Raw genomic sequence first — 86368 nt, forward strand, 5'->3', positions numbered from 1 at the left:
CTGTAGGTGCGGGCAAAGCTGCCGTGCAGCCCGATCTCGGCCCGCACCGGCTCTGCGCCCAGCAGCGCCCGCGCCGCCAGCCCCATCCGCACCGCCCCAGCCGTGTGGCTCGACGACGGACCGATCATGACCGGACCGATGATATCAAATGCGTTCATGGGATTGATCCTTTCTTTGCGGCCGCCCTGCCGGGCAGCCTATTGCTATTATAACAAAAAGAGCGGGCGGATACAGCAGGATACAGCCGGCCGCTTTTCTTTTTTTTGCTTTTTTGCTATAATATGCGCACGGCGCACGAGAAAGCAAGAGAGAAACAAAGCGGCAGAAGAGGGGGGCGGGCCGTGTACCGGATCGCGATCTGCGACGATGAGGCGCAGGACCTGGAAAAAATTTCGGAATTGGCCGGCACGCTGCTGCGGGAGCAGGGTCTGGCCTGTGAAATACAGACCTTTGCGGCGGCGGCGGACCTGGCGGAGGCCCGCTTTCAGGGCGCGGCGTGGGATTTGATCCTGCTGGATATCATCATGGACGGACAGGACGGCATTGCGCTGGCGAACGCCCTGCGGGCCGACGGAGACGAGACGGACCTGGTTTTTATCACCTGCAGCCCGGAATATGCCCTTGCGGGGTACGAGAGCTACCCGGTGAGCTACCTGCTCAAGCCCATCACACGCAAAAATTTGGGGCCGGTGCTCACGCGCTGCTTAAAACGCCGCCAAAAACAGCCCTGCCTTGTGCTGGATGGCCAGGAGGGCGGAAAGGTGGCCCTGCCGCTGGCGGAGATCGTGTATATCGAGATCTTTCGCCGGGAGGTGGTGGTACACTGCAAAAACAAGGCGGTGACCTGCCAGGGCGCGCTGAACGCGGTGCTGGACCTGCTGCCGGCGGAGCTTTTTTACCGCTGCCACCGCAGCTTTGTGGTGAACCTTGCCTGTGTGACCGAGATACACAAATATTATTTTGAGCTTCAGGGCGCGGCCCAGGCGCCCATTGCCATGCGCGCTTACCCCGAGGCCCTGCGGCGCTGGCTGGAATTTTTGCAGTGAAGGGCCTGAAAAAGCCGCGGTGAGTTGCGTTTTGCAGTTCACCGCGGCTTTTTTGATGGTTCAAGCGCCTGTTGGGGGCGGGCCAGGCGGGGGGAGGTGCAGCACGGCGCGCAGGGTGAACGCCCCGCCCTGCTGGACAAGATCGAGCGCGCCGCCGTAGGCCCGCACCACGCGCTGCATGGCGGGAATGCCCAGCCCATGGCTGACGGCGTCGGGTTTGGAGGTGAGCAAGGGCGCGCCCGGCGCGCGGGGCGGCGCGGAGTTGGCGCAGGACAGGATCAAAAGCTCGCCCCGCACCGTGAGGCTGAGGCGGATAAAACGGTCAGCCCCCGAGGGCAGGCGGGCACAGGCCTCGACCGCGTTGTCCAGCGCGTTGGCCAGCAGGGTACAGAGGTCCGCATCGGCAATGGAAAGGGCGGCGGGCACCGAGGCCGTGCACTGGATGCGGACGCCCTTTTCCTGCGCAGGGCCAAGCCGGGCGGCCAGCAGAGCGTTCACCAGAAAGTTTTCAGAATAATAAAGGGGAGGCAGCGCGTCTTTTTGCCGGCCGAGGCCGGCAAGGTATTCCCCCAGGCGCAGGGAATCGCCTGCGGCGTAAAGCGCCTGCAGGGTTTCCACGTGGTGGCGCAGCTCATGCTTTAAGCTTCGCACCTGCTGGATGGAAGCGCGCATCTGGGCCGCGCTCTCGGCGGCAAAGCGGTCTTGCAGTTTCAGGGCACGAAGCTCGGCGCTCTGGCGCAGCAGCTGCGCATTGCGCCGCACCATCAGGCCGCCGAACAGCAGCACCAGGGCAAGGCCGGCGTATTCGCTTTGCCAGCCGGTGTAAATGGGCTCGAAGCGGTTTGAGTCCAGCAGGCCGGCCAGCAGGCTGACCCCCAGCACGCCGCAGGCGGTGAGGGTGAAAAAGTTTTGCCAGCCCCCGCCCCGGGCAAGACCCACCCCGGCGCAGAGGGCCAGGAAGGCCCAGATGACCATTTTATACCCGTCGATCAGGGCGCCGTATACGTTGACGAAGGCACCGCCCCCCGGTATAATGAACACGACAGACAGGACGCACAGGCCGCAGCCGGCCAGAAGCGCAGGGCGCAGGCAGCGCCGGTACCAGGGGCTGCCGCTCAGCCCCGCGGCAGCGGCGGCCAGCGCGGCGGCCTGGGCGCACACGAGCAGGCGGGCGCCGTCCTCGAGGGCATACCACAAAGGGCTGGAGCCGCCCAGCTGCCACACAAAGGGGTGGGCGCAGGAGACCGCGAAGGCGAGGCAGAGCACCCCGAATTGACAAAAGAGGGGCGCCTGCCCCCGCGCGGCCCACAGCACCAGCGAAAAGACCGCCAAGGTGAGGGAGCCGACGCACAAAAAACTGTAAAACAGGGTGCGCACAAAAAGCAGGCGGTCCATGACCGCCGCCGTGCCCAGGGCCGGCGGGTAGGTGAGGCCGCTGTAATAGTGGGTGTGGTTTTCGGTTTCGAGGAAAAGCGCGGTGTCGCCCCCCACGGGAACGGCGACCAGCCTGCCGCCGCCCCGCACGGCCGCCTTTTCGCCGTTGATCCAGAGGGTGTAGTTGGTGAAAATTTCGGGCAATTGCAGCAGCAGGGTGGTGGGCGCGCCGCTGTAGCGCAGGGTGAGGCGGTAGCCGGCCGCCCCAAAGGGCGAAGCGCCGCCCGGCAGGTAGGAAAAATTGGAATACTGGCCGATAAAAACCTCCTGCCCGTTTAAAAGCCAGCCGTCGATCAAAAAGAGCGGGCGGGCGAGATCGGCCTCGGAAAAGGAAAACACCCCGGCCCCGCCGTAGGGCGGGCCGGCGGTATATTTATTGTCGAACCGGTACAGACCGGCCAGCAGCAGCGAAAAAAGCGCCAGCGCGGCCAGGGATAAAATTACCGGGAGAAAGGATCGCTTATGCGCTTGTTCCACAGGGTCACCCTCCTTTTTTGCTGCCTTGTTTTTTTGAGCGGGGCATTTTTAAGCGCGGGCGCGGCCTGGGTCGGGCGGCCCCAGGCCATGGCCTGGGAAGATTTTTACGCCCTGTATCAGGCGGCGGGAAAAGCAGACGCGGCCAGCCACACCGTGACCCTGACCGGGAGCCTGACCCTGCGGGGAGGCAGCTATGAACTGGGCCCCACCGAAGTGCCCGTGACAGTGGAAACGCCGGGGCGTTTCAGCATTGAGGTGCTTGCGGACGCCCGCCTGACGGTGAACAACCCGGGCCTGACCGTTTTTGCGGCGCAAAACGAAAACGGAGGGGCTTTTATTGTGAGCGGCGGGTATCTGCGCCTGATCGAGTGCGCCGTGGAAGCGGAGGACTGCCCGGCGATCGGCCTGTTCAGCACAGGGGAACATCTGGTTACCGGGGGCGGCGCGCGGCGGGTGCGCATGGAGGTGAGCTACGGCGGCGCGGCCATGCAGGGCGGTGTGCGCGCCGGCATTTTGAGCGGGCCGGCACAGGGCGAGCCGGTGCGGCTGAACGATCTGGAGATGACCGTGACGGGTGGGGCGGCGGCAATCTATGCGGCCGACAGTGTGGAGTTGCGGAACTGCCGCATTGAGGCGCGGGGTGAAAACGCGGCGGCGGTGCAGTTTGGGCTGAACGACAGCGGCCTTTGCACCCTTACGGCGGACACAGGCACGGTGCTGGTGCCCTGGCAGGAGAGCGCGCCGCCCGAGGCGGAACAGGCCCCCTATGCGGTGACGGGCGCCGTGGCGGGGCGGGGGACGGAACGCGAGCGCAAGGGCTGGGCTGTTGCCGGCATGGCCCGCGGGGAGCTGGCCATGCCCGAGCGCGGCGTGGTTTTTTATGAAAGTGAAGACGGGCAGGAGGGCTACATCGAAAACGTGCCCCTGGTATGGGATACCGCAGCCCTGGCGGACCCGCTGGCACCGGGAAAATACGCGCTGGCGGGCGCGCCGGTGTGCGGGGGGCTTGCACAGGAGGGGCGCCCGGTGGAAAACCCGGCGGGCGTGACGGCGGAGTTTGCGCTGACCGTGTGGGCCGCCGGCGCGCCGCAGGGGCTGCGGGTGGAATCGAACCCCCGGGACGGCGGCCGCCTTGCCACCTATCAGGGGCTGCCGCCGGTGGCCGCGGCGGGCGCAACGGCAGTGTACGCCGAGTACAGCGCCGACGGCCAAACCTGGCGGCGGGCGCGGGTGAACACGACCTGGAACGCGGAGGAGCCCGTTTACAGCGAAAACCTGCTGGAAGATTTTTGTTTTGACTGGGGTGCGGATTGGGGCGCCCCGGAGGAGGGGGACCCGGGCAGCGAGTTTACCGTGTTCATTCCGGAAACGGCCTTTTACACCCGCTTGGTGGTGGAGGGAGGGCCATTTGCAGGACAGAGCAACACGGTGGAACACGGCGTGCTGGCCCCCGCGCCCACGGAACAGCCGGACGGAGGCGGCGACCGGGGCGGCGGCGGCCAGGGTGAGCACGACCGGCCCGGCAAAGCCGAGCCCACCCCCGCGCCCAGCGCGGCCCCGCCCCGCCCGGGCGCGGACGCCGGTAAAAACGGGCCGGTGGGCGAAAGGGCGGAGCCCACAGGGGCACCGCCGCAGCCGGAGCCCACGCCGCCCCAAGGCGGGGAAGAGAGCGCCGCGCGGCCCCAGGCGGCGGCAAGCGCCGAACCAGCAGCCGCAGGGCCTGCGGCAGGCCCCCCGCCTGCGGGGGGCCAAGGGCCGCTGATCGCCGCGGCCGCCACCGGCTTTTTGATGCTGTGCGGCGGGGGCGTGTGGTTTGGCGTTTCCCGCAGAAAAAAGTAGTGCGCCCTTGTGCGCCCCGGCCCCCTTGTGTGTGGGCGGGGCGCTTTTCGTTTTCTATACGGTAGCACGGAAAGGCCGCGCTCGTCAACCGGGCAGCGCTGCATTCGTACGATATATGAAGCGTTGGTGCAAAATTTCTATAATGTAAGAAAAAATTCGATAAAATGAGTGCAATATCACATGCCCGCACGGCTTGGGACAAGTTTGGCAGAAGGTGGAGGAAACACTATGCGAAGGACCGCCCGGAAAACAGAAGGGAAATTTAAAATACCCGAAAAATTGGGCCGCAGGCTGCTTGCTCTGGGGCTTTGTTTGTGCATGACGGCGGCCGCGCTGCCCGTGGGCGCGGCGGAGCTGCCCGCTCCGAGCGAGGCGGCAAGCAGCGCGGCGAGCAATAACGCGGCGAGCAGCGAAAACAATGGCGCGGCAAACAGCGCGGCCGGCAATTCGGCGGGCAGTGCGCTCTCGCCGTCTGGTGAGACCGGCGAAAGCCAGGCGAAGGCCGACAAACAGGAGGATAAAACCAAGCAGCCGGCCACCCTGCAAAGCGCGCGGGCCCAGGCACGGGCCGGCGCGGCCAAGGGGGGCGGCATTGGCGGGCCGATCGCTGGAATCCCCAAAATGACGGGGACAACAACAGGCAATGTGTCCACGTTGGACGGCGTGAGTTATAGGGAGTTCACGCTGACCGCTTATGATGAAAGCAATAAGGATTCCGCCACCACGAGCTGGGTCACCGGGACGGTGACGGTGTCGGGAACGGCAGGCTCGGGCGATATAAGCTATACGATCCCCGAAAAGGTGCAGCGGACCTATGTTTCGGGGGAGGTTACAAACAACTCAGAGGTGGACCCAGGAGCCGGGACCTACTGCGTTTTCACGGTGACAGCCGTTTCGCCCAGCGCTTTTAAAAGCTGGACGGGCAGCCGTTTTACCCTGCCCGGAACCATCGAGACCATTGGCGGGCTGGCCTTTTGCAACGCCACAAACGGCGTGGATGTGAGCAACCTTAATCCCGAGGCGCTGGCAAACACGGGCGCGGGCGCGTTTGCGGGCACCACGGTGTATGTGGCCAGCGACGCGCAGGCGGCGGCGATCCCGCCCAGCGCGTTGAAGCCTCAGGTCAGCGATGGAAACTACACCGGCAGGATCGTGAAAAAGCAGGAGGGCGGGACTCAGCCTATCAGCGGCGAAGCTTCCACCGCCAGGATCGCGCCGGTGACGAACGGCGACACCCCCGGGTTCACCCTGCAATACAAGGATGAGAACAACAGCTGGCAGGATACCCTGGCCGGCGGGGCGGCGTATGGCGTTTATTTGAGCGGCCAGCCCGTGGCGCTGCGGTGGAATGGGCAGGAAACCTATATCAATGGGGCAAGCGGAGGAAAAACCTGGAGCTGCGCGGTGAAAGCCGAGGTGGATGTGACGGACGGGGCGCAGGTGACCCTGACCGCCCGCAACTGCGGCAACACGGCCATTCCGGATTTTAACCTTGTGGTGGTGGGGAATGGCATCGTGGCCGGAAGCATGGCCGAGCTGACCCTGAACACACCGCTGCGGCAGGACGAAGCCACGGAACCCCAGCACAAGGCGATCATTGCAAAAAGCGGTATCAGCGCAAATTTTGAGGAGCAAAAATACTATCACCTCAGCTTTGAGGGGAACAACGCCCTTTGGCTGAACAACAAGAAAACCACGGTGGACAGCTATGGAAACGGCTGGGACAACAGCTACATAGGAGGAAATGAGCGTTCCATTGACAACATTTACAGCAAAACCCATGCGCTGGCGGTGTCGGTGGGCTCTTGTACGCTGGAAAATGAGAACTATCACCAGCAAAAATTGGAGGTGAACGAAGAGCGCACCCTTTCGATTGCGCTGAACAAGGTGGGCGGCGGCGACCAGCCCCCGGCGGAGGCGGAGCCGCAGAGCGTTTCGGTGAGCCCGGCCACCCTTTCGCTGGCGGTGAGCGGCACACAACAATTGACCGCCACGGTGAGCCCGGCGAACGCGCCCCAGGGCGTGACGTGGAGCAGCAGCAATACCAGCGTTGCAGCGGTGGATGCAAATGGCAAGGTGACCGCGATTGCAGAGGGCACGGCGGTGATCACCGCCGCCAGCACAAAAAACGCCGCCCTCAGCGCTGGCTGCACCGTGACGGTGGCAGACCTGCTGGCGGAGGCCGCAGAAAAAGCCCGGGCGGCATTGAAAGAAAACCTGATCCTGCCCAATGGTTCCGGCGCCGATGAGGTGCTGAAACTGGTGAATACGGCCATTGGCGACAGCCGGATCATTGTTGCGTGGCAAAAAGACCCCACGGTGACACCGCCCACCGCTTCAGATTATGGCGAGATACAAGGGACACTTATCCTTTCGATGGAAAACTACCAGGGGACAGGGACTGTAACGGTACAGAATTATATTGCCCGGCAGACCGCCATCACCCTTTTGCTGAACGGCAAAACGCCCGTGGGCGACGCGAGTTTGGAAAAGGCGATTACATACAGCAGCGGGTGGTGGAACATCCAGACCGTGGAGGTGATGGGCGGCAAATTTACCGCCGGCGACTGGAACTTCCTGGCGGAATGGGAAACAAAGGTGAATGAGCTTAGCCATTCCACAAATCTGGCCAGCTTTTCCATCCGCCCGGCGGTGACCGAGGTGGCCCCCATGCCGGACCGAACAAGCGCACAGGGCGCGCTGTTTCCAAGCACGATTGAGAGCGTGAGCGTGCCGCAGGTAAGCCGGGTGGCCGATTATGCCCTGAATAAATGCGCCAGCCTGACCAGCGCCAATTTTGCCAATGCCGCCGAAATTGGCGAAGGGGCTTTTTCGGGCTGCTCGAACCTTGCCGCGCTTGCGCTGCCCAAGGTGACGACAATCGGCGCAGAAGCCCTTAAAAGCAATATCGCCAGCCTTGCGCTGCCCGCTGCCCCGCCCACGGTGGCGGGAGGGCATAGCGCGTTTGGCAGCGGGCCGGAAACGCGCAAGCTTACCTTTGTGGATGAAAGCGGGAATGAGCTTGCGGGCGATGCGCTGGCAAGGGCCATTGCCAATTACCAAAACGACGCAGCCGCCTGCAACACGGACAAAACGCGCTGGTGGGGCTGGCTGAACGGGGGGGAAGCGGTCGATACCACATTGGAGGACGCAAAGGCCCGGGTGGAAAAGGCTGTGAGCGGCTATAAGCCCGCCCAGGGCAGCACCGCCGAAAAAATTTTGGAGGATATGCAGGCCGCGGCGGACGGGGACGGCGAACAGGGCAAGGTGACCGTGAGCTGGAAAGCGGGCAGCCCGGCCATCACCCCCGCCACGCTGGAAGCGGCGGGCAGCATTGCCGGCACGCTGGTGCTGCGCTATGGCGGCAAAACGCAGGAGATCGAGGTAAAGTGGGCGTTGCCGCAGCTGGAGCGGAGCATTACGATTAAGACTTCGACGGGTGCCCTAAAAGAATACAAAGGCAAAAACCTGGAAGCGGCGATAACAGCGCTGGGCTACCAACCTTCGACTTTGGTGGTGACCGAGGGCCAGTTTTTGAAAGAGGACTGGCTGTATTGCAAAAACCTTACAACCACTAAGACATTTGAAATAAAAGAGGGGGTGTTGGTGGAGGATATCCCCGGCAGCGAAGCGGACGGCACAGAGCCGGTGAGCATTTTCCCCCAGGGATACGACTCCAAATTGAAAAGCGTCACCGTGCCCCAGGCCATTGCCATTGGGGACGGCGCGTTTGCAAACAACAAAAACCTTGAAACGGTAAACATGCCCAACGCCACCCGGGTGGGGGCAAAGGCGTTTTATGGGTGCTGGAACGTCACGGCCATCGAGATGAACCGGGCGACCGCGGTGGGGGACGATGCGTTTGGGGAGTGCATAAACCTTGCAACGGTGAGCATGGAAAACGCCGTGACGATCGGCGCGCGGGCTTTCGCAAGCAGGAACGACCCCATGAAGCTGAGCGCAATCGGCTTCCCGGCGGCAGCGACCATTGGCGAGCGGGCGTTTTACGACTGCAAGCAGCTGGAACGCGCAAGTTTCCCCCAGGTGACAGAAATCGGCGCGCTGGCATTCAAGAGCTGCAATAAACTTAAAACCATCAGCTTTCCCAAGGCGATCAAGGTGGGCGATGAGGCGTTCGCGGCCTGCTATATGCTTGAAACGGTGAAGATGGAGCAGGTGGAAACCCTGGGGAAGGGGGCGCTGAAAGGAAATAGCGGCCTGAAAACGCTGAACCTTCCCAAGCTGAAGACCCTGGGCGAGGGCGCGCTGGAGAGCTGCCGCCTTTTAACCACGGTGCAGCTGCCCAAACTGGAGAGCATCGGCGGGGGAGCTTTCAAGAACTGCGGGGACTATTATGGCAGTTACGCCACCGACAAGGATAAGCTTGCGCGTTGGGTGGAGCTGGAGCTGCCCGCCACCCCGCCCACCGTGGGGGAGGGGGCTTTTGAGGGGTGCGCTGGTGTGGGAGATACGCTTCCCGGCACCTGTTGGCTGACCCCGGTGGGCGAAGACGGCACACCCCTAAAAGGGCAAGCACGCCTTGACGCCCAAGCCGCGTACCGGGCAGTGGAAGACGGCAACACCACCGACAGCCTGTGGTATTGCTGGATGCTGCCCAGCGAGGTGGAGGGCGAGGGCGGGCCCGCCGGTAACCGGTTGACCGCGGCGGTGAACGGCGGCCGGCCCGTAAGCGCCAACAGCCTGAAAAAAGCCCTTGAACTGGCTGGTATTACCGAAAAGGGGACAACCGGCCAAAACTACCAGGCAGTAAAAGAGCTGGTGGTGAGCGCCGGGCGCTTTACCGTGGACGACTGGGACCTGATCGATCAAAGCAATAACTCCGGGACCTATCTGCAAAACCTGGAGAGCCTTGTGGTGCAGCAAGGCGTGGCGCCGGCGGCCATGCTGGAGGGAAAGGGAGACGATGTGCATACCCGCTACCCATTCTTCCCCTACTCGATCCGCCGGGTGGAGGTGCACGGGCTGACCGCCGTGCCAAGATGCGCCATGCCTGGAACCAACATCGAATCGGTCTGTTTTCCGGATGCGACAAGCATTGGGGAATATGCGTTTGAGGAATGCTCTTCTTTGAGTGAGATACCGGCAGAGGCGTTCCCTCAGGTGACTGTGGTGGGCGGGCACGCGTTTGAAAAATGCGACGGCGGGGTTTATAGCCAGAAGGGGCTGGCCCGCGTCAGCCTGCCCAAGGCACAAACGCTGAAAAGCGCGGCTTTTAAAGGGTGCCAAAAACTAACCGAGGTCTCGCTGCCAAGCGTTGTGATGGTGGGAAGCGAGGTGTTCCAGGAGTGCAAAAAACTTACGAGAGTACGGCTGGAAACCGCAACGGAACTGGGTGAAAGCGCGTTTTATTTGTGCAAGGCATTGCAGACGGCGGAATTCCCGCAGGTGAAAACAGTGGGGAAATTGGCGTTTTATGGATGTGAAGAACTGGAAAGCGTTTCGCTGCCCAAGGCTGAGGCACTGAGAGAGGGAGCATTCGAGTATTGTGAAAAGCTGCAAGCCCTGTGGCTGCCCAGTGTGACGCAAATTGGCAAAAACGCATTTATGCGCTGCCAGCAATTGGGCCTGCTGACCCTGGGGGCCACCCCGCCAGCGGTGACCGAAAGCACCACCGCCCCCAAGCCGGGGCGCACCGTGACGCCGGTGGGCGCGGACGGCGCGGCGCTGACCGGGGATGCGCTGCAAACGGCTGTGGAGGCATACCTGGCGGCGGAGGACGGCGACACCAGTGACAACCTGTGGTACGGCTGGCAGGTGACCGGGGCCGCGGCTGTGAGCCTGAGCTTTAGCCAGCAGCCGGAAGCCGCCCAGGTGCTGAGCGGCGAAAGCCACACCTTTGCGGCGCTGGCCCTGGCCAGCAACGGCGCGCCGGTGACATATACGTGGTATGTGCAGGGCCCGGGCGAGAGTGGAGGGACGCAACAGCCCGGCGCTGGCAGCAGCCTTGCCCTTGCAAAAGCCAACAATGGCTCCGCACCGAAAGATGAGTACACCGTGTGGTGCGTGGCCAGCGCGGCGGGCGTGAGCGATGCAGAGTCGGATAAGGTTACCCTGACCGTTCTGCGCACCAGCACGGTGGGCGGCACGGTGACAGACCAGAGCGGCGCGGCTGTGCCGGGGGCCAGCGTGACCCTGACGGACGGGGCCGGCAAGGAATACGGCCCGGCCACCACCGGCGAGGACGGCAGGTGGAGCATTCCCGGCGTGCCGGACGGCGAGTACACCGTGACGGTGGTGTTCCCGAACGGCAGCAAGGTTGAGAAGCCCGGCGTGAAGATCCCCGGCGAGGGGGGCGGCGCGGACCTGGGCGGGATCGTAAAGCCCGTGTCCATTGAACTTTCCGGCAAAGTGACCGACTACACCGGCGCGGCTGTGCCGGGGGCCGAAGTGACCGTGATAAATGGCAACACGCATACAACCTACGGGCCGGCAATTACAAACGAACAGGGACAGTGGAGCATTAAAGACGTGCCGGCGGGCAGTTATACCATCCGGGTGAAGCTGCCGGGCGGCGAAACACTTGAACTGGAAATCCAGGTGACCGAAGAAGGCAAGGTGACGGACAGGGAGGGCAATGCGCTGAATGACCTGGATCTTCAGCAGCCCGCGCCCACCATTTCGTTCACAACCCAGCCCGTGGGCGCCCAGGTACTGAGCGGTGAAAGCCACACCTTCAGCGTGGCCGCCACAGCAAGCAACGGCGTGGAGGTGAGCTACGAGTGGCACATCAAAGCCACGGGCGGGGCCGATGAAAGATTGGAGGGCACAGGGAGCAGCGTCACGGTGACCAAAACCAGCCTGGGCACCGCCGCTGAGGACGCCTACGTCCTATGGTGTGTGGCCAAAGCGGATCACCTGGCGGACTGCAAATCGGACGAAGTTACCCTGACGGTGCTGCGCACCAGCACCATCACCGGCACTGTGAAGGACAAAGACAGTGCGCCGGTGAAGGACGCCGAGGTGACCGTGAAGGACCAAGGCGGCAAGGAATACGGCCCGGCCACGACGGACCAGGACGGCAAGTGGAGCATCGACGGTGTGCCGGACGGCGAGTATACCGTGACGGTGGTATTCCCGAACGGCAGCAAGGCGGAAAAACCCGATGTGACCGTGCCCGGCACAGGCGGCGGCGGAGCTGTGGATACAGGGGAGCTGCAAAAGCCGCCTGCGGCCACCATCACCGGCACGGTGACCGACCATGAGGGCAATCCTTTGGCGGGCGCCGCGGTGGAAATGGCGAAAGAAGGAAGCACATACAAAACGGCTGCCACCGACCAAAGCGGGGCGTGGAGCATTGGGGATGTGCCGCAGGGCAGCTATACCCTCACGGCCAGCGTGGCGGGCAGCGCCGACCGCGCCACAGGCGCGGTGGCGGTGGACGAACAGGGAACAGTGACGGGTAACACCGCGCTGAAGATGCCGGCACCCACCATCCGGTTTACGGCCCACCCCCAGAATGCAAACGCGCTGAGCGGCGAGAGCCACACCTTCAGCGCCGAGGCACAGGCCAGCAATGGTGCGGCGGTGAGCTGCCAGTGGTACCTGGCGGACATGGACGGAGCGAACCGGGAGGATCTGGGCACCGGCGGCAGCGTGACGGTGAGCAAAACCATTACCGAAGCCGAGAAACAATACAAGGTGTGGTGCGAGGCAAGCGCGAAGGGCGCGGCGCCGGTAAAGTCGGACGAAGCGACCCTGACCGTGCGCCAACCGGTGGACCTGAGCGGCACCGTGACCGACCGGGACGGCGCGCCGGTGCAGGGCGCCGAAGTGACCGTGACGGACAAGAGCGGCAACGAGGCCGGCAAGCCCACCACCGATGCGGACGGCAAGTGGACCATCCCCGGCGTACCGGCGGGCGAGTATGAGGTGACCGTGACCTTCCCGGACGGGAGCACCGCCACGGGCAGCGTGACCGTGAACCCGGACGGCAGCGTGAGCGGCAGCACCGACCTACAGCAGCCGCAAAAAGCGGACATCATTTTTGACAAACACCCGGCCGGCGGCAGTGTGCCCAGCGGCGGCAGCTACACCTTCAGCGCCCAGGCCCACGCGGAGAACGGCAAGCCGGTGAGCTACAACTGGTACCTGGCGGGCCACGCCCCCGGCGACAAGGAGTACACCGAGGCGGCCCCTCAGCACCTGGGCAGCGGAGCCAGCGTTACGCTGGATAACAAGAACACCGGAACCAACGCAAACTACACCTACACGGTGTGGTGTGTGGCTTCGGCCGCCGGCGCGCAGGATACCCCCAGCAACAAGGCCGCGCTGGCGGTGCTGCACACCAGCACGGCGGGCGGCACCGTGACGGACGAAGCCGGCGCGCCGGTGCAGGGCGCCGAGGTGACCGTGAAGGACCAAGACGGCAAGGAATATGGCCCGGCCACTACGGATCAGGACGGCGGGTGGACCATTCCCGGCGTGCCGGACGGCAGGTATGACGTGGTGGTGAAGTTCCCGAATGGCGGCGGAGAGGTGGTAAAACCGGATGTGACCGTGCCCATGGAGGGCGGCACGAGCGGCGACGTTGTAAAACCGGGGCAGGGGGGCTTTCGCATTGCAGGCCAGCCCCAGGCCGTGACGGTGGCGAAGAACGAGCCCGCCCGCTTTGCGGTGCAGGTAACGGCGGTAACGGGTACCCGGCTTACCTACCAGTGGTACAAGAATACCCAAAATTCAAACCAGGGCGGCACCCCGATCGACGGGGCGGCCGAGGCCGCCTACGCGCCCGGCACCGGCAGCGCGGGCGTGAGCTACTACTACTGCGTGGTGAGCGCAGGCGGCGTGAGCAAGAGCTCGGCCGCGGCGGCCCTTACCGTGCAGGACAACGCCCCGCAACCCACCGCCACCCCGGGCGGCGGCCAGGGCGAGGTCCCCGCGCCCACCGCCGCACCGACCCCCGCGCCCACCCCGGCTGCCACCAAGGGGCCCGGGGCAAAACCCACCCCCCGGCCGACCGCTGCGCAGGGCGAGGGTGAAAGCGAGGGCGAAGGCGGCGCCGGCGGCAAAAGCGAAGGCACCGAAAACCAGGGCGGCGGCGCAGCCCCCGGCACAGCCGGCGGCCAGAGCGGCGGCAGCGACGGCACGGTGCCCGGCAAGCTGGAGGGCGGGGTGATCGTGCTGGCACCGGCTGGCGGCCAGAGCGGCGGCACGGGCAGCGCGGGCGAAAACGGCGACAGCCAGAGCGGCGCGAGCCAAAACGGCACCGGAACAGGCGGCCAGACCCTGGTGAAGACCCACAGCCAGCTTGTGGCCGAGGTGGGCCAGGGCCGGGTGATCGTGACCGTGAGCGAATTTGAGGGCAAGCGCATGGCGGCCATCGGCGATACACAGGGCCTGATCAACGCGGCGCTGAGCCCCGAGCAGAAGCGGCAGGTGGACGCGGGCGAGACCATTGAGCTGCGGCTGGATGTGAAGCAGCTGGAAGGGCAGGCGCCCGGGGCCGACCGGGCGCTGATCGAGCAGGAGCTGCGGCAGCCGGGCGAGAGCCTGCCGGCGCTGACCCTGGGCGCTTACCTGGATATCTCGCTGTACATGCGGGTGGGCCAGGGCGACTGGTCGCCGGTGCCCACGCTGGACGGCGAGGTGCAGATCGTGATGGATCTGCCGGAGGAGCTGCGGGGCCTGGAAGCCGATTTCTACGTTTTGCGGGCACACGGGGGCGCGAGCGACCTTTTGCCCGATGAGGACCAGGACCCGGCCACGGTGACCATCCACACCGGGCGGTTCAGCACCTATGCCATCGCATATCTGCTGCGCAAAACGGGGTGCGGCCTGTGCGGCATGTGCCCCGCCCCGCTGGGCGTGTGCGTGTTCCTGTGGCTGCTGCTGGTGGCGGTACTGGCGGCGGGCGGCGCCTGCCTGTGGTACTTTGTGCGGAAAAAACGCGGATAAAAAAGAGCAGGGCCGGGAGGGGCAGCCGAATGGCAGCCCCTCCCGGCCCTGCCGCCTGTAAAAAGGAAACATGAAAAAACTCCCCCGGCGAAAGGCCGGGAGAGAGGCGGGCACCGTGTGCGGGCTGCGGAGGGATCACTCACCGATCCACCCGGGGAAAAAGGAGGCCAGGTCCTGGGTGACGCCGCCCTCGTAAATGCTTACCTGCATCGGCTGGCCCTCGCCGCCCAGGTAGCCGACAAGCTGCCCCTGGCCCAGCCAGCCGCCGGTGGAGACCGAGAGCTGCCACAGACCGGCGTACAGGCAGCAGAAGGCGCCGTGGTTCACCACGATAAAATTGCCCAGTGAGGGGGAGGAGGACGCCAGCACCACCAGACCGTCGGTCATGGAAAAGACGGGCGTGCCCTTGGCCGCCTCGATGAGAACAGGGGGGTAGGCGCCGGTTTCATCCGGGCCGGTTTGCCGGTAGCTGTGATTGTGGCTGGGAACCGGGTACAGCAGCGGGCCGACGGCGGAGAGCCCGCTTTGAAAGGCGAGCGCCGCCTGGGCCTGCTCGTCGGTGACAGGGGCAAAGGCCTGCAGGTCGACGCCGTTTTGTTCGGCCCAGCGCTCGTGCCCGGCCCTGGCCTGCTGTACCAGCGCCGGGTCGTCGGCGTGCTGTTCCTCCCCGGCCGGCGGTGAGGCTGCGGGGGAAGAAAGGCCCTGCTCTTCAAAGAAGTGGAAAAACTGCTGCAGGGAGCGGGAGCCGTAGACCGCGTGCCGCTGGTCGAAGGCCGTCAGCTCTGCCACCCGCTGCTCGTAGGCGGCGTCCAGCTGTTTTTTAAACTTGTCGGGCACCAGGGCGGAATCGCCGGCCTCCCTGCGGGCCGCGTCCAGCTGGGCGATGGTGTGGGTAAGTTGGTCACGGTAGGTGGCCCCGGCGGCCTGGGGCGCCCCGGCGGCAGCAGGCGCGGGGGCGGGATCCGCCAGCACCGCGCAGGCGGCAAGCAGGGCGAACGCCACGGCCAGCGCCGCCGGCGCAGTGCCGGGCTTTTTGTAGCGCAGCACCTGCTTTACCCGGGCCTTGACAGCGGTCTCGCCAAAGGCGAGCGGGGTGGAAAGACCCGGCTGCGGGCCGGCCGCGAACTGCAGCAGGCTCTGGCTGTAATCCGCCTTTACCCCGCTGCCCAAGGCGCCCAGCACCGCCTGGTCGCAGGCGGCCTCGATGTCTGCCAAAAGGCATTTGTAACCCATCCAGACCCAGGGGTTCCACCAGTGCAGGCACACGGCCAGGCTGAACGCCAGCTTGAACCAGGGGTCGCCGCGGCGCAGGTGCGTGCGCTCGTGCAGCAGGATGTATTCACGCTGGGGGCCGGAGAGCCCGGCGGGCAGGTAGATGCGGGGCCGCAGGAAGCCCAGCACAAAGGGCGCGGCCACACAGGCGCCGGTGTAAACGCCATCTTGGGTTTTGTAGGCAAAGCGCACCCGGCGGCGCAGCAGCCCATAGCGGGCCAGGCCGACCGCAAGGCAAAAAGCCGTGCCGCCCAGCCACAGCCTGACCAAAAGGGGCGCGTAGGTGCCGCCCAGGGTGCGGGCGGGGTAGAGCTTGCCGTCCCACCGGGTAAAAGCCGCATATTCAAATTCCAGCCCGGGGATCTTGCGGGGCTGCGCCCCGGCCGCCACCGCGTATTCAAATTCCGGCGTGCCGCTCACAGCGGCCTCGTATTCGCCCACCAGGCTGTCGGTGACACGCGACCCGGTGAAATACTGCTGCACCGGCTTTAAAGCGTACACGCTGAGGGGGGAGGGAAAGCTGAGGGGAATGAGAAAGCGAAGCAGCACCACCCCCCAAAGCAGCGCGCACACCCGCCGGGGCGCCTTGAACAGGCCCAGCACAAAGTTCAGCAGCGCCACCAGCGCCAAGGCCACGGTGCCCTGAAGGGTGAGGGTGACCAAAACGCGAAAAATCGAGGACCAGTTCATTTTTGCCCCTCCCGATACCGGTCGATCATTGCCTGGATCTCGTCCGCCTCCTGCGGGCTGATGCCCTTCTGGTTCAGAAAGGCCGCCACAAAGCCGGGCAGGCTGCCCCCGAAGGCCCGGTCCACCACCTGGGCGCTCTCCTGCTTTTGCACCTCGTTTTCCTTGACCAGGGCGGTGACAAGGGCGCTTTCGTTTTGCAGCACACCCTTGTTGCACAGGTTTTTCAGCACGGTGTAGGTGGTGCTTTTTTTCCAGCCCAGCTCGGCGGCCGCCAGTTTGACCAGCCGGCCGCTGGCCACCGGCTCGTGCCGCCACACCAGCTGGGCAAAACGATACTCGCTGTCGCCCAGATGCAGTTCCATGCAAAGCGCCTCCCTCTTGTTGGTCTAATACGATAGACCTTTCCCGCTTTTAGTCTAACAGGTTAGACCAAAACTGTCAAGCCCGCGGCGCAAAAATGCTTTTTGGGGGAGGGCGGGGGCGCCGCTGCGGCCTTTGCGGCGGGAGAGAGCTTTGCCTGCAGCCGGGTTGAACGCCAGCGTCCGGGATGCTATACTGTGCACAGGAAACTGTTTTGAAGGCGTTGGCGCAGGGGGAAAGGAAGGATAAAATGATCCCAGTGAGAAGCTATTTCAGGATGCTGGCCGTGCTGGAGGAAAAGGAAAAGCACACGGATATCCCGGTCACTGTGGGGATCCTGCTGGCGGACGCGCGGCAGGAATTTTGTGAAAAGCACATCCTGAATTACATCGAGGAATACAATTTCCGCCTGGGCAAGCTGCTGGATCTGTATCTGCCGGGCTACTACCCGGGCTGTTACCCGGAAAAGCCCCTGTTCAAGCTGAACGCCAGCGGCCATAACTTTTCCCCCATGGATTACGGCGAGGCGCGCATCGAGCTTCAAAAAGAGGGGCTGGTGCTGCCGGAGCGCACGCTTTTGATCCTTGCGGAATACCGGAACGGCAGGCTGCGGATGAAGGAAAAGAAAACGATTGTGATCGACCTGGAAAGAGAGTACAGCGAAAAAAAGATCGACTCGGTGAACGGGCTGATCAGCCAGCTTGCCGAAATTTCCAGAAAGACGACGGAATACGAGGCGTTCCGAAAAAAGTATTACGCCCAGAAAAAGGGCGCCTCGGTGCTGCATTTCATCAAGGCGAAGCTGCCGGGGGCCCTTTGGGATATGGCGGCGAAAAGGTTATGAGGGCAGGAAACCACAGCGGCCGGGCACACGCATTGCGCGTGCCCGGCCGCTGTGGTTCCTGTTATAAAGCGAAAGAGGGTCAGCTGTTTTTTGTGAACACGGCGAAGCCGAAGGGGTCTACCTCGGCCGGCCGGCCGAACACCTGCACGGTGAGCAGGCGGGGGGTGCGGTTGAGCACGACCTCGGCGGTGTGGGCGCGGCCGCAGCGGCGGTAGTGCAAAAGGCCCCCCTGCGCCGCCACCAGCTCGAACGAGCCATTTTTAAAGGCATCGCACTCGCGGCGGTATTGGGCCAGGCGGCGCAGCACCGGGCGCACCCGGTATTCGGGGGAGTCCCACTCGAAATAAGCGCGGTTGAAGGGGTCGCGGTAACCCTGCATGGCCACCTCGTCGCCGTAATAGATGCTGGGCACGCCCGGCAGGGTGAAGATCATGGCGTAGGCCAGGCGCAGCAGGCGCACGCCCTGGTCGTATTGGCCGCGGGGAAGCCGCCGGCCGCTCTGCCAATAACGGTCGCGGCCTTCGGACGGCTCGTCGGCGAGGGCGGTGAGCGCGCGCTCGGTGTCGTGGGTGCTGAGGAAGTTCATGGCCGCGTGCAGCGCCGGCGGGGGATAGTGCTCGCAGATGGCCAGCAGGTCCTCGGCCACCTGCTCGGCGGGGCGGCCCTTGATAAAGGCCAGGGCGGCGCTGCGGAAGGGGTAGTTCATCACCCCGTCGAGCCCCTTGCCCAAAAGGTAGGTGCGGCGCACGCCGTAGGCCTCTTTGGTGGTGGCGTCCTCCCACACTTCGCCCAAAAGATATTTGTCGGGGCCGTGGGCCTTGACCGCCCGGCGGATGGCGCGGATAAAGTCGTCGGGCAATTCGTCGGCAACGTCCAGCCGGAAGCCGCTGGCCCCCAGCGAGAGCCAGGTGTCGATCACGCCGCCCTTGCCGCAAATGAACTCCCGGTAGGCCGGGTCGTTCTCGTTGACCTCGGGCAGGGTGTCGAAGCCCCACCAGCTGCGGTAGCCGCAGGGGTAATGGGGGCTGAAATCGTACCAGGAGCGGTAGGGGCTTTGGGGGTCGTGGTAGGCGCCGCCCCAGCCGTAGCGGCCCTCCTTGTTGAAATACACGCTGTCGGACCCGGTGTGGCTGAACACGCCGTCCAGGATGATGCGGATGCCCTGGCGCTTCGCCTCGGCGCACAGGCGCGCGAAATCCTGGTTTGTGCCCAGCAGCGGGTCGGCCTTGAGGTAATCGGCGGTGTTGTAGCGGTGGTTTGCGTGGGCCTCGAAGATGGGGTTCAGGTAAAGCCAGGTGACGCCCAGGCCGGCAAGGTAGGGCAGCTTTTGCCGGATGCCCTCAAAATCGCCGCCGAAATAGTCCATATTCAGCTGGCCGCCGTTTTCGTTGGGCCAAAAATAAGGCTCGCCGTGCTTGTTTTCCCGGTAGACCCGGTCGGCAAAGGGCAGGGGCTTGTTCGGCACGCCCTCGCAGAAGCGGTCCGGAAAGATCTGATACAGCACCCCGCCCTGAAATTCGGCCGGGGTCTCGAAATCCGGCTCGTAGACCGTGAGCTGCCAGGGGTCGGCGGCCACCCAACTGACCACCGCCTCGCCCCTGGGGCCGCGGTAGAGCTTGCGGAAGTCGGAATAGAGGTCGAAGTAGTAAAAGTACAGGCCGGGCGCGGGGGCGCGCAGCGAGAGGGAAAAATGGTTCACGTCCTCCACGCAGCCCTCGAACTGCATGCGGTATTCGGCGGGCGCGCCGCCGTCCGGCGTGAGGACCAGCCGTGGCTCCACAAAGCCGTAACGGCTGGGGATGGTGAGCGAAAAGCGCACCCGCCGCCCGGAACGCACGGCGCCAAAAGGGCTTTTATAAGCGGGATCCAGGCTGTTGTACAGATGGTCCAAGCAAAATCGCTCCTTGCTGAATTGACTTTGAAAGAACGGAAAGGCCCCCGGGCGGCCGCACAAGCCCGCCCGGGGGCAGAAAGGCTGAAGATCAGCGGACGGGATGGGTGCCCCAGATGTTGTTGGCGTAATCGGTGACCGAGCGGTCGGCGCTGAACACGCCGCTGCCCGCGATGTTGGCAAGGCTCATGCGGTTCCACTTTTCGCGGTCGGCATAGAGCTTCTGCACGTCCTCCTGGGCGCGGCGGTAGTCCACAAAATCGGCCATGACCATGTAGGGGTCGCTGGTGCGTAGGTTGTTCACGATCTCGTGGAAATCCTCGCCGTTCCAGCCCTTTTCCAAAAAGCTGAGTACCCGCAGGGCGGTTTCGTCGCGGTTCGCGAACATGCTGGGATGGTAGCCCATGGCCTTGAGGGCGTCGACCTCGTGGGTGAGCATGCCGAAGATGATCTCGTTTTCCTTGCCCGCGGCGTCGGCGATCTCCACATTGGCGCCGTCCAGCGTGCCCAGGGTGATGGCGCCGTTGAGCATGAACTTCATGTTGCCGGTGCCGCTGGCCTCGGTGCCCGCAAGGCTGATCTGCTCGCTCACCTCGCTGGCGGGCATGAGCCGCTCGCTGGTGGTGACGTTGTAGTCCTCGAGGTAGACCACCTGCAGCTTTTCGCGCACGGCGGGGTCGGCGTCGATCAGCTCGCCCAGCTTGCAGATCAGGCGGATCATCTGTTTTGCCATGTAGTAGCCGGGAGCCGCCTTGGCGCCGAAGATGTAGGTCTTGGGGGTAAAGGCGGCGTTCGGGTTTTCTTTCAGGTACAGGTACTGGGCGGCGATGTTCAGCGCGTTCAGGTGCTGGCGCTTGTACTCGTGCATGCGCTTGACCTGGCAGTCGAAGATGCTGCCGGGATCGATGATCTGGCCGGTGACGCGGTGCAGGTGGCTTGCAAACTCGATCTTGTTGTCGCGCTTGACCTGCTCGAGGGCCTGCAGCACCGACTTGTCGGCGCTGAATTTGTTCAGCCGGGCGAGCTGCGAGGCGTCGTGCTTGAAGCCGTCGCCGATGGTCTCGCACAAAAGGTTTGTGAGCCGGGGATTCGAGGCCAGCAGCCAGCGCCGGTAGGCGATGCCGTTGGTCACGTTTTTGAAGGCCTGGGGCTTGTAAAGGTAGTAGTCGTGGAAGACGCTGTCCTTGATGATCTCGCTGTGCAGCTTGGACACGCCGTTGATGGAGTGGCACACGTAGCAGCAGATGTTGGCCATGCGCACCTGATTGTCGCCCAAAATGGCCATGTAGTCGATCTTGCCCTTGTCGCCGGGGAAAGCCTTTTCAAAGTCGGCCCGGCAGCAGCGGTCCAGCTCTTCCAGAATGGAGTAGATGCGGGGAAGGGTGGTGCGGAAGATATCCACATTCCACTTTTCCAGCGCCTCGCTCATAACGGTGTGGTTGGTGTAGGCAAAGGTGCGGCGGCAGATATCGAACGCTTTGGCCCAGCCGTAGCCGCACTCGTCCAGCAGAACGCGCATGAGCTCGGGGATGGCCAGGGTGGGGTGGGTGTCGTTCAGCTGGATGGCCGCCTTCTCGGGCAGGGTGTCGAGGCTGCCGTACTGGGCCAGGTGGTTCTGGCAAATGTCGCCAATGGAGGCGGCGGAGAGGAAATACTGCTGGCGCAGCCGCAGGATCTTGCCCTCCATGTGGTTGTCGTTGGGGTACAGGATCTTGCTGATGAGCTCGGCCGAGGCGTTTTTGGTGATGGCGCTGCCGTATTCACCGGCGTTGAAGCTCTTCATGTCGAAATCCGGCGCTTTGGCCTGCCACAGGCGCAGCTTGGCCACGCCCTGCCCGTCGTACCCGGCCACATACATGTCGCTGGGAACGGCGATGACGCTGTTGTAGTTTTTGTGGGTGACGTGGTGGAAGGTGCCCTCCCAGGCTTCCTCGATCTCGCCGTCGAACTTGATCTCGATGCTCTGGTCCGGGTGGCTTTTGAGCCAGACCTGGCCCCCGGGCAGCCAGTTGTCGGCCTTTTCCTGCTGCCAGCCGTCCACGATTTTCTGTTTGAAGATGCCGTACTCGTACAGGATGGAATAGCCGGTGCCCGCGATGCCAGTGGTGGCCATGCCGTCCAGATAGCAGGCGGCCAGGCGGCCAAGGCCGCCGTTCCCAAGGCCCGCGTCCGGCTCTTCCTCGTAGATGCTGTCGAGCTTGATGTCGGCGTCGGCCAAAACGGCGGAGGCGATCTCGGCAAGGCCCAGGTTGAACAGGCTGCTTTTCAGGCTGCGGCCCATGAGGAATTCCATGCAGAGGTAATAGACCTGCTTGGTGCCGGTGCCGTAGGCCCGGCTTTGGAAGCGCTTGTGCTGATCGCTCATCATGCGGCGGGTGAGCAGGGCAAGCACCCGGTAGATCTGCTGGTTCGAGGCCAGCTCCAGGGTGATGCCGTATTCGCTGTTCAGTTTTTCTTTGAGCAGCTTTTCAAATTCCTTTTTGGTGTATTTGGTCAAAACTGTGTTCTCTCCCTCTCAAGTCAAGATTTATCCGGCTTCACCCGCCGCCCCTGGGGCCGCGGGTGCGCAAAAAGCGGGGCAGGGCGCACCGTGCGCCGACATACGAAACCATTGTAACAAGTTTTGCCGGACGTTTCAAGGAAAAAACGGGTTTCCGGGAAGCGGTTCGGGGGCAAACAACAGAAAAAGCAACGAAATTTCAAAAAATGGGGGTTTTCTGTATCAACCGTTTATACTATAATGGAGTAGACAGCAGTAACGAGGGCGCCCCCGGGGGCCTTCTGCCGATAGAATTTTGAAATGGAGAGAAGAACGTCATGCCTGCCAACAAAATAAAGCTGACCGTATGCGGGTCCAGTTACATTGTTTCCACCACCGACCGGGAGGAGTATGTGCAGGGGCTGGCCGAACGGCTGGACCACGATATGAACGAGCTGATGATCCAGAACCCGTCGGCCAGCGTGGCCGCCAGCGCCATCATTACGGCGCTGGGGTACCTGGACGAGCTGAAAAAGAACGCCGAGGGCGCGGACAATATGCGCTCGCAGATCAAGGACTACCTGGAGGACGCCGCGAAGGCAAAGCTGGCCGCCGAGGAGGCCCGCCGCGAGGTGGACCGGCTGCAGCGCGAGGTGCAGCGCCTGCGGGGGAGCCGCGCATGACGGCAGGCCCGAAGAAAATGGAGATCCTGGCCCCCGCGGGGGACGGGGAGGCTTTGCGCGCCGCTGTTTTCAGCGGCGCACATGCTGTTTATCTGGGGTTAAAGCAATTCAGCGCCCGCCGCACGGCGGGTAATTTTACGCCTGAAGAGCTGGCCGGGGCGACGGCCTTTTGCCACGCCCGGGACGTGAAGGTGTATGTGGCGGTGAACACCACCTTGTGGCCCGGGGAGCTGGCCGCCGCAGCGGACTGCGTGCGCGCCGCCGCCGAGGCCGGGGCGGACGCGCTGATTGTGCAGGACCTGGCGGCGGCGGCCCTGGCGCGCCGGATGGCGCCGGGGCTTTTGCTGCACGGCTCGACCCAGATGAGCGTGCACAGCCCCGCGGGCGTGCGGCAGCTGGCGGCCATGGGCTTTTCGCGGGTGGTGCTGGCGCGGGAGCTGAGCCTTGCCGAGGTGCGGGCCATTGCGCAGGACAGCCCCATTGAGCTGGAGGTGTTCGTGCACGGCGCGCTGTGCATGTCGGTTTCCGGGCAGTGCTACATGAGCGCCTTTTTGGGCGGGCGCAGCGGCAACCGGGGCGGCTGCGCCGGGCCCTGCCGCCTGCCCTTTGCCGCCGACGGCTCGGGGGCGGCGCACCTGTCGCTGAAGGACCTGTGCGCGGTGGCGAGCCTGCCCCAGCTTGCGGGGGCGGGGGTGGCCAGCGCCAAGATCGAGGGGCGGCTGCGGGGCCCCGAATACGTGGCCGCGGCGGTGCACGCCTGCGGCGAGAGCCTGGCGGGCCGCCCCTGGGACGAGGCGCTGCTGCAGGATGTGTTCTCCCGCTCGGGCTTTACAAACGGATATCTGGCCGGGCGAATGGACGGCAGCATGTTTGGGGTGCGCACGCCGGAGGACACGGCGGCCAGCCGTGCGGCCCTGCCCGCGGTGCGCGGGCTGTACCGGCGCGAGCGCCAGGCGGTGCCGGTGCATTTTACGGCGGTGTGCGAGGCCGAGGGGGTCAAGCTGACCGCGCGGGACGAGGCGGGCAACATTGCCATTGTATACGGGGGGGAAACGCCCCTGCCCGCCGAGCGGGACCAGCGCCCCGCCATTCAAAAGGCGCTGGAAAAGACCGGCGGCACCCCTTTTTATGCCGCTGAGATCCGGGTGGAGGGCGAGCCGGGCTACCTGCCGGGGGCCGTGTGGAACGAGCTGCGCCGTGCCGCGCTGGAAAAGCTGCTGCAAAAGCGCGAGGCGCCCCGGCCGCTGACCTGCGCCGCGCCAAGGCTGCCGGCCGCCGCGCACCACCCGTGCCGGGCGGGGCTGCCGCTGTGGGCGCGGTTTGAAGCCTGGGAGCAGGCCCCCGCCGAGTGGCTGCCGCGGCTGGAGGGGTTCATCCTGCCCATTGCCGAGGCGGAAAGGGTGCCCGCCGCGCTGCGGCAAAAGGCGGTGCTGGAATTGCCCCGCGCGGAGTTCGGCGCTATGGAGGCGGCGGTGCAAAAGCAGATCGGGGCCACCCGCGGACTGGGCTTTCAGGGCTACCTTGCCCAGAACCTTGCGCACTTTGAGCTGGCGAAGGGCCTGCCGCTCTACGGCGGCTTTGGGCTGAACATCACAAACCCCCTGGCCGCCGAGGAATACCGCAGGCTGGGCCTGAAAGCGCTGACCGTGCTGCCCGAGCTGCCCCTTGCCGAGATGGAGGCGCTGGAGCCGGGCATTCCCACCTGGGCGCTGGTGTACGGCCATATGCCCCTGATGATGACCCGGGCCTGCCCGCTGCACAATGTGACCGACTGCACCCGATGCGAAAAACAGGGCGTTCTGACCGACCGCAAGCGCCGCAAGTTCCCGGTGCGGTGCGGCGGCGGGGTGCGCCAGATCTACAACCCGGTGCCCCTTTACATGGGCGAGCGGCTGGGCGAGGTGCCCGCGGATGCGGGCCTTGCCCTGTTCACGCTGGAAACCAGGGCCGAGGCTGCGAAAGCGCTGGAGCTGCTGGCAGCCCGCGCCCCCTGGCCGGGCGAATTTACCCGGGGCCTTTATTACAAGCCCGCCCCCTGAGCGGGCGGCGAGAGAAAGGAAACACAAGATGCAGGTGAAATTCAAACTGACCCGGCCGGGCGCCAAGGCCCCGGCCTACGCAACCCCCGGCTCGGCCGCGGCGGACCTGTGCGCGGTGCTGGACGAGCCCCTGGACCTTGCGCCCATGAGCCGGGCCATGGTGCCCACGGGCGTTGCCATTCAGCTGCCGGGGCCGGAATACGTGGCACTGGTGTGCGCCCGCAGCGGCCTTGCCATCAAGCGGGGGCTGACCCTCTCGAATGGGGTGGGGGTGGTGGACTCGGACTACCGGGGCGAGATGCAGGTGGGCCTTGTGAACCTGGGCCCCGAGACCTATACCATCCAGCCGGGCGAGCGGATCGCGCAGCTGATGATCCTGCCGGTGGCGCAGGCGGCGTTCCGGCAGGCAGAAACACTGGACGGGACGGAACGGGGCGAGGGGGGCTTTGGCTCCACCGGCCGGCTGTGAAGGATGTTCAACAAAACTTATAAATCGGAAGGGAACATAGTACCATGAAACGCACCCTGCTTCTCTGCTTTTTTATTTTGTCCGGCATTATTCTGGGAGCCATGATCGCCAGCCTGTGCGCCGGGGTGCCGGCGCTGGCCTGGCTGGCGTTTTGCAAGAGCATCAGCTTTCACCCGGTGCTGGATCTGAGCGTGGTGAGCCTGGATCTGGCGTGCACCATGGGCATCAGCGTGGCGCAGATCATCACCATCAGCCTGGCGATCTTTTTGTACGGCCGCACCCGCATTTAAAGGGGCGGCGCGCCCTGCGGGGCGGATTTTGAAATAAACCAAAGGAGCGTTTCGTTATGTCATTGATCCTGGCTTCCGGCAGCCCGCGGCGCAAGGAGCTGCTGGCGCTTATTACGCCCGAGTACACGGTGCTGCCCAGCGATTTTGACGAGAGCGCCCTCACGGCGCCCACCCCCCGGGAGCTGGCCCTGGCCCTGGCCCGGGGCAAGTGCGGGGCGGTGGCCGCCCTGCGCCCGGGCGATACGGTGCTGGGGTGCGACACGGTGGTGGAATTTGGCGGCCGGGTGTTCGGCAAGCCAAGGGACAAGGAGGACGCGCGGCGCATGCTGACCGCGCTTTCCGGCGCGGACCACTGGGTGCACACCGGCGTGTGCCTGCGCCGGGGGGAGCGGGAGCTGTGCGAGACCGCCAGCACGCGGGTGCGGTTTTATCCTATCCCGGCGGCGGAGCTGGAGGCGTATCTTAACACCGGCGAGCCCTACGACAAGGCGGGCGGTTACGGCATCCAGGGCCGCGCGGCCCTGTTTTGCGAAGAGATCGAGGGCTGTTACTACAATGTGATGGGCCTGCCGGTCTCGCGGGTGGCGCGAATGCTGAAAAATTTTGAATAAATTGAGAAAAATAGCGCGGGGCCGTTGAGAAACCCGTGCGGCGCGGTTATAATAATAGGGTATAATTTTGCCAAAACGCCAATTGAATATAGAGAGTGGATAAAAGGAGAGAATCGGATATGTTCAGCAAAGACATCGGGATCGACCTGGGCACCGCCAATACGCTGGTCTACCTGCGGGGCAAGGGGATCATTATGCGGGAGCCCAGCGTGGTGGCCGTGGATACAAAGACCGACGACGTGCGCAGCGTGGGCCACGAGGCCAAGGCCGTGATCGGCCGCACCCCGGGCAGCATCGTGGCGGTGCGCCCGCTCAAGGACGGCGTGATCGCCGACTTTGACATTACCGCCAACATGCTGAGCCGGTTTATCAAGAAGGTGTGCGGCAACAGCATGTTCTTCCGCCCCCGGGTGGTCATCTGCATCCCGTCCGGCGTGACCGAGGTGGAGCGCCGCGCCGTGAAGGAAGCCAGCCTGAAGGCGGGCGCGCGGCAGGTGAGCGTGATCGAGGAGCCAATGGCCGCGGCCATTGGGGCCGGGCTTCCCATCAGTGAGCCCTCGGGCAGCATGGTGGTGGACATTGGCGGCGGCACCAGCGAGGTGGCGGTGATCAGCCTGGGGGGCATTGTGGCCAGCCGCAGCGTGCGGGTGGGCGGCGACGAGTTCGACCAGAGCATCATCGCTTACATCAAGCGCAAGTACAACCTGCTGATCGGCGAGCGCACCGCGGAGCAGATCAAGATCGAGATCGGCTCGGCCTACGAGCTGGATCAGGAGACCAGCATGGAGATCAAGGGCCGCAACCTGGTGGACGGCCTGCCCAAGAACATCACCATCCACTCGGAAGAGGTGCGCGAGGCGCTGGACGAGAGCCTGCAAAAGATCGTGGACGCCATTAAGGAAACCCTGGAACGCACCCCGCCGGAGCTCTCGGCCGACATCATTGACCATGGCATTATGCTGACCGGCGGCGGCGCGCTGCTGCGCGGGCTGAACCAGCTGGTGCAGCGGGAGACCGGCATTGACGTGCATGTGGCCGAAAGCCCGCTGGACTGCGTGGCCATCGGCACCGGGTCGGTGCTGGATCACCTGGACCTTTTGGGCGACGTGCTGGACGACGATTCGTCGCATTTCTGAAAAGCAGCGGGGGAGGAGCGGCTGCGCCGGCTGCCGTGAGGGCGGCGCGCGGCGCGCCCGGGCCCCGTTCCCGTTACCCCGGCGCGGGCGGCAGCTTCGCCGCCCGCGCTTTTTTCGCCGCAGGACCACAACGTTTGCAAGCGAGGTGAGCGCAGGGCAGTGAAAGACTTTTTTTACACCAAAAAATTCAAGATCATGGTGGCGGTGGCGGTGCTGCTGGCCGGCATGATGGCCTGGGCCGGCGCCAACGGGCGGCTCACCAGCGCGCCGCAGGAGATATTGAGCGCCGTTGCAATGCCCTTTCAAAAGGCGGCGCAGCTGCTGGGCGGCGGCATTGACGGGCTGATGGACAAATACGCCCGGATCGACGAGATCATTGCCGAGAACGAGCGCCTGACCGAGGAAAACCGCCAGCTGCGGGAGCAGATGGTGGATTACGACCGCGTTAAGACCGAGAACCAGGCCTTCCAGGATCTGCACAAGATCGAGGCCGACAACCCCCAGTTCGTTTATGCCTCGGCCAATGTGATCGGCCGCGACCCGCTGGAGCAGTTCGGGGGCTTTACCATTGACCAGGGCACCGTGAACGGGGTGGAAACCGGGGACGTGGTGATCAGCGACGATGGCTACCTGGTGGGCCGGGTGCTGGACGCGGGCCCGGTATCCAGCAAGGTGATGACCATTTTGCAGCCGGGCTCGTATGTGGCGTGCCTGGTGAGCCGCACCCGCGACAGCGGCAACCTGAACGGCGACGCGGCCTATGCGGCCGCGGGCCGGTGCGTGCTGGAAAACCTCTCGCGGGATACGCTGGCCGTGGTGGGCGACGAGATCATCACCACCGGCCTGGGGGGGGAATTCCCCCCAAACATCCGGGTGGGGACCGTGGCGGAGCTGGTGCCCGAGGAGAGCGGCAAATCCGCCATTGCGGTGATTGAGCCGGGGGCGAATGTGAACAGCATCAAGCATGTGTTTGTGATCACCGATTACCAGAGCTGAAAGGGGGACTGGGCCCGTGACCTCGCGCACAAAGCGGAATTTACGCCTGACGGCCAAGTGGACCCTGTACCTTGTGATCCTGCTGGTGGCCCTGACCGGCCAGACCACGCCCGGCTTTTTGACCATTGGGCAGGTGCGGCCGATCTTTATTTTGCCGGTGTGCCTGGCGGTGGCAGTGTATGAGGGCGAGTACGCCGGGGCCTTTTTCGGCGCGGTGGGCGGCCTTTTGTGGGATTATGCCGCCGGCCGGGTGGCCGGGCTGCTGGCCCTGGGGCTGATGGCGGTGTGCTTTGCGGCCGCCATTCTGGTGCAGCTGTACCTGCGCACCAACGCCATGAACTTTATTTTGGTGAGCGGCTGCGCCTGCCTGCTGATCACCGGCGTGGATTTTTTGTTCTATTACCTGATGCCCGGCTATGCGGGCGCCGCGCAGCGGTATTTTGGCGTGGTGCTGCCCATGACCGTGTTTACCGCGGCCCTTTCGCCCCTGGCGCTGGCGGCGGTGCGCGGGGTGTGGCGCCGCATGAACCCGGAGGACTAGCCCATGGATCAAAAAAGTGTGTTCCGCCGCGTGGGCGGCCTGATCGTCATCACCGTTCTGGTGCTGGTGGGCTTTGTGCTGCGCCTGGTGCAGTTTCAGCTGGTGCAGGGCGAAGACCTGCTGGCCCAGGCGCAGGCGGTGACCAATTACAAGTTCCGCATCACCGCCGCCCGGGGCGACATTGTGGATCAGTACGGGCGCAGCCTTGCCACCAACGCCTCGGGCTATAACCTGGCACTGAACAAGCTCATGCTCACGGGCGGAGTGAACGACATGCTGCGGGAGCTCATTGAAATATTGCAGGCCAGCGGCGACAGCTGGAACGACACCGTGCCCATCAGCGCGCCGGAAAACGGCGGCTACAGCTTTACGGACGGGGAAGACGCGGCGGCGCACAAGCGGCTGGAAAACCTGAAAAAGAACCTGGGCCTGCAGCAGTACGCCACCGCCGACCAGGTGATGGCCGCGATGGTGAAGCGCTACGCGCTGGAGGAATGCGAGCCCGGGTGGCAGCGCATTTTGGGGGGCGTGCGCTACCAGATGGAGCTGGAGGAATTCAGCGAGAGCAACAACTTTGTGCTGGCCAAGGACGTGAGCGACCGCACGGTGGCCGTGGTGAAGGAGCGGGGGCTGACCTCGCGCGGGGCCGACATCACCGAGACCAGCTACCGGGTATACGAGGACGGCACCATTGCCCCGCACCTGCTGGGGGATCTGGGGCAGATCTTTGCCGAGGACTGGCGCGTGGTGGGCGAGGACGGCAGCGTGAGCTACCCCCTGCGGGACGCGGGCTACAAGATGAACGACCTGATCGGCCGCAGCGGCCTGGAAAAGGCGTGCGAGAGCCGCCTGCGCGGGGTGGACGGCACAAAGCAGGTGAGCCGCGACAAAAACGGCGTGATCGTTTCCAGCTCGGTGATCAAGGCGCCCCAGCCGGGCGACACGGTGGTTACAACGGTAAACAAGGATTTACAGAATACCTGCAACGAGGCGCTGGAAGCGCTGATCAAAAACCTGCAGGCCACCGCCGAGGAACATAAGGGCAAGGAGGCCACCAGCGGCGCGGTGGTGGTGATTGACGTGAAGACCGGGGGCATTTTGGCCATGGCCAATTACCCCAGCTACGATCTGAACCTGTACAGCACCCACTACACCCAGTACAGCCAGGACCCGAACCTGCCGCTGATCAACCGGGCGCTGCAGGGCCTTTATGAGCCGGGCTCGACCTTTAAGCCGGTGGTGGCGATCTCGGGCCTGGTGAACGGTCTGATTACCCCCGAGGATAAACCCGTGCGCTGCGGCGGGGCCCAGGCCTCCTATAATTTTTACGTGACCAGCAACGGCCCCCGGTGCGAGGGCATCGGCCACCGGGGCGGCGCAAGCCTGAACCTGTACGACGCGCTGATGTACAGCTGCAACACCTATTTTTACGATTTGGGCCGCCGCCTGGGCGTAGACACCATGGACGAGACCGCCCGGCAGATGGGCCTTGCCACCCTTACCGGCGTGGAGCTGCCCGAGGCCGCCGGCCGCCTGACCAGCACCGAGGATCAGAACTTCACCAAGGGCCTGGAGCTGATGGCGGCCATTGGCCAGGGCAACGCGGCGGTGACCCCGGTGCAGCTGGCCACCTATGCGGGCACGCTGGCAAACAAGGGCGTGCGCTACCAGACCCATTTGATCGCCGGTTATCAGGACACCAACACCGGCGAGATGCTGGAGAGCTTTGAGCCGGTGGTGGAAAGCCGGATCGAGGACAGCACCGGCATGTTTGACGCGGTGGAGCAGGGCATGGTGATGGCCGCAAGGAGCTATTCGGCCCTGCGGGATTACCCGCTGACCCTGGCGGCCAAGACCGGCAGCCCGCAGCGCGCCGAGGTATACGACCCGGTGCGGGGCTACCACTACCTGAACAGCGCCGCCATTGCTTACGGCCCGGTGGAGGACCCGCAGATCGCCATTGGCGCGATCATTGAGTACGGCGGCGGCGGCGCGAACCTGCTGCCGCTGGTGAAGGATATCTTCAACGCCTATTACTTTGAAAAGACGGGCGGTTTGCAGGCGGCCCAGGAGGGCGTGCTGCTGCCTTGACAGGACGTTATTTCCAAGCAAGGAAAAAACACCCAAATGCACAGCGAACGCGCAATTTTTGGCCTTTCTACACAAAATATGCCTTGCCTTATGGTTTTGCTTGTGATATTATGATAGCACGGGGGGAGTGTATGCCACTCCCCACCGTGTTGTTATATGGCATTCCAGCCGCAGGAGGAAGAAGAGTTTTGAGCGCAAGGATCCTGATGGTCGCCTCGGGGAAGGGCGGCACGGGCAAGAGCACCGTTTCGGTGCTGCTGGGCGGCAGGCTTGCCGCCGCGGGCAAAAAGGTGCTGCTCATTGAGCTGGATTCCGGCCTGCGCAGTGTGGACATTATCTCGGGCGTATACGGCAAGACGGTGTACGACATCTCGGACGTGCTCTCGGGCCGGTGCGAGGGGGATAAGGCCGTGGTGGAGAGCCCGGTGTACAAAGGGCTCTCGGTGATCAGCGCCCCTTACGAGGGGGGCGAGGTGCGGCCCGAGGCGCTGCGCCGCCTGATCGGCAGGATGGCCCCGTATTTTGATTTTATCCTGGTGGATACCGCCGCCGGGCTGGGCGCGCCGTTCCAGGCGGCCCGCACGGTGAGCGATATGGCGCTGCTGGTGCTTACGCCCGACCCCGTGACCCTGCGCGACGGCCGCATTGCCGCCGACGAGCTGGTGAACGGCGGCTGCAAAAACGTGCGCCTGGTGGTAAACCGGGTGGGCCCGGCCAGCTTTGGGGGCGCCGTGCGCGATCTGGACGAGTGCATTGACACGGTGGCGGCCCAGCTGATCGCCGTGATTCCCGAGAGCGCCGAGATACAGCACAGCGCGGCCCAGGGCATGGCGCTGCCCGCCGGGTGCCTGGCGTTCAAAGCGCTGGATAACCTGGCCCGCCGCCTGCTGGGCGAGCAGCTTGCCCTGGCGGTGCGCTGGTAAACCGACCGAACACACAGAATGTCTGTTTTATTTTTGTACAGAGGGGGCTTTTCGTTAAAATGAACATTGCTTTGATCGCCCATGACGCAAAGAAGGAATTGATGGTGCAGTTCTGTATTGCGTATTGCGGGGTGTTGAACCAGCACACACTGATTGCCACCGGGACCACCGGCAAGCTGGTGAGCGAGGCCACGGGCCTGCCCATCCAGTGCTTTTTGTCCGGCGTGCACGGGGGCGACCAGCAGATCGCGGCCCGCATTGCCTGCAACGAGATCGATCTGCTGCTGTTTTTCCGCGACCCCATAAGCGCCAAGCCCCACGAGCCCAACGAGATGAATCTGCTGCGGCTGTGCGACGTGCGCAACATCCCCATCGCCACCAACATTGCCACCGCCGAGGTGCTGATCCACGGCCTGGAGCGGGGCGATCTGGAATGGCGCAACATTGTGAACCCGCAGAATTGACCGGGCCGCAGAGGTTAAAAGCATCCCCCCTTTTGTGCCTGCGCGAGCGGCCGCAAGGGGGGCTTTTTGCTGGCAGGCGCCTGCGGCGATGCATGCCGCGGGCCCGGGGCATGCATACTGATAAGGACACGGTGCGTTGGGCCGCCGCAGGCGCGGGGCCCGGGAGGGGAAGAAGGATATGAAGCAACAATTGGTCCGGGTGGCGCTGGCCGCACCCAGGGTGCACATTGCCGCGCCCGAAAAGAATGTGGACGAGATGCTGCGCCTCCTGCGCGGCTGCCTGGACGCCCAGGTGCTGCTGCTGCCGGAGCTGGCGGTGACGGGGTATACCTGCGGGGACCTGTTCCACCAGACCGCGCTGATCGACGCCGCCTGGCGCGAAACGCTGCGGCTGGCGCAGGGCGCCGCAGAGCTGGGCTTTGCGGGCCTTGTGGCGGTGGGGGTGCCCGTGCGGGCGCACGGGCGTTTGTTCAACTGCGCGGCGTACCTGTACGGCGGCGAGCCGGTGGCCCTGGTGCCCAAGACCTGCCTGCCCAACTACGCGGAATTTTACGAAAAGCGGTGGTTCGCCCCGGCCGGGGCCCGGCGGGCCGATACGCTTTTGCTGCCCGGGCCGCAGGGCAAACTGCTGGAGGTGCCCTTTGGCGAGGATCTGCTGCTGGCGGACCGGGAGGGCACGGTGGTGATCGGGACCGACGTGTGCGAGGACCTGTGGGTGCCGGTGCCCCCCAGCAGCTACGCCTGCCTTGCGGGCGCGAACCTGATTTTGAACCCCTCGGCCAGCAACGAAACGGTGACCAAGGAGGAATACCGCCGCCAGCTGGTGACCGCCCAGGCGGCCCGGTGCTGCTGCGCCTATGCCTATGCCTCGGCAGGCCGCACCGAGAGCACCACCGACCTGGTGTTTTCGGGGCACGGCATGATCTGCGAGAACGGCACCATGCTGGCCGAGACCCTGTGGCCCGAGCCGGGCCAGGTGCTGCAGGCTGTGGTGGACCTGGAAAAAACCGGCGCAGAACGGGTGCTGCACAACTCGTTTTTGGAGCAGACGGGCGGCCCCGCCTGGCGCACCGTGCGGCTGGCGGGCAGCCTTGTGTGCCCGGCCCAGCAGGCGGCGCTGGCCCAGCGGCCGCTGGAACGGCTGCCCTTTGTGCCCGCCACCGAGGAGGGCCTGCGAACCCGGTGCGCGGCGATTGCGCGCATCCAGGCCACGGGCCTTGCGCAGCGCATGGAAAAGGCGGGCTTCCGGCGGCTGGTGATCGGCGTTTCGGGCGGGCTGGACAGCACCCTCGCGCTGCTGGCGGCCCGGGACGCAATGGAGCAGCTGGGGCTGCCGGCGGCGGGCATTCTGGGGGTTTCGATGCCCTGCGTGGGCACCACAAAGCGCACCCGGGGCAACGCGCAGGCCCTGGCGGAGCTGCTGGGCGCGGAGTACCGCGAGATCGACATCCGCGCCGCGGTGGAGCAGCATCTGCGGGACCTGGGCCACGCCCCGGAGGTGTACGACGTGACCTTTGAGAATGCCCAGGCGCGGGAGCGCACCCAGCTGCTGATGGACCTGGCAAACCAGGAGAACGCACTGGTGGTGGGCACGGGCGACCTTTCAGAGCTGGCCCTGGGCTGGTGCACCTACAACGGCGACCACATGAGCATGTATGGGGTGAACGCCTCGGTGCCAAAGACCCTGGTAAAGGCCCTGGTGGGCTGGCACGCAAAGCGCCTGGGGGAACAGAACCCACGGATACAGGCGGTGCTGCTGGACATTCTGGACACCCCCATCAGCCCCGAGCTTTTGCCGGTGGGCGCGGACGGAGAGCTGGTGCAGCGGACCGAGGAGACCCTGGGCAAATACGACCTGCACGATTTTGCCCTGTATCACATGCTGCGGGGCGGCTATGGCCCCGAGCGCATTTTTGAGATGGCGCGCCTTGCCTGGCCTGAGCTGGAGCCGGATTATATCAGGACCACCCTGACCACCTTTTACCGGCGCTTTTTCAGCCAGCAGTTCAAGCGCAGCTGCCTGCCGGACGGCCCCAAGGTGGGCTCGGTTTCGCTTTCGCCCCGGGGAGACTGGCGCATGCCCAGCGACGCGGACCCGGCGGAGTTTTTAAAGTTTTGACCTGGCGGCGGGCTGTGCCGCGCCGCCGCCCGAAACAGCCCAAAAAGGCCGGCCCCCGCCATGTGGCGGGGGCCGGCCTTTTTTAATGGGTTAAAAGAGTCAGAACAGGGGAAGGCGGATCAGCAGCATGTACACCGCCGTGCCGCCGAAGATGCTGAGCAGGGTGTTGTGCCGCCACAGATGCAGCGCGGCCACCACCGCCAGGGCCGCAAACTGGAACAGGCACTCGGCGCCGCCCGCGGCGGGCAGGCCCTTGAGGCAATATACCACCAGGATGGCTATGATGCCCGCGGGCAGCACCCCGCCGAGATATTTGACCGGCGCGGGCATGCCCCGCCTGCCGCCGAACACCGCAAAGGGCAACGCGCGGGTGAACAGGGTGACCCCCGCCGCAATGGCGACCACCAGCCAGGGATAAGATGGGTTCATTGGGCCCCCTCCTTTGCCTTTTGATTTTGTGCTTCCCGGCGCAGCACCACCGGCTTTGCCAGCAGCAGCACGGCCACTGCCACCGCCAGCGCCGGCAGCAAAAAGGCGTCCGGCCCGAGCCACAGCAGGAACACCACACCGCTGGCAAGGCCCACCAGTGCCGGCAGATGGCTTTTGGAGCCGCGCCACTGTTCCAGAAAGATCACCAGGAACAGGGCCGTCATGGAGAAGTCGATGCCGGTAAAATCCAGCGGCAGGTTGCCGGCCAGCGCGCCCAGCAGGCTGCCCGCCACCCAGTAAAGCTGGTCCAGCAGCGCCACCAGGAACATGGCGTCCTGCTCGTTCACGCCGGCAGGGGGCTGCATGCCGCAGAGCACGGAATAGGTTTCGTCGGTGAGGGAAAAAACCATGTAGGGCTTGCGGCGGCCCATGGCCTTGAACTTATCAATAAAGGAGAGGCCGTAGAACAGATGGCGGCTGTTGATAAACAGGCTCATGAGCGCCACCGTGGGCAGTGCCGCGCCCTGGGCGAGAAAGCCCACCAGCACGAATTGAAGGCTGCCCGCGTACACAAAGCCGCTGATGAGCAGCGCCCAAAGCGCGCCAAAGCCTGCCTGCTGCAGCAAAATGCCGAACGCGACCCCCAAAAAGATATATCCGAACATGACCGGCAGCGATTGCCGAAAAGCGTATTTCAGCGCCGGCCCAAAGCGTTTTTGCAATGGTATCACCTCGATATGGCAATTATTATAGCATGGATTTCACCCCTTTAAAAGAGTGAAATTTCACCTGCCGGGCCGCCCCCGCATACCCATGGGATAGGGGAACGGGCGCAAGACACGCCACAGCCCCGGAAAGGCAGGAAAAGCACTATGAAAAAATGGAACGCAGCGCCCTCGGTATCCGGCCGCTGGGCCGTGGGGCGGGCGGGGGCCTACCTGTACGCCGCGGCGCAGCCGCTGGTGAACCGGTTTACCGCGGCACGGCTGGAGATCCTTCTGGAAGAGCCCCTGTGGCAACCGGGCGCGAAGCTTGTGCCGGGGCTTTTTGTGCGCAAGGACCCCACGGTCACCGTGAAAGCGGGCAGCGAGGAGTGCTATGTGATCGTGCAGATCAGCCAGAGCGACCCGGCGGCCTGGCAGGCGGCCGGGGTGGAGTACGGCTATTCGGATGGCACCCGTTTTGCGGCGGGCGTGCACCCGGGCTGGCAGCAGGTGCCCGGCGCGGCAAATATGTGGTACCGCAGGGTGCCCAGCGCCCCGGCCGATCAGGTGTTCGGTATATTCGACCTGATCAGCGTGCCCGCCACCGCCACGGGGGAGGAGCTGGCCGCGGCCGCCGCCAACGAGATCACCATCTCGGCCTGGGCGGTGCAGGCGGACGGGGTGGCCGACCCCCGCCAGGCCGCGGAGCAGCTGGGCCTGCTGAGCGCAAAAGCAAACTGAACGCACGGCGCCGGGCACAGCCCGGCCAAGAGCCCCGGGGGAACACCGCCCCCGGGGCCCCTGCTTTTTGCACCGAGGGCGCCGGTGTGTTATACTGAGAAAAATGCGAAAAAGGGGGTAAAGCGATGGGGGGAACGGCGATTGACCGGCGGCGCCTGCGCACCGCCGCATTGGCGGCGCTGGCTGGCCTTTGCTATTACATTGAAACCCAAACCCTGGGCTTTACCCTGCAATGCCCCTTTCACCAGCTCACCGGCCTTTATTGCCCCGGCTGCGGGATCACCACCGCCTGCATCGCCCTTTTGCGGGGCGACTGGGCGGGCGCCGCCGCGGCAAATTGGGGGCTCACCCTTGCGCTGCCGCTGCTGGCGCCTTTTTTTGGCTGGTGCCTGTGGCGCTGGCTGTGCCGAAAGCCGGTGAACGGGCGCTGGACCAATGCCGCCGCGCTGGCCTTTGTAGGGTGGTTTTTGGTGTGGGGAGTGCTGCGGAACGTGTTGCATTTATAACAAAGATATGGTAAAATTACGACAAATACAGGATTTTGTCCAAACATAAGGGGGAGAGAAACATGAACAAAAATATTGTGGTGTGCATTCTGCTGACCATCGTTACCTGCGGCATTTACGGCATCTATTGGTTCTGGTGCATCACCGAGACCGCCCGCACGGTGAACCCGGCCGAGTGGCAGGTGACCGGAGGTATGGCGATCCTGTTTTCCATCATCACCTGCGGCATTTACGGGATCTACTGGAACTACAAGATGGGCAAGGCGTTTATGGCCATCAACGGCGGGGCCGACAACAGCGTTTTGTACCTGGTGCTGAGCCTGTTTGGGCTTACCATTGTGAACTACTGCCTGATCCAGAACGATATCAACAACGCGTTCCCCGTTGGCGCCTGATCCGCAGCAGAATTTTAAGCCGCCCTGTACAGGGCGGCTTTTTCAGCGCCCGCCTTGTATTCAGGGGCGAAAGTTGCTATAATATGAGAGCTTATTGAAAAGGAAAGGGCCCCTGCCCGGCGGGGCAAAGCACTTGGGCAGCCGCGGGCCGAATACGCAAAGAGGAAGGATATAGCATGGAAAGCATGGGCAACCTGCGCCGCACCCATTATTGCGGCGAAGTGCGCCTGGCCGATGCGGGCCAGGAAATGGTGGTGGCGGGGTCCATTGCCAAATGCCGCGACAAGGGCGGTATCATTTTTGCCGATCTGCGGGATACCACCGGGATTTTGCAGATGGTGTTCGACGATTCCACCGAACCGGAGGTGTTCCGGAAGGCGGGGACGCTGAAAAGCGAATACGTGGCCATTGCCAAAGGCCTGCTGCGCGAGCGCGACGCCAAGACCGACAAGATCGCCACCGGCGAGGTGGAGCTGTATGTGACCGAGCTGCGGGTGCTGTCGGGCGCTGAGACCACGCCCTTTGAAATCCGGGACGAGGTAAAGGTGAAGGACGAGCTGCGCCTGAAATACCGCTACCTGGACCTGCGCCGCCCCTGCATGCACGAGCCCCTGGTGGTGCGCAGCAAAATCTGCCAGCTTGTGCGCAACTATTTCTGCGAAAACCACTTCTGCGAGATCGAGACCCCCATGCTGATGAAGAGCACCCCCGAGGGCGCGCGGGATTACCTGGTGCCCAGCCGGGTGCAGCCGGGGCATTTTTATGCGCTGCCCCAGTCGCCCCAGCTGTATAAGCAGATCCTGATGCTGTCTGGCTTTGACCGGTATTTCCAGATTGCCCGGTGCTTCCGCGACGAGGACCTGCGGGCCGACCGCCAGCCCGAGTTCACCCAGATCGATGTGGAGATGAGCTTTGTTACCGAGGACGACGTGATCGGCATGAACGAGGGGCTGATCAAAACCCTGTGGAAGGAAGTGCTGGGCATTGAGCTGGCCACCCCCTTCACGCGGCTTTCCTGGGACGAGGCCATGGCCCGCTTTGGGTCGGACAAGCCCGACACCCGCTTTGGCCTGGAGCTGATGGACGTGACCGACGCGGTGCGGGGATGCGAGTTCGCGCCCTTTAAAAACGCCGCGGCGGCGGGGGGCAGCGTGCGCCTTGTAAACTGCAAGGGCCTGGCCGCCCAGCTGACCCGCAAAACCATCGACAAGCTGGTGGAGGTGGCAAAAACCTACGGGGCCAAGGGCCTTGCCTACACCCGCCTGACCGAGGAGGGCGAAACCTCCAGCTTTGAAAAATTTTTGACCGGGGACGAAAAGGCGGCCCTGCGCGCGGCCGCCGGCGCCCAGACCGGCGACGTGCTGCTGCTGGTGTGCGACGAGAACAGCACCCGCGCCTGCACCGCACTGGGCCAGGTGCGCCTGGAGGTGGGCCGCCGCTGCGGCCTGATCGACCCCGACCAATTCAACTTCCTGTGGGTGACGCGCTTCCCGCTGTTTGAGTACAGCGAGGAGGAGGGCCGTTACATGGCCATGCACCACCCCTTCACCATGCCCACGGACGACAGCCTGGACAAGGTGGAAAGCGACCAGGGCGCCTGCTACGCCAACGCCTACGACATTGTGCTGAACGGTGTGGAGCTGGGCGGCGGGTCCATCCGCATCAACGACCCGGAGCTGCAGGGCCGCATGTTCAAGGCGCTGGGCTTTACCGAGGAAAAGGCCCGCGAGAGCTTTGGCTTTTTGATGGACGCCTACCGCTACGGCGCGCCGCCCCACGGCGGCATGGCCTATGGCCTGGACCGGCTGGTGATGCTGATGATGAAAAAGGATTCCATCCGGGATGTGATCGCGTTCCCCAAGGTGCAGAACGCCAGCGAGCTGATGAGCGGCGCGCCCGACGTGGTGGACGAAAAGCAGCTGGGTGAGCTGCGCATCCGGTGCACCGGCGAGGCGGAATGACAGCGCACCGCAAGGACGCATGTGAGCACAGACCAATTTAATGAAACAGAACCGGCGGCCCGAACTTTCGGGCCGCCGGTTTTTGGCTGTTCAGGTTTCATCCTGCAAATTGTTTTCGCGCAGGTATTTGCGCAAGACAAGGTTTATAGTAGAAGAAAGAGAGCGGTCATCTTCCACAGATAAGCGCTGGAAAATTTTAATGATATCCGTGTCCAGCGTGATGCTTACTTTCTCTTTTAAAGGCTTTTCTTTGGCTGGTTTCATGACATATCACATCCCTCAAATGTACAATAGCATATAAGGCGCATTTATATTGACAGATCGCTTATAATCTCCTAAAGTAGTATTTACTAAAAAGGGGATGATAAAGTGATTTGCTACAATTTGCTGTGTATCTTCAATAAGAAAAATACCTGCCAGCAGCCCGAAATACAGATCGACGAGTTTGGGGAGTGCATGCAGAAGGTCCGGGTGAAAGACGAAGAACAGGAAGTGCTTTTAACAGTGCGCCGGGAAATGCGCAGATATATGAACGGAGAAGAGGCTGCGGATGAGGCCGGCCTGGAGGATTGGAAAGCGGAAATGCTGCAAGAGTGGCGTGAGCGGAACCTTTACTGATTAGTTTCCGCTGCGCCTTGGTCGGCCTTGTTTCCTGCGCTTCGGGGATATTGCCCCTGTAACCCGGCCCATCCCCACCTGCGGCGGGGCCCCGCCCGGGCTCGCCGGGCTCAAGGCCCAGCGTTTGCGTTGCAAACCGCCCCTCGGCTTGCGCTTGCCCCATCCGTGGGCAAGCGTATTGCTCGCTTCCCAAACCAGCGCTGTGCGCTGCTTTGGGGCCCGCGCTCACAAACGCCGAACGTTCCAAGGGTAACATCCCCTCCGCGCCGCGTCTGGCTTATCCGTTTTGGCAGTGTGCCCACAAAGAGCATTTTGTGAAGGGCAAGCGCGCACCCCATCCGCGTGCCCTTGTGCACAAAGAGGTGTTCAAAATCGCTTTATACGCCTGCGGCGTACAAGATATTTTGTACACCTGTTTTTCGCTGCGGTGCACGCTGGAAAGAGCGAACGATAAGGTGATATGCCATTTAAAAACAAAGCTTTGCCCAATTGCACACCACCCGACCCCCGCCGGCCAAAGAGCAGGAAAAGCGGCCAGGGAGCCAACCTCTCTGGCTGCTTTGACATGATGAAAAGACATATATAATTTAATAAAAGTAAAATATAGTTGACTTTTTGAAAAATATGCGTATACTTAAAAGCAAGAGAGGAGGGGAGGCCGTGAGCCGCAATTTATCGCTGAAAAGCGCCCGGGCGGCGCGGGACATGACCCAAAAGGATCTGGCCGAGGCGGTGGGGGTGAGCCGCCAGACCATCAACGCCATTGAAAAGGGCGAGTATAACCCCACCATCAACCTGTGCCGGGCCATCTGCCGGGCGCTGGGGAAAACCCTGGACGAGCTGTTTTGGGAGGAGGAAACGACGAATGAAAAAACGGAAAAATAACCTGGACGAACGGCAGGAACGGGCCCTTTTGCAGATCGAAAGCCGGGGGTTCTGGCTGGCCTGGGGCGGGTTGCTGCTGGCGATCCTGGTACAGCTGATGCTGCGCCGGATGGACCTGTGGAGCCTTTTGCCCGAGTGGGTGATTTTTATGGGGATGAACCTTTACATGGTGGCGCAATGCCTGCGCCACAACATCTGGGACCGGCACCTGGAACCGGGCCCGCGCGCGAACGCTGTGATCAGTGCTGTTTTGGGGGCGGTGCTGCTGCCGGTGATCCTGGTCACCTTCAGCCGCAATGCGGGCAGGGTGGACGGAACGATCCTGCTGCTGGCCGTGTTTTTTGCCGCGCTGCCTGCCGCGCTGTGCTTTGCGGTGCTGCAGCTGATCGCGCAGACGTACCGCCGCAAAAGAGAACAGGCTGAGAACGCCCCCGACGAGGAATGAAAAAAACGCGCCCCACTGCCCCAAAACGCCTGCCCGGCGGCTGCAAGTGCCCGCCGCGGCGGGCGCTTTTTATGTGCTGCCCGCGCGGAGAGAACAGGAAGCGGCACGGGGAAGAAAGAGGGAAGGTGATTTGGGAAAAGAAGGATAAAAACGTTAATTTTATAACACATTTGCACAAAAAAAGGTCGAAGGATTTGGTTGATTTATCAGTAATTTAACATCGATTTTATATAGATTTAACAAAGTTTTAATATTCCGTTGACAAGTTATTTATATATCGCTACAATGTGTTTATCCCAAAGAGTTGAGAGATGGGTCACAAGGCATTAGGATGTGCTTTGTGACCCATCTTTGCTTTTTTAGGCTGGCCGGCAAGCCTGCAAAAGGGAAAGGCTCTCGCTCTTATCTGTGCGGAATCCCATAAGTAAAGGAGAGAATCGGAGTATGAGTAAAAACAAGAGTTCTGCCTGGGTCAAGTGGATGACCCTGATCATCGTGGCCATTGCGGGCGGCCTGATTACCAAGCTGCCCTACCTGCGCGAAACCTACATGGCCCCGCTGCAGCAGGCCACCGGCGCAACCAAGACCCAGCTTGGCATGCTGATGAGCGCCTACGGCATTGTGAACTTTATCTGTTACTTCCCCGGCGGCATTTTGGCCGATAAATTCAGCTCCAAGAAGCTGATCATCGTGTCCTGCATCGGCACCGCACTGGCGGGCTTCTGGTACTGGACCCTGCCGGGCTTTACGGCCCTGATGATCATTCACGCCATCTTCGCCATTACCACGGTGTTCACCTTCTGGGCGGCCATGGTGAAGAGCATCAACAACCTGGGCGGGCCGGAAGAACAGGGCAAGCTGTTCGGCTTTTTGGAGGGCGGCCGCGGCCTGATGGGCACGGTGGTGGCCTTTGGTTCGGTGGCGGTGTTCGGCATGGCGGCCGACGAGGTGGGCGGCATGCGCAACGCCATACTCTATTATTCGATCCTGCTGGTGGCGGCCGGCGTTCTGGCAGCCATTTTTATGAAGGACGACAAGCCTGTTGCCAAAACCGAAAAGCAGGCCAATCCTTTGAATCGGAAGGACTTCCTTGAGGTGGCAAAAATGCCCCGCGTGTGGCTGTGCGGCATGCTGGGCATCTGCAACTACTCGGCGCTGATCTTCCACGGCTACATCACCGCGTATCTGTCGGAGGGCTTTGGCATCAGCAACGAGGTGGTGGCAAACCTTTCGGTCATCCGCACCTATTTTATGATGATGGTGGGCGCTTTTATTGCGGGCATCATCTCCGACAAGGTGGGCAGCCGCATCCGCTTTATTCAGTATGCCTTTGTGGGCATGGCGGCTTTTGCCAGCCTGTATGTGCTGATCCCGGCGGGGCCCTCGGCAATTCCGCTGATTGTGGCGAACTTTATCTGCTACGGCCTGTGCCTTTACAGCATCAAGGCGCTGTACTTCTCCACCATCGACGAGGTTCTGGTGCCCAAGCGCCTGGCGGGCACGGCCTCCGGCGTGATTTCGCTGGTTACCTACGCCCCTGAGATCTTTTTGTACACCCTCTCGGGCAACATGGTGGACAAATATGTGGGCACCGCCACCCCGCTGAAGGGGTATCAGCAGTGCTGGATTGCCATGGCGGTGCTGTCGCTCGTGGGGTTTGCGTGCGGCCTGGTGCTGCGCAAGATGAACGCGAAGGCCATTGCCGCGGCCCAGGCCGCGGGCGCCGAGGCCTGATTTTGAACGAAAGGTCGAAAAAGACATGCAAGAGTTGCTTAGTTCGGTAAACAGCGATTACAACAATGACCGGCACAGCTGGGCCGAGATCGAGCGCCAGGTGACCAACATTGCAAAGGCGGGCTTTACCCACACCCAGTGGATCCACGACTGGGAAGGGGAGTATTTGTACAGCCCCAGCGAGATGTTCCAGGCGCGGGACCTGCTGCGGGGGCTGGGGGTGAAGGCCCACAGCATCCATGCCTCGGAGGGCGGCGTGCGCACCATTGTGCAGGACGGCAAAAAGGTGTTCCGCAACCGCTACCGCCTGACCGACATCCGCAAGGACTACACCTCCACCAACGAGTACTGCCGGCTGGCCGGTGTGGAGCTTTTGAAAAACCGGGTGGATCTTTGCAGCCACATCGGCGCGGGGGTGATGGTGCTGCACATGCAGCAGCCCTGGAAGCTGTTTGAGGAGAGCCCGCAGGACAAGGAGGATTACTTCCGGCAGGTCTACCGCTCGTTCGACGAGCTGGAACCCTATGCCCGCGCGGCGGGCGTGCGGGTGGCGCTGGAAAATTTGATCGTTACCCCCTGGCAGCTGCAGGACGAAACCTTTGAGCGCATGTTCGACCGTTACCCGGAAGATTTTTTGGGCTTTACCTTTGACTCGGGCCACGCCACCCTGCAATGCCGGCAGGACCACAACTACTTCCTGCGCAAATATTACCAGAGGATGTACGCCACACATTTGCAGGAGAACGCGTCCATTCCAGAGGAATTGGCGGGGGACGACAACGAGATCCTGGCCCACGACAGCCACTGGGTGCCCATGGACCCGCGGGGACACGGCACCATGGACTGGGAGGAGATTGCAACGTGGGTGGCCAAGGCGCCGCTGGACCTGCCCGCCGATTTTGAGGTGGGGATTTACGGGGCGAACGAGCAGGACGAGATGGAACAGCTGATCGCCTGCCGCAAGGTGGCCCAGCGCTTTTACCAGATGGTGCTGGCCCACAAGCAGGAACAGGCGTGACAAAAGCCGTGCAAAGCGGAGGCTGCTTTTGGCACAGGCGCGCCGGCCGCCCCCAAAGGCCGCGGCACGGGCGCTTTTGAACCGGCTCTGTGAGCGATAAGATTTTTTGGCGCCCCCTGGGAAAAGCCGCCCAGGGGGCGCTTGCGTAAAACGGGAGGTGGCGCATATGCAGGCGCTGGAATGGCTGGCCCTGGCCGTGGCGATCCAATATCACGGCGCGGGACCGGCGCTTGTGAGCAAAATTACCGGCTGCGGCGGGCAGCAGGCCCGGGACGCAATGGCTGCGCTGGAGGCGCGGGGGCTGCTGAAGCCGGGCGCGGGGAGCTTTTGCGGGCGGGTGCAGCCCCTGGCAAAGGGCATGACCAACCATTTGGTGCGCTTTGCCCTGAATGGGAGCGAATGCCTGCTGCGCATCCCCGGCGAGGGCACCGCCTCGCTGCTGGACCGCAGACAGGAGTATGAGGTATACCAGGCGTTGGCGGGGCGCGGCATCTCGGACGAGGTGCTGTTTTTCAGCCCGGAGCTGGGGTACAAGATCACCCGCTACATTGAGAGCGCCCACAACTGCGACCCCGGCTGCACCGCCGACGTGCAGGCTGCGATGGAGCTGCTGCGGCGCATGCACGATATGGAGCTGAGGGTGGGCCACCACTTTGACGTGTATGAAAAGCTGGAGGATTATGTGGCGCTGACCGGCACCCGGGAGCTGCCCTTTCCGGACTGGCGGCACACCTTTGCGGCCGTGCAGGGGCTGCGGGAACTGCTGGAGCGCTGCCCGCAGAGGCGGACGCTGTGCCACATCGACCCGGTACAGGACAATTTTTTGATCGGGCCCGGGGGCGCGACCCTGATCGACTGGGAGTATGCCGCCATGTGCGACGCCGACATTGATCCCGCCATGTTCTGCATTTATGCCGGTTACGACCAGGCGGGTGTGGAGCTCACACTGCGCCTGTATCACCAGGGAACGGCGGACCGGGTGACCCGCTTTAAAACCTATGCGTACATGGCGGCCAGCGGCCTGCTGTGGAGCTATTGGTGCGAGTACAAAAAGCAGATGGGTGTGGATTATGAGGCCTACGAGGCGCAGCAATACGAGTACGCCCGCCGCTTCAGCGCCCTGGCGGCTCAGCAGGCGCAGCTTTTAGGGGGCGTGGGCGAGAGGGAGGAGGTGCTTTTATGAAAAAGAAAAAGCTTTTTCAGGACCTGGACCTGTTCTCCATGCTGATTCCGCTGGGGATCGTGAGCGTTCTGTGCGTGTTGTTTATTGCCCTGCCGCAGCGCACCACCGCCCTGGTGGACGGCGTGCGCGGCTTTTTGGGGGAGAACCTGGGGGTGTATTACCTGCTGTTTGGCGTGGCGAGTTTGGGGGTATCGCTGTTTTTTGCGTTCTCCAGGATCGGGCGCATCCGGCTGGGGCAGGTGGAAAAACCGGAATACACGAACTTCCAGTGGGGCGCGATGATTTTTACCAGCACCATGGCGGCCGACATCCTGTATTATTCGTTCATTGAATGGGCGCTTTATGCCCAGGAGGACCGGGTGGCCCAGCTGGGCTCCATGCAGGACTGGGCTTCGACCTACCCGATTTTTCACTGGGGGCCGATCCCCTGGAGCTTTTATGTGGTGCTGGCGGTGTGCTTTGCCTTTATGCTGCAGGTGCGCGGGCGGGAAAAGCAAAAATTCAGCGAAGCCTGCCGGCCGCTGCTGGGCCGCCGGGTGGACGGCGCCTGGGGGCGGGTGATCGACCTGATTGCCGTGTTTGCCCTGCTGGCGGGCACCGCCACCACCTTTTCGCTGGCCACGCCCCTGCTGGGCCAGGCCATCAGCCATATCACCGGCCTGCCGGCCACGACCTGGCTGACGGTGGCGGTGCTGGTGTTTATTGCGGTGCTGTACACGGTGGCGGTGCTGTTCTCCTTTAAGGGCATCGTGTTTGCGGCAAAGCTGTGCATCTGGCTGTTCGGGGCGCTGCTGGTATGGTTTTTGGCGGGCGGCCAGGCGCGCTATATTTTGGAGACCGGTGTGGCGGCGCTGGGCAACCTGGCCCAGAACTTTATCGGGCTGGCCACCTATACCGACCCTCTGCGCCAGACCGGGTTTGTGCAGAACTGGACCGTGTTCTACTGGGCCTACTGGATGGTGTGGTGCGTGGCGACCCCGTTTTTTATCGGCACCATCAGCAAGGGGCGGACCATCCGCAATGTGGTGCTGGGGGCGTATTTGAGCGGGCTGGCGGGCACCTACACCTCGTTCATTGTGTTTGGAAATTACGGGTTGGGGTTGCAGACCCACGGCCGGCTGGACGTTTTGGGGCAGCTGGCGGGGGGCGCCGCGATGCCCCAGGTCATCATAGATATTTTTGGCACCCTGCCCCTGCCCGCGGTGGCGCTGGTGCTTTTGATCCTGACGATGTGCGCGTTCTATTCCACCACCTTTGACTCGCTGACCATGGTGATCTCGATGTATTCCTGCCGCAGGCTGAAGCCCGGCGCTGTGCCCCATAAAGGGGTGCGGGCGTTCTGGGCGGTGGTGTTTATCATTTTTCCCATCGGGCTGATTTTTGCCCAAAACTCGCTGAACAGCCTGCAATCCGTTTCGATCATTGCGGCGCTGCCGATCTCGGTGGTGATGGTGCTGATCGTGGCCGCGTTTTTGAAGGACGTGCGGGGATACCTGAAGCAGGGCGGGCGCGAAGAGGGCGGCGGGCCGGAGCAAAGCGGATAGGGCGCTTTTGCTGGCCGCCGCGAAGGGCGGGGCTGCGGCCCCAAAACCACACAAAAAAGCCGTGCCGCGGATTTTTCGTTCCGCGGCACGGCTTTTTTGGTGTTCAAAGATTCATAGCTCCCACACGGCGCGGTCGGTGCTGGAAATGGCGGCGGCGCCCGCCGAGAGGGCGGCGATTACGTCCTCTTTGTCGGCCAGAAGGCCGCTGGCGATCAGCGGCTTTTCCAGCGCCGCGGCAAGCCGGCCAATGAGCTTTGGCATGACCCCCGGCAGGATCTCCACAAAGTCTGCCCCGCTTTGCAGGGCCGTTTTTTGCAGGCTGCGCAGGGCCATGCTGTCCAGCAAAAAGGTGCGGTACACGGTGGCGAGGCCCAGCGCAGCCGCCCGGCGCACCAGGGGCGCTTTGGTGCTGACGATCCCGTCCGCCGCGGTGCTGCGGGCAAGGTAGTCCACGGCAGCCTCGCGGGCTGAGAGGCCGTCCAGCAGGTCGATGTCCACAAAAACAGCTTTGTCGGCCTCTTTTAAGCGGGCCACGATGGCGGGGATGGTGATGACCGAGCCGTATAAAACGAACACGACCTTTTTGTCGCAGGAAAGGCAGGCAGAAAGGTCGTCGTCGCTTTTTACGGCAATGATGATGGGGTATTCCTCCAGCAGATTTTTTAGCTCTGTGTTCATTCGGCCCTCTCTTTTCGTTTTAAGTTGGTGCGCGGGGAAACGGTTTTGCGGTAGCCGGCGCTGACGCCGGCCATGCCCTGCAGCGCCTCGGCAAACAGCGTTTGGTATTTTGCGGGGATGCGGGAGAGCTTGTCCAGCACCGGGGCCTGCCACAGCTCGCAGAGCTGGCGGGCGTATTCGCCGTAAATAAAGCGGCCCTGCGCGGTGACCAGCACGATCAGGTTTTTGCGGTTGCCCTCGTGATAATATTTTTCCACAAGGCCCATTTTTTCGAGCTTTGCAGCCATGGCGGTGAACGCACTGGGCGAGATGCCCAGCCGCCGGGCTACCCCGGCCATGTTGAGCTGAAGCTCCTCGTTTTCCAGAAGGTATTCCACCACCTGGATCTCGCTGGCCGACAGCCACACCTCGTTGGTGATGCGGAAGGGCTTTTTGTAGCGCGGGGCATAATGGTTGCTCCACAGAAAAATTGCTTCGATGGTGCTGCGCTCATCGCCAAGCCATTCCAGTTTCAAGGCCATCCACCCTTTCCTGTTTTTAGTATACCATAGCCCTATTATAACACAATATTTGTTAAAATATAGTCAATATCCAGCGAAAATATTGCGTTATTTTAGGAAATGTTGCTAAAAAACGACAAGGTATACAAAGTTTCGCGCCCAAATTGTGTACATTTGGTGAATTGACGGGCACCGGGCGGGACGGCTATAATAAAGTTGCAAAATCGTTTTGGAATAGAATGATTTTGTTTTGAATAAGAATAATTTTAGCTGCCGGCCATTTGTTCAAAGGCTGGCCCTGCCAGAGAAAAGAGAGCGCGGGGAAGCAAAGGAATGTTGCTTCCATGCGCTTTTTTTGTACGCATTATATCAACAAAAGGAGGAAAACATGAAAAAGATCAAAAAGTCGGCAAAGTTTTGGCTGTGTATCGCCCTGGCGCTGTGCCTGATCAGCGCACTGGGGGCGTCGCTCATCCAAAGCGATTTCGGCCGGGTGACTGTGAAGGACCTGCGGTTTGAAACGGCCTCCGGGCATCAGATGAGCGCGCTGCTCTTTGTGCCGGACACCGCCACAGCGGAAAACCCGGCGCCCACCATTATTTGCAGCCACGGCTGGTACAACAACCGCGAGATGCAGGATCTGAACTATGTGGAATACGCCCGCCGCGGTTTTGTGGTGCTTTCCATCGACATGTACGGCCACGGCAATTCTGACGATTTGCCTGCCGGCGACTGGTGGAAGCCGGAGAACAACGCCAACGGCATGTACGACGCGGTGCAGATGATGGCGGGCCTGCCCTTTGTGGACGCCAGCCGCATCGGCGTGACCGGGCATTCCAACGGCGCGCTGGCCAGCCGCACCGCCGTTCTGCTGGACAACGAGGCCGAAACGCCGCTGATTGCCGCGGCGCTGCTGGTTTCCAACGACGCAGTGTACAAAAACGACGAGGACCAGTATTACAACATGTTCCGCAGCCGGGACGCCGGCATCGTGGCCTGCCAGTACGACGAGTTCTTCCACCGGGTCAAGCAGGCAGACGGCAGCCGCAGCGCCCCCCGCGACTATATCCACCAGGCGACGGCCCAGTCTTTCCTGCATTTTGGGCAGGACCCAACGGGCCTGGAAGAGCGCAGCAGCTACACCCTTTACAAAGAAAATGTGGACGGCCAGGAGGCCATCCGCGTGATCTACAACCCGGAACAGATCCACCCCTGGGCCCACTTCTCCGGCACCGTGGTCGCTTCCAGCCTGGAATTCTTTGACAACGCGCTGGGGGCCCCCAAGGCCATTCCCTACACCAGCCAGGTGTGGCAGTGGAAAGCGGCCTTCAACTTCCTGGGCCTTTTGGGGATTGCGATCCTTCTGGTCAGCCTGACCAAGGTCCTGGTGGGCACAAAGGCATTTGCGGGCCTGAAAGCCGACAAGGAAGTGCTGCCCGCCCCCGCCCTGAGCGGCAAGGCGAAGATGTGGTTCTGGGTCAGCAGCGCGCTGGCAACCATTTTCAGCTTCTGTGTGTACATGTTCGGCTACGGCCCCATTGGCAAAATGCTGCCCTCGTTCATGCATCAGTCCCCGCCCTGGTTCATCGGCGTGTGGGCGGCCCTGTGCGGCCTGTTTGGGCTGCTGCTGGTCTGGATCGGCAGCAAGGTTACGGGCGTAAAGGCGGACTGCCAGGCCAACGGCGTTAAGATCGGCGGCAAAAAACTGGGGCTGACCGTTCTGCTGGCGCTCATTGTGGTGGCGGCCGCTTATGGGCTGGTGTTCGCGGCGGACTTTTTCTTCAAGACGGATTTCCGGCTGTGGGTGCTGACCCTGAAAGCCTTCACCGTGAGCAAGCTGCCCATCATTCTGTGCTACCTGCCCCTGTTCCTTTTGTACTACGTGCCCAACAGCATTGTGATCAACAGCTACAACTACTTTGAGATGGGCAAAAAGCCCTGGGTGAACACGGCGGTGAACGCGGTGTTCAACGCCCTGGCCAGTGCCATTATGATCGTGGTCATGTACAGCTGCTTCCGCATTACCGGGCACCTGCCCAACGAGTTCTTCCCCAATTTCGGCGGCAGCATCATTGGCATTTGGCTGTTCCCCGTGGTTGTTATCCTGCCGCTGGCGGCTGTGGTTTCGCGCAAGATCTTCAAGGAAACCCGCAACCCCTATCTGGCGGGCATTATCATGGCGGTGATGGTTACCATTATGAGCTGCACCAATACCCTGACGCAGCTGTGATCTGCCACAGCACGGGCGGAGCCTGGCCCCGCCCGTGCTGCTTCCCCGGAATAGCGTGAAACAATTAACAAATTGCCCGCGCGGGTTTTGGCGAATTTGCACAAAGATTTGCCCCGAAATTGGGGCGCTTTACGGCTTGCTTTTTCCGGCTCCACGGCATAAAATAACAATAGAAAAAGTGCGGGCTACCGGCCCGTTCATGAAAACGGTTCGGTTTTACCGGCATTTCTGTTAGAGCAAAGAGCAACGGAAAGGCGCCAGCGACGGCGTGTTTCGGTTGCTCTTTTTTTGCCTCTGGCCGGGCCGCAACAGGAGGAAAAAGCATGAAAAAACACAGGGGAGCAAGGCGCGTGCTCATTGCGCTGGGCATTTTGCTGCTGGCGCTGGTGCTGGCGGTGGGCGGCTATGTGGGCTATATGCAGTGGCAGTATTACCGCATCCCCGACCACACGGCCCTGGAGGTGCAGGATCCGGCGGCGGGCGCGCTTTCGGCGGGCACGGAATACACCGCGCTGACCTACAACATCGGGTTCGGGGCCTACGGGCCGGACTACAGCTTTTTTATGGACACCGGCGTGATGGCGGACGGCACCCCCGTGCAGGGCAAATACGGCAAGGCCATCAGCAAAGAGGCCGTGCTGGCACACACAAGCGGTGCGCTGGAGGTGCTGCAAAAGCAGCAGGCGGATTTTATGCTGCTGCAGGAGGTGGACGTGAAGGCCGACCGCAGCTACAAGGTGGACCAGACGGAGCTTTTGCGCCGGGGCCTGGCGGGCTACGGCTCGGTGTTTGCGAACAACTTCCACTCGGCGTATCTGTTTTACCCCTTCAACGACCCGCACGGCGCGGTGGACGCGGGGCTTTTGACCTTCAGCCGCCACGAGGTGGCGGGGGCCGAGCGGCGCAGTTACCCGGTGGACGACAGCTTTATTGTGAAATTCACAGACCTGGACCGCTGCTTTGCGGTGCTGCGCGTGCCGGTGGAAAACGGCAGGGAGCTGGTGCTGATCAACAGCCACATGTCCGCCTACGACGCGGGGGGCACCGTCCGCGCCCGGCAGCTGGAGCTTTTGAACAGCGTGCTGAGCGAGGAATACGCAAAGGGCAACTATGTGATCGTGGGGGGCGACTTCAACCACGCGCTGGGGGAAACGGCGCCCACCGCCTTTGAGAGCCAGCAGCAGTTCCCGGCCTGGGTGTTCCAGCTTACGGACAGTGATCTGGCCGAGGGCTTTTCGATTGTGACGGCGCAGAACGAGACCGAGGTGCCCACCTGCCGCACGGCGGACATCCCCTGGCAGAAGGGCGTGAACTATACCACGGTGCTGGACGGGTTCATCGTTTCGGCGAACGTGAAGGCCACGGCCGAGAACCTGGACACCGACTTTGCATACAGCGACCACAACCCGGTGCGGCTGCGCTTTGCGCTGGAGCCCTGACGGGAAAGAGGATAAGGAGGCAGACAAAAAAGATGGTAGATGTTGCGATCATCGGCTGCGGCGTGATTGGCGCGGCCACCGCATACCACCTGGCCCGGCGGCAGGCGTCGGTGCTAATTCTGGAGGCGGAAAACGATGTGGCCATGGGGACCACCAAGGCCAACAGCGCCATTCTGCACGCGGGATACGACCCCGAGCCGGGCACCCTGATGGCACAGCTGAACGTGCGGGGCAGCGCCATGGCAAAAAGAATCTGCGCGGAGCTGGACGTGCCCTACAAGCAGATCGGCAGCCTGGTGCTTGCGTTCTCAGACGAGGAGCTGGGCCACCTGCAAAAGCTGTTTGAAAACGGCACGGCGAATGGGGTGCCCGGCCTTGCGCTGCTGGGCACAGAGGAGACCCTGGCGCTGGAGCCGAACCTTTCGCCCGCGGTGCTGGGGGCGCTGCACGCGCCCAGCGCGGCCATTGTGAGCCCCTGGGAATACGCGCTGGCCATGGCGGAGAACGCGGTGCAGAACGGGGCCGAGCTGCACCTGGAGACCCGGGTGACCGGCCTTTCGGCCACCGAAACGGGCTGGCGGATCGAGACGACAAAGGGCGTGTTCGAGGCGCGGTATGTGGTGAACGCGGCGGGCGTGCAGGCGGGCGAAGTGCACGAGCTGGCAGCCCCCGCGGCGTTCGCATCCCGGCCGAGCCGGGGCGAATATTACCTGCTGGACAAAGCCGAGGGCGGGCGTGTGGGGCATGTGATCTTCCAATGCCCCACCAAGGCGGGCAAGGGGGTGCTGGTGGCGCCCACCGTGCACGGCAACCTGATCGTGGGGCCCAACGCCGAGGATATCCCGGACGGGGGCGACACCGCCAACACCGCCGCGGGCCTTGCCTTTGTGGCGGCCGCGGCCAAAAAGAGCGTGCCGGGGGTGGACCTGCGGGCCTCGATCCGCAACTTTGCGGGGGTGCGGGCGGTGACCGACCAGAGCGATTTCATCATCGGCTGGGCGGCGCCCCGTATGCTGGACCTGGCAGGCATGAAGAGCCCCGGGCTTTCGGCCGCAGCCGCGGTGGGCGAGACCGCCGTGACCCTGCTGGAAGCAGACGGCCTGCCCCTGCCCGAAAAGCGGCAGGTGGTGAGCAGCCGCAAGAAATTCCGCTTTAAAGAGCTGACCGGCCCGGAAAAAGCGGCGCTGATCGCCGAGCAGCCGGCTTACGGGCGGGTGATCTGCCGGTGTGAGACAGTGACCGAGGGCGAGATCACGGCGGCCTGCCGCACGCCCATTCCGCCCCGCAGCATCGACGCGGTGAAACGGCGCACCAACGCCGGCATGGGCCGGTGCCAGGGCGGTTTTTGCGGCCCGCGGGTGATGGAGATTTTGTGCCGCGAGCTGGGCTACGACCCGCTGCAGGTGCCCCAGGACCAGGCGGGCGCTGCGGTGCTGGTGGGCAGGACGAAACAAGGAGGGCGCGAGGCATGAGCGAAAACCTGTACGACGTGATCGTGGTGGGCGGCGGCCCGGCGGGCCTGGCTGCCGCGCTGAAGGCCCGGGAAGAGGGCGCGCAGCGCGTGCTGATTTTGGAGCGCGACAAGGAGCTGGGCGGCATTTTGAACCAGTGCATCCACAACGGGTTCGGGCTGCATTATTTTAAAGAGGAGCTGACCGGCCCCGAGTACGCGGGGCGGTTCATTGAGCAGCTGCAGGGCAGCGGCATTGAGATAAGCGCCGACACCATGGTGCTGGAGATCACCCAGGGGCGCCAGGTGCACGCGGTGAGCAAGGCGGGCGGCTACCGGGTGTACGAGGCGGGGGCCATTGTGCTGGCCATGGGCTGCCGGGAGCGCACCCGGGGGGCCATCGGCATTCCGGGAACGCGGCCGGCGGGCGTGTTTACCGCCGGCACGGCGCAGCGGTATGTGAACATGGAGGGCTATATGGTGGGCCGCAGGGTGCTGATCCTGGGCTCGGGTGACATTGGGCTGATTATGGCCCGCCGCATGACCCTTGAGGGGGCGAAGGTGCTGGCCTGCGTGGAGGTGATGCCCTATTCCGGGGGCCTGAACCGAAACATTGTGCAGTGCCTGCACGACTATGACATCCCGCTGTACCTTTCGCACACCATTGTGGACATCCAGGGCAAGGACCGGGTGGAAAAGGCCGTGGTGGCACAGGTGGACGAAAACCGCCGGCCGATCCCCGGCACCGAGATGGAGTTCGAGTGCGACACCATTCTGCTGAGCGTGGGACTGATCCCGGAGAACGAGCTGACCCGCACGGCGGGCATCCAGATGGACGGGCGCACCAACGGCGCGGTGGTGTATGAGAACATGGAGACCAGCGCCCCGGGTATTTTTGCCTGCGGCAATGTGGTGCATGTGCATGACCTGGTGGACTATGTGACCGCCGAGAGCCAGAGGGCCGGCGCGGCCGCGGCGCGGTTTGCCCTGGGGCAGAAAAACGGGGACGAGGCGCTGGAGCTGGTGAACGGCGAGGGCGTTTCGTACACGGTGCCCCAAAGGGTGCGGCTTTCCGGCGTGGAAAAGGCCGTGGAGGTATTCTTCCGGGTGCGGCGGGTGTACGAGGGGGATCTGAGGATCGTGGCGGCGAGCGGCGGCGAGCAGCTGGCGGCCTATAAGCGGGAGCACCTGGCCCCCGGCGAGATGGAGCACATCGCCCTGCCCAAGGTGCTTTTGCAGCGGGCCAAAGGCCCGGTGACCATTTCCATCCAGGAGGCGGCAAAATGAAAGAACTGATCTGCATCGTGTGCCCCAAGGGCTGCCACCTGAAGGTGGACGAGGAGCACGGCTGGGCCGTGAGCGGAAACAGCTGTGAAAAGGGCGCGGAATATGGTAAAATCGAGTTGACGAACCCCACCCGGGTGATCACCAGCACGGTGGAGGTGGCGGGCGGGGCGCACCCCCGCTGCCCGGTGAAAACCGACCGGCCGATCCCCAAAGGGCTGATCTTTGAGGCCATGAAGACCCTGGACGGCCTTGTGCTGGAAGCGCCGGTGGCGCTGGGCCAGGTGGTGGTAAAAAACGTGTGCGGCACCGGGGCCGATTTTGTGGCTACCCGCAGCCTGTAAGGAGGAGCGAATGAGTACGAAATACATTCTGGCGCTGGACCAGGGAACCACCAGCAGCAGGGCGATTTTGTTTGACCAGGATCAGAACATTGTGGAGATGACCCAGCGGGAATTCACCCAGATCTACCCCAAGGAGGGCTGGGTGGAGCACGACCCCATGGAGATCTGGTCCAGCCAGTACGGCGTGATGATGGAGGTGGTGGCCCGCAGCGGCGTGGACGCAAAGGACATTGCGGCCATTGGCATTACCAACCAGCGCGAGACCACCATTGTGTGGGACAAGGAGACCGGCCGCCCCATTTACAACGCCATTGTGTGGCAATGCCGCCGCACCGCGCCCATCATTGACGAACTGCTGGAAAAGGGATATGGCGAGACCATCCGCAAAAAGACCGGGCTTGTGCCGGACGCCTACTTTTCCGGCAGCAAGATCAAATGGATTTTGGATCAGGTGCCCGGCAGCCGCGAGCGGGCCGCTAGGGGCGAGCTTTTGTTCGGCACGGTGGACACCTGGCTGGTGTGGAAGCTGACCGGCGGCACGGCCCATGTGACCGACCGCACCAACGCCTCGCGCACCATGATCTACAACATTGACACCCTGGACTGGGACGACGAGCTGCTGGCCATGCTGGACATCCCCCGGGCCATGCTGCCCCAGGTGCGATCTTCCAGCGAGGTGTACGGCTATGCCAGCGTGGGCGGCGTGGACGTGCCGGTGGCGGGCATTGCGGGCGACCAGCAGGCGGCTTTGTTTGGCCAAGGCTGCTTTGAGGCGGGCCAGGCAAAGAACACCTACGGCACCGGCTGCTTTTTGCTGATGAACACCGGCGAAAAGCGCCACCAGAGCGAGAACGGCCTGCTGACCACCATTGCCGCCACCCTGAAGGACGAGCCGGTGCAGTATGCCCTGGAGGGCAGCGTGTTTGTGGGGGGCGCGGTGATCCAGTGGCTGCGGGACGAGATGCGCTTTTTCACCGAGAGCCGGGACGCCGAGTACTATGCGCAGAAGGTGCCCGACACGGGCGGTGTGTACCTGGTGCCCGCGTTCACGGGGCTGGGCGCGCCCCATTGGGACATGTACGCCCGCGGCTGCATTGTGGGGCTGACCCGCGGCACCCGGCGCGAGCACATCATCCGCGCCGCACAGGAATCCATCGCGTACCAGTCGGCCGACCTTGTGGAGGCAATGGAAAAGGACACGGGCCTGCCCATCACCGAGCTGCGGGTGGACGGCGGCGCCTCGCGCGACCGCTTTTTGATGCAGTTCCAGGCCGATATCCTGCACAAGGAGGCCCGGCGGCCCATGATCCGCGAGACCACGGCCCTGGGCGCGGCGTACTTAGCCGGGCTTGCCACCGGTGTGTGGCAGAGCACCAAGGAGATCAGCCGTTTGTGGAGCTGCGACGTGACCTTTGCCCCCAAAATGGAAGAGGAAAAGCGCCGCGCCCTGCTGGGCAAATGGCACAAGGCTGTGGGCCGCAGCCTGGACTGGGAAGAGCACGATTGAGCGGCCTGGGATAAAACACAAACAGGGGACCGGTGCAAAATGAAATTGTGATAGCAAATTGGATAAAAAACAGTTTTCCAAGAAATAAAACGCCTTTGAAACCGGTTTTTATAACCAGATTCAAAGGTGTTTTTGTGTGGCCTTTTAGGACACTATTTTGTAATGGATTCGTTTTCTTTTGTGTTAATTGCAAAGAGCTTCTTTGAATGCTGCGGGGACGTTTTTCACGGCAGGAGTGCTAATGCCTAGAGAAATTCAGAATGTGTGGCATGTACCAATCATAGCCTGATAAATTCAGTTTTGCGTATTTTAGACATATTTAGTTTCTAAATAATTTATAAAGTGCTCACCGGCCAGGTTGCCATCGAAAGGAATTGCCTATGAACAGTAAGAAAATTATCAGTACTGCTAACACAGAAACCATTCAAAAAATTCTTGATGGTTTATTTCTGGAAAGGGTGGACAAATAATCAGATATAGAAAAATTTGATGAATTGGATTCGGAAAAAATCAGCTCTGATGCAATGCTTGCCGTGATAACAGGCGTTGCAAAGCTATTACTGCTCTTTACATCGAAATAAGAACCATTATGCTTTAAAAGAGAATGAGCAGAAGAGGCTGCAAATCTGATTTTGCCGTCTTGGTTTGATAAAATATAAAATTGGCCTGATTTGAGAGAAGGATCACAAACTACGCTAATAGCTCCGGGGAAATCGGCGGGAATTGTATAAGTGTGCGTGTTTGACACACTTGCGACAACGTAACAACCAGAGTGAATAACTTCATTAAACGACTGCAAAAGAAAATTTGTATCAGATTTTAGAACGCTTCCAATACTGAGATGTACGATGCTAATGTGATGTGAAACGCACCAACGCAGTGCTAAAGCGAGGTTATTAATGTTTGCACATGGATTGCCCGGTGAAAAAATATTTAAATTTACAAGATTAACTGTTGAAACATAGTTTTTGATGATAGCACTACAAATGGTGGAATGGGTAAGGTGTCCGCAATGCGGAGTACAGCGCTTTATGGTGTTATTAACTTCATAATAATCAAAAGTATCAATGGCCTTGAAAACGTTTTGATTGACGTCATCGTCAATAATGGCGATAGAAATCATATTTATTCCTCTTTTGAATAATATCGATTAGCTTGTTTTGCGTACATATAAGAATATAGCCCATCACTGCTCATGAGAAATGCGTGATTTCCTTGTTGAACGATTTTTCCACCAGATAAAACAAAAATTTGTGAGGCGTGTTGTACGTTTGAAAGTTGGTGAGAAATCAATATGGTAATCCTGTCTTTCTGAGTTCGCAAAATATTAATATTGTCTAGGATACGTTGTTCAGATAAAGCATCCAGAGCAGAAGAAGGTTCATCCAAAAGTATGAGAGAAGACTTTTCAAACCCGAAAATCGTTTGTGCAAGTGCAATTTTTTGATTTTCGCCACCGGAAAGGACGAGTCCTTCATCAGAAAAATCCTTAGAAACATAAGCATCGATTCCGTGAGGCGACTTGCTTAAAAGCTCTGTGGAATCGCTTTCTTTGAGTGCAGAGATTATATGCGCAGAGTTAAAATCTAAAATATTCCCCAATTGAACATTTTCTCGAATCGTATAAGAAAAATTTTCTTGGTTTTGGAAATAGGTGCAACATTGATGACGAAGACTTTCTAGAGTATATTCCTTAATGTTTCGTCCATTGATCAAAATACAGCCATCAGATACGTCATACAAGCGAAGTAAAAGCTTAACGATGGTTGTCTTCCCACTTCCGTTTTCCCCTACAAATGCAACGAATTCATTTGAGTGGATTTCAAATGAAATGTTTGAAAGAGTTTCATTTTTAGAATTTGGATATGAAAAGAAGACGTGATCAAACCGAATAGATTGTATGTTTGGAAGTATGAGAGTACCATTATTTTCTACGGAAGGTTGAATTGTATCATATGCTTGGATGTTTTCAATTTTTATCCTGTTATCATAAACAGAAACGAGATTCGCAACAAGTGAATTGGTATTGGAAACAAGTTGGGTGAGCATAGTAGTGTATAGCGTGAGACTGCCGATACTTAGTTGCCCATAAAGAACCTTTAAAATGATAACAAATTCTATACCAGCAATCATTACTTGAGGAACAAGCTGAGTAACCTGCTGTACTATACATGATTCTTTATAGCAAATCCGTTGTTGGTGAAACGTGTCTCGCCAGAGCATATCGAATTTTTCTTTTATCCAGTTCCCGATATTTAAAGTGCGGATTATTTGACCAAAGCTTCTTGTAGTCGCGATTTGGAATGTATAATCCGCTTCACGAACCTTTTGAATGAGACTGCAAGAAAGTTTATAATACTTTTTTGTAAAGTGTTGTTGGATAAAAATTGAAGGAATGGTAGATAAGAAAATTATAATGCCAAATAAAATGTTTTCTTTCGCAAGAACAAAAAAAGAAATTGAGCAGAAAACTGCGGAACTGACTGCCTCCATTGAATACCAAAAATAATTTATAAATGATTGGATATCACGCTGGACAGTAGAAAAATGATTGAACTTTTTCGTGTCGTCAAATAACGACACATCAGAGTTTAATCCCTTTTCCATAACACGTTTTTGGAGAGTATGGTTGAGCACATTGCATTGCATATCAGCCGAATAAGTGTAAACTCCGCTCATAGTGCTACTCAATACTTTGATAACAAGAGAAATCAAAACAATCATGCCAAACAGTACGATTGGTGGATGAGATGGATCAGCAGTACCTAGGGAATCTAAGAGCAACTTTATAATATAGGCATCGCAAAAGGAGAGCATCGGAACGAAAATTTTGCACAACGACCTAGAAAGGGTGTAAAATCGAGAAGACTCCCATGAGATTTTAAAGCAGTATAGTAAGTAGTTCATCTGATGAACGCTCCTTCTGGAAGATTAGAAATGAATAGACGTGCTGAAAATAAATCGCAGGACGTTATAAAAAAGGCGCGGCGAACGTATTAGTCTCGCCGCGCCATAAATTTTAGTAGCATACATTAACAGAAGTGAAATTAGAAATAGCGGGCTGTTGTGCCATTAGCAACCTGAAGGCGCGTGGCGCCTACAGGCATACTAGAGCATAAACTTGGATCGTTTTCACAGGGACAACCGAAAGCTTCAACTGTTTGAACATCTTGTGCCTCAAAATCATACAATTCTTTCATTACTGGAAATCTCCCATATTTTGTATACAATGTATGCTACTAAAATCAACTTGGGGGCTTTTGCGTGAAACAACAAAAGCAGAACAGTTAAGAGTAAGTATCTATTCATCAGAATAATAGAGAAACTCTTTGGCGATTTCATACTGAGTACGTTCTAGAGACTGGCTTCCATCGCAATAGGGTTTATATGCATTGTAGAGAGCAAGTGCGGAGTCATCTGGTAATATGTAATGAGTGATCCGAGATTCAGCATCCAGAAAGCTTTGAATGGTTTCTCGACTTAGATTTTTTTCGGGATAATTATTATAATCAGGCCACTCAAGATCCCAATTATGAGAGAGCGTATCGCTTAACATATCCTCGAGCATACCTGCCCGAACCGGGAAATTATCATAGGTGCTGCCATAGTCAGGAAACCCAGAACGCTGCATTTTTTCGGATAAAAAGGATTCAATGAGCTGCTGAACAATTTCCGGATGCTTTGTATTGCTGCGGACAACAAGAGCTGAGGTCACGATTGCTGTCACACCGCCCTCATCGTTCGGAACAGGGGCGAAACGTGTATCGTCCCCCATACCGGACAAAATCCGCGCAGTGTTGAGCATATAAAAATCGTAACACGCCTCACCCTGAAAAGGTGCTTGGCCACTGGATAGCGCATCGCACCAACGGTCTCGCGTATTTGAAGTAGAGGCAGCACCGGGATAATAACCTTGGGCACGAAGGATTTGTGATTGTAGATCTAGAAACGCATTAAAATCGGATTGCGCGGCTATGGATGCGATTGAATCATTCGTTTTAGCTAGCGCCATACAGGGAAGCATACCAGTAAAACCTCGGAGAGAATCCTCTCCAAAGGTTGCAGCGTAATTCCGAAAATAGTCGAAATAATCCGTTTCTTCTTCCAATAGGTCAGGATAAGACTGCCAACTGGCACGTGGCAACAAAGCTCCACAGATTTGGTACCCAAGAGGAAGATAATAGATATGTTCCTGACTCTCTATCCATTTTTGAAATGACGCAGACATTTTCTGTAACAATTCTTGAGTAAGTAAAGGTTTCAAATCCATAAATACGCCACTTTCAGATGTTTTTTCAAAATTTGAAAAGACATTGCTATTGGCATTTTGGTAAGTAAAGGGAGATGAGATATCCTGCATCCAAAGCCAGAAAACATCAGGGCCTTCCCCGGCCATCAACTGATTTTTAATGCGCGAAATGGAGGCTTCTCGCTCGGCTGACTTTATATGCGGCACAGTTTCCAAATTGATATCATAGTTTGCCAATATGCTATAGTCATAAGGTTGTGGAAGGTATTCGGTTACCAAATTTATTTCAGGATGTTCATAATGAAAGTTTGGCAATGCCGAAATTGTGTCCCAATATTTTTCAACACATATAGTCAGTGTAGGTGATTCTTCGTTCGTAAAAATTCTTTGAGCGGCAGAACACATAGTAAAAAACAGTGTTAAGACCATGACCAAAGAAAGAATAAATATGGCCTTCTTTAGTTTGAAATTTCGCATAAGAAGTAAGCCTCTATTTAAGGATTTTTATAAAATAACTTTCCCAATTAGTTGATTGTTGACAACAGATGTTAATCTGTGCATTAAAATATTAAAGTGGGTTCCCGATTGGACATCAAAGAAAAAAATATCGCTTTTGCTATTTGCTTCATCCGTATCAATAACACGTTGCATTGTTCGCAAATAGCGATCTTCCGTGTCAAGATTAATTTTGGGGTTGACGATTAAATTGCTGATTTGAATAGCGTTGACAGAAAAGCCAAACTTATATTTTGCAACATTATTGAACCTATCCCAATATTCGAAACTATAAAGATGTGTGGGAGCGCAACAAATCACATAGTCAGGTGATATAACCTGTGATATAGCATAAGTTTCAATTCCGAAACAGTGATTGCCGGTGAGCGAACTTTTCATAATCACGCCAGGAGCTTCGATTAAAAGAATATCAGGATACTCTTTCTTTTGGATATTCTTAATGAACGAATTCAACTTTGCTAGACTATAATTTGTGTCGTAGTTTTCGGAGAGAAAATTGCGAGGAAAGTAATATATTCCGTCCAGTAAAGAAACGTTAGGGTTGCAAGATAGCCCAATAGCTTTTTTTCCGGATTTTCGAAGTTCGTGAAGCGATTTGAGCAATACTTCAAAGCTGTCGGAGAATGGTGTAATAGAAGTTATCAGGATACACGGACAATCAAGAGAAAGAATTTCATCGCCAGAGGGAATACAATTACACCAATAGGAAAGCAGTTCTTTTAGAGGTGACATGTTTTCTTGTATTTCAATTGGGCTATTTTTACAAAAAGCTGCTGCGAAGGTATCTGATTGTGAAGAATGTGGGAATTGATAGGTAAAAGGGATGATGATGGTAGGAAGATCGAGCGAAGTATTGTCAATGCAAGAAAGTCTTAAGTCTGACATCCAATCATCCAGAAGCAATGTCGTTCTATTGAAATATTCATAGACTGTTTTTGTTGCAAAAGAAGAATGTATTGCATATCGGTTTTGTAATTTGTCAAAATATTTGAGCAATGGAATGGTGTCTGAGCCCCTCAGATACATTCCAATAGGCTCTCGTTCTTGTTGCTTCATTTTGTGGCCTCCTGAAGTTGCTCGCGGTAATACAGCGGAATTTCACGCAGCATTACAGCACCATATAAAATAACATCCCCCATCGCCCTATAGGAGTAGCATTTTGATAGCCGCTTCTGTGCAGATGGAATACCGGAGCCATCAAATGTATCGCGAATGCATCCGCCACAAAAATGGAAAGCCCAGCATTTGCTGCAGTGTGATTCTGTTATTTTGGCGATGTTCAGCATTTTCTGGGAAGCTGAGTAATTAAATCCGTTATAGATGTTTCCGATGGATAAAATAGAAGATACTTCACTTACTCTTTCACAAGGGTACATTGTTCCATCAACAGAAACAAAAAGTCGCTGAGCGCCAGGAATACAAGGCCCACTCGGAGCGCTGGGAGTTGGAAATGTATTATAATGCTTCCAGCGTATTAGTGTGTTTTGAATACTGCTGATTATAGGATGGACTACAGGAGATACACAAGATTTTTCCAATAAACCAAGAGCATACAATGCCGCCAAAAAAATTTGATATTCGTATTCCTCGCGGTATCTTTTACATGGAATGATTTTTTCGTCCATATAAAAATCATCGATTTCGGATGTCATTATGTGTACATCTGGAAGAAGCTTGATTAATTCCATGGGTTCATCAAGTGGACGTCGAGGATCAATAACCATATTGACTGAAAGAAAAGGGGTAAAATTCGGATAACGTTCAATTAGCCGATGAATGCGGTCATAAACAATATCAAAAGTTCCACTACCGTCAGGGAATTTTCGATGGGAGTCCTGAATTGATTTCGGGCCATCCATACTGATGGTGGTAGCAAAACGCTTCTTTACTAAATAATCAGCAATTTCATCAGTTATTAAAGTTGCATTGGTTGTAATATTAAACTGAACTATCTTTCCGGTAAAAAGAGATTCAGCATATTCTACTACTTTTTTGATGAGTGGAAATTGCAATAAAGGCTCTCCACCGTAGAAGCCAATGGATACAGTTGATGAGTCCACCGAATGAGTAAGTAAGAAGTCGATAGCACGTTTGGCGGTTTCAAACGACATATGTTTGTTTTCATGGTGTCGCTGTAGTTCATTGCTGTTTTCAGAATACAAACAGTAATCACAACGCAAATTGCACTGTTGTGTAACTTGCAGAGTCATCATTATAAGAGACCGATCCAAATAATCTTGAATGTGAGAAGTACAAGAATGCTCGATACAACTCGGGTGCTTCGATGATAAAAAGCCGTACTTTTTCAATTCTTGAGTCTCAGTTGAATTGTCCGAAATACCAGAAAGAAGACAATGATAAAGACTTTCTGAGATACGAACGACTGCATTTTTCTGCACATCATAAAAATAATAATTTTGCGGAGTTCGCAGCAAATGAATAAAAGGTTCAGCCATTTTGAAAAAACCCCATTTTTAAAATTACAAAGGCAAACGCCCACCCCAAAATTACAGCAAGGGCACCCAGGCAAGCCATGTACCGCAGCACCAGAAGGTACTGCTCAACAATGGCACTGAAACCATAACCGCCCTGCACGAACGATGCCGCACCCTGTGCAATCTGTCTATAGTAGACCAGGTCAAACAAGTTGGAGGGGGGAAGAAATTCGCCGGGAACGCGCACTCGACCCAGCAGCCAAGCAAGGAGGGCCGCAGGAAGCAGGGAGAGAAGCAGCGCCTTGCCCCAGGAATGTTTAGAGGGAGTGCCGGCAGAGGACAGAATCACACGGCACAGCTGGGTTGCGCCGCGTGCCGTAAGCCAAACGGCCGGGAACAGCAGTGCCGCCAGCAGTTCCAGTGGGAGAAGCTGGCAGACGAGCTGCGCCCAGTTGTTCAGGTTGATGCTACGCCCGTAGGGGGAAAGTTGGTGCTCGGTGAAAAGGGTGTAAAGCTGGGTAGACTCCAGGATGCCATTTTCCAGCGGCACTGCGATGCGCAGCGTTTCCATGGTGGATTCGTCCTCGACGGAAAGTTGGTTCGTATAAGCCAAGGCGCTGGGATACTGTGTGCCCGGTAATCGCCAAGAGCGATAGATGCCGATGACCAGATATTGTACACCGTCACTACCCAGCACATCCCCAACGCTGATACCGAAACGCGTTGCGTCCGCTTCCGGTAGCAGTATGGAGGGAAGAGCGCTTTCGTCCGTCCACAGACCCCCCTCGATGTACTGCAGGCGCTCAGCGGCGGCAAACGCCGTATTGATTCGGCAGAGCGAAAGGCTAACTTGTCGCCCGTGTGCGGAAAAGGTTTTGATCACAGGCTCCGTGCATAGGCCAACATTGGTATCCCTTGTTTTTGCAAAGGCGGTTTCCCAGCCGTTTTCCTGCATCAGGCGGGTATCCTCATATTCCACGGTTTGCGGCAGATGGGAAAGCATCCGCCACACCAGCACACCCTGAGCAATCAGTATAGCAGCCAGTGAAGCAGCGATCAGGACGGCAAAAAGGCGTCGTTTTTTACTCGGCATCTTTGAGTACCCACACTTTCTCACCGTCCAGTAAGTCCCGGTAAGCGCCGGACGCATACAGCGCTTTCGGGGGAAAATCTGATGTGCTGGTCACAGCGGCTGTGTAGCCGTTGGAAGCGCTTACGGAAACCTCTTTTGCTTGCACCTGCCAGCCTCCAGCGGTCTGAACCAGCTGCATTAGGCAGCTGACCCCGTCCACATAGCTGATGGCGGAAACCGGAACCGTCTGCACGCCGGTGGTCAGACGGGTGACGCACACAAAGACAGATTTATCCCGAGCGGGAGGAAACTCGCCCTCCAGAGTGGCCGTTACGGGGTAATAGCCATCAGCATTCGGTTCCTCACCAACAACGATACCAGTGCATTTGCCCTGAACACGCTGTAGGCCGCTAGCGGTCTGGGCGTAGTAGTAGCACTGACCGTTGCCGCCCTCCAGAAGCCCCACTTCACCCTGGCCCATCCGCCAGTGGAGGACAACCTCGTTTCCCAGCAGGGAAACTGTGGCGGCAAAGTCCCGCTGTTCCATAACGGAAGACCTTTTTACACGGATGGGAGTTACGGTGGGGGCCATCAGTCGCTCCACGCCCCAGGCAAGCATGGTGAACGCATAAAGGAGAAGGAAGAACACCACGGCTGCCTGCAGGATGCGTTTTTTTGTTCGATTCATCCCCATATCACCTTACTTGATTCCGGTAAACTCGATGCCAGCGGTCAGCTCTTCATTAAAGTAGGCGAAAACCAGCAGCACTGGCAGAATGGCCAAAATACTACTAATAAAAATGACCGTTTGTTCCGAAGCGGCGCCGTAGGCGAGGAACGCCGCCAGCGGATAGTTTGCGCTGTCGGTCAGATAAGCGGCTGGCTGTTCCAGCATGTTCCAAGCTTCGATAAACGTCAGGATGGCAACGCTGATGACACCGCCTTTTGCGGAGGGAAGCGCGATGTAGCTGATCAGATGAAACAGATTTGCCCCGTCTAACTCAGCCGCCTCGAAAAGCTCTTTCGGCAACGCCCGCATCACCTGCATTTCCAGCAGCGTGCCAAAGGGCCAGAACAAGGCGGGAAGGATCAGCGCCAACTGGGTATCTAGAAGATGCAACTGCTTTAATACCATATAGGTAGGGGTTAGGGTGGTCTGTACCGGTAACAGCATTAAAATTGCCAGCAAAAACAGCACCAGAGTTCGGCCCCGGAAGGTATAGAACGCCAATGCGTACCCAGCCATCGTGCTGATGACCAAGTTTCCTGCCGTAATGCCAAAGCAGATCGCAAGACTGCGCCAGAATCGGGCTAGATAGCGGGGCGAGTGGAGGAACATCTCATAATATCCCACCAAAGTGAACTGGCCACTGTTGTTGAAAAAGGTATGGGCCAACAGGTAAAGCGCTGGGGCCAGTACGATGAACGAAAGCCCTAAAAACACCAGAAAAAAGAAAAAAGGGGTTTGCCTGCGCTTCACGCCATCACACCTCCAGCTTTTGCTGTAACCGGTAAAAGGCCGCGATGAAGACCGAGATCGCCAATACGAAGACGACGGTGGCCACAGCGACTGAAGCGTAGTCTAGGCTACTGAAGTTGTTGGCAAGATAATGCTGTAAAAAGTAGATGCTGGGGGTGGGATGTGCGCCGGCCAGCAACAAAACTTCACGGTAAATTTTGAACGAATTGATGATGGACAACAGCGAGGTGAAAAACAGCGTGGGCACCATCAGCGGCAGCGTTACGTAAACCAATATTTGACGGCGGCTGGCTCCGTCCAGAGCGGCAATCTGGAACAGTTCCTTTGGAATGCCGTTGAGACCCACCATCATCAGAATGGTAGTATAACCCGCATTTTTCCATACAAAAACGAAGACAATGATCCCAAAGGCTGCAACGCTGTCCAGCCAGTACACGCCCGAAACATTCAGCTTTGCAAGCAGGAGGTTCAGCAGACCATCATCGGCGAAAAAAATTTGAAGCATTGCCACGATACCCACCGCAGGTAAGATGAGAGGGGAGAGCAGCACAGATTGGAACAGCCTGCTGCCGGACACCCGACGGTTGATGACCTGAGCGAACACAAAACCGATGAGCAGCAAAAGTGGTACAGAGACTACCAAAAATAACAATGTGTTGCGGCAGGCCAGTTGGAAAGACCGGCTGCTCAGCACCTGGAAGTAGTTTTGCAGGCCAATGAATTGGTCGCTGCCCGCACCGGTAAAAAAGGAGCGGTAGATGAGGATACCGCCCGGGATGCCCCAAAAGACGACCAGCCCCGCAAGGAGTGGGGACAGCAGAAACCAGGCGATGCTTCTTTTTTGGCGCTGCACGGTATGTCGACCTCCATCCGAAAACGATTTATCAGAAAACTTTCGGTGCAGTTGCCTTTACCAAATCGGCGATCCCTCGGATTGTTAAAAATTCATAATTACACACCTGATGTGCATCAAAATGAATATGAAACATTTTTTGAATTTCAAAATATAGATATACTAATTCAGTGCCATTTATCTCGAAAATATCCCCTGTAAGAGGAACATTATAAATATCCGAATATGATTCGATTCGTTCATGAATTCGTTTTTGATCCTTTTTTAAAATGAAATTATCAAGGATTAAATTAAGAATTCTATTTTCTATATTGGTACTCATATATGCTCCTTTACGGCAATACTTTACACAGAGAAAAGCTGTCACCTTTGTGAAATGCTAGCTTTATCTAATAGACGACAACTAGATAAATATGAAACAGAATTTTGCAATATTTGTAAATTGTCACATGACTTTTGTTGACTTTTTGTATAATATGGTATATTCTGGGCGTGGAACGTTTTGCTATATAAGCAAGTACGACTATTCATTTGATGTTGTGCGTAAAAAATGTCGCCCCAAAAGACTTTGGGAATGCGTTTAATTACATCCTATTCCTTTAAGGTTTTGAGGATTAACAAAAAATGATAAGTTTGTTTAACGATGACCCGGATGATAAGGTGGAGATAACAAAGTTTTTTCAATTAAAGAGCAATGCCCTATATCGATATGCGCTCAACATCACAAATGGGAATGAGTCGCTTGCGAAAGAGGCGTTTAGCGAAAGCTTCGTAAGAGTGATTGACCGCTATGATAATTTAAGGTCGTTTTCGACGGATAGGCTGTTTAGTTACATGCTTGTGGTTATTAAGCATACAGTATTCGACCTTGCAAAAAAAGAGAGAAAAAACATTTATTGGGACACACTTGATACGTTGCCAGACGATGATGTGGATCCTTTAAAAGAAAGCATTCAAAGAATTGACGAAACGAATATAAAGAAATGTGTTGAACAATTATCCATACATGACCAAACCCTCATCAAGTTACGTTACTATGACAATATGTCTGATGATGAAATTGCAGAAGCTTTAGATATTTCGCGGGCCAGCATTCGATCGGAATTTTCCAGAATGCATCGTAGATTGCGAAAATTGTATCTAGAGTTTGAAAAAGAATGATTGCATAGGTGCCCTGCAGCGTCACAGATCGTCGACCAGGGCGGTGCTTTTGGCGTAGGCGGTGCTTTTGGCCTCGAAGAAATCGGTCTTGACTAGGTTTGCGTTGGAGTATTGGCTCACCCAGGCCATGCTGGCGGGCTCGCGGCGGTTGTCTTGATACAGGAAGCCGTACCCGAGGGCCGACCAGCGCAGGTTGCCCAGATAGCGGATATAATCCGTGAGCATGCGGTGGTCGAGGCCGGGCACGGCGTCGCCGATGGCGTAGCAGCCCCAGGCGATCTCCTGCCGGACGCCCTCTTCCAGCATTTCGCGCAGGCATTGCAGGTTTTCGGGGCAGAACAGCCCCGGCTGCTCTTTTTGCAGTTCCAGCAGGATGCTGCGGAACAGCCACAGGTGAGTGTTCTCATCCCGATTGATGTAGCGGATCTCCTGGGCGGAGCCGGGCATTTTGCCGCCCCGGGAGAGATTATAAAAGAACGCGAAGCCGCTGTAAAAATAGACCCCCTCCAAAATATAATTGGCCATGAGGACTTTTAGGAGAGTGAGAGGGTCCCTTTGGCGCTGGAACTGGTTGTACAGCTCGCCGATGAAGGTGTTGCGGCGAAGAAGATGCTCGTCGGTCTTCCACTGGTACAGGATCTCGTCCCGCCGGGTGGGAGCGCAGATGCTGTCCAGCATATAGCTGTAGCTCTGGCTGTGCACGCACTCCTGGAAGGTCTGGATGGACAGGCAGAGGTTGACCTCGTTGGCGGTGATATACTCGCCGATGTGGGGCAGGTTGGCGGTCTGGATGGAATCGAGGAACACCAAAAAGCTGAGGATCTTATCATAGGCGGCGCGCTCGGCAGGGGAGAGACGGGGATAATCCTTCACATCCTGGGCGAGGTTGATCTCCTCCGGGACCCAGAAGTTGTTCATGGCCTGGCGGTACCAGCCGCTCACCCAGGGATATTTGAGGTTGTTGAAATCGTTCAGATTGGTGGTGTTGCCGCCGATCATGCGGCGCAGGCGGACGTCGGTATCGCCGCCGGGATTAAAAAGAGGCTTTTTTACAAGCTGTTCCATGATGCGTTTTTCCCTTTCAAGAAGAGCAGCTCTCGCATTCTTCCACTTCCAGCGATCGGCTGCGGATGTAATAGATGGTCTTGACGCCCTGCTGCCAGGCAAGCAGATAGAGCTCCAGCACCTGACGCAGGGTGTAGTCGTTGGTGATGTACAGGTTCACGCTTTGGGCCTGGTCGATGTGGCGCTGGCGCACGCCGGCGGCGCGCACGCTAAAGGTCTGGTCGATCTGGTGGGCGTTTTTGTAATACCAGTAGGTGGCGGGCGAGAGCTCGGGCGCCACCCGGGGCAGCATGCTGCCCTTTTTTTCTTCCAGAAAGAACTTGTTCATGACCGGGTCCACGCCGGCGGTGGTGCCGGCCAGGATGCTGGTGCTGCTGGTGGGGGCCACCGCCAAAAGGTAGGCGTTGCGCATACCCTTTTCCTGTACACGGGCGGCCAGGGCCTGCCATTCGGGGCTTTGGTAGCCGCGCTTTTCAAAATAGGCGCCGGTGGCCCAGTCGCTGCCCGGGAACAGGCTGTAGGGCCCCTTTTCGGCTGCCAGCTCGCAGCTGGCGGCGATGGCGGCCTGGTTGATGGCCTCGAACACCTGATCGGCAAAGGCGAGGTGTTCCTCGCTCTCCCACTTGAGGCCGTGCTTTGCCAGCATGTGGTGGTACCCGCTGACCCCCAGGCCGATGCCCCGGTATTTGTGGTTTGTGAGCCGGGCGTAGGGCAGGGGATAGAAGTTCAGGTCGATCACATTGTCGAGCGCGCGCACCGCCGTGCGCACCACTTCCGCCAGGGCGGGGCCGTCGGTGACCGGCAGGCGCCCCAGCGAGAGACTGGCCAGGTTGCACACCACAAAATCGCCGGGGCGGGTGGTGGTGACCACCACGGTGTCGCCCTCCAGGGTTTGTACCCGGGTGCTCACAGCCTGGATGGGAGCTGTGTTCTGGGCGATCTCGGTGCAGAGGTTGGAGCAGTAGATCACGCCCGCATGGCCGTTGGGGTTGAGGCGATTGACGGTGTCGCGGTTGAAGGCGAAGGGGGTGCCGGTCTCGACCGCGCTTTTGAGCACCAGGCGCACGATGTCCTTGACGGTCACGGTGCGCTTTTGGATGCGGGGGTCGGCCACGCAGTCGAGATACCGGCGCTCCCATTCCTCGCCCCAGTAGTCCTCGAGGGCATAACCCTTTGTGGTGAGGATGTCGTGGGGGCACATCAGGTGCCAGGGGGAGTCGAGGTCCCGGCGGGCGAGCTTCCAGAACAGGTCCGGCCAGCACACCGCGGGAAACACATCGTGGGCCTTCATGCGGTCATCGCCGTTGTTGGTGCGCAGCTGCAAAAATTCCGGCAGGTCCTTGTGCCAGGCATCCAGGTAAACGGCCACGGCGCCCTGGCGCATGCCAAGCTGGTCCACCGCCACGGCGGTGCCGTTTACCAGCTTGATCCAGCGGATCACGCCGCCGGCCGCCCCCTCGAACCCGCGGATGCTGCCCCCCGAGGCCCGCACCTTGCCGAAGTAAAGGCCCATGCCGCCGCCGAATTTGCTGACCTGGGCGAAGTTATCCAGGCTGCGGTAAATGCCCTCCAGGCTGTCGGGCACGGTGTCGATAAAGCAGCTGGAAAGCTGGTGGTAGGGCTTGCGGGCGTTGGAGAGGGTGGGGGTGGCCATGGTGACCTGCAAAAGGCTGAGCATATCATAAAAGCGTTTGACCCAGGCCATCCGGTCATGGGTCTCGCCCATGGCCAGATGCAGCGCGATGCCCAAAAACATCTCCTGCGGCGTTTCCAGCGGCAGATGCTGCCGGGTGTGGATCACATAACGGCCCAGCAGAAGGTCCAGCCCGGACCAGGTGAACAGCTCGTCGCGCTCGTCGCAGAGGAAAGCCGCGGCCTGATCCAACTCGGATTTTGTATAATTTTGAAGAATATACTCGCCGTATAGCCCTTCCCGGGTCAGGCAGACGACCTTTTCGTAAAAACTGCCGATCCCCCGCCGCGCCAGCTCGGGGGCGAGGCGGCGGCGGAAGTCGAGATTTAAAAACCGGGCGGCGATGTATTCCCATTGCGGGGCGTCGGGGGTGGTGAGCTCGACCGCGGCCTTTGCCAGCGCGCCCAGAAGCTCGCCCGGGCCCATGCCCGGCTTTACAAAGCCGGAAAACTGGGCGGCCAGGGCGGCGACCGAATAGAGGGCGGGGTCGAAGGAGATCTGGATGCGGCGCAGGCAGTCTTCCAGCCCGTCGGCGCCCACCTGGGCGGCCAGGGAACCGCGTGCCGCCCGCAGCTCCGCACGCTTTTGCCGGTAAAGGATATAGCTTTTTGCAGCCTCGAAATGGCCGCCTTCCATCAGCGCGTGCTCCACCAGGTCCTGCACCGTTTCCACGGTGGCCCCCTGCCCGGGGAGCCGGCGCTCCACCGAGGCCAGCAGCTCCGCCAGCACCTGGCTGCCGGGGACGCCCCCCACGCTGGCAAAGGCCTTTTGCATGGCCGCCGTGATCTTGCCCGGGTCGTAGGGCTCGTATGCGCCGCAACGCTTTTTTATGTTCATGCCGCATGCCTCCATAAATAGGAAATTGTATTGATTATACACTGTATGTTGTGGTTATACAAGACTAGTATGTATAAATAGTGTGTCTGTTTTATCACAAACAAAGAGCGGGAGCGCGCCGGGAGAAAAAAACGGCCGCCCGGAAAGGCGGTGGGGGAGAAAAAGCGGCAGGGGCGGCGGCCATTGCGGGGGATATGCCGGTCTGGTATAATAAAAATGGCCGTTTTCAGAACGGCCGCGCCTTGGTTTAGGAGAGGAAAAGCGCGCGGCGGCCGGGATTGTTGCAACATATGAGCCTGTGTGCAGCGCAGAAAAGCAGAAGGAAATGAAGTTGGGCTTGGCTGCCTTGGGCGGATAAGGCGCGCCTGGCAAACCGGGCTTTGAGGGAGGGAACGATATGGGGCATTTCGGCTTTTCATACATTGGATTTATATTTTTGCTTATGCTGTTCATACCGAATATTATTTGGACCAAGAAAATGCCCGAGGGTTATACTGCCGAGGGAGAGAATCGGATTTTAGCTTTATGTGAGCGTATGGGCGAAGTGTTGGTATGCTGCTGCGCTTTGATGTTTTCGGACTTTAATTTGCAGGGATGGACGGCCTGGATCGGGTGGCTGGCAGCAGCGATTGCTCTCATGATTTTGTATGAGATTTGGTGGATAAGATATTTTCGCAGCGAGCGAAAACTGAAAGATTTTTATAGCGGTATTCTGCACATTCCGCTTGCAGGGGCCACATTACCTGTATTGGCGTTCTTTTTGCTGGGAATATACGGAAGGGTTATTTGGATGTTGATTTCCGTACTTATTTTAGGAATCGGACACATTGGAATACACCTGCAGCATTATAGGAGCCTGAACCAAAGCATGAGGTAAGTACAAACCCCTTGGGCTGCAGCAGCTTTGCCCAGCGGATAAAAGAAAGTGCCGCTTATCACCCTGTTTTTAATGGCGGCAAGGAGGGCATAGCGGCACACACCGCCCCTTTGCCCAAAAGACTTGACTTTGAGCGAAAACTGCGCTTTGATGGAAAGAGAATGCTGGTACGCCGGCACAAAGGAGGCCGCTGAAACGATGGATTTTCGATATTATGCCCCCACCCGGGTGGTGTTTGGCAGGAAGAGCGAAGAGCAGGTGGGCGCTTTGGTGAGGGCCCAGGGCTGCAAAAAGGCGCTGGTGCACTTTGGCGGGGGGAGCGCCCGGCGCTCGGGGCTGCTGGAAACAGTGAAGCGCTCGCTTGCCGCAGCCGGGGTGGAATTTGCCGAGCTGGGGGGCGCCCAGCCGAACCCGCGCCTGAGCCTTGTGCGCCAGGGTGTGGAGCTGTGCCGCGCCGAGGGAGTGGACTTTATCCTGGCGGTGGGCGGCGGCAGCGTGATCGACTCGGCAAAGGCGATTGGGTACGGGGCGGCGAACGAGGGCGACGTGTGGGATTTTTACAATTTTGTGCGCGCACCGAAGGCCTGCCTGCCGGTGGGCGCGGTGCTGACCATTGCCGCGGCAGGCAGCGAGATGAGCGATTCCTCGGTGATTACGAACGAGGACGGCTGGGTGAAGCGCGGCTACAGCAACGATTTGTGCCGCCCCAAGTTTGCGGTGATGGACCCGGAGCTCACCATGACCCTGCCGGAATACCAGACCATGTGCGGCTGCGCCGACATTTTGATGCACACCATGGAGCGGTACTTTGGCCGCGAGGCGCCCATGGGGCTGACGATTTGCATGGCGGAGGCGCTGATGCGCAGCGTGATGGAAAACGCCAGGGTGCTGCTAGCCGCGCCGGACGATTATGAGGCCCGCGCCCAGGTGATGTGGGCGGGCAGCCTTTCCCACAATGGACTCACCGGCTGCGGGGGCGACGGGGGCGATTGGGCCACCCACAAGCTGGAGCACGAGCTGGGCGGGCTGTTTGATGTGGCCCACGGCGCGGGGCTGACCGCCCTGTGGGGCAGCTGGGCGCGGTATGTGTATGGGGAGCAGCCGGCCCGGTTTGCCCGGTTTGCTGAAAAGGTGCTGGGGGTGGCGCCGCAGAAAAGCGAGGAGGCCACAGCCCTGGCGGGCATTGAGGCGATGGAGGCCTTTTACCGCGCCATTCGCATGCCCACCACGCTGGCTGAACTGGGCGTGCAGCCCACCGATGCCCAGATCGAGGAGATGGCCGAAAAGTGCAGCGTGACCGCCCGCGGCGCGCTGGGCAAGTTCCGGCCGCTGAGCAAGGCGGATATGGCGGCCATTTACCGGGCGGCGCGGTGAACACGGGCGGGCTGCACCCGGCCTTTACGCCGCCGGGCGGCCGTGCCCGCCGGGGGCGGAAGGCCGGAGCCGGCCGCGCAGCACCCGCTTGGCGCGGTGCTCCAAAAACCACAGGAGCAGCACGATCAGAACGCCGCCCGCAAAACAGAGCAGCCGGTTTGCAATGGCGGACGAAGGGTCCAGCAGCACAAGCGAGGCATTGATGGCGCTGATGGCGTTCACCACCTGCTTGTGCCTGTATTCCGGTGTGAAAAAGCTGAGATATCCCAACGCCAGTATGGCGAGAGAGGCATAGCGTGGGGGCACCAGCAGCTGCATGAGAACCACAAAGCCTGCGATGCCGGCCAATGTGCCGAAAAAGCGCCAACGGATGCGCTGGAAGGTTTCGCGGATCTCGATCTGGGTGAGGGACATGACCACGATGCTGATCCAGAGCGGCTTTTTGAGATGCAGCGCCATGCCCACGCCCATGGCCGCGGCAATGCCGAGACCCATGCGCAGAATGTAGCCGCGGCGGCGCGCGCAGCGGGCCAACTGGCCGCGCAGGCTCCGCCCGCCCTGGAGGCCGCGCTTTTTCCAGCTCAGCAGGCAGGCCGCCGCCACCAGGCCCCCGGCCGCCAGGGTATCGGCCAGGCGGCCGGGGTACTGCCGCCAGGGGACCGGCGTTGCCTGGCAGAATACAAAGCACAGCATAAAGCTGATGGAAGGCTTGAGACCGGCGGGTTCGCCGCTGAGCAGCAGAAGAAGGACCACAAAGAGAAAGTTGAGCGGCAGCGCCGCCCACACAGGCAGAAGAGCAGTCTGCCCGGCCAGGCCCGCGCCCACATACACAAGCAGGACGAGCGCCGCCATCACACCCGGGCGCACCCCCAGATCCATTTTGGGCAGGGTGGTGAACCCGACCCCAATGGCTACCCCGACCAGAACATTGGGCGCGCCGAACAAAAATTGAAACAGGAACATGAACCCCAGGCTGACGGCGAAGCGCCCCAGATTTACCCCGGCAAGCTCCCCCGCACGAAGGAGGCCTTCTTTTGTACAGTGCAAGTAATGCCCTCCTTTTAAGGCAAAGGACCGGCGGCGGAGAGGGCCCAAGCCCCGCTCCGCCGCCGGCGAATCCCCTTGCCATTCGGTTGATAAATATTAAAGATTAACAAAAGTATACTATTTATTTTACACCAGGCATCCTGCGCTGTCAATGCAGAAAAGCAGGGGAAAGGAACCAGAAAATTTATGCAATTGATCGAAACCCTGCTGGCCGTGCTGCCTTATTGGCATTATAAGATTGACCGGCCTTTCAAGCAGCGGCATAAAAATGCCATGAGCCTGGAAACCTATTATTGCCTGCAGATGCTGCGCTGCAGCGGACCGCTGACCATGACGGAGCTGGCACAGCGGCTTAGGGTGAAAAAGGCCCAGGCCACCCGGACCATTGAACAGCTTTACAAATATGGGTTTGTGACCCGCTCGGCAGCGGATGGGGACCGGCGGTGTGTGCGCATTGAGATCACCCAGCCGGCGCTGGACTACATTGAAGAAAATTTTTATACCGACCAGGAGCTTGCGCGCCGGCTGGAGCAGAGCCTTTCGGACACCGAGCGCCAGGCGCTGCAGAAGGCGCTGGAAACCCTTTTGCAGGTGCTGCCCAAGCTTCCATGAGCCCATTTACCCCTTTATAGTGGGAAAAAGCAGCAAAAGAGAGCCGCGGCGCGGCTCTCTTTTGCTGTGCGGGGGATCACACCTCGCCGTAATGGGCGGCGACCGTGCGGTAGGTGCTGGAAACCAGGGGCACAAAGGAAGAGGAGGAATTGTATTGTGCCTGCTGGAGATAAGCCGCGAGGACTTCGGGGCTGGGGTTGGGATCGGCGCGAAGTTGCCCGAGCATGCTGCGGTAGGTCTGGGAAACGGCGGAATCGGGCTTTGCGCGGTGGGTGAAAAAGGAAACGAAGCCGTTGGTGAAGCCGCTTGCGCCCTGGAAGGTGCAGTACCGGCTGCGGCCTGAGAAGTAGTAGCCTGTGTTGCCGGCGGGGTGGGCGGGATCGGTGTAGGAGATGTTGGCCCAGTTTTGGGCGGAGGCCTGGGCCTCGTTGCGGCCCCAGCCGGATTCCTCGGCCCAGAGGGCCAGGATGAACTTGATGGGAAGGCCACTCAGGCGGCGGGACGCGGTGGCCGCGTAGGGCCGGAAGGCCGCGATAAAGGCCTTGACGTGGGCGTAATCGTTGGTGGCGTTGGGGTTTTGGCCGATGCGGATGTCGCCGCCGGAGGGGAACGACGGAATGGGTGTGTAGCTCATTGGGATCTCTCCTGTTATGATAGGCCGGGCGCGCGGCCCGGCGGGTGAAAATGGGGTGGGCCAGTGACCCATTCTATGAACCGGCCGCGCAAAAGGTCCTGCCCTGCCGCCGCGGCCGGACAGGGGCGCGGGCGGCTGCGGGGCCGGAACATGAAAAAGAGGGGGCCACGGCCACCAAAAGCCGCGGTCCCCCCGCAGGGAATAATTTTCAGGTTTGGCCGAACCGCTTGATCTCGCCCGTTTCAAAAAAGGCGGCGGCGGCGAAGTGCTGGCTTTCCAGCGCGGCAAGCTGCTTGCCGGCTTTTTTGCCCTGGGGCAGCACGGTGACCAGATACGCCTGCCGCAATTCGGCGGCCTTTTTCAGCACCGCCGCAAAGTCGGCGCCGGGGGCGTAGAGCAGCGCCAGCTTTTGCTTTTCGGCGGGGATGGCAAAGCCCTGGTCCAGCAGGACCGAGCAGATGCGCTCGAACCCGATGGAAAAGCCCACAGCCGGCACCGGCTGGCCCAAAAACTTGCCCACCATATTGTCGTAGCGGCCGCCGCCCGCCACCGCGCCGGAAAAAGCGGGGCAGACAACCTCGAACACCATGCCGGTGTAATAGCCCTGCCCGCGCACAAGGCTGGGGCAGTAGGCTACCCTGTAGGCGCCGCCGGCGAGGGCGGTTACCGTGTCCATGACCTGCCGCAGGGCGGCGGCGGGGGCCTTGTCTGCGCAGAGGGCGGCCACGGCGGAAAGGTCTGCCGCGCCCTGCCCGAGGAAGGCGCGCAGAGCGGCCACCGCGGGGGCGGGAAAGCCCTTTTCGGCCAGCTCGGAGGCCACGCCCCCGGGGCCAACTTTATCCAGCTTATCGAAGGTGATGCACACGCTGTCGAGGGTTTCGGGCGCAAAGCCCATGCCTTCGAGCATGCCGCGCAGAAGCCGCCGGTCGTTCAAATTTACAGTGAAATCGGTAAAGCCGATGGCCAGCAGGGCGCGGGCGGTCACGTCGATCAGCTCGATCTCGGCATTGGGCGAGGCGTCGCCCACAATGTCGATATCGCACTGCACGAACTCGCGCAGGCGGCCCTTCTGCGGGCGCTCGGCCCGGAACACCCGGTCGGTCTGGATGACCTTGAAGGGGGTGGGCAGCTTGTCCCGGTTGGCGGCATAATAGCGGGAGAGGGGCAGGGTGAGGTCATAGCGCAGGCCCATGTCGCTCAAGGCTTTTTCGCTGCCCGCGGCCAGGGCGGCGTCCAGCTTTTCGCCCCGCTTGAGCACCTTGAAGATGAGGTTCAGGTTCTCGCCGCCCTCGCTTTTGTCCAGGTTTTCCATGTCTTCCAGGAGGGGGGTGGCGATGCGCTCGAAGCCGCTGGCGCGGTAGGTTTCCAGGATGCGGCCCTGCACGTAGTCGCGCAGGCGCTGTTCGGCAGGCAGATAGTCCTTCATGCCCTTGAGGGGATTGATCTTCATGGAAAAACTCCTTTGCATGTACGAAGTTCAGCAAACGCTGAGCTGCATTTTATCTTTATAATGAAATTATCATAGCCCGGCGGGACCGCATTTGTCAACCGAAACCGGTCATAATAACAGCCAAAGGGAAAGAACGGGAGAAATGCGGTATGGAACAGTTTTTGCAGAAAAACAAGTGGAGCATTCTGGCGGCGGGCGCGGCCATTCAGATCCTGACCGGCATCCCCGCGGCCTGGGGCGTGTTTCAGGGCCCGGTGCGGCAGGAATACGGCTTTGACGAGGGTGCGGCCAGCTTTATTTTCAGCTTTACCATCGGCGCATTCGGGCTGGGGTGCGTGATCGGCGGTTATTTGCAGGATAAGGCGGGCCCGCGGATCGCCGGCTTTGCGGGCACGGCCCTGCTGACCGGGGGCTTTACAGCCGCGGGCTTTCTGCCCGCGGAAAAGGCATGGATCTTTTATCTGTGCTTCAGCCTGCCGGTGGGGCTGGGATGCGCCTTTTTATACCCGGCGGTGATGAGCTGCGCCCAAAAGTGGTTTGCGGACAAAAAGGGGCTTGCCACCGGCATCGTGGGCGGCGCGGTGGGCTTTTCGGGCGCGGCGCTGACCTTTTTGGTGCGCTGGCTGGCCGGCAGCTGGGGCATCCGGGTGTGTTTTTGGGTGCTGGCCGCACTGATGCTGCTGGTGTGCGGCGGGGGCAGTATTCTGCTGCAAAACCCGAAAAGCGCGGGCCAGAAAAAGCAGCAGACGAAAAAAGCGCCCCCCAAGGATTACACCCCCCGGGAGATGTTCAAGACAAAGCAGTACTGGCTGGGCTTTTTGGTGGTGGGCCTTGCCACCCCGGCGGTGCTGCTGTTCAGCCCCATCATTGTGCAGCTGGGGCAGGACCGGGGGCTTTCGGAAGAGGCGGCCCATTGGGCCATTATCATTGGGGCGGTGGGTTCGGCTGCGGGGCGGCTTGCCATGCCGGCTTTGAGCGACAAGATCGGCCGCCGGGCCACCGACCTGATTTTGTTCACCGGCCTTGCGGGGCTTTCGGCGGCGTTCATCTTTGCCCAGAGCTGGTGGGTGATCGCGGCGTACACCGCCCTGACCTTTTGCTACTCGGGCGAGGCGGCGGTGATCCCCAGCATGTGCACCGACCTGTTCGGCATGAAAAACACGGGGGTAAACTACGGCTTTTTGGCGCTGGGCATGAGCGCGGGCAGCATCGGCTTCCCGCTGCTGGCCAAAGCGCTGAATTTGGAGCTGGGGCGGCACTTTATCGCCATCGGCGCGGCGCTGGGTGGGCTTTTGTGCCTGTGGGCGCTCAAGCCCACCCAAGGCGAAAAGCTGTAAGCGTTCGCAAAGGCGCGGTTCCCGGCAAACTTGCCGGGAACCGCGCCTTTGCCGTTACACCCACCCGGCAAGCCCGCACCAGGCGATGGTGGTCTGCATGACGGCGATGCCGTAATAGAGGGGGGAGAGCTTGCAATAAAAACAGGCTTTGTTCTCCATGGCCTCGTATTTTTGCAGCAGGGCCTGAAGCGTTTCCGGATACCGGGTGCAGCTTGCCTGGTAGGCGGCAAGCTGTGCCGCGCGCCCGGCGGGGGGCAGCCGCGCAGCGCGAATCGTTTTAAAAAAGAAAGGCGGAGCCGGGGCGCTGCGGCGCGCGCCCAAAAAGAAACGGCGCCGCAGCCCCTTTATTGGGGGCGCGGCGCCGTTTTGATGCGCACGGGGAGAGCTTACTTCTTTTCCACCTGGGGATACTTCTCGCCGAAGAGGTTGAAGCGGAACAGCCGGGCTTCATCCTCGGGGTTCGAGCACTCGAACTGGGCCTCGGCGATCTGGCCGCCCTCGATCAGGGCGGTGAAGCCCAGCATCTGGCACAGCTTGCTTTTCAGGTTCAGGCGGTCGCCCTCCGGGGTGACCAGGAATACGTCGCCCTTGCAGGCGCTCAGCATCTCGGAAAACTCGCTCACGTCGAAATCATGCAGTTGAATACGATCCATTCTTATTACCTCTCTTCCAATTCTCTCTATACCACGGGTCCGGTCATACTTATTATACTTCCCTGAAAGGCGCTCCTGCAAGCAGTACCCCTTTCATCACCCTTACTATAGCACGACGTTTGTGTAAATGCAACAATAATCGAGTGAAAACATTGTAAAAATCGCCGAATAAATTGTACCGATTTTCCACAAGCCCCAGATCCAGGACCAAAGCGGCAAATTTTGTGGACGATGAAGCCGAAATATCCTTGCAAAAAGGCGGCGGGCTTTTTATAATGATAAGAGCGGATCATTGTGGAATCAATCACAACCAAAGCCGAGAGAACGAAGAGCAAAGGAGAGTAACAGATCATGACCTATTCTCATGAAGTAGAGCGCATGTGCCCCCTGACCAAGGGCCCGCATCACGGCCCCGCCCCCATCCCCGAAGAGGGCAACTGGGTCAAGGCGTATGAGATCAAGGATATTTCCGGCCTGACCCACGGCGTGGGCTGGTGCGCCCCCCAGCAGGGCACCTGCAAGCTGACCCTGAACATCAAGAACGGCATCATTGAGGAAGCGCTGGTGGAGACCATCGGCTGCTCCGGCATGACCCACTCGGCCGCCATGGCGGGCGAGATCCTGCCCGGCAAGACCATTTTGGAGGCGCTGAACACCGACCTTGTGTGCGACGCCATCAACGTGGCAATGCGCGAATTGTTTTTGCAGATCGTGTACGGCCGCAGCCAGACCGCGTTCAGCGAGGACGGCCTGCCCGTGGGCGCCGGCCTGGAGGACCTGGGCAAGGGCCTGCGCAGCATGACCGGCACCATTTTTTCCACCCAAGCCAAGGGTGTGCGCTACCTGGAGCTGACCGAGGGCTACATTACCAAAATGGCCCTGGACGAGAACAACGAGGTCATCGGCTACCAGTTCGTGCGGCTGGGCAAAATGCTGGAGGCGATCCGCCACGGTGAGGAGCCGGGGGCCGCCTACGAGAAGAATATCGGCACCTACGGCCGGTTCGATGGCGCTGTGAAGTACATCGACCCGCGCGAGGAATAAGAGGGAGAGGAGATATACAATGGCTACTTTTGAATCTATGGACCGCCGCATGCCCAAGATCGAGGCGTGCCTCAAGGCCAACGGCCTGGAGTCCCTGGACGCCTGCCGCGAAATGCTCCTCGCCAAGGGCATTGACTGCGAGACCATCGTGAAGGGCGTGCAGCCCATCTGCTTTGACAACGCGGTGTGGGCCTACACCCTGGGCACCGCCATTGCTGTGAAGCGTGGCCTGAAGGACGCCGCCGACTGCGCCGCCGCCATCGGCGAGGGGCTGGAGGCGTTTACCATTCCCGGCAGCGTGGCCGAGCAGCGCAAGGTGGGCCTGGGGCACGGCAACCTGGGCGCCATGCTCCTGAACGACGACACCAAGTGCTTCGCCTTTTTGGCGGGCCACGAGAGCTTTGCCGCCGCGGAGGGCGCCATCGGCATTGCCCGCACCGCCAACAAGGCCCGCAAGACCCCGCTGCGGGTCATTCTGAACGGCCTGGGCAAGGACGCCGCCTATATCATCAGCCGCATCAACGGCTTCACCTACGTGGAGACCGATTACGACTTCAAGACCGGCGAGCTGAAGGTGGTGCGCGAGAAGGCGTTCTCGGACGGCGAGCGCGCCGCCGTGAAGTGCTACGGTGCCAACGATGTGCTGGAGGGCGTTGCCATTATGAAGAAGGAGGCCGTGGAGGTCTCGATCACCGGCAACTCCACCAACCCCACCCGGTTCCAGCACCTGGTGGCCGGCACTTACAAAAAGTGGACGATGGAGAACGGCAAAAAGTATTTCTCGGTGGCTTCGGGCGGCGGCACCGGCCGCACCCTGCACCCGGACAATGTGGCAGCCGGCCCCGCCAGCTACGGTCTGACCGACTCGATGGGCCGCATGCACGGCGACGCCCAGTTTGCGGGTTCCAGCTCGGTGCCAGCCCACGTGGAAATGATGGGCCTGATCGGCGCCGGCAACAACCCCATGGTGGGCATGACCGTGGCCTGCGCCGTGGCCGCCAGCCAGGCGTAAAGCCGCCGGCCATTCACAAAAAACGCAGAGAGACCGCCACCGTGAGGGGCGGTCTTTTTTGCGTTTAAAGGGCAGCCGGCGCCAAAAATGCCGAAAGGAGGGAGACCGCGGGCGAAGAGAGCAAGCGCCCCCAGGTGCAGAGGGGCACGGGTGCAGCGCCGGGCCCTTTTGGGGAATATGCTGTAAATCGGAGACTTGGTGGGAATAATAACTTCTGCGTTCTTGATTTGAAGCAAAGAAGGAGTGTGATGGCAATGCAGTGCACACAGCACAGTTTGAGCGGCGGGATGCTTACGGAATACGAGAGCCACCTGTGGGAGCGGGAGTGCCGCCCCGCCACGGTGGAAAAATACCTGCGGGATGTAAAACACTTTTTGGAGTTCCTGCCTTGGGGAAAAGAGGTCACCAAGCAGGATGTGCTGGCCTACAAGCAAGCGCTGAGCGCCCGCTATGCGCCGGCCAGCACAAATTCCATGCTCACCGCCCTGAACGATTTTTTGGACTGGGTGGGCTGGAGCGAATGCAGGGTGAAGCTGCTGAAAATCCAAAGAAGCCTGTTTTGCAGCGGGAACAGGGAACTCACCCGCGCCGAATACAACCGCCTGGTAAGCGCGGCCAGGCACAAGGGCAATGCGCGGCTGGACCTGCTGATGCAGACCATCTGCAGCACCGGCATCCGCATTGGGGAGCTGCGCTTCATCACGGCAGAAGCGGTGAACAGCGGGGTGGCCGAGGTGTGCTGCAAGGGCAAAACGCGGCCGGTGCTGCTGTGCCGGGAGCTGCAAAAGAAGCTTTTAAAATACTGCGCCCGGCAGGGCATCGCCCAGGGACCGGTATTTGTGACCAAAAACGGCACGCCGCTGGACCGCGCCAACATCTGGCGCGACATGAAGCGGCTGTGCGCCGAAGCAGGGGTGGACAAAAAGAAGGTGTTCCCGCACAACCTGCGCCACCTGTTCGCGCGGACCTTTTATAACCTGGAAAAGGACATTGTGCGGCTGGCGGATATTTTGGGGCACAGCAGCGTGGAGACCAGCCGTATTTACACCATGAGCAGCGGGCAGGAGCATCAGCGCCAGCTGGCCGCACTGCATCTGATTTTATAAAAAGAGAAAAAACGCCCCGCGCGGGGGCGAGCACATAAAAAAAGGACGACATAATTAACATTATGTCGTCGGCCATCTTCCATCCGGGGCTGTGCGCCCGCCTTCGGCCCAATATTCAGGGCCGAAAAAAAGCGGCGGCCCTGTTTTGTCATATCCATGGGGCGAAAAAAGCCCCGCTGCGGTGGCCCGAAGGCGGGCCGCTGCAATTTTTTTTTTGCAATTTTGCGGTCGCCCGGCGCAAAAAGGCTCAAAGCAGGCGAAGATTACCGCACGGCAAACACTACCCGCATGAAACGCCGCATCGTTCACGCCGGCCTTTGTAAATCTTGTTGTTTTTTGTATTTTTTTGTGGTAAAATGAATTTCAATAAATGTATCCGGTCTGCACTCACGACGACATAATGTTAATTATGTCGTCGGCCATCTTTGTTGTGCGGCGGAGCAGGATGTGGAGGGATTGAAGATGGGCTTTCACAAAAGAAGGCTTCAAAAACTGTTGTGCACGGTGATCGGCGCAGCCTTTTTGATGCAAGGCGCGGGCGCCCCGGTGCTGGCGGCCGGCGCAGGCCCGCTGCTGCCGCAGGCGTCTGTTTCCCGCGGGAGCGTGGGACCCGAGGCGATCACCATGGACGCCGCCCCCGGTGAGGCGCCCCAGGCCACCCCCGGGACGGAGCCAGGCGCCACGCCGGAGCCGGGCACCACGCCGGAGCCGGGTGCTACCCCGGAGCCGGGTGCTACCCCGGAGCCGGGTGCTACCCCGGAGCCGGGCGCTACCCCGGAGCCGGGTGCCACCCCGGAGCCGGGCGCTACCCCGGAGCCGGGTGCCACCCCGGAGCCGAGTGCTTCGCCGGAGCCGGGCCCCGACCCGGATGGGCAGGAGGAAAACAGCTTGCAGGAGCCCCGGGCCGCGCTGGCCGCCGCCGTGGACTCGCTGGCCAGCGCCCGGGCCGCCACCGATACCAACCGTCTGGGCGACCTGTTTCAGGCGGAGCCCTATACCGACCGCACTTATCTGCACAAAAACGGGCAGGTCCTGGACGGCAACAACCCCCTCCTGACAGCGGCCACGCCGCTGGGCCCCGGAAAGGTGGGCTTTCAGGGAGTGAACGGGTATGCCTCGATCCTGGCGGCGCCCATGTCGATTGAGGGCAATACCATCACCCTGACCAGCCCGGAATACACGTATAACCCGTTTTATCTGCGCGGGGGCGCCCAGCCCACCGACAAGGTGGCGATCACCTCTGAGATCACGCGCACCGTGGGAGCGTTCGACAACCGGCCGGTGGTGCTGAACCTGGGCGGCCGGGAGGTACCGGTGGACGCCCAGGGCCAGCCCGAATACGGCTTTTTGGTGGAATTGAACGCAAAGAGCATTACAGACGGATTTATTACCCAGGTGGGCACGGTGCTGCACGAGACGGAGGGCAGGCTGGAACCGGTGGAGCGCGGCGGGCCGCAGGAGCTGCAGGCGGGCGACTGGATCTATGTGGACGGCAGTTACGCCAACATGCAGGCGGGCGTGCTTACCAGTACCACCAGGATCAACCTGAAACGCTCGTGGGAGCTGGACCAAAACATGCAGCTTGCGGCCGCGCCGGACGGGAACGCGATTGTGCTGCACAACGACCCCCGCCCCTCGGATCAGGTGCACGGCGCCCAGGAGGGGCAGTACCTGGGCATCTACCCGGGCGGTACCGAGGCGGGCATCCAGAACGGCCTGGCGCTGGAACTGGACAACTCCAACAACAAGGGCATCGACCCTAAATTCGCAGGGCCGGACCGGGATTATTACAACAACAACGTGCACGCGGCGCTGCACCCCACCGGGCGGCTGGACGCGCAGAACAAAAACATCCTGCTGAGCTCGGAGAACACAGCGCAAGAGGATACATATTGGGCCCTGGGCACCCTGCCCGAAGCGCTGGTGGGGGGCAGCGTTGCGAACCCCGCTTATACGCGGGTGAAAATGACCTGGTATGCGGCGGGCGATCAGTCCCAGCCGGCGTGGCTGTGGTCCTACACTTCGGGCAGTGCCGGAGCGCACGCCTGGAGCCAGCAATGGGAGGACGAGCAGCGGGCGGCGGGCAGCCTGGAAGACTTTGCCTGGCCGGAGGACGCTGAGAATCTGCAGCCCAGCGGCCTGTACCACCTGGTGGTGGAACTGTACGCCGCCGAGAACCGAAACGGCATCTCGGACATCAGCGACGCCGTGTGGAAGGGGCAGCCGACCAAGGTGATGCGCCTCACCCTCACCGAGGGCGAGGTGGTGGATCTGTTCACCAACGACTACCGGGTGGGCGCGGGCGCGCCTCCCACGGCCACGGACTGGGACTGGACGGCGCGCCTGTCTTACGCCTGCGCCACCAACTACACGGCGGCGGTCCCCGGCACCGAGAGGGGCGACGGTCACATTGACACCCTCACCACCACCACACCCAAGTTCCCGGCGTATCGCTTTAACGCGGGCGCCACCACCACCACCTTTACCAGCTTTGCCTATATGGGCTTCAAGCCGCAGGCGGGCATTCAGACGGCGCAGGTGGAGGGCAGCGAGCAGATACGGCCGGTGAGCCAGGGAGAGACCGTGACCTTTACCTACACGGTGCGCAACCGGCGGCTCACCAAGGCGACCAACGAGGTATCCGTGGCCTCGCTGCTCAAGCTGCCGGAGGAGTTTTTTCAGAACTTTGACCGCGGCAGCGTGCGGGTGACCAGCATACGCCAGCACGACCCGGCAAAGCCCACAGAGGACGGCGACGACGAGATCCTGGCGCAGGTGAACGCCCTGAACGGCGGAGACGCTTCGGCCGCCCTGCGCAGCGACCAGGGGCTGATATTTGAACTGGTGGGCAACCCCATGACCTTTACCATTACCGCACAGGCAAAGGACACCCTGGGCCAGCCCTGGGGCCCCGACAGCGACCCGGCGGTGCTGGCGGTCAAGGTGGAGGAAAAGGACAAGCTGCTGGGCGACGACAGCGGTTCGGTGACCGTGCACGCGGGCGTGGATACGGTGGACATCACCGTGGACCCCTGGGACTACCTGAAAACGGAAAAATACATCAGCCGGATCAGCGGCGAGGGCCGCACCTTTGACTGCACCATCCGCGCCAAGCTGCCGGAGTTTTTGCCGGACGAGGTGGTGCAAAAGGCTTTTGGAAAGGTGCGGGCGGAGCATTACGACGCGGTGCTGGTGATCGACAACCGCAGCCCCTCGGAGATGGAGCGGAGCGCGGCGGGCGCAAAGGAGTACCTGCGGGCGCTGCAGGAGAGAATCCACTCTTACGAGGACAACCCGGAGGTGTTCCAAAAGATCAGCCAGACCCGGGTGGGCATTGTGACCTACGGCGGCGACGTTGCGGTGCCGCTCACGCCTTTTCACAACCCTGGCGGCGGGTGCGCCGAACCGTTTATCGACGCACTGAACGACATCCTGCAGGGCAGCTACCCCAGCATGCTGGGCTCGGATGCCCAGGATGCGGACTACCGGGCCAAGTTCTCGATCCCCGCGAACCCGGAGCGGTACAGAAACCCGGTGGACACCAGCGCCTGCGGCGGCTTTGCGGTGGGCAACCACCTGCTGGCCATGCAGATGGGGTTGGACAGCCCGCTGGAGAGGCAGACCACCGGCTCCGGCAAGCCGGACGGGCTGACTTAC

Annotated in this window: 70 protein-coding genes and 1 pseudogene; 42 read left to right on the plus strand and 29 right to left on the minus strand. The window is 60.1% G+C overall.

Going from position 1 to position 86368, the window contains the following annotated elements; genetic code table 11:
* Positions 1 to 158, minus strand: a pseudogene (locus tag ACMLHZ_RS03055) (L-serine ammonia-lyase, iron-sulfur-dependent, subunit beta); the annotation flags it as partial.
* A gap of 183 nt (positions 159 to 341) precedes the next feature.
* On the opposite strand from ACMLHZ_RS03055, the gene ACMLHZ_RS03060 reads away from it, so the two are divergent.
* A complete protein-coding gene (locus tag ACMLHZ_RS03060) occupies positions 342 to 1046 on the plus strand; it encodes a LytR/AlgR family response regulator transcription factor (RefSeq protein WP_418666335.1) in 705 nt (234 codons plus the stop codon).
* 60 nt (positions 1047 to 1106) lie between these two features.
* Here the strand turns inward: ACMLHZ_RS03060 and ACMLHZ_RS03065 are convergent, their stop codons facing one another.
* Positions 1107 to 2957, minus strand: a complete 1851-nt coding sequence (locus ACMLHZ_RS03065) for a sensor histidine kinase (protein WP_418666336.1) — start codon at positions 2955 to 2957, stop codon at positions 1107 to 1109.
* Positions 2958 to 3044: 87 nt separating this feature from the next.
* Here ACMLHZ_RS03065 and ACMLHZ_RS03070 point away from each other — a divergent pair, with 87 nt between their 5' ends.
* Both ACMLHZ_RS03070 and ACMLHZ_RS03075 read left to right on the plus strand, forming a co-directional pair.
* Entirely contained in the window at positions 3045 to 4796 is a 1752-nt protein-coding gene (locus tag ACMLHZ_RS03070) for a hypothetical protein (protein WP_418666337.1), read from the plus strand.
* A gap of 228 nt (positions 4797 to 5024) precedes the next feature.
* Positions 5025 to 14711 carry a leucine-rich repeat protein gene (locus ACMLHZ_RS03075; protein ID WP_418666338.1) on the plus strand — a complete coding sequence of 3229 codons (9687 nt, stop codon included), beginning with the start codon at positions 5025 to 5027 and terminating at the stop codon, positions 14709 to 14711.
* 135 nt (positions 14712 to 14846) lie between these two features.
* Here ACMLHZ_RS03075 and ACMLHZ_RS03080 read toward each other — a convergent pair whose 3' ends face one another.
* Complete coding sequence (locus ACMLHZ_RS03080) at positions 14847 to 16673, minus strand: M56 family metallopeptidase (RefSeq protein WP_418666339.1); 1827 nt, start codon at positions 16671 to 16673, stop codon at positions 14847 to 14849.
* A complete protein-coding gene (locus ACMLHZ_RS03085) occupies positions 16670 to 17035 on the minus strand; it encodes a BlaI/MecI/CopY family transcriptional regulator (RefSeq protein ID WP_418666340.1) in 366 nt (121 codons plus the stop codon). Before ACMLHZ_RS03085 ends, ACMLHZ_RS03080 begins: the two co-directional genes overlap by 4 nt.
* 248 nt (positions 17036 to 17283) lie before the next feature.
* On the opposite strand from ACMLHZ_RS03085, the gene ACMLHZ_RS03090 reads away from it, so the two are divergent.
* Positions 17284 to 17877, plus strand: coding sequence for a hypothetical protein (locus ACMLHZ_RS03090; protein WP_418666341.1), 594 nt, complete (start codon positions 17284 to 17286; stop codon positions 17875 to 17877).
* Between the two features lie 79 nt (positions 17878 to 17956).
* On the opposite strand, the gene ACMLHZ_RS03095 is transcribed toward ACMLHZ_RS03090, so the two are convergent.
* Positions 17957 to 19768 carry a glycoside hydrolase family 13 protein gene (locus ACMLHZ_RS03095; RefSeq protein ID WP_418666342.1) on the minus strand — a complete coding sequence of 604 codons (1812 nt, stop codon included), beginning with the start codon at positions 19766 to 19768 and terminating at the stop codon, positions 17957 to 17959.
* A 91-nt stretch (positions 19769 to 19859) separates the two neighbouring features.
* On the minus strand, positions 19860 to 22265 hold the full coding sequence (locus tag ACMLHZ_RS03100; RefSeq protein WP_418666343.1) for a glycogen/starch/alpha-glucan phosphorylase: 2406 nt from the start codon (positions 22263 to 22265) through the stop codon (positions 19860 to 19862).
* 320 nt (positions 22266 to 22585) lie between these two features.
* On the opposite strand from ACMLHZ_RS03100, the gene ACMLHZ_RS03105 reads away from it, so the two are divergent.
* The 12 genes from ACMLHZ_RS03105 (at position 22586) to ACMLHZ_RS03160 (ending at position 34609) form a co-directional block, all read left to right on the plus strand.
* Positions 22586 to 22930 (plus strand): cell division protein ZapA, encoded by a 345-nt coding sequence (locus tag ACMLHZ_RS03105; protein ID WP_177562877.1) that lies wholly within the window; start codon positions 22586 to 22588, stop codon positions 22928 to 22930.
* Positions 22927 to 24969, plus strand: coding sequence for a DUF3656 domain-containing U32 family peptidase (locus tag ACMLHZ_RS03110; protein ID WP_418666344.1), 2043 nt, complete (start codon positions 22927 to 22929; stop codon positions 24967 to 24969). Before ACMLHZ_RS03105 ends, ACMLHZ_RS03110 begins: the two co-directional genes overlap by 4 nt.
* A gap of 28 nt (positions 24970 to 24997) precedes the next feature.
* Positions 24998 to 25438, plus strand: coding sequence for a dUTP diphosphatase (gene dut / locus ACMLHZ_RS03115; RefSeq protein WP_418666345.1), 441 nt, complete (start codon positions 24998 to 25000; stop codon positions 25436 to 25438).
* Between the two features lie 44 nt (positions 25439 to 25482).
* Positions 25483 to 25728 (plus strand): DUF4321 domain-containing protein, encoded by a 246-nt coding sequence (locus ACMLHZ_RS03120; RefSeq protein ID WP_418666346.1) that lies wholly within the window; start codon positions 25483 to 25485, stop codon positions 25726 to 25728.
* A 56-nt stretch (positions 25729 to 25784) separates the two neighbouring features.
* Positions 25785 to 26339, plus strand: a complete 555-nt coding sequence (locus tag ACMLHZ_RS03125) for a Maf family protein (RefSeq protein ID WP_418666347.1) — start codon at positions 25785 to 25787, stop codon at positions 26337 to 26339.
* Positions 26340 to 26458: 119 nt separating this feature from the next.
* The gene (locus ACMLHZ_RS03130; RefSeq protein WP_177562882.1) at positions 26459 to 27475 is read left to right on the plus strand and encodes a rod shape-determining protein; all 1017 of its coding nucleotides are present in this window, start codon (positions 26459 to 26461) and stop codon (positions 27473 to 27475) included.
* 159 nt (positions 27476 to 27634) lie between these two features.
* Positions 27635 to 28471: a rod shape-determining protein MreC gene (gene mreC, locus ACMLHZ_RS03135; protein WP_418666348.1), complete on the plus strand. Its 837-nt coding sequence runs from the start codon at positions 27635 to 27637 to the stop codon at positions 28469 to 28471.
* Positions 28472 to 28487: 16 nt separating this feature from the next.
* Positions 28488 to 29012, plus strand: coding sequence for a rod shape-determining protein MreD (gene mreD / locus ACMLHZ_RS03140; protein WP_418666349.1), 525 nt, complete (start codon positions 28488 to 28490; stop codon positions 29010 to 29012).
* 3 nt (positions 29013 to 29015) lie between these two features.
* Positions 29016 to 31103: a peptidoglycan D,D-transpeptidase FtsI family protein gene (locus ACMLHZ_RS03145; protein WP_418666350.1), complete on the plus strand. Its 2088-nt coding sequence runs from the start codon at positions 29016 to 29018 to the stop codon at positions 31101 to 31103.
* Positions 31104 to 31291: 188 nt separating this feature from the next.
* Positions 31292 to 32026, plus strand: coding sequence for an AAA family ATPase (locus ACMLHZ_RS03150; protein ID WP_418666351.1), 735 nt, complete (start codon positions 31292 to 31294; stop codon positions 32024 to 32026).
* 59 nt (positions 32027 to 32085) lie between these two features.
* On the plus strand, positions 32086 to 32490 hold the full coding sequence (locus ACMLHZ_RS03155) for a methylglyoxal synthase (protein WP_177562885.1): 405 nt from the start codon (positions 32086 to 32088) through the stop codon (positions 32488 to 32490).
* A gap of 178 nt (positions 32491 to 32668) precedes the next feature.
* Entirely contained in the window at positions 32669 to 34609 is a 1941-nt protein-coding gene (locus tag ACMLHZ_RS03160) for an NAD(+) synthase (protein WP_418666352.1), read from the plus strand.
* Positions 34610 to 34708: 99 nt separating this feature from the next.
* On the opposite strand, the gene ACMLHZ_RS03165 is transcribed toward ACMLHZ_RS03160, so the two are convergent.
* A complete protein-coding gene (locus ACMLHZ_RS03165) occupies positions 34709 to 35038 on the minus strand; it encodes a branched-chain amino acid transporter permease (RefSeq protein WP_418666353.1) in 330 nt (109 codons plus the stop codon).
* Positions 35035 to 35760 (minus strand): AzlC family ABC transporter permease, encoded by a 726-nt coding sequence (locus ACMLHZ_RS03170; RefSeq protein WP_418666354.1) that lies wholly within the window; start codon positions 35758 to 35760, stop codon positions 35035 to 35037. Before ACMLHZ_RS03170 ends, ACMLHZ_RS03165 begins: the two co-directional genes overlap by 4 nt.
* A gap of 150 nt (positions 35761 to 35910) precedes the next feature.
* Between ACMLHZ_RS03170 and ACMLHZ_RS03175 the strand changes: the two genes are divergently transcribed.
* From ACMLHZ_RS03175 to aspS, 4 genes are all read left to right on the plus strand, one after another.
* On the plus strand, positions 35911 to 36483 hold the full coding sequence (locus tag ACMLHZ_RS03175; RefSeq protein ID WP_418666355.1) for a hypothetical protein: 573 nt from the start codon (positions 35911 to 35913) through the stop codon (positions 36481 to 36483).
* Positions 36484 to 36608: 125 nt separating this feature from the next.
* A complete protein-coding gene (locus ACMLHZ_RS03180) occupies positions 36609 to 36989 on the plus strand; it encodes a DUF2752 domain-containing protein (RefSeq protein WP_418666356.1) in 381 nt (126 codons plus the stop codon).
* Between the two features lie 62 nt (positions 36990 to 37051).
* Positions 37052 to 37384, plus strand: a complete 333-nt coding sequence (locus ACMLHZ_RS03185) for a DUF4234 domain-containing protein (RefSeq protein WP_418666357.1) — start codon at positions 37052 to 37054, stop codon at positions 37382 to 37384.
* A 176-nt stretch (positions 37385 to 37560) separates the two neighbouring features.
* A complete protein-coding gene (gene aspS / locus ACMLHZ_RS03190; RefSeq protein ID WP_418666358.1) occupies positions 37561 to 39345 on the plus strand; it encodes an aspartate--tRNA ligase in 1785 nt (594 codons plus the stop codon).
* Positions 39346 to 39435: 90 nt separating this feature from the next.
* On the opposite strand, the gene ACMLHZ_RS03195 is transcribed toward aspS, so the two are convergent.
* Positions 39436 to 39609, minus strand: coding sequence for a toxin-antitoxin system protein (locus tag ACMLHZ_RS03195; protein ID WP_418666359.1), 174 nt, complete (start codon positions 39607 to 39609; stop codon positions 39436 to 39438).
* 105 nt (positions 39610 to 39714) lie between these two features.
* Between ACMLHZ_RS03195 and ACMLHZ_RS03200 the strand changes: the two genes are divergently transcribed.
* The 7 genes from ACMLHZ_RS03200 (at position 39715) to ACMLHZ_RS03230 (ending at position 46772) form a co-directional block, all read left to right on the plus strand.
* The gene (locus ACMLHZ_RS03200; RefSeq protein ID WP_418666360.1) at positions 39715 to 39963 is read left to right on the plus strand and encodes a hypothetical protein; all 249 of its coding nucleotides are present in this window, start codon (positions 39715 to 39717) and stop codon (positions 39961 to 39963) included.
* A 660-nt stretch (positions 39964 to 40623) separates the two neighbouring features.
* Positions 40624 to 40848, plus strand: coding sequence for a helix-turn-helix transcriptional regulator (locus tag ACMLHZ_RS03205; RefSeq protein ID WP_418666361.1), 225 nt, complete (start codon positions 40624 to 40626; stop codon positions 40846 to 40848).
* Positions 40829 to 41293, plus strand: a complete 465-nt coding sequence (locus ACMLHZ_RS03210; RefSeq protein ID WP_418666362.1) for a DUF6773 family protein — start codon at positions 40829 to 40831, stop codon at positions 41291 to 41293. Before ACMLHZ_RS03205 ends, ACMLHZ_RS03210 begins: the two co-directional genes overlap by 20 nt.
* A 444-nt stretch (positions 41294 to 41737) precedes the next feature.
* Positions 41738 to 43027, plus strand: a complete 1290-nt coding sequence (locus ACMLHZ_RS03215; protein ID WP_418666363.1) for an MFS transporter — start codon at positions 41738 to 41740, stop codon at positions 43025 to 43027.
* A gap of 25 nt (positions 43028 to 43052) precedes the next feature.
* Positions 43053 to 44045 carry a sugar phosphate isomerase/epimerase family protein gene (locus ACMLHZ_RS03220; RefSeq protein ID WP_418666364.1) on the plus strand — a complete coding sequence of 331 codons (993 nt, stop codon included), beginning with the start codon at positions 43053 to 43055 and terminating at the stop codon, positions 44043 to 44045.
* Positions 44046 to 44211: 166 nt separating this feature from the next.
* Positions 44212 to 45228, plus strand: a complete 1017-nt coding sequence (locus ACMLHZ_RS03225) for a phosphotransferase (protein WP_418666365.1) — start codon at positions 44212 to 44214, stop codon at positions 45226 to 45228.
* The gene (locus ACMLHZ_RS03230; RefSeq protein WP_418666366.1) at positions 45225 to 46772 is read left to right on the plus strand and encodes a BCCT family transporter; all 1548 of its coding nucleotides are present in this window, start codon (positions 45225 to 45227) and stop codon (positions 46770 to 46772) included. The genes ACMLHZ_RS03225 and ACMLHZ_RS03230 overlap by 4 nt, the downstream gene beginning before the upstream one ends.
* Positions 46773 to 46883: 111 nt before the next feature.
* Here ACMLHZ_RS03230 and ACMLHZ_RS03235 read toward each other — a convergent pair whose 3' ends face one another.
* Positions 46884 to 47450 (minus strand): glycerol-3-phosphate responsive antiterminator, encoded by a 567-nt coding sequence (locus ACMLHZ_RS03235; RefSeq protein ID WP_418666367.1) that lies wholly within the window; start codon positions 47448 to 47450, stop codon positions 46884 to 46886.
* Positions 47447 to 47971, minus strand: coding sequence for a MarR family winged helix-turn-helix transcriptional regulator (locus ACMLHZ_RS03240; protein ID WP_418666368.1), 525 nt, complete (start codon positions 47969 to 47971; stop codon positions 47447 to 47449). Before ACMLHZ_RS03240 ends, ACMLHZ_RS03235 begins: the two co-directional genes overlap by 4 nt.
* A 367-nt stretch (positions 47972 to 48338) precedes the next feature.
* Between ACMLHZ_RS03240 and ACMLHZ_RS03245 the strand changes: the two genes are divergently transcribed.
* The 6 genes from ACMLHZ_RS03245 (at position 48339) to glpK (ending at position 56204) form a co-directional block, all read left to right on the plus strand.
* Entirely contained in the window at positions 48339 to 50180 is a 1842-nt protein-coding gene (locus tag ACMLHZ_RS03245) for an alpha/beta hydrolase (protein ID WP_418666369.1), read from the plus strand.
* A 323-nt stretch (positions 50181 to 50503) separates the two neighbouring features.
* A complete protein-coding gene (locus ACMLHZ_RS03250; RefSeq protein WP_418666370.1) occupies positions 50504 to 51619 on the plus strand; it encodes an endonuclease/exonuclease/phosphatase family protein in 1116 nt (371 codons plus the stop codon).
* Positions 51620 to 51651: 32 nt separating this feature from the next.
* Complete coding sequence (locus ACMLHZ_RS03255) at positions 51652 to 53091, plus strand: NAD(P)/FAD-dependent oxidoreductase (RefSeq protein WP_418666371.1); 1440 nt, start codon at positions 51652 to 51654, stop codon at positions 53089 to 53091.
* Positions 53088 to 54356 carry an NAD(P)/FAD-dependent oxidoreductase gene (locus ACMLHZ_RS03260; RefSeq protein ID WP_418666372.1) on the plus strand — a complete coding sequence of 423 codons (1269 nt, stop codon included), beginning with the start codon at positions 53088 to 53090 and terminating at the stop codon, positions 54354 to 54356. Before ACMLHZ_RS03255 ends, ACMLHZ_RS03260 begins: the two co-directional genes overlap by 4 nt.
* Entirely contained in the window at positions 54353 to 54697 is a 345-nt protein-coding gene (locus ACMLHZ_RS03265; protein ID WP_177565499.1) for a DUF1667 domain-containing protein, read from the plus strand. The genes ACMLHZ_RS03260 and ACMLHZ_RS03265 overlap by 4 nt, the downstream gene beginning before the upstream one ends.
* A 10-nt stretch (positions 54698 to 54707) precedes the next feature.
* Entirely contained in the window at positions 54708 to 56204 is a 1497-nt protein-coding gene (glpK, locus tag ACMLHZ_RS03270) for a glycerol kinase GlpK (protein ID WP_418666373.1), read from the plus strand.
* A 424-nt stretch (positions 56205 to 56628) separates the two neighbouring features.
* Here glpK and ACMLHZ_RS03275 read toward each other — a convergent pair whose 3' ends face one another.
* The 11 genes from ACMLHZ_RS03275 to ACMLHZ_RS03325 form a co-directional block, all read right to left on the minus strand.
* A complete protein-coding gene (locus ACMLHZ_RS03275) occupies positions 56629 to 57327 on the minus strand; it encodes a S8 family serine peptidase (protein WP_418666374.1) in 699 nt (232 codons plus the stop codon).
* A gap of 2 nt (positions 57328 to 57329) precedes the next feature.
* On the minus strand, positions 57330 to 59111 hold the full coding sequence (locus ACMLHZ_RS03280) for an ABC transporter ATP-binding protein (protein ID WP_418666375.1): 1782 nt from the start codon (positions 59109 to 59111) through the stop codon (positions 57330 to 57332).
* Between the two features lie 140 nt (positions 59112 to 59251).
* Positions 59252 to 59404, minus strand: a complete 153-nt coding sequence (locus ACMLHZ_RS03285) for a hypothetical protein (RefSeq protein ID WP_418666376.1) — start codon at positions 59402 to 59404, stop codon at positions 59252 to 59254.
* Between the two features lie 101 nt (positions 59405 to 59505).
* A complete protein-coding gene (locus ACMLHZ_RS03290; RefSeq protein ID WP_418666377.1) occupies positions 59506 to 60930 on the minus strand; it encodes a hypothetical protein in 1425 nt (474 codons plus the stop codon).
* 27 nt (positions 60931 to 60957) lie between these two features.
* Positions 60958 to 62025, minus strand: a complete 1068-nt coding sequence (locus ACMLHZ_RS03295; protein WP_418666378.1) for a hypothetical protein — start codon at positions 62023 to 62025, stop codon at positions 60958 to 60960.
* Positions 62022 to 63425: a radical SAM protein gene (locus tag ACMLHZ_RS03300; RefSeq protein WP_418666379.1), complete on the minus strand. Its 1404-nt coding sequence runs from the start codon at positions 63423 to 63425 to the stop codon at positions 62022 to 62024. Before ACMLHZ_RS03300 ends, ACMLHZ_RS03295 begins: the two co-directional genes overlap by 4 nt.
* A complete protein-coding gene (locus ACMLHZ_RS03305; protein WP_418666380.1) occupies positions 63418 to 64497 on the minus strand; it encodes a hypothetical protein in 1080 nt (359 codons plus the stop codon). The genes ACMLHZ_RS03300 and ACMLHZ_RS03305 overlap by 8 nt, the downstream gene beginning before the upstream one ends.
* Positions 64487 to 65164: a hypothetical protein gene (locus ACMLHZ_RS03310; protein WP_418666381.1), complete on the minus strand. Its 678-nt coding sequence runs from the start codon at positions 65162 to 65164 to the stop codon at positions 64487 to 64489. Before ACMLHZ_RS03310 ends, ACMLHZ_RS03305 begins: the two co-directional genes overlap by 11 nt.
* A 12-nt stretch (positions 65165 to 65176) precedes the next feature.
* Positions 65177 to 65956 carry a carbohydrate ABC transporter permease gene (locus ACMLHZ_RS03315; protein ID WP_418666382.1) on the minus strand — a complete coding sequence of 260 codons (780 nt, stop codon included), beginning with the start codon at positions 65954 to 65956 and terminating at the stop codon, positions 65177 to 65179.
* A gap of 4 nt (positions 65957 to 65960) precedes the next feature.
* A complete protein-coding gene (locus tag ACMLHZ_RS03320; protein WP_418666383.1) occupies positions 65961 to 66809 on the minus strand; it encodes a carbohydrate ABC transporter permease in 849 nt (282 codons plus the stop codon).
* A gap of 31 nt (positions 66810 to 66840) precedes the next feature.
* The gene (locus tag ACMLHZ_RS03325) at positions 66841 to 67131 is read right to left on the minus strand and encodes a hypothetical protein (protein WP_418666384.1); all 291 of its coding nucleotides are present in this window, start codon (positions 67129 to 67131) and stop codon (positions 66841 to 66843) included.
* A gap of 311 nt (positions 67132 to 67442) precedes the next feature.
* Here ACMLHZ_RS03325 and ACMLHZ_RS03330 point away from each other — a divergent pair, with 311 nt between their 5' ends.
* Complete coding sequence (locus ACMLHZ_RS03330) at positions 67443 to 67970, plus strand: RNA polymerase sigma factor (protein ID WP_418666385.1); 528 nt, start codon at positions 67443 to 67445, stop codon at positions 67968 to 67970.
* A gap of 21 nt (positions 67971 to 67991) precedes the next feature.
* Here the strand turns inward: ACMLHZ_RS03330 and ACMLHZ_RS03335 are convergent, their stop codons facing one another.
* Positions 67992 to 69035: a ribonucleotide-diphosphate reductase subunit beta gene (locus ACMLHZ_RS03335; protein WP_418666386.1), complete on the minus strand. Its 1044-nt coding sequence runs from the start codon at positions 69033 to 69035 to the stop codon at positions 67992 to 67994.
* Between the two features lie 16 nt (positions 69036 to 69051).
* On the minus strand, positions 69052 to 71565 hold the full coding sequence (locus tag ACMLHZ_RS03340) for a ribonucleoside-diphosphate reductase subunit alpha (RefSeq protein WP_418666387.1): 2514 nt from the start codon (positions 71563 to 71565) through the stop codon (positions 69052 to 69054).
* Positions 71566 to 71962: 397 nt separating this feature from the next.
* Here ACMLHZ_RS03340 and ACMLHZ_RS03345 point away from each other — a divergent pair, with 397 nt between their 5' ends.
* Positions 71963 to 72442 (plus strand): hypothetical protein, encoded by a 480-nt coding sequence (locus ACMLHZ_RS03345; RefSeq protein WP_418666388.1) that lies wholly within the window; start codon positions 71963 to 71965, stop codon positions 72440 to 72442.
* 198 nt (positions 72443 to 72640) lie between these two features.
* Positions 72641 to 73816 (plus strand): iron-containing alcohol dehydrogenase, encoded by a 1176-nt coding sequence (locus tag ACMLHZ_RS03350; protein ID WP_418666389.1) that lies wholly within the window; start codon positions 72641 to 72643, stop codon positions 73814 to 73816.
* Positions 73817 to 73840: 24 nt separating this feature from the next.
* On the opposite strand, the gene ACMLHZ_RS03355 is transcribed toward ACMLHZ_RS03350, so the two are convergent.
* A complete protein-coding gene (locus tag ACMLHZ_RS03355) occupies positions 73841 to 74863 on the minus strand; it encodes an FUSC family protein (protein ID WP_418666390.1) in 1023 nt (340 codons plus the stop codon).
* A gap of 186 nt (positions 74864 to 75049) precedes the next feature.
* On the opposite strand from ACMLHZ_RS03355, the gene ACMLHZ_RS03360 reads away from it, so the two are divergent.
* On the plus strand, positions 75050 to 75475 hold the full coding sequence (locus ACMLHZ_RS03360) for a MarR family winged helix-turn-helix transcriptional regulator (protein ID WP_177565484.1): 426 nt from the start codon (positions 75050 to 75052) through the stop codon (positions 75473 to 75475).
* 76 nt (positions 75476 to 75551) lie between these two features.
* Here the strand turns inward: ACMLHZ_RS03360 and ACMLHZ_RS03365 are convergent, their stop codons facing one another.
* Entirely contained in the window at positions 75552 to 76109 is a 558-nt protein-coding gene (locus tag ACMLHZ_RS03365; RefSeq protein WP_418666391.1) for a hypothetical protein, read from the minus strand.
* A gap of 208 nt (positions 76110 to 76317) precedes the next feature.
* Positions 76318 to 77559 (minus strand): histidine--tRNA ligase, encoded by a 1242-nt coding sequence (hisS, locus tag ACMLHZ_RS03370; protein ID WP_418666392.1) that lies wholly within the window; start codon positions 77557 to 77559, stop codon positions 76318 to 76320.
* A gap of 149 nt (positions 77560 to 77708) precedes the next feature.
* Between hisS and ACMLHZ_RS03375 the strand changes: the two genes are divergently transcribed.
* Positions 77709 to 78896 carry an MFS transporter gene (locus ACMLHZ_RS03375; RefSeq protein WP_418666393.1) on the plus strand — a complete coding sequence of 396 codons (1188 nt, stop codon included), beginning with the start codon at positions 77709 to 77711 and terminating at the stop codon, positions 78894 to 78896.
* Between the two features lie 54 nt (positions 78897 to 78950).
* On the opposite strand, the gene ACMLHZ_RS03380 is transcribed toward ACMLHZ_RS03375, so the two are convergent.
* Together ACMLHZ_RS03380 and ACMLHZ_RS03385 are read right to left on the minus strand one after the other, a co-directional pair.
* On the minus strand, positions 78951 to 79217 hold the full coding sequence (locus ACMLHZ_RS03380) for a hypothetical protein (protein ID WP_418666394.1): 267 nt from the start codon (positions 79215 to 79217) through the stop codon (positions 78951 to 78953).
* Positions 79218 to 79282: 65 nt separating this feature from the next.
* Entirely contained in the window at positions 79283 to 79549 is a 267-nt protein-coding gene (locus ACMLHZ_RS03385; protein WP_177565476.1) for a hypothetical protein, read from the minus strand.
* Between the two features lie 351 nt (positions 79550 to 79900).
* On the opposite strand from ACMLHZ_RS03385, the gene ACMLHZ_RS03390 reads away from it, so the two are divergent.
* The 4 genes from ACMLHZ_RS03390 to ACMLHZ_RS03405 form a co-directional block, all read left to right on the plus strand.
* A complete protein-coding gene (locus ACMLHZ_RS03390) occupies positions 79901 to 80593 on the plus strand; it encodes an iron-sulfur cluster assembly scaffold protein (protein WP_177565473.1) in 693 nt (230 codons plus the stop codon).
* Between the two features lie 19 nt (positions 80594 to 80612).
* Positions 80613 to 81605, plus strand: a complete 993-nt coding sequence (locus ACMLHZ_RS03395; RefSeq protein ID WP_177565471.1) for a GGGtGRT protein — start codon at positions 80613 to 80615, stop codon at positions 81603 to 81605.
* Between the two features lie 254 nt (positions 81606 to 81859).
* On the plus strand, positions 81860 to 82711 hold the full coding sequence (locus tag ACMLHZ_RS03400; protein WP_418666395.1) for a tyrosine-type recombinase/integrase: 852 nt from the start codon (positions 81860 to 81862) through the stop codon (positions 82709 to 82711).
* Between the two features lie 462 nt (positions 82712 to 83173).
* Positions 83174 to 86368 (plus strand): lectin-like domain-containing protein (locus ACMLHZ_RS03405; RefSeq protein ID WP_418666396.1); only part of this gene is annotated, 3195 nt, incomplete at its 3' end.

The organism is Allofournierella sp. (assembly GCF_048388525.1).
Taxonomy (GTDB): Bacteria; Bacillota; Clostridia; order Oscillospirales; family Ruminococcaceae; genus BQOK01.

Excerpts from the sequence above, each read along its gene's own strand:
- ACMLHZ_RS03070 (WP_418666337.1), top strand. The coding sequence starts at position 3,045 with ATGGCCTGGGAAGATTTTTACGCCCTGTATCAGGCGGCGGGAAAAGCA.
- ACMLHZ_RS03075 (WP_418666338.1), top strand. The coding sequence starts at position 5,025 with ATGCGAAGGACCGCCCGGAAAACAGAAGGGAAATTTAAAATACCCGAA.
- ACMLHZ_RS03080 (WP_418666339.1), bottom strand. The coding sequence starts at position 16,673 with ATGAACTGGTCCTCGATTTTTCGCGTTTTGGTCACCCTCACCCTTCAG.
- ACMLHZ_RS03085 (WP_418666340.1), bottom strand. The coding sequence starts at position 17,035 with ATGGAACTGCATCTGGGCGACAGCGAGTATCGTTTTGCCCAGCTGGTG.
- ACMLHZ_RS03090 (WP_418666341.1), top strand. The coding sequence starts at position 17,284 with ATGATCCCAGTGAGAAGCTATTTCAGGATGCTGGCCGTGCTGGAGGAA.
- ACMLHZ_RS03105 (WP_177562877.1), top strand. The coding sequence starts at position 22,586 with ATGCCTGCCAACAAAATAAAGCTGACCGTATGCGGGTCCAGTTACATT.
- ACMLHZ_RS03110 (WP_418666344.1), top strand. The coding sequence starts at position 22,927 with ATGACGGCAGGCCCGAAGAAAATGGAGATCCTGGCCCCCGCGGGGGAC.
- dut (WP_418666345.1), top strand. The coding sequence starts at position 24,998 with ATGCAGGTGAAATTCAAACTGACCCGGCCGGGCGCCAAGGCCCCGGCC.
- ACMLHZ_RS03120 (WP_418666346.1), top strand. The coding sequence starts at position 25,483 with ATGAAACGCACCCTGCTTCTCTGCTTTTTTATTTTGTCCGGCATTATT.
- ACMLHZ_RS03125 (WP_418666347.1), top strand. The coding sequence starts at position 25,785 with ATGTCATTGATCCTGGCTTCCGGCAGCCCGCGGCGCAAGGAGCTGCTG.
- ACMLHZ_RS03130 (WP_177562882.1), top strand. The coding sequence starts at position 26,459 with ATGTTCAGCAAAGACATCGGGATCGACCTGGGCACCGCCAATACGCTG.
- ACMLHZ_RS03145 (WP_418666350.1), top strand. The coding sequence starts at position 29,016 with ATGGATCAAAAAAGTGTGTTCCGCCGCGTGGGCGGCCTGATCGTCATC.
- ACMLHZ_RS03155 (WP_177562885.1), top strand. The coding sequence starts at position 32,086 with ATGAACATTGCTTTGATCGCCCATGACGCAAAGAAGGAATTGATGGTG.
- ACMLHZ_RS03160 (WP_418666352.1), top strand. The coding sequence starts at position 32,669 with ATGAAGCAACAATTGGTCCGGGTGGCGCTGGCCGCACCCAGGGTGCAC.
- ACMLHZ_RS03165 (WP_418666353.1), bottom strand. The coding sequence starts at position 35,038 with ATGAACCCATCTTATCCCTGGCTGGTGGTCGCCATTGCGGCGGGGGTC.
- ACMLHZ_RS03175 (WP_418666355.1), top strand. The coding sequence starts at position 35,911 with ATGAAAAAATGGAACGCAGCGCCCTCGGTATCCGGCCGCTGGGCCGTG.
- ACMLHZ_RS03180 (WP_418666356.1), top strand. The coding sequence starts at position 36,609 with ATGGGGGGAACGGCGATTGACCGGCGGCGCCTGCGCACCGCCGCATTG.
- ACMLHZ_RS03185 (WP_418666357.1), top strand. The coding sequence starts at position 37,052 with ATGAACAAAAATATTGTGGTGTGCATTCTGCTGACCATCGTTACCTGC.
- aspS (WP_418666358.1), top strand. The coding sequence starts at position 37,561 with ATGGAAAGCATGGGCAACCTGCGCCGCACCCATTATTGCGGCGAAGTG.
- ACMLHZ_RS03195 (WP_418666359.1), bottom strand. The coding sequence starts at position 39,609 with ATGAAACCAGCCAAAGAAAAGCCTTTAAAAGAGAAAGTAAGCATCACG.
- ACMLHZ_RS03210 (WP_418666362.1), top strand. The coding sequence starts at position 40,829 with ATGAAAAAACGGAAAAATAACCTGGACGAACGGCAGGAACGGGCCCTT.
- ACMLHZ_RS03215 (WP_418666363.1), top strand. The coding sequence starts at position 41,738 with ATGAGTAAAAACAAGAGTTCTGCCTGGGTCAAGTGGATGACCCTGATC.
- ACMLHZ_RS03220 (WP_418666364.1), top strand. The coding sequence starts at position 43,053 with ATGCAAGAGTTGCTTAGTTCGGTAAACAGCGATTACAACAATGACCGG.
- ACMLHZ_RS03225 (WP_418666365.1), top strand. The coding sequence starts at position 44,212 with ATGCAGGCGCTGGAATGGCTGGCCCTGGCCGTGGCGATCCAATATCAC.
- ACMLHZ_RS03230 (WP_418666366.1), top strand. The coding sequence starts at position 45,225 with ATGAAAAAGAAAAAGCTTTTTCAGGACCTGGACCTGTTCTCCATGCTG.
- ACMLHZ_RS03235 (WP_418666367.1), bottom strand. The coding sequence starts at position 47,450 with ATGAACACAGAGCTAAAAAATCTGCTGGAGGAATACCCCATCATCATT.
- ACMLHZ_RS03240 (WP_418666368.1), bottom strand. The coding sequence starts at position 47,971 with ATGGCCTTGAAACTGGAATGGCTTGGCGATGAGCGCAGCACCATCGAA.
- ACMLHZ_RS03245 (WP_418666369.1), top strand. The coding sequence starts at position 48,339 with ATGAAAAAGATCAAAAAGTCGGCAAAGTTTTGGCTGTGTATCGCCCTG.
- ACMLHZ_RS03250 (WP_418666370.1), top strand. The coding sequence starts at position 50,504 with ATGAAAAAACACAGGGGAGCAAGGCGCGTGCTCATTGCGCTGGGCATT.
- ACMLHZ_RS03255 (WP_418666371.1), top strand. The coding sequence starts at position 51,652 with ATGGTAGATGTTGCGATCATCGGCTGCGGCGTGATTGGCGCGGCCACC.
- ACMLHZ_RS03260 (WP_418666372.1), top strand. The coding sequence starts at position 53,088 with ATGAGCGAAAACCTGTACGACGTGATCGTGGTGGGCGGCGGCCCGGCG.
- ACMLHZ_RS03265 (WP_177565499.1), top strand. The coding sequence starts at position 54,353 with ATGAAAGAACTGATCTGCATCGTGTGCCCCAAGGGCTGCCACCTGAAG.
- glpK (WP_418666373.1), top strand. The coding sequence starts at position 54,708 with ATGAGTACGAAATACATTCTGGCGCTGGACCAGGGAACCACCAGCAGC.
- ACMLHZ_RS03275 (WP_418666374.1), bottom strand. The coding sequence starts at position 57,327 with ATGATTTCTATCGCCATTATTGACGATGACGTCAATCAAAACGTTTTC.
- ACMLHZ_RS03280 (WP_418666375.1), bottom strand. The coding sequence starts at position 59,111 with ATGAACTACTTACTATACTGCTTTAAAATCTCATGGGAGTCTTCTCGA.
- ACMLHZ_RS03285 (WP_418666376.1), bottom strand. The coding sequence starts at position 59,404 with ATGAAAGAATTGTATGATTTTGAGGCACAAGATGTTCAAACAGTTGAA.
- ACMLHZ_RS03290 (WP_418666377.1), bottom strand. The coding sequence starts at position 60,930 with ATGCGAAATTTCAAACTAAAGAAGGCCATATTTATTCTTTCTTTGGTC.
- ACMLHZ_RS03295 (WP_418666378.1), bottom strand. The coding sequence starts at position 62,025 with ATGAAGCAACAAGAACGAGAGCCTATTGGAATGTATCTGAGGGGCTCA.
- ACMLHZ_RS03300 (WP_418666379.1), bottom strand. The coding sequence starts at position 63,425 with ATGGCTGAACCTTTTATTCATTTGCTGCGAACTCCGCAAAATTATTAT.
- ACMLHZ_RS03305 (WP_418666380.1), bottom strand. The coding sequence starts at position 64,497 with ATGCCGAGTAAAAAACGACGCCTTTTTGCCGTCCTGATCGCTGCTTCA.
- ACMLHZ_RS03310 (WP_418666381.1), bottom strand. The coding sequence starts at position 65,164 with ATGAATCGAACAAAAAAACGCATCCTGCAGGCAGCCGTGGTGTTCTTC.
- ACMLHZ_RS03325 (WP_418666384.1), bottom strand. The coding sequence starts at position 67,131 with ATGAGTACCAATATAGAAAATAGAATTCTTAATTTAATCCTTGATAAT.
- ACMLHZ_RS03335 (WP_418666386.1), bottom strand. The coding sequence starts at position 69,035 with ATGGAACAGCTTGTAAAAAAGCCTCTTTTTAATCCCGGCGGCGATACC.
- ACMLHZ_RS03340 (WP_418666387.1), bottom strand. The coding sequence starts at position 71,565 with ATGAACATAAAAAAGCGTTGCGGCGCATACGAGCCCTACGACCCGGGC.
- ACMLHZ_RS03345 (WP_418666388.1), top strand. The coding sequence starts at position 71,963 with ATGGGGCATTTCGGCTTTTCATACATTGGATTTATATTTTTGCTTATG.
- ACMLHZ_RS03350 (WP_418666389.1), top strand. The coding sequence starts at position 72,641 with ATGGATTTTCGATATTATGCCCCCACCCGGGTGGTGTTTGGCAGGAAG.
- ACMLHZ_RS03360 (WP_177565484.1), top strand. The coding sequence starts at position 75,050 with ATGCAATTGATCGAAACCCTGCTGGCCGTGCTGCCTTATTGGCATTAT.
- ACMLHZ_RS03365 (WP_418666391.1), bottom strand. The coding sequence starts at position 76,109 with ATGAGCTACACACCCATTCCGTCGTTCCCCTCCGGCGGCGACATCCGC.
- hisS (WP_418666392.1), bottom strand. The coding sequence starts at position 77,559 with ATGAAGATCAATCCCCTCAAGGGCATGAAGGACTATCTGCCTGCCGAA.
- ACMLHZ_RS03375 (WP_418666393.1), top strand. The coding sequence starts at position 77,709 with ATGGAACAGTTTTTGCAGAAAAACAAGTGGAGCATTCTGGCGGCGGGC.
- ACMLHZ_RS03385 (WP_177565476.1), bottom strand. The coding sequence starts at position 79,549 with ATGGATCGTATTCAACTGCATGATTTCGACGTGAGCGAGTTTTCCGAG.
- ACMLHZ_RS03390 (WP_177565473.1), top strand. The coding sequence starts at position 79,901 with ATGACCTATTCTCATGAAGTAGAGCGCATGTGCCCCCTGACCAAGGGC.
- ACMLHZ_RS03395 (WP_177565471.1), top strand. The coding sequence starts at position 80,613 with ATGGCTACTTTTGAATCTATGGACCGCCGCATGCCCAAGATCGAGGCG.
- ACMLHZ_RS03400 (WP_418666395.1), top strand. The coding sequence starts at position 81,860 with ATGCAGTGCACACAGCACAGTTTGAGCGGCGGGATGCTTACGGAATAC.